Annotated in this window: 82 protein-coding genes and 1 tRNA gene (2 of these 83 only partly in view); 39 read left to right on the forward strand and 44 right to left on the reverse strand. The window is 52.9% G+C overall.

The annotated features are described in order from the left end of the window. Both recA and glnA read left to right on the forward strand, forming a co-directional pair. Nucleotides 1-574, forward strand: partial view of a recombinase RecA gene (recA, locus tag AB1L42_RS09315; RefSeq protein WP_367053644.1) — the 3' portion only. The gene continues 497 nt to the left of window position 1, outside the view; only the last 574 of its 1,071 coding nucleotides appear in the window; its start codon lies beyond the left edge, outside the window; the stop codon is at nt 572-574. A gap of 154 nt (nt 575-728) precedes the next feature. Then, nucleotides 729-2,141 (forward strand): type I glutamate--ammonia ligase, encoded by a 1,413-nt coding sequence (glnA, locus tag AB1L42_RS09320; protein ID WP_367053646.1) that lies wholly within the window; start codon nt 729-731, stop codon nt 2,139-2,141. Between the two features lie 261 nt (nt 2,142-2,402). Here glnA and AB1L42_RS09325 read toward each other — a convergent pair whose 3' ends face one another. After that, nucleotides 2,403-2,612 carry a hypothetical protein gene (locus tag AB1L42_RS09325; RefSeq protein WP_367053648.1) on the reverse strand — a complete coding sequence of 70 codons (210 nt, stop codon included), beginning with the start codon at nt 2,610-2,612 and terminating at the stop codon, nt 2,403-2,405. Nucleotides 2,613-3,051: 439 nt separating this feature from the next. Here AB1L42_RS09325 and AB1L42_RS09330 point away from each other — a divergent pair, with 439 nt between their 5' ends. Then, nucleotides 3,052-8,451: a right-handed parallel beta-helix repeat-containing protein gene (locus AB1L42_RS09330; RefSeq protein WP_367053650.1), complete on the forward strand. Its 5,400-nt coding sequence runs from the start codon at nt 3,052-3,054 to the stop codon at nt 8,449-8,451. 178 nt (nt 8,452-8,629) lie between these two features. Here the strand turns inward: AB1L42_RS09330 and AB1L42_RS09335 are convergent, their stop codons facing one another. Further along, complete coding sequence (locus AB1L42_RS09335; protein ID WP_367053652.1) at nt 8,630-9,526, reverse strand: hypothetical protein; 897 nt, start codon at nt 9,524-9,526, stop codon at nt 8,630-8,632. 301 nt (nt 9,527-9,827) lie between these two features. Here AB1L42_RS09335 and AB1L42_RS09340 point away from each other — a divergent pair, with 301 nt between their 5' ends. Together AB1L42_RS09340 and AB1L42_RS09345 are read left to right on the forward strand one after the other, a co-directional pair. Next, nucleotides 9,828-10,853, forward strand: a complete 1,026-nt coding sequence (locus AB1L42_RS09340) for a hypothetical protein (protein ID WP_367053655.1) — start codon at nt 9,828-9,830, stop codon at nt 10,851-10,853. Between the two features lie 142 nt (nt 10,854-10,995). Next, nucleotides 10,996-11,490 (forward strand): histidine phosphatase family protein, encoded by a 495-nt coding sequence (locus AB1L42_RS09345; protein ID WP_367053657.1) that lies wholly within the window; start codon nt 10,996-10,998, stop codon nt 11,488-11,490. 28 nt (nt 11,491-11,518) lie between these two features. Here the strand turns inward: AB1L42_RS09345 and AB1L42_RS09350 are convergent, their stop codons facing one another. Continuing rightward, nucleotides 11,519-12,676 carry an FtsW/RodA/SpoVE family cell cycle protein gene (locus tag AB1L42_RS09350; protein ID WP_367053659.1) on the reverse strand — a complete coding sequence of 386 codons (1,158 nt, stop codon included), beginning with the start codon at nt 12,674-12,676 and terminating at the stop codon, nt 11,519-11,521. A gap of 130 nt (nt 12,677-12,806) precedes the next feature. Then, complete coding sequence (locus AB1L42_RS09355; protein ID WP_367053661.1) at nt 12,807-14,150, reverse strand: SGNH/GDSL hydrolase family protein; 1,344 nt, start codon at nt 14,148-14,150, stop codon at nt 12,807-12,809. 90 nt (nt 14,151-14,240) lie between these two features. Between AB1L42_RS09355 and AB1L42_RS09360 the strand changes: the two genes are divergently transcribed. The 3 genes from AB1L42_RS09360 to AB1L42_RS09370 all read left to right on the forward strand — a co-directional run bounded on the left by AB1L42_RS09360 (nt 14,241) and on the right by AB1L42_RS09370 (nt 17,233). Next, complete coding sequence (locus AB1L42_RS09360) at nt 14,241-15,305, forward strand: M14 family metallopeptidase (protein ID WP_367053663.1); 1,065 nt, start codon at nt 14,241-14,243, stop codon at nt 15,303-15,305. A gap of 118 nt (nt 15,306-15,423) precedes the next feature. Next, nucleotides 15,424-16,269, forward strand: coding sequence for an SDR family oxidoreductase (locus AB1L42_RS09365; protein ID WP_367053665.1), 846 nt, complete (start codon nt 15,424-15,426; stop codon nt 16,267-16,269). A gap of 145 nt (nt 16,270-16,414) precedes the next feature. Beyond that, the gene (locus AB1L42_RS09370) at nt 16,415-17,233 is read left to right on the forward strand and encodes a tellurium resistance protein TerC (protein WP_367053667.1); all 819 of its coding nucleotides are present in this window, start codon (nt 16,415-16,417) and stop codon (nt 17,231-17,233) included. 31 nt (nt 17,234-17,264) lie between these two features. Here the strand turns inward: AB1L42_RS09370 and AB1L42_RS09375 are convergent, their stop codons facing one another. Then, nucleotides 17,265-20,201 (reverse strand): trypsin-like peptidase domain-containing protein, encoded by a 2,937-nt coding sequence (locus AB1L42_RS09375; RefSeq protein ID WP_367053669.1) that lies wholly within the window; start codon nt 20,199-20,201, stop codon nt 17,265-17,267. Between the two features lie 284 nt (nt 20,202-20,485). On the opposite strand from AB1L42_RS09375, the gene AB1L42_RS09380 reads away from it, so the two are divergent. The 4 genes from AB1L42_RS09380 to AB1L42_RS09395 all read left to right on the forward strand — a co-directional run bounded on the left by AB1L42_RS09380 (nt 20,486) and on the right by AB1L42_RS09395 (nt 24,448). Then, entirely contained in the window at nt 20,486-20,785 is a 300-nt protein-coding gene (locus AB1L42_RS09380) for a metal-sulfur cluster assembly factor (protein WP_146508022.1), read from the forward strand. Continuing rightward, a complete protein-coding gene (locus tag AB1L42_RS09385) occupies nt 20,786-21,484 on the forward strand; it encodes a peptidylprolyl isomerase (RefSeq protein ID WP_367053672.1) in 699 nt (232 codons plus the stop codon). It abuts the gene before it with no gap. 82 nt (nt 21,485-21,566) lie between these two features. Next, nucleotides 21,567-22,949 carry a LutB/LldF family L-lactate oxidation iron-sulfur protein gene (locus AB1L42_RS09390; RefSeq protein WP_367053674.1) on the forward strand — a complete coding sequence of 461 codons (1,383 nt, stop codon included), beginning with the start codon at nt 21,567-21,569 and terminating at the stop codon, nt 22,947-22,949. Between the two features lie 722 nt (nt 22,950-23,671). Next, a complete protein-coding gene (locus AB1L42_RS09395) occupies nt 23,672-24,448 on the forward strand; it encodes a gamma-glutamyl-gamma-aminobutyrate hydrolase family protein (protein WP_367053676.1) in 777 nt (258 codons plus the stop codon). 136 nt (nt 24,449-24,584) lie between these two features. On the opposite strand, the gene AB1L42_RS09400 is transcribed toward AB1L42_RS09395, so the two are convergent. The 4 genes from AB1L42_RS09400 to AB1L42_RS09415 all read right to left on the reverse strand — a co-directional run bounded on the left by AB1L42_RS09400 (nt 24,585) and on the right by AB1L42_RS09415 (nt 31,893). Continuing rightward, complete coding sequence (locus AB1L42_RS09400; protein ID WP_367053678.1) at nt 24,585-25,973, reverse strand: RtcB family protein; 1,389 nt, start codon at nt 25,971-25,973, stop codon at nt 24,585-24,587. A gap of 294 nt (nt 25,974-26,267) precedes the next feature. Next, nucleotides 26,268-28,958 (reverse strand): DNA polymerase I, encoded by a 2,691-nt coding sequence (gene polA, locus AB1L42_RS09405; protein ID WP_367053680.1) that lies wholly within the window; start codon nt 28,956-28,958, stop codon nt 26,268-26,270. 463 nt (nt 28,959-29,421) lie between these two features. Further along, a complete protein-coding gene (locus AB1L42_RS09410; protein ID WP_367053682.1) occupies nt 29,422-30,456 on the reverse strand; it encodes a prenyltransferase/squalene oxidase repeat-containing protein in 1,035 nt (344 codons plus the stop codon). 3 nt (nt 30,457-30,459) lie between these two features. Next, nucleotides 30,460-31,893 carry an aspartate aminotransferase family protein gene (locus tag AB1L42_RS09415; protein ID WP_367053684.1) on the reverse strand — a complete coding sequence of 478 codons (1,434 nt, stop codon included), beginning with the start codon at nt 31,891-31,893 and terminating at the stop codon, nt 30,460-30,462. 429 nt (nt 31,894-32,322) lie between these two features. Here AB1L42_RS09415 and AB1L42_RS09420 point away from each other — a divergent pair, with 429 nt between their 5' ends. The 6 genes from AB1L42_RS09420 to AB1L42_RS09445 all read left to right on the forward strand — a co-directional run bounded on the left by AB1L42_RS09420 (nt 32,323) and on the right by AB1L42_RS09445 (nt 41,151). Next, a complete protein-coding gene (locus tag AB1L42_RS09420; RefSeq protein ID WP_367053686.1) occupies nt 32,323-33,150 on the forward strand; it encodes a serine/threonine-protein kinase in 828 nt (275 codons plus the stop codon). Next, nucleotides 33,119-34,105, forward strand: coding sequence for a PP2C family serine/threonine-protein phosphatase (locus AB1L42_RS09425; protein ID WP_367053688.1), 987 nt, complete (start codon nt 33,119-33,121; stop codon nt 34,103-34,105). Before AB1L42_RS09420 ends, AB1L42_RS09425 begins: the two co-directional genes overlap by 32 nt. 56 nt (nt 34,106-34,161) lie before the next feature. Continuing rightward, a complete protein-coding gene (locus tag AB1L42_RS09430) occupies nt 34,162-35,736 on the forward strand; it encodes a ThuA domain-containing protein (RefSeq protein ID WP_367053690.1) in 1,575 nt (524 codons plus the stop codon). Between the two features lie 128 nt (nt 35,737-35,864). Beyond that, nucleotides 35,865-36,986: a citrate/2-methylcitrate synthase gene (locus AB1L42_RS09435; RefSeq protein WP_367053692.1), complete on the forward strand. Its 1,122-nt coding sequence runs from the start codon at nt 35,865-35,867 to the stop codon at nt 36,984-36,986. A 342-nt stretch (nt 36,987-37,328) separates the two neighbouring features. Then, the gene (locus AB1L42_RS09440; protein ID WP_367053694.1) at nt 37,329-39,044 is read left to right on the forward strand and encodes a family 16 glycoside hydrolase; all 1,716 of its coding nucleotides are present in this window, start codon (nt 37,329-37,331) and stop codon (nt 39,042-39,044) included. Between the two features lie 82 nt (nt 39,045-39,126). After that, a complete protein-coding gene (locus AB1L42_RS09445) occupies nt 39,127-41,151 on the forward strand; it encodes a DUF2079 domain-containing protein (RefSeq protein WP_367053696.1) in 2,025 nt (674 codons plus the stop codon). Between the two features lie 139 nt (nt 41,152-41,290). Here AB1L42_RS09445 and AB1L42_RS09450 read toward each other — a convergent pair whose 3' ends face one another. From AB1L42_RS09450 to AB1L42_RS09470, 5 genes are all read right to left on the reverse strand, one after another. Then, entirely contained in the window at nt 41,291-41,944 is a 654-nt protein-coding gene (locus AB1L42_RS09450) for a hypothetical protein (protein ID WP_367053698.1), read from the reverse strand. Further along, nucleotides 41,941-42,654: an ABC transporter ATP-binding protein gene (locus AB1L42_RS09455; RefSeq protein ID WP_367053700.1), complete on the reverse strand. Its 714-nt coding sequence runs from the start codon at nt 42,652-42,654 to the stop codon at nt 41,941-41,943. The genes AB1L42_RS09450 and AB1L42_RS09455 overlap by 4 nt, the downstream gene beginning before the upstream one ends. Before the next feature lie 92 nt (nt 42,655-42,746). Continuing rightward, nucleotides 42,747-44,135, reverse strand: coding sequence for a collagen-like protein (locus AB1L42_RS09460; protein WP_367053702.1), 1,389 nt, complete (start codon nt 44,133-44,135; stop codon nt 42,747-42,749). Beyond that, a complete protein-coding gene (locus tag AB1L42_RS09465) occupies nt 44,128-44,640 on the reverse strand; it encodes a hypothetical protein (protein WP_367053704.1) in 513 nt (170 codons plus the stop codon). Before AB1L42_RS09465 ends, AB1L42_RS09460 begins: the two co-directional genes overlap by 8 nt. Nucleotides 44,641-44,659: 19 nt before the next feature. After that, nucleotides 44,660-45,271, reverse strand: coding sequence for a sigma-70 family RNA polymerase sigma factor (locus AB1L42_RS09470; RefSeq protein WP_367053706.1), 612 nt, complete (start codon nt 45,269-45,271; stop codon nt 44,660-44,662). A gap of 200 nt (nt 45,272-45,471) precedes the next feature. On the opposite strand from AB1L42_RS09470, the gene eboE reads away from it, so the two are divergent. Then, entirely contained in the window at nt 45,472-46,644 is a 1,173-nt protein-coding gene (eboE, locus tag AB1L42_RS09475; RefSeq protein WP_367053708.1) for a metabolite traffic protein EboE, read from the forward strand. Nucleotides 46,645-46,911: 267 nt separating this feature from the next. Here the strand turns inward: eboE and AB1L42_RS09480 are convergent, their stop codons facing one another. Then, nucleotides 46,912-47,118 carry a small basic protein gene (locus AB1L42_RS09480; RefSeq protein WP_367053710.1) on the reverse strand — a complete coding sequence of 69 codons (207 nt, stop codon included), beginning with the start codon at nt 47,116-47,118 and terminating at the stop codon, nt 46,912-46,914. 658 nt (nt 47,119-47,776) lie between these two features. On the opposite strand from AB1L42_RS09480, the gene AB1L42_RS09485 reads away from it, so the two are divergent. The 3 genes from AB1L42_RS09485 (at nt 47,777) to AB1L42_RS09495 (ending at nt 49,847) form a co-directional block, all read left to right on the forward strand. Further along, a complete protein-coding gene (locus tag AB1L42_RS09485) occupies nt 47,777-48,217 on the forward strand; it encodes a DUF2752 domain-containing protein (RefSeq protein WP_367053712.1) in 441 nt (146 codons plus the stop codon). Nucleotides 48,218-48,403: 186 nt separating this feature from the next. Continuing rightward, nucleotides 48,404-49,105, forward strand: a complete 702-nt coding sequence (locus AB1L42_RS09490; RefSeq protein ID WP_367053714.1) for a hypothetical protein — start codon at nt 48,404-48,406, stop codon at nt 49,103-49,105. A gap of 55 nt (nt 49,106-49,160) precedes the next feature. Next, nucleotides 49,161-49,847, forward strand: a complete 687-nt coding sequence (locus AB1L42_RS09495; protein ID WP_367053716.1) for a hypothetical protein — start codon at nt 49,161-49,163, stop codon at nt 49,845-49,847. A 204-nt stretch (nt 49,848-50,051) separates the two neighbouring features. On the opposite strand, the gene AB1L42_RS09500 is transcribed toward AB1L42_RS09495, so the two are convergent. Beyond that, a complete protein-coding gene (locus AB1L42_RS09500; RefSeq protein WP_146507982.1) occupies nt 50,052-50,249 on the reverse strand; it encodes a cold-shock protein in 198 nt (65 codons plus the stop codon). A gap of 1,289 nt (nt 50,250-51,538) precedes the next feature. Continuing rightward, entirely contained in the window at nt 51,539-52,192 is a 654-nt protein-coding gene (locus AB1L42_RS09505; protein WP_367053718.1) for a hypothetical protein, read from the reverse strand. Between the two features lie 290 nt (nt 52,193-52,482). Between AB1L42_RS09505 and AB1L42_RS09510 the strand changes: the two genes are divergently transcribed. After that, complete coding sequence (locus tag AB1L42_RS09510; RefSeq protein ID WP_367053721.1) at nt 52,483-53,826, forward strand: FAD:protein FMN transferase; 1,344 nt, start codon at nt 52,483-52,485, stop codon at nt 53,824-53,826. A gap of 116 nt (nt 53,827-53,942) precedes the next feature. On the opposite strand, the gene AB1L42_RS09515 is transcribed toward AB1L42_RS09510, so the two are convergent. From AB1L42_RS09515 to nth, 4 genes are all read right to left on the reverse strand, one after another. After that, nucleotides 53,943-54,704 carry a hypothetical protein gene (locus AB1L42_RS09515; RefSeq protein WP_367053723.1) on the reverse strand — a complete coding sequence of 254 codons (762 nt, stop codon included), beginning with the start codon at nt 54,702-54,704 and terminating at the stop codon, nt 53,943-53,945. A 435-nt stretch (nt 54,705-55,139) separates the two neighbouring features. Next, the gene (locus AB1L42_RS09520; protein ID WP_367053725.1) at nt 55,140-55,784 is read right to left on the reverse strand and encodes a nucleotidyltransferase family protein; all 645 of its coding nucleotides are present in this window, start codon (nt 55,782-55,784) and stop codon (nt 55,140-55,142) included. Between the two features lie 121 nt (nt 55,785-55,905). Continuing rightward, nucleotides 55,906-59,436: an acyl-[ACP]--phospholipid O-acyltransferase gene (locus AB1L42_RS09525; RefSeq protein WP_367053727.1), complete on the reverse strand. Its 3,531-nt coding sequence runs from the start codon at nt 59,434-59,436 to the stop codon at nt 55,906-55,908. Nucleotides 59,437-59,840: 404 nt separating this feature from the next. After that, complete coding sequence (gene nth / locus AB1L42_RS09530; RefSeq protein ID WP_367053729.1) at nt 59,841-60,503, reverse strand: endonuclease III; 663 nt, start codon at nt 60,501-60,503, stop codon at nt 59,841-59,843. Nucleotides 60,504-60,681: 178 nt separating this feature from the next. Between nth and AB1L42_RS09535 the strand changes: the two genes are divergently transcribed. From AB1L42_RS09535 to AB1L42_RS09545, 3 genes are all read left to right on the forward strand, one after another. Beyond that, nucleotides 60,682-61,053, forward strand: a complete 372-nt coding sequence (locus AB1L42_RS09535; protein ID WP_367053731.1) for a DUF309 domain-containing protein — start codon at nt 60,682-60,684, stop codon at nt 61,051-61,053. Nucleotides 61,054-61,071: 18 nt separating this feature from the next. Further along, a complete protein-coding gene (locus AB1L42_RS09540; RefSeq protein ID WP_367053733.1) occupies nt 61,072-61,740 on the forward strand; it encodes an LON peptidase substrate-binding domain-containing protein in 669 nt (222 codons plus the stop codon). A 244-nt stretch (nt 61,741-61,984) separates the two neighbouring features. Further along, on the forward strand, nt 61,985-63,088 hold the full coding sequence (locus tag AB1L42_RS09545) for a tRNA adenylyltransferase (RefSeq protein ID WP_367053735.1): 1,104 nt from the start codon (nt 61,985-61,987) through the stop codon (nt 63,086-63,088). A gap of 7 nt (nt 63,089-63,095) precedes the next feature. On the opposite strand, the gene AB1L42_RS09550 is transcribed toward AB1L42_RS09545, so the two are convergent. Continuing rightward, nucleotides 63,096-64,283: a M28 family peptidase gene (locus AB1L42_RS09550; RefSeq protein WP_367053737.1), complete on the reverse strand. Its 1,188-nt coding sequence runs from the start codon at nt 64,281-64,283 to the stop codon at nt 63,096-63,098. A 284-nt stretch (nt 64,284-64,567) separates the two neighbouring features. Here AB1L42_RS09550 and AB1L42_RS09555 point away from each other — a divergent pair, with 284 nt between their 5' ends. Then, nucleotides 64,568-64,870: a hypothetical protein gene (locus AB1L42_RS09555; protein ID WP_367053740.1), complete on the forward strand. Its 303-nt coding sequence runs from the start codon at nt 64,568-64,570 to the stop codon at nt 64,868-64,870. Nucleotides 64,871-65,413: 543 nt separating this feature from the next. Further along, complete coding sequence (locus AB1L42_RS09560) at nt 65,414-66,601, forward strand: hypothetical protein (protein WP_367053742.1); 1,188 nt, start codon at nt 65,414-65,416, stop codon at nt 66,599-66,601. A gap of 56 nt (nt 66,602-66,657) precedes the next feature. Here the strand turns inward: AB1L42_RS09560 and AB1L42_RS09565 are convergent, their stop codons facing one another. Together AB1L42_RS09565 and AB1L42_RS09570 are read right to left on the reverse strand one after the other, a co-directional pair. Next, a complete protein-coding gene (locus tag AB1L42_RS09565) occupies nt 66,658-68,013 on the reverse strand; it encodes a DUF4147 domain-containing protein (RefSeq protein ID WP_367053744.1) in 1,356 nt (451 codons plus the stop codon). A 101-nt stretch (nt 68,014-68,114) separates the two neighbouring features. Beyond that, nucleotides 68,115-68,187: transfer RNA gene (locus AB1L42_RS09570), tRNA-Thr, on the reverse strand. A gap of 369 nt (nt 68,188-68,556) precedes the next feature. Here AB1L42_RS09570 and AB1L42_RS09575 point away from each other — a divergent pair. Next, nucleotides 68,557-68,937: a hotdog domain-containing protein gene (locus AB1L42_RS09575; protein ID WP_367053747.1), complete on the forward strand. Its 381-nt coding sequence runs from the start codon at nt 68,557-68,559 to the stop codon at nt 68,935-68,937. On the opposite strand, the gene AB1L42_RS09580 is transcribed toward AB1L42_RS09575, so the two are convergent. Next, nucleotides 68,928-69,677, reverse strand: a complete 750-nt coding sequence (locus tag AB1L42_RS09580) for a (5-formylfuran-3-yl)methyl phosphate synthase (protein ID WP_367053750.1) — start codon at nt 69,675-69,677, stop codon at nt 68,928-68,930. The genes AB1L42_RS09575 and AB1L42_RS09580 overlap by 10 nt on opposite strands. 240 nt (nt 69,678-69,917) lie before the next feature. Here AB1L42_RS09580 and AB1L42_RS09585 point away from each other — a divergent pair, with 240 nt between their 5' ends. Continuing rightward, nucleotides 69,918-71,336 (forward strand): sigma-54 dependent transcriptional regulator, encoded by a 1,419-nt coding sequence (locus tag AB1L42_RS09585; RefSeq protein ID WP_367053757.1) that lies wholly within the window; start codon nt 69,918-69,920, stop codon nt 71,334-71,336. A gap of 165 nt (nt 71,337-71,501) precedes the next feature. On the opposite strand, the gene AB1L42_RS09590 is transcribed toward AB1L42_RS09585, so the two are convergent. Continuing rightward, nucleotides 71,502-72,659, reverse strand: a complete 1,158-nt coding sequence (locus tag AB1L42_RS09590; protein WP_367053760.1) for a hypothetical protein — start codon at nt 72,657-72,659, stop codon at nt 71,502-71,504. A gap of 56 nt (nt 72,660-72,715) precedes the next feature. Continuing rightward, nucleotides 72,716-73,621, reverse strand: coding sequence for a hypothetical protein (locus AB1L42_RS09595; RefSeq protein ID WP_367053763.1), 906 nt, complete (start codon nt 73,619-73,621; stop codon nt 72,716-72,718). 350 nt (nt 73,622-73,971) lie between these two features. On the opposite strand from AB1L42_RS09595, the gene AB1L42_RS09600 reads away from it, so the two are divergent. Next, nucleotides 73,972-74,400, forward strand: a complete 429-nt coding sequence (locus AB1L42_RS09600) for a hypothetical protein (RefSeq protein WP_367053766.1) — start codon at nt 73,972-73,974, stop codon at nt 74,398-74,400. A 345-nt stretch (nt 74,401-74,745) separates the two neighbouring features. On the opposite strand, the gene AB1L42_RS09605 is transcribed toward AB1L42_RS09600, so the two are convergent. Together AB1L42_RS09605 and AB1L42_RS09610 are read right to left on the reverse strand one after the other, a co-directional pair. After that, on the reverse strand, nt 74,746-76,707 hold the full coding sequence (locus AB1L42_RS09605; RefSeq protein ID WP_367053769.1) for a helicase C-terminal domain-containing protein: 1,962 nt from the start codon (nt 76,705-76,707) through the stop codon (nt 74,746-74,748). Further along, nucleotides 76,707-78,464 (reverse strand): SpoIIE family protein phosphatase, encoded by a 1,758-nt coding sequence (locus AB1L42_RS09610; protein WP_367053772.1) that lies wholly within the window; start codon nt 78,462-78,464, stop codon nt 76,707-76,709. The genes AB1L42_RS09605 and AB1L42_RS09610 overlap by 1 nt, the downstream gene beginning before the upstream one ends. A 214-nt stretch (nt 78,465-78,678) precedes the next feature. Between AB1L42_RS09610 and lysA the strand changes: the two genes are divergently transcribed. Next, nucleotides 78,679-79,947, forward strand: coding sequence for a diaminopimelate decarboxylase (gene lysA, locus AB1L42_RS09615; RefSeq protein ID WP_367053775.1), 1,269 nt, complete (start codon nt 78,679-78,681; stop codon nt 79,945-79,947). A gap of 188 nt (nt 79,948-80,135) precedes the next feature. On the opposite strand, the gene AB1L42_RS09620 is transcribed toward lysA, so the two are convergent. The 6 genes from AB1L42_RS09620 to AB1L42_RS09645 all read right to left on the reverse strand — a co-directional run bounded on the left by AB1L42_RS09620 (nt 80,136) and on the right by AB1L42_RS09645 (nt 87,317). Then, on the reverse strand, nt 80,136-81,278 hold the full coding sequence (locus tag AB1L42_RS09620; protein WP_367053779.1) for a Gfo/Idh/MocA family oxidoreductase: 1,143 nt from the start codon (nt 81,276-81,278) through the stop codon (nt 80,136-80,138). 485 nt (nt 81,279-81,763) lie between these two features. Continuing rightward, a complete protein-coding gene (locus AB1L42_RS09625) occupies nt 81,764-82,972 on the reverse strand; it encodes a serine hydrolase domain-containing protein (RefSeq protein ID WP_367053782.1) in 1,209 nt (402 codons plus the stop codon). A 72-nt stretch (nt 82,973-83,044) separates the two neighbouring features. Continuing rightward, complete coding sequence (locus AB1L42_RS09630) at nt 83,045-83,803, reverse strand: hypothetical protein (RefSeq protein WP_367053785.1); 759 nt, start codon at nt 83,801-83,803, stop codon at nt 83,045-83,047. A 222-nt stretch (nt 83,804-84,025) separates the two neighbouring features. Then, nucleotides 84,026-85,351: a replication-associated recombination protein A gene (locus AB1L42_RS09635; RefSeq protein ID WP_367053789.1), complete on the reverse strand. Its 1,326-nt coding sequence runs from the start codon at nt 85,349-85,351 to the stop codon at nt 84,026-84,028. A gap of 115 nt (nt 85,352-85,466) precedes the next feature. Next, on the reverse strand, nt 85,467-86,231 hold the full coding sequence (locus AB1L42_RS09640; RefSeq protein ID WP_367053792.1) for an aldolase/citrate lyase family protein: 765 nt from the start codon (nt 86,229-86,231) through the stop codon (nt 85,467-85,469). A gap of 96 nt (nt 86,232-86,327) precedes the next feature. Next, nucleotides 86,328-87,317, reverse strand: a complete 990-nt coding sequence (locus AB1L42_RS09645) for a hypothetical protein (RefSeq protein ID WP_367053795.1) — start codon at nt 87,315-87,317, stop codon at nt 86,328-86,330. On the opposite strand from AB1L42_RS09645, the gene AB1L42_RS09650 reads away from it, so the two are divergent. Then, nucleotides 87,316-88,428 (forward strand): hypothetical protein, encoded by a 1,113-nt coding sequence (locus tag AB1L42_RS09650; protein ID WP_367053798.1) that lies wholly within the window; start codon nt 87,316-87,318, stop codon nt 88,426-88,428. The genes AB1L42_RS09645 and AB1L42_RS09650 overlap by 2 nt on opposite strands. 212 nt (nt 88,429-88,640) lie before the next feature. Here AB1L42_RS09650 and AB1L42_RS09655 read toward each other — a convergent pair whose 3' ends face one another. The 7 genes from AB1L42_RS09655 to AB1L42_RS09685 form a co-directional block, all read right to left on the reverse strand. Next, nucleotides 88,641-89,792 (reverse strand): hypothetical protein, encoded by a 1,152-nt coding sequence (locus AB1L42_RS09655; RefSeq protein ID WP_367053801.1) that lies wholly within the window; start codon nt 89,790-89,792, stop codon nt 88,641-88,643. 158 nt (nt 89,793-89,950) lie between these two features. Further along, complete coding sequence (locus tag AB1L42_RS09660; RefSeq protein ID WP_367053804.1) at nt 89,951-91,138, reverse strand: hypothetical protein; 1,188 nt, start codon at nt 91,136-91,138, stop codon at nt 89,951-89,953. Between the two features lie 105 nt (nt 91,139-91,243). Beyond that, nucleotides 91,244-92,008 carry a sigma-70 family RNA polymerase sigma factor gene (locus tag AB1L42_RS09665; RefSeq protein WP_367053807.1) on the reverse strand — a complete coding sequence of 255 codons (765 nt, stop codon included), beginning with the start codon at nt 92,006-92,008 and terminating at the stop codon, nt 91,244-91,246. Nucleotides 92,009-92,125: 117 nt separating this feature from the next. Beyond that, nucleotides 92,126-94,657: a protein kinase gene (locus AB1L42_RS09670; protein WP_367053811.1), complete on the reverse strand. Its 2,532-nt coding sequence runs from the start codon at nt 94,655-94,657 to the stop codon at nt 92,126-92,128. Between the two features lie 323 nt (nt 94,658-94,980). Further along, on the reverse strand, nt 94,981-95,523 hold the full coding sequence (locus AB1L42_RS09675) for a hypothetical protein (RefSeq protein WP_367053814.1): 543 nt from the start codon (nt 95,521-95,523) through the stop codon (nt 94,981-94,983). Between the two features lie 57 nt (nt 95,524-95,580). After that, nucleotides 95,581-97,485, reverse strand: coding sequence for a M48 family metalloprotease (locus AB1L42_RS09680; protein WP_367053817.1), 1,905 nt, complete (start codon nt 97,483-97,485; stop codon nt 95,581-95,583). Nucleotides 97,486-97,542: 57 nt separating this feature from the next. Next, a complete protein-coding gene (locus AB1L42_RS09685) occupies nt 97,543-98,037 on the reverse strand; it encodes a hypothetical protein (protein WP_367053820.1) in 495 nt (164 codons plus the stop codon). Between the two features lie 499 nt (nt 98,038-98,536). Between AB1L42_RS09685 and AB1L42_RS09690 the strand changes: the two genes are divergently transcribed. Then, nucleotides 98,537-99,697 carry a TIGR03032 family protein gene (locus AB1L42_RS09690; protein WP_367053823.1) on the forward strand — a complete coding sequence of 387 codons (1,161 nt, stop codon included), beginning with the start codon at nt 98,537-98,539 and terminating at the stop codon, nt 99,695-99,697. Nucleotides 99,698-99,785: 88 nt separating this feature from the next. Then, nucleotides 99,786-102,407, forward strand: a complete 2,622-nt coding sequence (locus AB1L42_RS09695; RefSeq protein ID WP_367053826.1) for a right-handed parallel beta-helix repeat-containing protein — start codon at nt 99,786-99,788, stop codon at nt 102,405-102,407. Nucleotides 102,408-102,617: 210 nt separating this feature from the next. On the opposite strand, the gene AB1L42_RS09700 is transcribed toward AB1L42_RS09695, so the two are convergent. Then, nucleotides 102,618-108,068 (reverse strand): CHAT domain-containing tetratricopeptide repeat protein, encoded by a 5,451-nt coding sequence (locus AB1L42_RS09700; protein ID WP_367053829.1) that lies wholly within the window; start codon nt 108,066-108,068, stop codon nt 102,618-102,620. Between the two features lie 290 nt (nt 108,069-108,358). Between AB1L42_RS09700 and AB1L42_RS09705 the strand changes: the two genes are divergently transcribed. Then, nucleotides 108,359-109,054 carry a sulfotransferase family 2 domain-containing protein gene (locus AB1L42_RS09705; RefSeq protein ID WP_367053835.1) on the forward strand — a complete coding sequence of 232 codons (696 nt, stop codon included), beginning with the start codon at nt 108,359-108,361 and terminating at the stop codon, nt 109,052-109,054. Between the two features lie 706 nt (nt 109,055-109,760). Here the strand turns inward: AB1L42_RS09705 and AB1L42_RS09710 are convergent. Then, nucleotides 109,761-110,912 (reverse strand): SDR family oxidoreductase, encoded by a 1,152-nt coding sequence (locus AB1L42_RS09710; protein WP_367053842.1) that lies wholly within the window; start codon nt 110,910-110,912, stop codon nt 109,761-109,763. 1,449 nt (nt 110,913-112,361) lie between these two features. On the opposite strand from AB1L42_RS09710, the gene AB1L42_RS09715 reads away from it, so the two are divergent. The 3 genes from AB1L42_RS09715 to AB1L42_RS09725 form a co-directional block, all read left to right on the forward strand. Continuing rightward, on the forward strand, nt 112,362-113,927 hold the full coding sequence (locus AB1L42_RS09715; protein ID WP_367053849.1) for an Rne/Rng family ribonuclease: 1,566 nt from the start codon (nt 112,362-112,364) through the stop codon (nt 113,925-113,927). Nucleotides 113,928-114,030: 103 nt separating this feature from the next. Then, entirely contained in the window at nt 114,031-115,074 is a 1,044-nt protein-coding gene (locus tag AB1L42_RS09720; protein WP_367053854.1) for a DUF1559 domain-containing protein, read from the forward strand. Between the two features lie 108 nt (nt 115,075-115,182). Continuing rightward, nucleotides 115,183-115,343 carry the beginning of a hypothetical protein gene (locus AB1L42_RS09725; RefSeq protein WP_367053860.1) on the forward strand. Its footprint extends 310 nt past the window's final position, so only the first 161 of its 471 coding nucleotides appear in the window; its start codon is at nt 115,183-115,185; the stop codon falls past the right edge of the window.

The raw sequence follows: 115,343 nt of genomic DNA on the forward strand, positions 1-115,343 counted from the left end.
ACTCGATGGGGAAATCGGGGATAAGCACGTCGGGTTGCAGGCTCGGATGATGAGTCAGGCCATGCGAAAACTGACGGGTGCGATCGCCAAAGCGAAGACGACTGTCATTTTCATCAACCAGATTCGGGAAAAAATTGGGGTCATGTTCGGGAGCCCGGAGACGACTCCCGGTGGTCGGGCTTTGAAGTTCTATTCCTCGTGCCGAGTCGACGTTCGGCGCATTGCCACTCTGAAGGATGGCGACGAAGCGATCGGAATTCGAATGAAGGCCAAGGTTGTCAAAAACAAAGTTGCTCCACCGTTTCGAGTTGCGGAATTCGACATGCTCGGAGAATGTGGAATCAGCATGTCGGCCGATCTTCTTGATCTCGCAACAGCTGCGAAAATCGTGCAGAAGAGTGGCTCCTGGTTCAACTACGGCGATACGAAACTGGGGCAGGGACGTGACAAAGCTCGTGTGACGCTCGAAGAGAATCCGGAACTGTTGAACGAAATTCGTGACAAGGTCCTGATGTCGAAAGGGCTCCTGCTCGGGGATGGAAGCTCTGAGGATGAAGGCGAAGCAGAGAGTTGATGCGTCTTGTGCCGAATTCCGCAGAAAAAGCGGCATTCTCACGTCAGTGGCATTCACGTCAGGCTTCATTTTCGACGAGAGACTTGCGACGATATCGAACGTCTCGGCGCTCGGGGCGATTTGATGTCAGTGCGTATTTGATGGCTGGAAGACTATGACACCTCGTGAAGTGTTGGCACTTTGCCGACAGAAGGAGATTCAGGCAGTAGATCTGCGTTTCATGGATTTTCCAGGAATGCAGAAGCACTTCACGATTCCGGTGGATGCTCTTGATGAGCAGAGCTTCGAAGATGGATTGACGTTCGATGGATCGTCAATTCACGGGTGGCAGGCGATCAACGAAAGCGACATGCTGGTCGTGCCGCAGCCTGAAACGGCGATGATCGACCCGTTTATGGCGTCAACGCTGGCAATGACCTGCAACATTCAGGACCCGATCACAAGGTCTGACTACAACCGCGATCCTCGCAACGTGGCCCGCAAGGCTGAAGTTTACATGAGGTCGACCGGGATTGCCGACATCGCCTATTTTGGGCTCGAGCCGGAGTTCTTCGTCTTCGATCAGGTTCGATTCGATCAGAACGAACACGAAGGCTTCTACCATCTCGACAGTGTTGAGGGAGAGTGGAATCGGGGCGGCGGAGATCTGGGAACGGGTCGCGGGCAGCAGGTTCGCCGGCGAGAGGGGTATTTTCCGATGCCCCCAACGGATTCCCTGCAGGAACTCCGTACTGAGATCATGTTGACCGCAAAAGAGTGCGGGATCGACGTGATCGGTCAGCATCATGAAGTCGCGACAGCGGGGCAATGTGAAGTCGATCTGAAATTCGCTCCGCTTCTGGCAGCTGCAGATGCTCTGCTTTGTCTGAAGTATCTCATTAAGAATGTCGCTGCCAAGCACGGAAAAACGGCGACGTTCATGCCAAAACCGATCTGGAACGACAATGGCTCCGGCCTGCATATGCACTTTTCGCTTTGGAAAAGTGGTGAGCCGCTCTTCTCCGGTTCAGGATATGGGGGCATGAGTGAACTGGCAATGCATGCCATCGGCGGCATTCTGAAACATGCTCCGGCAATTCTCGCCTTCAGTTGTCCGACAACCAACAGCTATAAGCGATTTGTTCCTGGTTTCGACGCACCTGTGAACCTCACTTACAGTTTCCGAAACCGTTCGGCAGCGATTCGCATTCCGGTCCACGCATCCTCTTCTGAGTCGCGTCGGATAGAGTTTCGATGCCCCGATCCTGCTTGCAATCCCTATCTTGCCAATGCAGCAGTGTTGATGGCAGCCTTGGACGGCATTCAGAAGAAAATTGATCCGGGAATGCCGCTCGATAAAGATGTCTACGATCTTCCGACTGAGGAGCTTGGGGAGTATCCGAAGGTTCCGACGTCTCTTGCGGAAGCAGTGGAAGCACTGCGTAATGACCACGATTTCCTGTTGCGGGGAGATGTCTTCACGGAAGACGTGATCGATACGTGGATCTGGTACAAGACGGAACGAGAAATCGAAGCGGTCCGGCAGCGGCCTCATCCGTGGGAATTTGCCCTCTATTACGATGCTTGATTGACCGGGCGACAGCTTTGAGCCCAGTTCGCTAGTGCCTTTCTGCGGAGCATAGCGCTTTCGTCGGCGGTAGAGATCTCTGGGGATCTTCAATCATGACTATCAAGCGGGTCTGAAACGCAGAAAAGCCCGTCCGTTCTGAAGAACGGGCGGGCTTTCAGTTTCCAACGATCGAGAGGTCGATCGTCAAATCAGCGTACTCAAATCTGCGAGTGGCTCAGTTTGTGACCGAGTTTTGCGAGACGAGTAGGCTGACTGAAATTACTCGGTGCTTCCAGCTTCTGGAGCAGCATCGGTTGGTGCAGCGTCAGCAGGTGCTTCTTCGCCACCATCTTCGTGTGCGTGATCGTCTTCGTGACCTTCTTCTGCTGGAGTTTCAGTAGCAGCTGGTGGAGCGGCTTCTTCTGGAGCACATCCAACCATCCATCCGGTCAAGCAGAGCACTGTCAGCAACGATGTCAACTTCTTCATTCTTTTTCTCCAAAGCTAATTTGCGTAAACGCATTTCTCCATTGGTGATGACGTTGGTTCATCACTCACAGGAAAAGATCTTTGAGAAGCTGTCGTTATTCCAGGATTCCCGTCTGATTTGAAATTTTTTCAAGAATTGAATCTCTAAGGCCCAGAAACGGGCGGCCAGACGGCCAATTGCTGGCTTCGAAAGTGGGTCTGGGCGGAACAATCCTCAAAACAGAAATAACCGTTAAATCTTGCCTGATTTGAAATTCCTCTCAATTCCATCGATGGCTTAAGTCGATTGATCAGGATAACTGCCCTTATCGGCAGAATCGCTACAGGCGGCCTATTCAACCATCTGTGCGAATAACCATTGGCGAATGCGCAGAACCCACCTGTACGGGCGGACACAGATTTCTCGTGTTCGTTGATCCGCAGGATGCTGGAGCAATCGATGAAAGACACATGCAAGAGTTGGCTGCAAGTTCTAACGGCGTGTTTAGGCCTATCAGCAACGTCCTGGGCTCAGATTCCTGAGCTGCCTGGACTTGATAGTGGGCCTGATACAACGTCATCTGGACAGGATTATGGCTCTGTCCGCATGGGGGGAGGTGATTTCTCCGCATCGGCCGTGGCTCCACCACAAACGATCGCTCCCACTAATTACCATCCTGATCCCTATGGTGGAACAGCACCTCCGATGTTTGCCGATTCGATGGTGCCTTCCGATGAATCGGTCGGCTTCGCGATGACTCGGCCAGACGACCAAATCCTGTTCCGTGTGGGACGCGTGAACATTGATCAGTACGGAATCCAGGAAGGGTTCACGAACATCAATGCCTTCATCCCCACAGTCTTCGACAGTGATCGCAGCTTGTGGTGGTTGAACCCACGAGTGAACATCACCGACAGTGGTGAGGGAACCGCGAACGTCGGTCTTGGTTACCGTACCTACATTCCAGAAGATGACCGTGTTTACGGTGCTTCGATGTGGTGGGACTACGAAGGTGGCCAGATCGGAACGTACCACTCCCTCGGGGGAAGTTTCGAGTCGATCGGACGTTTCGTTTCGATGCGATTCAACTTCGACCTTCCGATCGGAACTCAAAACACGATCGTTGGCATCAGCGACGCGGGGACGCCTCGGTTTGATGGCAATAACATCGTGATCGATCGCCAGGTGACCACCGAATCTGCTCTGCAGGAATACGACTTCGAAATCGCCACACCTATGCCACTTCTCGGCGACTTCGGTTTCGATGTGGGTGTCGGTGTTTACTACCTGAAATCGGATACTGACAGCACTCCAGGTGTCAGTCTTCGAACACAGGCTCAAGTCACTCGCGACTTCTACATCAATGGTATTCTGACCAACGATGATATCTTCGACACGAACTTCTCACTCAACTTCGAACTGACTTTGCCAGGCAAATCGCCTGCACAGTGGTTCCGACGTCGACCTGTCTCGGAATCTCTGACAGCGAGCGTGCTGCGTCGTTATCGCGTGCCTGTCAACTACGCGGATGAAACCATCAGCGAAGTCGCGATGAGCCCGATCGATCCTGATAAACCGATCAGCATCGCGATCATTGACCCGAACAAACTGACACCAGGTACAGGTAGCTTCTCTGATCCGTTCATGTCGGTTCTGGACTACGAGAGCCAGACAGACATGATCAAGTCTGATTTTGACCTGATCTTTGTCCGAGCTCGTACAGATGAGACGGACACCAACCTGAACACGACAATTTCGCTGTTCGACAACCAGGCTCTTCTGGGTGACGGTGGATTGCTCAACGGAACAAGTGCTTACTTCCCGACTTCAAACTTCGGAATGCTGCAAGTTCCAGGAGCGACAACCGGTCCTGCACCATTGCTGACAAACAGCGGTGCTCCAGGTATGGACGTCATCACTCTGGCTGACTCGAACTATGTTGCAAACTTCAATATCGACGCCGGAATGACGGCAGACGGAATCGCAGGGGTTGGAATTGACGGCTTCGAACTTCGAAACCTCAACATCGACAACGCGATTACCGGTATCGACATCATCAGCGACACATCAGCTGCAACCGGGTTGACTGTCGAGGACTTCGGATTCATCGGAAACACAGTCATCAACGGCGGTGGTTTCGGTTCCAACGAAGGGATCTCGATCGTTCAAACAGCCGGAACACTTGATCTGCTGATCTCAGAAAACGAAGTGAGCGGCTTCCTCGGTGAAGATGCGAACGAAAACGGAATCCTCGACAGCGGGGAAGATGTTGATGGAGATACAGCTCTCGATTCAGGAGCAGGTATCTCGGTTGTCGCAGACGGCGGAACGATCGTCATGGACGACATCCTCGCTGGCGTCCCAACAGGAATGTTCGACAACCTCACAACTGGCAACACAACTGGGATTGTCACAATTGCTGACAACGGCGGAACGATGGATGTGGCTTTGATCGGAAACGAGTCAAGCAACAACGTCGGTGTGAATGGAGCAGGCTGGTTGGCGATCGGTGAAGACAGTGGTTCACTGAACATCAACTTCGCAACTCAGAACATCTTCCGCGAAAACGCTGGCGACGGTGTTCGATTCATCGCTCGTGACATGGGTTCACTCATCTCACCTGAGCCTGATGATCTCACCGGAACCGGATTCGTGCTGAACACGATCACCGACAACGGAGGCAACGGAGTTCAACTCCTCGCAGACAATGCAGTGCTGGAAGCCTTCATCGGTGCTGAAGGATCAGGAAACACGATTTCCCGAAACGGAAGCGTGCAGCGAATCGCCAACATCGTTGACTGTGTCGGAAGTGGAGTTCTTCTGACTACAATGAACGGTGGAGTGATCAACGGAGCGATCGACGGCAACGTCATTCGCAACAACGTCCAAGCCGGGATCCAAATCGCCCCAGACATGGGACTCGTCGACTTGGACTCGATCAGTGGCAACATCATCGTGAACACTGGATTCGATCTGCAGGGCAACCCCTACGCTGTCGAGTGTGAAGACGGAGATGCACTGGTTTACGCACCATCGAACGGTGGAACATTCAACGTCGGTGAGTTCATCGGCAACACGATCTCCAACAACCGCGGTGCGATCATCCGAGTGGGTGGAGATGGTGGAATCATCGACCTGGGTGTGATCGAAGATACCGTCTTCGATCTTCGAACAGCCGGAACGGCCGGTATTCTGTTCGATGCAGATAACGCCACAATTACTGGTGTCCTGCGAAACAACATGTTCATCGGTTCAACGACAAATGCTGACCTGACATTCGGTGTCGGTGGTGAAATCCGAGGTGGAACGCTCGATCTCGTCATCGAAGACAACCTCTTCGACTCACTGGCTGACGCTGGTATCGGATTTATCCTGACTGAGTCGGACGATCGTCCTGCTCCGGGAACAGGCACACCAGCTGTGGGTGATGCGGTTGAAGCCAGCCTCATCATCACAGGCAACCAGATCATCAGCACACGAGTTGGTGACAACGACGCGTTCGACGGATCGGCGATCTCGCTGCATGTCAACGGACGTGAAACTGACAGCCTCTTCGGACAGAACGACTTCGACGGCGACGGAGTTCCTGATGCAACGACAATTCCTCTGCCAGATGGAAGCGACGTCACGACAACTGTTCAACCAGCTGCGATTCTTGAAGCGGCGATTTCTGGAAACCTGATTGGTGACCTGGATGACATCGCACTCGGAAACGCTGGAGCAGGTATCGATATTCAGGTGACTGGTGACGGTGCGATTTCAGACCTCGCGGCAGTCTCGAGCACGATCGACAATCCAATCCTGACCGGGATGATTATCGGTGAAGCTCCTGGAACATCCTTCGAGATGAACATCATCGCCAACAACCAGCAGGACGGTATTCGAGTTCGCCGTGAAGACAGCGGAATCATCGATAACTTCCGGATTGATGGCAACGTGATTCAGAACAACCAGGAAGACGGAATCGACATCGTTGGGGAAAACAACGGTATTCCTTACGGAGTTGAAGAAATCCTGGACTTCGAGATCCACAACAACCAGATCCTGAGCAACGGATTCCTGTCAGAGCGACAAATGGGTGTTGTTTCAGGAACCGGAATCGGAACAGCTGGTCGCGGTATTCAGCTTCGTGCTGACGCAGGGGTTGTTGAGCTGTTCAACATCAGCAACAACATCATCAGCGGAAACCGAATGGGTGGTATCGAAGCTCGAACCTTCACCGACACACACATCTTCGTCGGTGGTGGACGAGACGTTTCGACCTCCATCAACGGTGGAGACGAAGGCATCATCTACGGTACCTGGGAACTCAATACAGTTACCGACAACGGTTACCTTGTTCGTGAGAACGAGAACGGAAACGGAATTGCTGACCTGGTTGTCGAAGGACACGGTATTGCTCTGGGACGAGTTGACTTCATGGACCCAGACAATCCTTCAGACATCACCGAAGGTTTCAACAACGGTGGTGCACTGGTTCCAGACTTCACAGGCGACGGAGTACCTGACCTGCCACTGTTGACAGTTCAAGACAACGTGATTGCTGGCAACGCGGAAGACGGGTTGCACATCTATCTCGATAAGGATCAGACGTTCGCTGTGCAGGCTCAGGAAAACCGCACCACACGAATCAACATCCTGCGAAACGACATTGTCGACAACGGTGAGGATGGTCTCAACGTCAACACTCCGCTGGCTTCCAACTCGATCATCAATGTTGATGAAAACCTCATCGCCCGAAACGGTGTCTTCTCAGGAGTGTTCACTGTTGACCAAGCTGGTGGAAACACTGTTGCGATCATCGGGGACGGAATTGAGATCTTCAACGCTGGTGGTGTAACCAACACGATTACTGTCACCAACAACCGAGTGTTGCAGAACAACGGTCGCGGTGTGAACATCCTGAACTCTGAAGTTGGATACCTGGTCGCAGACTTTGATCGCAACAACATCTCTTCGAACGAGCGTGAAGGCTTCTACATGGTCAACGCTCCACTGGAGACAACAGTGCTTGCTGTCAGCGGACTGCCACAAGGTTCAACTCGAACAGGTTACACTGCCGACAGCTGGCTGCCTGACTTCGACAGTAACCACGAGATGTACACTTACGGTCGCCAAGGGGCCGGAAACCTCGGAGCTGCTGGAAACACAGTTCCTGACATCATCGCACCGTTCATGGTCGACTGGGTGAACAACGTGATCGGACCAGGTTCCGTGACCGACCTGACATTCACCTCGAACATCGTGGACAACAACGGTGGAGTGGTTGCCGATGCCGACGGAGAAGACAACTACAGCACACTGGGTGGATTCGTGATGCGAACCGGTACCGCTGGTACACAAGACACATCACCGACATCTGTGCCGATTCCGTTCTTCACTGGTGGTGTTCGAGCTGAGGTCGCAGACAACCGATTCTCAGGTAACTTCGGACGTGACTTTATGCTCGACGGATTCGTCGCGACAGAGCCACCAAACGTGACACCTGTTCCAGATCCGTTGATCCGCATCGACCTGCAGTTCCGCAACAACCGCGGTGGATCGATCGACGTCTCAGGACAGAACTTCTCAGTCTTCTACAACAACACAGCACCAGCCCTGGCCGGTGGAAACCAGACTCGTCCAAACCCACCGTTCAACAACGCTGGAGTTCTTCGAGACGCGACTGTTAACCTCGGATTGGTTGGAGCTCTTGGACCGTTCCCAGGATTCGGTACTCCAACACTTCGAATCGAAGCTGATGGTTCAGCACCAGATGCGTTTGGAAACTTCATTGGCAACAACGAGTTCAATCTCATCTACAGCGACTTCAACTTCGACTGGCTGACCGTACCTGTTGGAACACTGCCTGTTCCATAACGGTGAGCTTGCTTAAGACCAAACGACAGCCCTCGCGATTCTTCGCGAGGGCTGTTTTTGTTTGCGCTGAGTGTTTTGGTCGGTAACTCGTTTGAGGGGTGGCTTACTCACGCAGAACTTTGGAGTTGCTGTCTCAATGGAGTCTGAGCAGCTACCAATTAGTCTAAGAGAAGGTGCCTCACTTACGGGCTTCAAACGTCAATTCGACGGACTGTTCCTCGTCGAGTGTTCGAGAGTGCACGCGAATACGATCTTTGACGTTAGCGTACAGGGCTCCTGGCACGCGGATGAGAATCTCCGCGGTTCCGTCGATCACTGGAATGCGGTGGCTGGGACGGGCTTTCACGAGGTCCCCACTGACGCGATAGAAGTAAGCGTCTTCAGGAATTCGTTGCGTATAGCCATCCGTTCCGACCACGCTTCCGGAGTACTCGTTCAAGCGAACGAACTGTTTGTTGCCGGGGACCTTGAATCGAATGACGATGGAATACTTTTGACCGACTCTCGGGGCTGCGCCTGGGACACCGTGTTTCACTTCCCCGGTCAGAGGTTCAGTCCCTTCGATCGGCCAGTACCAGACGGAGAAGCTTCCAATCTTAATCGCGTTCTCGGGTTCAGCGATTCGCGACCCGCCTCCTTCACCTGTTTCGCCCGACTCTTTTAAGTCACCTTGGGTTCGTGTTTTTCGGTCGATGGAGAGGTCGGGAATCAAGCGCTGATCGTTGGAAAGCGGGTCGAAGATGTCTGCGATTTCTTCGTCGAGTCCTTCAGGCGGTGCTTCGTCCGTGCTGGACAAGTCAACGAGTGAGTCGAACCGCACATCTTCGTTGGAGGCGTTCTCGATGATGGTCGTGAAGCCGTCATCTGTTTGAAGATGGCGGACGATGGGGATCGCCAGAGCAGCGAGCACAATTAAGTGAAGCAGGAACGAGATGGCGTACCCCATTCCCTGACTTCCGCGAAACTCGGAAACGAGGGAGTCCCAAAGGTTTGATTCTTCGTCCGGCTGTTCGATAACGGGTTCGACTAAAGACGGCAGATCGGGATCGGGAGTTGAGTCCAACTGCCGGATCACAGATCCTTGTCCGGATCGGATTCGGGTTCTCGATTGATCAGATTGCCGAACCGGCATATGCGAAAGCCGAATAGTGGAGAATGGGTACAAGGGTGAAACGTTGAGGCACGTTAAAGATTATCGCGCTATTTTGCAAAATTGACAACTACAGTTGTTTTCAAGCAGAGTCGGCAACTTGCGATCGTCCTCAATTCTCAGCTACAACCGGAACGTGCGATTTCTCGAACACACGATTCTTTTGCCCATCGAGTGTTGAGCGGAAATCGATTGAGAGGATTTCTCGTTCAGGATTGAGAAGTCGATGCTGAGGCACACCCAAGCTGGAAGAATCGCCATGACCCGCGTCACTCTGTTGGTGTTGATCGTCTTCGGACAATTCAGACTCTCTCAAGCTGAACTCCCGGAAGGGACAAAACGGGTCGACTTCTTTGGCTATGAAGACTGCGTGGCACTCGAGAACGATGTTGCTCGCGTGGTGCTTTGCCATCAGGCAGGGGGACGCGTACTGGAGTACAGTCTCAATGGAGAAAATGTCATCTACCTGAATCCAAACGATGCTGGAGCTTCAGGGACGAACGGAAGTGGAATGACCGGCGGCCGGTTCGACATTGGTCCGGAGCATATTATTCCTCGAAGGAACATTTTGTGGGCGGGTCCGTGGGAAGCTGAAATCACGGGGCCGTATTCTGCTCGTCTGACCAGTCAATTTGACCCAGAGACCGGTGTCAGATTGACTCGCGATTTCACGTTGAGTCCAGACTCAACCGAACTCGAAGTCGTGCAGACGATTCACAACGAATCCGATGAACAGAAACCGTGGTGCCATTGGAGCCGCACGTTTGCTGTAGGTCGCGGGATTGTGCTGTTGCCACTGGAAGGAATTTCGAAATACCCGAATTCGTATGTGATGGGTGAAGGCCGAGGCCTGCTTCACTTTCGGCCAGAAGAACCGACGATCACGATTCGTGAGAGCTACCTCGAGATCACCGGGCCGCCGCAATTCGCGAAGCTTGGAATGGATTCGACAGCGGGCTGGTTCACCTATTTGAGTCCGAACAACTTGCTGTTTACCAAACGCTTTCGAGTCGATCCGGATGACGTCTACAACGAAGTTGCTGGTCTGACGACATCGATTTGGTATCCCGACAATGAGATGGTTGAACTTGAACCGATCGGACCACGGCAGTTGACTTCTCCGGGGGAAAGTGCCTCGTATACCGAAGTCTGGTATCTCGACGAAATGGACTTTGTCAAACCGGGAGAACAGGTCGACATTCAGCAAGTCGAAGAACGTGTCCGTGCGCACGGGATCGAAATTGCGCCGTAGACTGCTTCTCAAGAACAAACCCGGCCAAGCAATTTCTGCTCGCCGTTTTCCTCTCAGCGTCTTTGGATACGGCTACGGACAGCTGCGTTCTGCTCCCAGTTTTTCAAGCCCTCGAACTGATCATCTGAAAGAGTTGTCAGCTATGGAAACCCTTCTGGTCATGCGGCATGCGAAGTCGAGTTGGGATGACGCGTCGCTTTCAGACGATCAGCGACCTCTGAACAAGCGAGGCAAGAGAGTCGCTCCGCTGATGGGTGCTTTTCTTGCTGCTCAAAATCTGGTGCCCGACCGAATCGTCAGCTCGTCCGCGAAGAGAGCCCATCAAACTGCAAAACTGATGGCATCCAAGCTGGGCTGCGAGATCGAACTTGTCGACGAATTATATCTTGCTTCAACATCAACCTGGAAACGCGTGATCGCACAGCACGAAAGTGTATCGCGGGTTCTCATGATCGGACACAATCCTGGAATCGAAGAGCTGGTTTCCGCCGTGACCGGTGATTATGAGAGAATGCCGACCGCTGCAATCGCGTGCTTTTCAGTAGGTTCCGATTCTGAATCGTCTCTCGAAAGACGACTCGAATTGCAGGCAATCTGGAGGCCGAAAGAGCTCGACCTGTCCGAATTCGAAACTTAGCAGCACTCGACAGGTCGACGAGTTTCGGTCAGCTGGAATGAGCCGAAGAACTCGCCATTGCGTCATCGAACTGGAACGGTTGTCCTGTCAAATCGTATCCGGGTCGCAGCCCGATGTTGATCAGCAATGCGAGAAAGAGTCCTGTGACGACGAGTGATGATCCCCCGTAGCTCAGGAGCGGGAGCGTCAATCCGGTGATCGGCGCGAGTCCCACCGTCATCGCTGTGTTGACGAGAACTTGCGTCATGATCATCGTGACAATTCCCGCAGCGACCAGTCGACCGAACGGGTCTCGAGTGCGAGCAGCGACTTGCAGCCCAGCGAGGGAAAACAGTGCGAACAGTGCGAGAACGCCAAGCGTCCCCATCAGCCCCCACTGCTCGCCGATGAGGCAGAAGACAAAGTCTGTTCTCCCCGCAGGCAGGCGGTAGGCCGAAGGATCATCGACTGGCATTCCGTCGTAATAGCTACCCCAAGGACCACCCAGTGCGAGCATTTGTTTCGCTTGCCAAAGGTGATATCCATCCCCAGTCTGTGGAGATCCTCCGTCGCTTTGGAGGAACACCGAGGTGACCCGCGACTTCTGTTCCAATGACATGACTGACCACAGAACGGGTGCCAACAACACGCCAATTACGATGGCTGCCAGCAGATGTCTTCCGCGTGCTCCCGCGACGAAGAGTTGAACCATCAGCACAGGGATGAAGACGATCGACGTTCCCAGATCGGGTTCGCGAAGAATGAGTAAAACCGGAATCGCTGTCATGACGAATGGGAGGATCAAACCGCGAATCGTGCGGTGATGCTTTTGAAACATCAGGTAGCGACTCATGGCCAGAATGTAAGCCAGCTTCGTCAATTCCGAGGGTTGAAGATTGAACGCGCCCAGCGAGATCCAGCGTCGCGACCCGTTTCTGGGAGGAAAGAAATAGACAGCGACAAGCAGAACAACGGAGACGATGAGTGCGGGGTACGCCCAGTCTTTGAGGAGGCGATACGGAACCATCAGGCTCACGGTTCCCGCGATCAAAGCGATGCCCATCCAGAAGACCTGCCGCGTCGCCAGCCCGGAAGAACCGACGAGTTCATCACCGCGCTGAATGCCGGTGAAACCGAGTCCAGTCAATGCGAGCGCAACGACAGGAATCAGTAAGATTGGCCAGTGGATGCTTCGTCCTTGATGCATCGAATTCGGAAATTTTCGGAGACGTTTCTCTTACTTCAAAAGGAAACGATCCGAATTAGCTTCTGCTGCGGGAAAGAGAGAAAAGAGGAACGAACGGGAGTCTATCCGCGTTCGTTCCTGCAGCGGAAGGTCAATCTTTCTTGCGAATCTCGTAGGTCCGCTCTTGCGGTTGATTCACTTCGTAAATCTTGTCCTCAATAGACTTTGCAGTCTTTCGGTGTTCCTCAACGCGATCCAGAATTCCTTCGTTCGATTCCTTGAGTTTGGCCAGTTGGTTTTTGAGGTTTTCTGAACCGGAATCCGCTTCCAATTGACGACGGACACGGCAGAGTTGCTGGAAGTTTCGCCATTCGTTTCGGAGAGATCGAACGGCAGATTCGTTCCGTTCTTTGTTCAGCGTGGCAACTTCGAGAGCCTGCTGGTACTGGGGAGTTTTTGAGTTGGCTTGCAACTCGATGTGACGAGCGAGGGCAGATGAGTCGAAGGTTCCGACAGCTTCGCCATCGATCAACAACTCGTATTTCCCCGGTTCAAGACCGTGCAGCTCCAGGGACTCTTTGCTCAAGCGATGTCCGAGGCGAGTCAGTTCGACCCCTTGAGCGGCATCTTCTGGAACGACCCAGGGGAGTGAGTCTGCGAGCCAGGTGAATTTCACCGAGGTCTCATCCGCTTCGAGATTTGACAGTGTTCCGCCGCGAACTCGCGATGTCCATTTCCCATTATTGTTCTGGGCGATTCGAATCGATGAGACACTGCGAGGAAGATCGAGGTCGCTGATAATCGCAGTTGCCATGACAAGTTGTCCGGCCGGACCGGGATGGACGGCGTCCTGAATGAGAGTGAAGTCGGGCGTTGTTTCTCGTTCATCGATGGTGAGATTGTTGAGAGGGCTCCACATGTCGACGAAACCGTATCCGCGCTCTGTCGCGACTTCTCGGCACCAAGTCCCAAAATAAGCCAGCACAGAGTTGTAAAGAGCGACCGAATCCGGGTCACGTTGTCGGCGAGGATTGAGGCGTGCTGCTCGCGCATCGAACATGGTCGGAGTCATCAGGACGGGTGTTGCGCCGATGGCTTCAATTCGATCGACGACTTCAGTCATGTCGCTGCGGTAGGTTTGGAAGACGTCCTGATTGTACGGCTGATACGTTCCGTCGTTCATCCCCAGAAGCACAGTCACATACTTGGGCTTGTAAGCAGCCACGTCGTCATCAAAGCGTTGCAGTGCGTCCCAGGCTTTCGCTCCACCGACACCAGCGTTGTGGAAGACCAACCGCGTTTTCGGGAATCGTGTGTAGAAATAGTCTTCCACATACTGTGTGTAGAGGCACTGGTGGGTGATGCTGTCACCCAAGAAGACAATGCAGTCTCCTTCTTCGACTTGGATCTCGTCGAGGGGGCTGGCGATGTCCTGTGCGAGAATGCATGGTGTCAGCATCCCCATTGCTAAGTAAAATGAGTAGACTCTAAGCATTCGATCAGTCTCCGGGATCAAAAGTGGCCAATACGACAAAGCGTGATCCTAGAGAAAATCTTTCTGTGGTGCGAAGCAAGCGGGGCGAGCGTGGACGAATCAAACTCTTGGGCTGAGACTTACCACGATTGTGTCGAACAAGTTGTCGACCTTGGAACGCAACATGGTTGGACAATCGATTCACAATCACTGGTCGACCATGAACTCTATCGAACCACGTTCATGAAGTTGGGCCCGGAGCGTCCTCGCAAGCTGTTGGTCGTCACTTCTGGATTGCATGGAGTCGAAGGATTCCTCGGATCTGCAATTCAGGCGATGATCATTCGTCACTTTTCTAACCGACTCGATCCTGAAAGAGAGTCCGCCATTTTGCTCGTTCATGCGATCAATCCGTTCGGGTTTGATCAACTGCGGCGGTTCGATGAAAACAACGTGGATCTCAATCGCAACTTTCTTCTCAGGGGCGAAGAGTATCAAGGTGCGAACGAGGGCTATCGCAATTTGAATCGACTTTTGAACCCGCCGAACTGGCCACGCTTCGAGATTCCGTTTGCCTTACAGGCAGGCTGGAAGATCGCCCGACACGGACTCAATTCTCTTCAGCGGGCTGTTGCAGGGGGGCAGTATGACTACCCTTCCGGATTGTTTTTCGGAGGTCAGGAGCCAACACGGACGTTGCGAGCTTTAGAGAAAGTGTTGCTGCCGGAAATTCAATCAACCCCAGCGACATTGCATTTCGATATCCATTCTGGACTCGGTCTCTCCGGGGAGTACCAATTCCTCGTCGGGCATGAACTCTCTGCTGAGGAAATCGGATTGTTAAAGGTGCTGTCGGCGAATCGAATGAAGTTCCCCGAAGAAGACAAAGCGTACGAAGCCAAAGGGAATTTTAATCGGTGGATTCGACATCACGCTCCGATGGCTTCTTCGATCTGTCTGGAGTACGGAACCTTTCCGCCGGTTGAAGTTCTCGGTGCACTCCGAGCTGAGAATGCCGCTCATCACTGGGGCGAGCCGGGATCAAATCACTTCCGCGAGGCAAAGAACCGGCTCAAGGAAGCATTTTTCCCATCGTCGCGCAGTTGGCGATCAAGAGTCTATAATGAGTCGAAAAGTTTGTTTGATCGAATTTTCGACCTGTGGCTGAATCAATAGAGCAAGTTGCTCTGGCCTGTGCTCTCGTTTGCGCTGTTTCTATTGATAGAAGGCTGCGTTTGCTCGTGCCAGTGAATACAAACCAAATCAAAATGCTCTCGTTGCGGAGAAATTGAGGATGCGCGCTCTGATTATTGGATGTGGGTACGTGGGATTGCCCGTTGCCCAGCGATGGTGCGAAGACTCTTGGAAGGTCACAGCACTGACACGCTCGGAAACACATCGGAAAGAGTTCACCGAAGTAGGGATCGAGTCGGTTATTGGCAACGTGCTCGATCGAGAATCACTGCGTGCACTGCCGGAAGCGGATATTTGCCTCTATTCCGTCGGCTATGATCGGTCGGCAGACGACTCGAAGCGCGACGTCTATGTGCAGGGTCTGAGGAATGTGCTGAATGAGATCAGCGGCCGCATTCCTCGCTGTATCTACATCTCCAGCACAAGCGTCTACGGACAGCAGGACGGTGAGATCGTCAATGAAGATTCTGATTGTGATCCGGAAACTGAAGGGGGAAGAATTTGTCTGGCAGCGGAGGAACTCGTTCGAAACTGGAGCGATCAGGCAGATCATTCTTCCACGATTTTGAGGCTGGCCGGAATTTACGGTCCCGGGCGGCTGATTGGTCGGCGAGCGCAACTGGAGTCTCAACAGACGTTACCGGGAAATCCGCAGGCGTGGCTGAATCTGGTTCATCGCACCGATATCGTGGAGGCGATTCACAAAATCGCGACGTCTGCGTCGGCTCGCGACCTCTATGTGCTTAGCGACGGTACACCGACTCGGCGAATTGACTTCTATTCCGAATTGGCCAGACAGCTTGGAACTCATGCACCGGTGATGGGGCCGCCCCAGGAAACAGAACTCGGCAAGCGTGTCGATCCTTCGCGAATCATCGAGGACTTCGACTTCGCGTTACAGTTCCCTGACGTGAGAAGTGGGTTGGCAGCCAGTCTTGAACGTTGAGTGTTTCTGTCCAGAGCGTGACATCGGCTTGAGCGATCACGCGTAGAAATCAACAGGCAAAACGTCTACGCTCCTCGAAATGAGTTGCTCGCGCAATCGACGCGGACTCCTGTTTTCACATCACATCAAGTCGGAAGTTCCTTCAATGGGCGAACTGTTTTCCCTTCACGGTCTGTTCACTTTGGCGATGTTGATCCTGCTTCAGGCCGTCCTGGGGTTCGACAACCTGCTGTATATCTCGATCGAATCGAAGCGTGTCACCGAAGACAAACAAGCGTACGTCAGAAAGATGGGGATCGGGCTGGCGATTGCGCTGCGAATTATTCTGCTGGTCGTCGTGATGAGCACGATTCAGAAGTTTCAAGATCCGCTGTTCGAGGTGCATCTCGGAAAGGCCTTCGACGGGGTGTTTAACCTTCACGCTTTGATCACGCTCGTTGGGGGTGGCTTCATCCTTTACACAGCTGTGAAGGAAATTCATCACATGCTGTCGATTGAGCATCTCGAAGAACATCACGACACCAAACCGAAATCGGTCAATGCGGCGATCTTCTGGATTGTCCTGATGAACCTTGTTTTCTCGTTCGATTCGATTCTGAGTGCGATGGCTTTGACTCACAACATGTACATCATGTCCACCGCGATCATCGCCAGTGGTCTGCTGATGATCTATCTCGCTGATCACGTTGCAGAGTTTTTGAAGAAGAACCGGATGTACGAAGTTCTCGGTCTCTTCATTCTGTTCATCGTGGGAGTGATGCTCGTCTCAGAAGGAGGGCATTTGGCCCACGTTTCTCTGTTTGGTCACGAAGTGCATGCAATGACCAAGTCAACATTCTACTTTGTTCTCATCGTGCTGATCATCGTCGACATCGTGCAGGGACGTTATCAGAAGAAGCTCGCTCTACAGCGCCAGCGTGAGATGGACCGAGCAAAAGAAGAAGCTGTCGAGGCGCACGCCTGACCGAAGCACACTTGATCCGGAGAAACTCGGGTCAGTCGTTGTTGGGGAGTTCGAAAACCCACAGCGCCTGACCCGCTGAGCTTGGGTAGCAGGCGACATAGTGTCCGTCGGAAGAGAGAGTGAGAGGTTTCACATACTGGATGCTATCGCCCAGCATGAGGTGACCGTCTCGCTCTTGTTCACGGAGATTCCAAAAGACCAGATGCCCGCGTCCACCGCAAACAAGGGTTTTCGAATCACGGGTGAATTCGACATCCCACAGGACCTCTTTGCCTTTGAGTTCGGGTTCTGCTTTCCCATCTGAAGTGGACCAGCGAAAGACTGAATAACCGTCCGTGACAGCGACTGTTTCCCCGTCTGGCGAAAAGCAGATCGCCGTTGTCGAACCTGTGCTTCGCAGAGTGAGTTCTCTGACCGATTTTTCACTCGAGAGATCGAACTCGCGGAGGACTCGCCCATCGCTGGCGAGAACTCGTTCGTCGTTCAGAAAGTGAAATGCAAATTCGTTCGATTCGAAACTCGGGGTCGTGAATTTCTCCTCCAAAGTCTTAAGATTCCAGATGTGGGCCTGCTTCTCTCCTCCACCGGAAATGACGAACTCTGAATTTGGAGAAATCGCCAGCGAGGTCACGTTCCGCTTGTGTCCTGAATATGTTCCGACGGGTGTCAGCAGGCCGTTCTCAGCGACATCCCAGACTTGCACCAGACCTCTGTAGCCGCCAGCGACGAGTTGCTTTCCATCCGGTGTAAATTTCAGCGAAAGGATGGTTCCAAGATCTCGGAGCCTTCCAGCTGTGAAAATCTTGTTGCCGGTTTCGATGTCGTAAATCTCAACGTAATCATCAGCTTTGCCGGCAGCTACGAACTTCTGATTCGGATGGAAGGCGAGCGATTTGATTCCCCAACCCATCTCCGGAATCATCACTTTCAGCGGATAGTCAAGTTTCTCAGCTGTTCCGGATGAGTTGATGACCGATCGTTCGGGGGCGCTTTTCGTGCGTGCCACTGAAGTTGAGGGCGATGTCGGTTGGGACGGTTTCGGTTCCTTCGGAGTTCCTGTTCCTTTGACGGTGAGAGGAACCTTCAGAGTGACCGCCTGAGAATGGACGGAATAAACACCGGTGAAGTCGTAATTGCTGGTGAATCCACGCTTCAGGTCGATGGTAATCTTCGCGTTCCCCTCCATTCGGAAGATTTGTCCTTCTTCGGGTTTTGTCGTTCGGAACTCGTAGTCCTGTTTGATCACAGCTTTGTCGCCGGTCAAGCTGACAAGTTCAAAATCTGATGTCTCGACTGCAGGAAGCGATTTCACGATGGACCGCGGAGGTTGACGATCGAACGGGAAGCCGAACCTCATCTCTGGAAGTCCAGGTTGCCCCGGTGCATCTTCTTCAAATACCAGAGACGTTGAGCTGCTGACAGTCCATTTGGTTTGAGACGTTTTGGGAAGCGGAACAAACGGAAGCTGTGAAGGGGCACCAATCAGATACGGAAGCTGTGGGCCTTCATCCTCTTTCAGAAGATTTCCGAAACGAGTGATGTCGAGTGTGCCACGGTTGATGTTTGACGCGTTTCGACCAGTCGGGAAGCGAGGAGGAACCGCTCTGAGGCGAGCTTCGTGCCGACCGTAGAAGTTGCTATGGAATGAAAGTCGCGTGCTACGGTCATTCGGTGAAGGTCCGATTTCGACACTGACAAATGCGACTGCGGGAGAGACAGATTCCACAAGGCTCGGGCCGTCAAGCGGCTGTGCTGCCGGTTCTGGAGGAAGCGACAAGCCGTGTGCGTTCAGGAACTCTCGGGCCTGATTTGAAGGGACACAGAATCCAACGCCTGAGACATCGACTCCCGACAAACGCGAAGATGCAATGCCGACCACGGAACCGTCAGAGCGGAAAACTGGCCCACCACTATTGCCGGGATTGACGGCAGCGTCGATCTGAAATTCTTCGGTTGTCGGATTCTGGACGATTCCCGAGACGGTACCTGTCGTGACTTTAATGCCGGTGCCGAGGAGCCTCGAGAGAGGGAATCCAATCACACGTACTTCCTGACCAAGTCGAACCTGACCCGAGTCCGCGAGTTTGACCGGATGCAGGTTTGTCGCTTCGACTTTCAGTAATGCGAGGTCTCGCACAGGGTCTGATGCAATCACCTGAGCGGGGTAGCTTCGGTTGCCGATTGTGACGTTGACGATCGTCGCGCGATCAACAACGTGAGCACAACTCAACAGGTGTCCTTCAGCCGTGATCACGAAAGCAGTTCCGCTTCCTTTCTCGGTTTCGACATTGTCCGAGATTTCCATGTCTCGCTGTTGAACGGTGTATGTCGAGCGACCGGTGATGACTTCTGTTCCGCTTTCGTGTTCCGCTCGAACCTCGAACTCAAATTGATAGTCGTCGGTGTCCGCAAACGTGAACCAGCCAGATTGATGTGCCAGCGTACTGTCGCTGGGCTGATTCGATTCGTCGTCTGCTCGCCGATCAGCAGGCCGATTTTCCTTGTCTCCATCTGAAACAGGTCGCTGTGACTGAGTGAGCGAGGTGTCGGTCGTCGCTTGAGGAATCGCAGGGGAAGCGTGAGTGATGGACTCTTCGGTCTCAGGAGTACGCGTAGGGCTGGAGGAATCGGAAACGGGTGCTGACGATGATTCTTCTGCGTTCGCGTCCGGGATTTCTGCAATGGAAGCGTCGTCGGCAAGCTTCGGCGATCTGTTGGAAACAACGGCATAGGCAATCACCGAAACGGCCAGTGCCATCACACAAGCTCCTGCCAGGAGAAAGAGTTGCAGTCGATCCGACTGGCTCTCTGAATGGTCATTGAAAGCTTGGCGTCGGTGAGTCGGAAGATCATCGTCGACCAGATATTCACCGCACTTCGGGCAGGTCGCGTCGCCGGCGAGGTTTTGTCCCGGTCGAAGGGAGTGAGTTGCGCGACAGAAGGGGCAGGTGATCCGATTTCGAGCCAAAAGAGCACCTCACGAGATGAGTGAGTTGTTGATTTGCACTGATGTCTTACAAATGTACTATTCAAAGAGATTGTTTCGCAAGGAGAACTTGTCTGTTTCCCCACTTTTGTCTGCAGTTGGAAGGGCCTACAATCAATCCTGAAAGGCAAACTTGTGGCGGGAGATCGTGTCGGCGAGTGTGTGATTTTCCCCGAGGAGGGCGGACACCGATGTCAGGTCGTCCCGATTTTTCCTCCTGATTGACGATCTTTGAGGTCGTTCACAATGAAACATTGAGTGATGACATGGCAGACGAAGTAGAACTTCTGGAAACTCTGAAACAGGTGATCGACCCGGAATTGATGATTAACATTGTCGACCTCGGTTTGATCTACGACATCGCCCAGGAGGAAGGTGTCGTCAACGTAAATATGACTTTGACCAGCCCAGCTTGTCCCGCCGGGCCTCAAATTGTTCAGCAGTCAAAAATGGCTCTCGAACAATTGGAGGACGTCGAGAAAGCAGAGATCAAACTCGTCATGTCCCCCCCGTGGTCTCCTGATCGGATGACCGATGATGCTCGTGATCAGTTAGGAATTTTCTAGATGAAACACAACGTAATCTGGCTGATGGCATTCTTCTCCACATGCTGTTTCCTGCAGTCCTGTGTCGCAGAAGAAAGCTCGCCGCCCAGCAAGTTTGAAGTGACCTCTCCACAATCACAGTCGGACCAGTCCGCGGACAACGAATCCGCACCGGCCGAATCAAAGGACGAAAACGTGTACAAGGTGAAATTTGAGACTTCCAAAGGGGATTTCGTTGTTGAAGTCCATCCTGACTGGGCTCCAAAAGGTGCAGAGCGATTTCGCGAATTGGTCGAAGCCAAGTTCTATGACGATGTCCGATTTTTCCGAGTCATCGATGGCTTCATGGCTCAGTTCGGAATCAGTGGTGATCCAGCCGTGATGACCAAATGGCGAGATTCTCCGATCGCAGATGATCCCAACAAGCAGTCCAACACTCGTGGCCGAATTACTTATGCCATGGCTGGCCCGAACACTCGAACATCGCAGCTGTTCATCAACTTCGGCGACAACTCATTCCTCGACAACCAGGGATTCTCTCCGTTTGGTGAAGTCGTGGAAGGGATGGAAGTCGTCGATTCGCTTTACGCCGAATACGGCGAAGGCGCACCGAGCGGACGTGGACCGAATCAGGGACGCATCCAGCAGGAAGGGAATGCTTATCTCAACGAGAAGTTCCCGAAGCTGGACTACATCAAGTCGGCGACAATCGTCGAGTAAGTGACTTGAGCAATGGAATGGCCATCACTGAGAGGTGATGGTCATTTTTTTCATCCTGTCGAAAATCATCGCGTGAGTGAAAATGGCGACCGCAACTTCCCATCCAGCCAAGGCGACTGAGTTCGTCAAGAATTCTGAACGAGCAGCATGGCACGACCGCACCTTATGGTTTGTGCGTGCAAAACGTGACAAGGCTGCCGAGTCCGTCCCGGAATGGGAAACGCTTCGCGAACGTGCTTCGCAGATCAAAAAGTACACGATGACCAACATGGCCGAACTGCTGGAGCAGTTTGAGCGACAGGCAAAGGCCAACGGCATTCAGGTTCACTGGGCTAAAGACGCAGCTGAACACAACGAGATTGTTCTCAAGCTTCTTCAGTCGCACGACGTGAAGAAAGTCGTCAAAAGCAAATCGATGCTGACGGAGGAATGTCACCTCAATCCGTTTCTCGAACGCAACGATATCGAGGTCGTCGATACCGATCTCGGTGAGTGGATTGTTCAGCTTCGGGAAGAGCCCCCCAGTCATATTGTGATGCCCGCGATTCATACCAAGCGGGAAGAAATTGGGGAGTTGTTTCATGAGAAGATCGGAACTGAAAAAGGTGCCACCGATCCTCAATATCTCACAGAAGCAGCTCGTCAGGAATTGAGACAGCGCTTTCTGGCAGCTGACGCAGGGATCACCGGTGTCAATTTCGCTGTCGCAGAAACGGGCGGAATTGTCGTCTGCACGAATGAAGGCAACGCAGACTTGGGAACGTCACTTCCGAAGCTGCACATCGCTTGCATGGGTATCGAGAAAGTGATTCCTCGCCAGAAGGATCTCGCCGTCTTTCTGAGGCTGTTGGCGCGCTCAGCCACGGGCCAGCCGATCACAACGTACTCCACGCACTTTCATGGGCCGCGTGAACCAGGATGTGAAATGCACATCGTTCTCGTGGACAATGGTCGCAGCGAGATTCTCGGAAGCGATGACTTCCGCCGTTCGCTGAACTGCATTCGCTGCGGCGCGTGCATGAATACATGCCCCGTCTATCGACGAAGCGGAGGCCACAGCTACAGCAACACGGTGCCCGGTCCTATTGGTTCGATTCTCGCACCATCACAAGACGCCCAAACACACTCAAGCCTCCCGTATGCTTGTTCGCTGTGTGGTTCTTGCAGCGATGTCTGCCCGGTCAAAATCAATCTTCACGAGCAGTTGTATACGTGGCGAAGTAAGCTCGTGTTGAAAGGCTTGCTACCGGTCTCGAAGAAGCTGCCGATGCAGGTTGCTGCCGGTGTCTTATCTCGACCATGGTTGTATCGACTCGCCGGAAGGTTTGGTCGATTTGCCTTGCGTTACCTGCCTCGGTTCATGATCTATAACCCGCTCAACGATTGGGGCAATCAACGCGAGCTTCCCGTGCCTCCCAAGCAGAGCTTCCGACAGCTCTACGAGCAGCGCAAGAAGAAGCGGTAGGCCGTCAATTCATTTGAACCAAGCGGTGAGGCACTCTTTCGATGGATCTCGAAAAAGTTTGTCCTGCGCGTTGCCGTGAATGTGTCCCTCGACGCATCGTACACAACCCGTAGTGAGGAAACGAAACGGGATACCATATGTGGTGTGGTGTCCGAAACTTGAGTCAAATTCCCTACAAGATCGGCAATTTGCTTTACAACCAGATTCCCCTGAGTTAGCCTTATTTCCTGTCAGGGTTGGCAGCGTGTTGGACACAAAATCAACCTTCGACCTGCGTTTGAAGAGTTCCACTGATTGGAATCAAAACCGCAGAAAGATTGAACGCCGAAAGTTCTAACAACGGAACGTTTCGGTCAGACGGAAACTTGGATTGGAATGGATTCCGATGCATCCGCATCTCGCGAACATTGATCACCTTCTTTGCGATCGATTTCTCCGCACAGATCAATGTGATGACCTTGGCTTGCAACCCCTTGGCTTGGTCTTGTCGCTCTCCCTCCCTTTCTTCATTCTCAATCTCTCGTTTCTCTCACGAACTTTCTGCTGTCGTCCAATCACACAGGCCGTTTCGATTTGGAGTTTGACTCAAGCCATCCCCGCGTGCGGGCGCGGTTGAGTTCCAGTTCGGAAAAGTCCCGGCAAGCGACCCTTGCTCCCACTGTTTGATTCGATACCACGACCCGGAAAAAGAGTTCCATCCAACTCATCAAGGAAGAGAAACCATGAACGACAAACCAATCATTGCAATCAATGCCGATTTCCGTGCCGCGAAAAGCGAGACGTTCTCTTTCTCATGGATGCACACTGGATACTACGATTCTGTCAGCAACAGCGGTGGCATTCCGATCATGTTGCCGCCCATGGCTGAAGATGATGACCTGCGTCGGATGCTGGAACAAGTTGATGGGCTTGTTCTGACCGGATGCAAACTTGACCTCGACCCGATTCGCCTTGGCTTTGATCCACACCCGGTCACACGAGCAATGCCTGCTCGTCGCGAAGACTTTGACCGCCGTCTGGCAAAGCTCGCATACGAAATGAAGATTCCTACACTTGCTATCGGATCGGGAATGCAAGTATTGAATCTGATCTGCGGAGGCACTCTCTTCCAACACGTCGCTGAAGATGTTTATCGTTCGTTGTGCCACCGAGATGCTGTCGAAAACTGCTTGCGACACGTGATCGAAATCGTTCCGGGAACGAAAATGGATTCGATCTACGGACCTGGTGAAATTCGCGTGAACAGTGATCATCACATGGCGATTGACCAACTGGCATCGGTCTTCCGTGCTTCAGCGACAGCGATGGATGGAGTCGTCGAAGCTTACGAATCAACTGATGACAACTGGTGGTGCCTCGGAACTCAGTTCCACCCGGAAAGTGAATCCGCGTCCGCTCTTGATCTGCAAGTCTTTGAAGCATTCATCGACGGTGCGAAAGAGCAGACCGCGACCGGCGTCGACATTCTTCAGTTCGACCAGACACGCCGCGTTGCTTGATCGATAACTCTCGAGTGATCAAGGCGAGTGGACAAGCAAGTCACTCGTGCTCGCGCCGATTGAACGCATAAAAAACAACAGCCCGTTGGAGTTTCTCCAGCGGGCTGTTTTCATTTAGTTATCGGTTTTGTTGACGTCAGTCTTCTGCGCGGCTTCCATCTCCGCACATCTTGACGATGCGGGGATCGAATTGCGCGACTGCGTCAACGAGGTCGGTTTGGGCTTTCATGACTTCGTGAATGTCCTTGTAAACCATCGGAACTTCATCCGATCCCGCCGACAGGACTTTGACACCCTTTTTGGCGAGATCGCTCCGCACATGGTTGAAGCGGTAGGTCGCGTTCGCCTGCTTTCGAGACATGACGCGTCCTGCTCCGTGCGAAGCGGAATGAAGTGACCGATCGTTTCCTTTTCCACGAACCACAAACGCTGGAGTTCCCATCGATCCCGGGATTACACCGAGGACACCCTCTCCCGCCGGGGTCGCTCCTTTGCGATGGACAATCACTTCAGTTCCGTTGTGGACCTCCTTCCACGCGAAGTTGTGATGGTTCTCAACCGTAGTCAACACGTTTGCATCTGCGTGTTTTGTCACCTCTTCGTGGATGACCGCATGATTCGCTGAGGCATACTCACCCATCAGGTTCATGGCCAGCCAATACTCCTGACCCGCTTCGGAATCAAGTTCCAACCAGGCGAGCTGACCGAACTCTTTGTACTGCGACGGCAACAGTTGCTGCGCAATCTTGCTGTACGTTGAGCAGACCGAATGACCCACCCCACGACTTCCGCTATGGCTCAGCAGTGCAGTGTAAGTTCCCGGTTTCAGTCCAAGATCGGATTCGTGAAGTGTCAGAGTTCCGAACTCGACGAAGTGGTTTCCGGATCCGGAAGTTCCGAGTTGCTTCCATGCTTTGTCCTTGTTCTGACGAGTAATCCGAGTCACCGACCAGTCCTCGTCCATCACGGAATGGTTCTTGCGCCGGTCCCAGCTCTTTCCGGTTCCGAACACAGTTCCCTTTTCAATGGCATTGGAAAGCCGACGGACTTGTGATTCCTCCCCGAAACGCTCAACCGGAATGTCGAGGATGGACAACTTCATTCGACACGCAATGTCGACACCGACTGCGTATGGACAGACCGCTCCCTCCAGGGCAAGCACACCACCAATTGGAAGTCCGTATCCAACGTGAGCATCCGGCATCAGAGCTCCGGCGACAGCATGCGGCAGCGAACATGCATCCCGCATTTGTCGATGCGAATTGTCGTCGATGAACTCGCTTCCCCAAACCGAATAGTCGATCTGATGTCGCTCGAAAGCTGGAGGAGCGCAGACGAGTTCGTTCGCGAACTCCCCGAAGACAGAATCACCGTCAAAGTCCGATGGGGAACTCACAACCTGCACGAGGCGATCAAGTGCTTCTTTCCCACTCATTCCGGATGAGACAGCTGCTTGAATTGCCTGGATCGCTGACTTCGCACACGACTCAGGGACACCAATTTTCTGTAATTGTCGACGGTTCATTCGAGCATCCTTTCGCTCAGATCTCTCGCCTTCGCGCGAGCAAACTCAATCTTCAGCGTAAGAAAAGAGAAGAGACAATCGCAGAGCCACTCAGAAAATAAATCGGCGAGAGACATTCACTCTGCGTGGCCCTCCTCGCTTTGACAACCCAGTCAAAGACGAAATGAATCTTGAGTTGGACACCGGACACGCTCACCAGAGCAGGAGTTCGGAAGAATGATCTAGCAACAATTCGTTTTCAGAGAATTCTTTCACGCAGGCTTTCTTCAGTCGCATAATGCTACGCAAAGAAATTCAATCAGCGTCGAGCCAGTTGTCGCCCTGTTTGCAGTCGATGACCAGCGGAACATCGAGGTCGAGGGCAGTTTCCATTTCGTGTCGAGCTAAGGAAATCAGGGAATCAACATCTTCAGCAGGAGCTTCGAAAACGAGTTCATCATGAATCTGCAAAAGCATCCGGGCGGAGTGTTTTTGTTTTTTTAATTGATTGAAGACGTTGATCATTGCCTGTTTGATCAAATCCGCAGCCGATCCTTGAATGACAGTGTTGACGGCGGTTCGTTCCGGAAGATTCAGGTTGCCCCACCGCTTCGGTCGAATGCCAGAGATCTCACGCCGTCGCCCTAAGATCGTGCGTGCGTAGCCCGACTCTTTACACTCATCCAGAACGCGGTCCATAAACTCCTGCACGGACGCGTACTTTGTAAAGTAATCGTCAATGAACTGAGCAGCTTCTTCTTTCGGAATCGAAAGAGCGGCAGCCAGGCCATAGGCGGATTGACCGTAAATCACGCCAAAGTTGACAGCTTTGGCGACTCGCCGTTGTGAAGAATCGACGTCTTCGACCGGAACGCCATAGACCTGTGCTGCAACGGTGCGATGAATGTCTTCGCCGTCGCGAAAGGCTCGCTGAAGTTCTTCGTCTTTGCAGAAATGGGCGAGCATTCTGAGTTCGATTTGCGAATAGTCGAGGCAGACAAGTTTCCAACCGGGTTGGCTCGGAACGAAGGCTTTGCGGATCATTTGTCCTTCGTCGGTCCGAATCGGAATGTTCTGAAGGTTTGGATCGCTCGAGCTGAGTCGGCCGGTCGCTGCTGTCGTTTGGCTGAAGGATGTGTGGATGTGACCGGTCGTCTTGTTGACCAGAGCAGGCAGGGCGTCGAGATACGTCCCTTTGAGTTTGGAAAGCTGTCGGTGTTCGATCAGCTTGGCGGGAAGCGGATGTTCATGAGCAAGTTTTTCAAGCACTTCCTGATCGGTGCTAAGGCCGGTCTTCGTCTTCTTGATGACGGGAAGTTTGAGGTCTTCGAAGAGCACTTTCGAGAGTTGCTTCGGTGAATCGATGTTGAAATTCGAACCGGCGATTGAGTGAATCTCTTCCACGAGTTGAGACAATCGAAGCGTCAGGTGATCGCTTTGTCGCTTGAGTTCCTCGACGTCAACTCGCACGCCATTCCATTCCATCTCAGCGAGCACTTTGATCAGTGGACGTTCGAGGTCCCAGTAGAGCCCCCACAGATTCTCTTCCTTCAGTTGCTCGCCGATGATTTCGGTCAATTGCCAGCAGACGTCGGCATCTTCGCTGGCGTACTCCGCCGCAGCATCGACATCGACCTCGAACATCTTCAGCTGTTTCTTGCCTTTCCCGATCAAGTCGCTGATGGGGATCATTTCCCGGTGAAGATACTTCTTCGAGATTTCATCCAGCTTATGAGTTCTGGCACCCGCATCGAGGAGATAATCCCCGATCATGGAATCGAGGCCGATCGTTGCGATTTCAACTCCGACGCGGCGCAGTACGAGGTAGTCATACTTGATGTTCTGGTTGACGATCGTTTTCGTGGGATCTTCGAGAATCGGTTTCAGGGCAGCGAGAACTTCGTCAGCGTTGAGTGTCGCAGAACCGGGTGGTCCATCGACTGGAAGATAAAACGACTGATGTGCTTTCCAGCAGAAGGCCCAGCCGACGATGTCTGCTTGCAGCGGGTCGACGCTTGTCGTCTCAAGATCGACGCAGAACTCATCCTCTTTTTGAAGGTCTTTGAGAAAGTCATTGAATTCCTTGGATGTCGAAATTGTCCTCCAGCTTCGACTTTCCACTTCAGGATCTGGGCCAGCACCTTTCTGAATTTCGGTTTCCATTTCGTTGGCGTAACGACGAAAACCAAAGTCCCGGAAGAGTTCGAGAAGTCGCTCATGGTCGGGAGCCTGCACTCGGCAGTCATCCCAAGACAGCTCGATCGGAAGATCCGTTTTCAGCGCGACAAGCTCTTTACTCATGCGGGCTTGATCGGCGAACTCTTTCAGATTGGAAGCGAGTTTTTTTCCGGGAGCCTGATCGGCGTTTTCAAGAACTGCGTCGAGAGTTTCGAATTTCTCGAGCAGCATCTGAGCTTTCTTTGGACCGACGAGTGGAACGCCCGGAACGTTGTCGACGCTGTCTCCGACGAGTGATTGGAAATCAATCACTTGATCCGGTCGCACTCCCCATTCGTCCCAGAGGTTTTCTTCATCGAAGAAAGATCGTTTGCGGATGCTGTAGATTTTGATCTTCGGGCTGAGGAGCTGTCGGATATCCTTGTCGCTCGTAACGACGCAGACATCCATGCCTTCGGCCGCAGCTCGCGTGGCCACTGTTGCGATGACATCGTCTGCCTCCCAACCGGGATAGGAGACAATCGGAATTCCATAGCCTTCAACGACGTCGAGGATCATCGGAATCTGCGGACGCAAGTCGTCCGGCATTTCGTCGCGGTTGGCTTTGTATTCGGTGTAGATGGCAACACGCTCTTGAGGCGTGGCGGACTCCATTGCACAGATGATGTGAGTCGGCGATTTCTCTTTCAGCAGGTGTTGAATGTCTCCGGTGAATCCGTACACCGCATTCGTCGGTTGGCCCCGCGTGCCCGTCATCGGTTGCCGGATTGCATGAAAGACCTGAAAGACGAGAGAAAAGGTATCGATAATGTAGAGCGTCTCAGCCATCAGTTGTCCGGTTGTCAAAAGAATCTGTGATAGATGGCTCGGAAGACTGAGTCGCATCCATCAGAGTTTGTTGCACTCGCCTGAACAGCTTCACGCTGTTGTGAGTCAGTTTGTTGATGCGATTTCGCGAAGATTCGAGCAAGTTGCTGTTCTCTGTGCACTCGCTTGCACTGTTTCACAAGTTAAAAGGCTGTGCTTGTTCGTGCGAGACCCTGCACACAAATTCATGAAATGCTCTCATCCGTGAAGTGCTCGCAAGGCACTCCAGATTGTCTCAAAACCGTTCCTGGATTCATGAATGTCTTCGATATCGATTCGAATCACAAGTTCGGGAGATCAGATCGCACGTTTCAGAGATGAAAGTGCTCTTGTGAAGAGAAAGTCGCAGAGATCAATGGAAGATTCTCCGCGGAAGCTCCAAGTATGAAGCTGGCAATTGTGAAGATGCGTGACGAATCTTTCGTCAGCGTTGGAAAATTGGCAGGTATCCGTGCTTCAACTGCAGAATCGTGGCGTTCATGGCGGTCACATAAACCGGGCCGACGCTGTTGTCTTGCCATGAGCCATCGGGACCTTGCTGACTGACGAGGACCGCTTCGATCTCCGCACGGTACTTGTCCCAAAGGTCAGTTTCCCGATACATCACTTGTGCAAGGTAATAGTGCATGTAGTGCCAATGACCGAAGCTGTTGCTCTTGATGCCGTTTCCTTCCGGCCAGATGTTCGTTTCGCAGTACTTCAGCATTTTTTCGACGTCATCGGTCTCGCCGTATTCACCGGCGCTGTACATGCTCGCAACTGCAGCAGCGGTGATCGGTGCGCGGGCACCTCCTCCGCGGATGCTGTACTGAATTCCTCCGTCTTCAGTCATACATTTGCGGATGTAAACCTTCGCGCGATCGATGATTTCGCGGGGAACGACGATTCCCGCGTTGCGACAGGCCCGCAGTCCCTGAACTTGCGTGACGCAGGTGGAACCTTCGTCGAAGTCATTTCCCTCACGAGCTGAAACGTAACCCCATCCTCCAAGGGATGTTTGCGCTTCAGCACTGAAACGGACTGCTTTATCCAGTGTTTTCTTGATCTGAGTTCGTCTGAGAGCGTCTTCTTCCTCACCATAGACCTGAGACAGGAAGAGCATGCTGAAGCCGTGACCGTAGGTGTAGTGGTAGTCGTCCGGGTATCCGATCAATCCACTCGGTTGGGACATGTCGATCAGGTAATCGACTGCTCGCGAGATGTTTTTGGCGTACCGTCCCCGGGTTGTTGTTGAGCCCTCCGCAAGAAACGCAGTCCCAGCCAGAGCCGTCATTGCGACGCGATACTGTCCCCCGTTGGCTTCCCAGAATCCCTGTCGCCGTTGTGCTCGGGAGAGGTATTCGAGACTTCGCGTGACTGAGCGTTTCACCGCAGCGTCATCCGCGTTCAAGACCGTATTTGGAACAACGGTCAGAATGATGCAGAACAGGATTGCGGTGAAAGCTCGCGAAAATCTCATGAATTATCCTCCTTGAGAGCATGATACACCCGAAGTGGCGGATTGTCTGCCATTTTCCAGCGACTCTGCCGTTCGCTCAAGGAGTGAATCGAACAAATCCAGCGACGTTTCTGCCTGTTCACGAGTCATTGTCATGGGTGGACTGACTCGCAACACCTTTCCGGCCAATGCTCCAAGAAGGTGAATGCCATCCCCGCCTTCTTCGCCGAGGTAGCACTGCTTGACGATTTCGTTCGCGACTTCAGCAGGAGAATGGTCAGCATAGGCATCACATTCAACTCCGAACACCAGACCTTCACCTCGAACTTTTGCGATGAGAGGACTCGCTTTCGCCTGAATCAAACGATCTGCAAACAGCTTGCCGATCATCCTGGTGTTTTCAAGAACATCAGTCGATTCGAACTCGTCGAGCGTTGCCAGGACAGCTGCACAGCTGAATGGGTTGGCACTCCAGGTGTCGGAAGCTGCTCCGTAGTTCATGTGTTTTGTGATGTCAGAGCGACCGACGGCGGCGCTGACCGGAACTCCATTCCCCAACCCTTTTCCGAGACACACGAAGTCGGGGCGAAGCCCGTATGCTTCGAACGCATACATTTCTCCGGTCCGTCCGAAATTGGCTTGAACCTCATCGAGAATGAAGAGAATGTCGTGCTCGTTGCACCATTGCTGGAGTCGTTGCAGATATTCTTTCGGAGGATGAAAACTCCCGCCTCCGCCGAGATACGGTTCTGTGATGAGGCAATTGATTTCGCTTCCGTATTCGTTCCAGAGCGAATTCAATTCCTGTTCGTACTCTTGGAAATCAAACTCTTCGGACGGCTGTTCCAGGTCATCACACGATGCCATCGGGAAGCTGACGAAGGTGACGCGAGGGTCGCGATCACGATCCGTTTCACACCCGGTGACCGCTCCCGCGAGTCCTTTTTTGCCGTGGAAACCGTGGCGAGTCGCGAGAATTCGCTGTCGCTTCGGATCTCGCTCGAGACAGGCCCAAAGTGCTTTTTGTACCGCTTCCGATCCCGAAGCTGACCACAAGACATGGTCGAGCAGTTCTCCGCCGGAGCTTTGTTGGAGACTCTTTCGAAGCCGGTCGTTTGCTTCGGCTTCGAGATCTGTCATCGCGTTGTATGCCGTGAGCGGCACTGCAGCGAGATAAGGCTCTTCGGATTTCTCGATCTCGTTGAGGTTCCAACCGAGGTAAGAAGTCAGTCTTTTTAGCCAGCGAGTTGGATTGTGTCCGAGGTTGGAGACGAGAACTCCGGAACTGAAGTCGTAGAGTCGCCGGCCTTCCGGGGTCCAATGAAAGACACCCGCTGATTTCGAAAAGACAGCCTGGCTCGGAGTATAAGTCCGGAGCGATTTCGGTTCTGAAGAGGTAAGCCGAGCCCGCGTTGCGTTGGATTGATTTTCGCCTGGATGCTGGATCGGGTTTTGCATGGTCTCGCCTATCGGGAAGGAAGTATCGCAGTATCTCAGACACGTGAACCGGATGCGAGTTCAAACGAAAATCCGAGGAAATGCTTTGAATTGCGGATTGTGAGGCAGAATCGGGGAAACGATACGGGGACGTTCAAAAAGGGGTGAGGTCCTGTCAAGTTACCTGGCAGGGGAGGACGATGAGGTTGGGCTGTCACATTGTAACGATACGGCAAGATCTGCACTCCACTCCGAATATTCTCCGTGAGTGCAGACTTCGTGCCGATAGTTTCGTTTGTTGCACTGATAGTGGAATGACCCATTTCCCCGCAAGCGATTGTCAATCCGGACATTTTCCTATTGCCAGATCCAGATTCACTGTAGATTTGACCGGGATGGAATCGCCTTGAATGGAATTCGAATTTCTTCAAGAAGAAGGTCAAGGCATCCATGAGAGGAATCTTCACTGTGGCACTCAAAGCTCGTCAAAAGCTGGGGAAATATCGGATTGAGAAGCGTCTGAGCGAAGGCGGTTTTGCAACAGTCTACCAAGCTTTCGACACGATCGAGGGATTGCGTGTCGCGCTCAAGATTCCACACTCTCAGCAAATTGATGAGCAACTTCTTAAAGACTTTCGAAACGAAGTCCGACTAGCAGCCCGTCTCGAGCATCCGAACATTCTGCCGTTGAAAGATGCTTCGATCATTGAAGACCATTTCGTGATCGCGCTGCCGCTTGGCGAAAGAACGCTCGCAGATCGTCTTCAGAAACGCGTTTCGTTGAAGACATCGATGAGTCTCGCAGAGCAAATTCTGGATGCTCTGGCTTATGCGCATCAGCAGCGAATCATTCATTGTGACGTCAAACCAGAGAACATGGTGTTGTTCGATGGCAACACTCTGCGCCTTGCAGACTTTGGAATCGCCAAGGTCGCTTTGAAAACTGTTCGCGGGTCCGGCACCGGGACGATTGGGTACATGGCTCCGGAACAGGCAATGGGAAAACCATCTCAGCGCTCGGATGTATTCTCGGCGGGCCTGATCATTTATAGAATGTTATCGGGCGTCTGGCCGGAATGGCCTTACGAGTGGCCACCCTTAGGAATTAAAAAACTTAGAACAAAGGTTCATCCCGAATTCGTCGAATTCTTGAAGAAGGCAATAGAACCAAACCCCAGGAACCGCTTTCGTGATTGCATCCATATGAGGAACGCTTTTCAGCGTCTCAAGTCCAAAGTCATGACCTATGCAGAACGACGCAGAACCAAAACTGCCTGAACCCGAGCAGTCGGAAGTCGCCAACTCTCCCGCGCTCAATGACACGGTGGAAATGGATGCTCTCGACATTCCATCGTTCGGTGTCCAAGAACCGATTGAAATTCCTCCAGTCACGACTGTTGACTGTGTCAACGGTGTCGCTGCCTGGTTGACGATGAAGTCACCCTCGCGCGAGACGGAAAATGAAGACTCGCTGGGAGTGCTCTCAGCATCAGCTGATCAGGGCATTCTTGTTGTTGCAGACGGACTGGGTGGGCATCGCGGCGGAAAGAACGCTTCTCGTGCTTTGGTGCACAGCCTGAGAAAAGGTCTGCCGGTTCCGAAAGAGCCAGAACAAGATCGGCACATTGTCATCAGCAAAGGCTTGAAGGTTCCTTTGCAATCACGAACCGATCAACGTGACGGAGACGGGCTTCGCTCGATGATTCTGAATCGCATCGAAGCAGCGAACAGACGGTTGATCAAATCGGGGTCAGGATCTGCGACGACGCTTGCCCTCGTAGAACTGCAGGGATCAAAAGCGCGCACGTACCATGCGGGCGACTCGCAAATTCTTGTAATGAGTCAGCGAGGACGCATCAAGTACGAGACTGTTTCACATTCACCAGTGGGCTATGCACTCGAAGCTGGTGTACTCTCTGAGCAGGAAGCGATTTTGCACGAGAATCGTCATTTAGTTTCCAATGTGATTGGAAGCCGAGACATGTCGATCGAGTTGGGCCCGTGGATCAGTCTGGCTGCTCGTGACACGATCTTGCTGGCATCTGATGGATTGTTCGATAACCTGTTTGCAGTGGAAATTGTAGAATGCATCCGCAAGGGTTCGCTGGAAGACGGCGTTCACCAGTTGGCTGAGATTGCCGTGAAGCGAATGTGTTCGAGAATTCCAAACTTACCGTCCAAACCAGACGACCTGACGATTCTCGCTTACCGTCGGAAACCTCGCTCGGCTTGATTCAATTTGCGAGAGCCCGGAGTGGTTGAGAATTGTCTCAGCGACAGGACCTGGCGATGCTTTCGCGAATACTGCTGATCACTTCCATGCTGTTGGGAGTCTGCAATCTTGTTTCCGCAGAGTCACTCAAACTCACTCTTCGCAAACAAGTTCCGCTGGAACCAGGAAGCTCGAACTTTCACACCCTCTCCGATGAGGAGACCTGGAAAGGCGATCAGACGGCGCTCATTGTTTGCGATGTCTGGGACACTCACAATTGCAAGAACGCAGCTTTTCGAGTTGCAGAAATGGTTCCGGTTCTGAATCGCGTCGTCAAAGAAGCACGTCGACGTGGAGTGACCATCATTCATGCGCCGAGCAATTGCATGTCGTTCTATCAGGATCACCCAGCCCGCAGTCGCGCCCAAATGACTCCAGCTGCCGATAATTATCCGGAAGACATCACACAGTGGTGCTACCAGATTCCATCAGAAGAGCAAGGCGTTTATCCGATCGATCAGACAAACGGTGGTTGCGATGATGACCCGGACGAACATGCTGCCTGGCAGGCGAGTTTGCGGCCTTTGCTCGAGGAAGAAAAGTGGCCATGGAGACGTCAGCACGCTGCAGTCGAGATTGATCCTGAGCGAGATTACATCACTGACCAGGGAGACGAGGTCTGGAACATCCTCGAAGCCAATGGCCTCAGCAATGTGATCATGACAGGCGTGCACACGAACATGTGTGTATTGGGACGCCCATTTGGGCTGCGGCGTCTCTCAACCGCTGGCAAGAACGTTGTTCTCATGCGTGACCAAACGGACACGATGTACGATCCGCGGTCTGCTCCCTTTGTCAGCCACTTCACAGGGACGGATTTGATCGTCGACCACATCGAGCGATTTGTTTGCCCCACGATTCTCAGTACGCAATTGATCGGCGGCAAAGAGTTTCGATTCGCCGACGATACACGTCCCACACTGGCAATGCTCATTGCGGAAGACGAATACGAGACAGCCAAGTCGCTGCCTGAATTCGCAATCGACACTCTCGGTCACGACTACCGAGTTCTCAAAGTCTTCGCGACTCCTTCTGATCGCAACCAGGTCCCAGGCATCGAATCGGTTGCCGATGCGGATGTTTTGTTAGTCAGTGTTCGTCGTCGCGTATTGCCGGAAAAAGACTTGGAGGTCGTTCGAGAGTTCATCGCCGGTGGGAAACCAGTTGTTGGGATACGAACCGCAAGCCATGCTTTCTCGCTGAGAAAGGAAGCACCTCCAGAAGGCTTTGCTGACTGGAAAGAATTCGATGCGGAAGTCTTCGGAGGAAACTACACGAATCATTATGGCAATCAGTTGAAGAGCATGATTACGATTGCCGATGTTGAGCATCCCGTGCTTGAGGGAATCCCTCGCACTCCATTCCAGCAGGGATGGTCGCTCTACAAGACATCTCCGCTGAAGCCTGAAGCAACTGTCCTCATGACCGGAGCGGTTGAAGGAGAGGATCCAGAGCCGGTTGCATGGACGTTTCGTCGGAAAGATGGAGGACGTTCGTTTTACACTTCACTGGGTCACGTCGATGACTTTCAGAACCCAACATTTCAGCAATTGCTCAAGAATGGAATTGACTGGACGCTTGAAGGTCAGTGACAACTTCGGTATCGATAACCTTAATCGGCAATGAGTAACATATCGAGGAACAGGCAGTTCCTGACTCGATCCGATTTGTTGAACAAAACAACGAGGATGGAGTCGCCTCGAGCCACGGAGGGATCTTTATGGCACAAGAAATTTATCATCCCGGACTACGTGGCGTGATTGCCGGTGAGACGGAAATCTGTCGTCTGGATGACGGAATTCAATATCGAGGGTACTGCCTGCACGAACTCTCGGAAGGTGCCTCCTTTCTTGAAGTTGCCTATCTTCTGCTGTTTGATGAACTCCCCAGCGAAGAACAGTTTGCGGACTTTCTAACGGTCATCAATGAAGAACAGCAATTGCCGCCGATCATCGAACACATGTTCGAGCGCATTCCAGTTCATAACTCTCCGCTGGAAGTTCTTCGGACTGGCATTGGACTTCTGAGTCACTTCGATCCTCAGCCCAGCGAAAGCCTGCTGTGCGCCGGGCACACTCAGACGATTCGGTTGATGGCGAGAATTCCACTGCTGATCGGCTGCTGGCACCGCTCCAGATTGGGGCTTCCTGTCCTGCAGCCGAAGCCGGAGCTGAGCTACATCTCGAACGTTTACTATGTCATCACCGGAGAGGTGCCCAGTTCTCTGTTTGAACGTGCACTCGACGTGGCGTTCGTTGTATGCGCTGAACACGAATTCAATCCGTCGACCTACGTAGCACGAATCGTCGGCTCAACGAGATGCTCACAATACGGACCGATTCTGGCAGCACTCGATGCGTTTATTGGAATGTCTCATGGCGGAGGTGGCGACGGTCCTCTCGATCTGCTCGACGAAGTCCGGGAACCGTCCGAAGCATCCAAATGGATCTCTCAGCAACGAGCGAATGCAGAGTTCCCCGGGTTTGGGCATCCGGTCTATCAGGAATGCGATCCTCGGGCTTCGATTCTGGAAGTTGAATGCGAACGACTTGCGCGAGCTTCGAATCGTCAGGATATGGAAAAGCTCGCTGAAGAAATTGAACGAGTCATTTGGGAAGAGCGACAACTGCCACCAAATGTCGACTGGCCACTGTGTCGGCTTTTTTCGTACCTCGGTCTCGATCGAGATCTCTTTCGGCCATTGTTCGCGGCAGCTCGCGTTGTCGGTTGGAGTGCACACGCACTAGAGCAGTGTGAGACGAACGAAGTGATTCGTCCCCGAGCGCGATATCGCGGTGCAGTGAACTGCCGATTTGAACCCCTCCGCATGCGGGCTGACTGATTCGAGCACTTTTGATTTGGTGTTCACGATCTCGCACGAGCAAACACTGTCTCTTCACTTGTGAAACAGCACAAGCACGAGCACAGGAATGAGCAACTTGCTCCAGGCACGTCACGTTTGTCTGATCGCCAACGCGGTCCCTTTCCCTCGCGAGATGTTTTCTCTACCTTGGAGTTTTCAGACCCCAGCAGTCTGAACGTCTCGCTCTGCATGGTCTCCTGTCGCCATCGTTCAATCAAATTCTTGATTGAACGCATGAGGAATTTACCTCCCGTTCCGGCAACGGATACCTGCACGAGACTCAATACCACTCAGGTTCTAACACACTCAAGGAGTGCTCGGATGAGATTTCTACGGCTCGCGAGTTTTCTTGTCGCTTGTGCTTGCTTTCATAGTGCCGATGCCGGAGAGCCGGTCTCGCTGATCAAGGGAGATTCGCTCGAAGGTTGGACGCAGCGAGGCGGCGAAGCGAAGTACTCGATTAAGAACGGCGTGATCGTCGGGGAATCAGTCGTCAACACCCCGAACAGCTTCCTGTGTACCGACCGGGATTACTCTGACTTCATTCTGGATGTTGATCTCAAGGTCGACATGGGACTGAACTCTGGAATTCAGATTCGAAGCCATGTGGCTGAAGAACCACAAGTCGTTGAGACCAAAACCTCGAGCGGACAGATTCGCAAGAAGACCATTCCCGTCGGTCGAGTTCACGGTTATCAAGTCGAAATCGACACGTCCGAACGAGCCTGGTCTGGGGGAATCTACGATGAAGGACGTCGCGGCTGGTTGAACGATCTCTCCGGCGACCAGAACGAAGCAGCGAGAAAAGCGTTCAAGAATGGTGAGTGGAATCACTACCGGATTCAGGCGATCGGAAACTCGATCAAGACCTGGGTTAATGGAGTGCCAGCTGCGGATTTGACGGATGGCATGGATGCTTCAGGTTTCATCGCATTGCAAGTTCATGGAATTGGAGACAATGCATCCCGAGCTGGTACGAAGGTGCGTTGGAAGAACATTCAGATTCAAGAAGTCAAAGCGGACGAAACTGCGAAGAAAGAGTACATCGATTACTCGGGTAGCAAAGGTGCGGGCGTCGGCAAGAAAGTTGTTCTCATTGCTGGCGATGAAGAATATCGCTCAGAAGAGACGCTTCCTCAGCTTGCTTTGATTCTGTCGAAACAGCATGGGTTTGATTGCCGCGTTGTCTTTCCCATCAACCCTGAAACAGGTTTTATTGACCCCAACTACGGCGAGAACATTCCAGGGCTTGAAGCTCTCGAAGATGCTGATTTGATGATCATTGCCACTCGCTTCCGAGCTCTTCCGGATGAACAGATGCAGTACATTGACCGGTACCTGCAACGTGGCGGACCCGTGTTGGGATTGCGGACAGCGACACATGCGTTCAACTTCCCGAAAGGGAGTTCGTGGTCACACTACAGCAACGGCTACAACGGTCCCAAAGAAGCTTGGCAAGACGGATTCGGTCGGCTCGTGCTGGGCGAAAAGTGGATCAGTCACCACGGAAAACACAAATCTCAAAGCACACGTGGAGTGATCGTCGAAGATCAATCGGGTCATCCGATTCTCAGAGGTGTCGAAGGAATCTGGGGACCGACCGACGTTTACGGAGTCCGGTTGCCACTTCCGGGAGACTCACAACCGCTCGTTTTGGGGCAAGTCGTCAATCGCGCCGGTGAAGCCACTGAAGGTGATCCGCTGTATGGGATGAGAGATACCGACACAGAGCTTGATGACTCTAAGAATGATCCAATGATGCCCATCGTCTGGACGAAGAGCTATCAGGTGCCAGAAGGAGAAGTCGGTCAAGTCGTGACAACGACCATGGGCTCTTCGACAGACCTGGTCAATGATGGTTTCCGTCAACTCGTCGTGAACTCAGTTTTGTGGCTGACCGGTTTGGAAGAACAGATTCCAACAACCGGTGCTTCCTCAGAAATCGTCGGAGAGTTTGTTCCGACAGCTTTCGAGTTTCGACGAGGAGACTACTGGCCAACTCGTCAAATGACTGTCGAGTCGATCGAAGCCGAGTAAACGAGATCGGCGTCTCGATCAAAACTCCGAACGATGAATATTGCACTGAGTGCACGAACGGAACGTCGCGAATAATGCTGCCATGATTTCTCAACGAGCTTTCTTCGCGCTGCTGCTGCAAATCGTCGCAGTGACGGTTTTTGTCGGTTTCGTTCTTGAGTCGTCGATGGCTTCAAGCGCATTCTTTTCAGAATCGCTGCGAGAAGGAATTGTGGAGAGCCTGGGGGGAACGATCGCTCCAGTCTCTTCCGATCGAGATGGCAGCTTGAACTGGCTGGCAGTTTTACTCGTCGGTCTGTTGACAAGCTTCGTGGTGAATCTGTCGGTCGCTTGCTCCGGCTGGATCGGGGCAAACGGTTCAGCAGTCAGTCTTTCCGAAGTCTTCGTGAAGACCGGCAGGCGGTCATGGTTGCTGCTGGTTTGGTCGGTCCTCTGGCTGATTGCATTTCTCTCTCCTGTCTTCACAAGTTTAATGATCGGCTTGGTCAATCTTGTCTTCGGGCTCTTCCTTGCTGGCTGGTGCTATGAAGTACTCGACCGCAGGAATTGGAGCCAGCCACCGATCGATGAAGCATCTGAGAAGTCGCAGCGACGACGTGCGATGTTCTTCCTGGGAATCGGGATGATTCTCTTTACCGTCGTTTCCGTAGGCATGAACTGGTGTCTCTGGTTCAATTTGCGGATTCCCCACGGTGATTCAGTGATGTACGAAGAGCATCTCTGGAACGTTCTTCACGGAAAAGGATTTCGCAGCTACCTCGATCAGGGATTGTTCTGGGGTGAGCACATCCAGTTCGCCCACTTGTTCCTGCTGCCAGTGTACGCAATCTGGCCGTCGCACTTACTGCTTGAGCTTTGCGAGTCGCTGATGCTGGCGTCGGGTGCGGTACCGGTCTATTTGCTCACTCGCAAAAACTTAGGTGATGCGAAAGCAGCATGTTTGATGGGAATTGCCTACCTGTTGTATTTCCCAATGCACTTCCTCGACATCGCGATTGATTTGAAAACGTTTCGGCCGATCGTTTTCGGAGTTCCAGCGATGTTCTGGGCAATCTACGCATCGGAGACGCGTCGATGGAAAACGATGGTCGCGTGCTTCCTGGTTTGTCTCGCAGCCAAGGAAGACTACGCAATTGTCATTGCTCCGTTTGGATTGTGGATGGCCTGTACTGAATGGCTTCAATCAAAGCGAAAAAAGACTGAGCGGGATGCAGCAAGGATCTGGTTCGGAATCACCACTTGTGTGTTAGCGACCATTTATCTGCTCGTCGTTGTGAAGTTTGCGATTCCCTACTTCCGCAGTTGGGAAACGGTTCACTACGCCAGATACTTTGAAGCTTTCGGCAAGACGCCCACGGAAATTGTGACAAACATGGTGCTGAATCCGAGACTCTTGCTCGGGCAACTGGTCACGGTCGGTTCAGTCGTTTACCTGCTGCGTTTGCTTGTTCCCCTGGGGATTCCGTTTCGTGCCTGGTCGCAGTTGCTCGTCGCGCTGCCACTGTTCATGCTTTTGTGCTTAAACAATTTGGCGATGCAACCGCCGGGGCCGTACCACCATTTTCATGCTCCGATTGTCCCGATTCTAGTGTGGAGTGCCGCTGTTGTTGTGGGCTCTGACTTTGCTCGAACAGGGAAGGGAACAATGGCGAAGTGGGTTGTGAGTTGTTCATTCGCGACAACTCTCCTCTTCGGATTCTCGCCGCTAAGCATTCATTTCTGGGATTCCGGACACGAGATGTACTGGAAGAGTCTCTATGTTCAAGACGATCGTGCGAAACATCTCGAAACGATTCTCGAACGAATTCCACTCAATGCTCGCGTTGCTTCCACGGACTTCGTGCATGCTCGTTTGACGCATCAGGAAAGGTCGTACGACTACAGCGACTATCCGCGAAAGGTGGCCAACTACGAAGATCGAGTTCCCACCGACACTGATCTCATCATCATCGACAGGCGACATCGCTACAGCATTGGTGTGTATGACGACATCTCGAAGCTGCGGGAACTGGTCAATGAGCCCGATGAGTGGGAGTTGCTTCCCGACGAAACAGACGGTTATTTCGCAGTCTTAAAGCGGAAGTCGTCCTCGATTCAACTGAAGTAGAGCAAGTTGCTCTTTCCAGTGCACTCGCTCCTGCTGTTTCAGTCGGCAACAAGCTGTTGTTGCTCGTGCGAAAGAGTGCAAGCCAAATCTGACGATGCTCTTAACTGGTTTCTCGCAGCATGAGAACCTTAGCAACGGGTTATCTCATCGGATAGGCAGTGATGACGTCTTGGTCTTCGACGACCAGTCGGATCTTTCTGCATTCAGGATGGCCTTGGCGTTTTCCGGACTGCCCACCTACGAATCCGATCGCACGTTTCATATCGACCGTCAAAACAGTTCTGTCGCGGTTCTGTTCAGTCTCAACTTGCGGCGGTCCGCGTTCCTGGGCAATCTTCCAAGCTTCGTCGATCAGCTTGAAAATCTCTTCTCGATCCCCGCTGAAAACTCCATGAATCGGTTTGGCGGGAATGTCTTCCGCATGACTGAGCACGTGGTCGACGCGATGTCCATCGACACTCCCGGAGCGATAGACAAGTCCTGCCGGAGATTCAAAGATGTTCTTCGAAACTTCAACGAGAAAAGGAGCTTGCTCGTCCGGTTCGTTCGTCAGCTCCGGAACTTTGATTTTCGGAAGTTTCGAAGAGTTGTCATCTGATGCCGATTGCTGTATCGGTTCTTCATCAAGACCCGATGTGTGAGTCTCAACGACCGGAGCAGCGGGAGGATTGATCTTCTGTTCGGCCTCTTCAGATCGTTGAAGGTACCAGGCGACACCGAGGACGATTAGAAAAACAACAACCTGCCAGGAGTTTTGTTTTCGTCGACCGGGATGTTTGGGCGGCGTGCTCATGCGTTCGCCTCGGCTGATTGATCTTCTCGATTGCTGACCTCGACAAGCTTGCCGTGGGTCAACTCGTAGCGGACCGGAAAGCGATTTGCGAGTTCCATACTATGCGTCACGCAGACCAGCATTGTTTGTTGTTCGTTAGAAACTTCGAGAAGCAAAGAGCCGACCGATTCAGCCGTCACTGGGTCAAGGTTGCCGGTCGGTTCGTCCGCTAGAAGAAGAACTGGCTGATTGATCAGCGAACGACAAACCGCCACACGTTGACGTTCTCCGCCCGAGAGCATCGCTGGGAAGTGTTGAATTCGCTCTGACAAACCAACACGTTCCAAAAGCTGTTTCGCTCGATCGACTGCGTCAGCACGATCCATGAAGCCTGCCAGTGTCGGTAGGAGAACGTTTTCCAAAACGGTGCACTGCGGGAGCAGATGGTGGTCCTGAAAGACAAAACCGATTTGCTGGTTTCGAAATTGAGCCTGATCGGCCGACGAGAGCGAACCAAAGTCGACACCATTCAGCGAAACCGTGCCTGAACTCGGTTGGTCCAGCATTCCAATGATGTAGAGCAGAGTGCTTTTCCCGGAACCCGAAGGGCCGGTAATGACCACAGAGTCTCCCGTCGACATGGACAATTCAGCGTCTTGGAGAATGGTCAATTCGCCAGCAGCTGATTCAAAGTGCTTGGTCAACTGCTGGACTCTCAGTCCATCTGTCATCGTGATCGTCTGTTTCGAGCAGCTACGAGGAACATTGTCGCCAGCGTTCGGCAACGTCGGCAGTTATCTTAGAGGCTGCGGAGACCCAAATTCTACTCCGGGGACTGTTCGTCTTCCGAACTGTCCGGTTCTTTGTCGGAGTCGTCCCGAAAATCTCGCTGAAACCGATTCGAGCTGCCTCGAAAACGTCCATCATCAGGCCCACGATTATCTGGACCACGGTTGTCTTGTCGACGTCCCTCCGGCGGACGGCCATCTCCTCGAAAGCCGAATCCGCCTCGGCCTTCTCCGTCGCGATCGTCGTCGTCTCCCCGATCTGGGTGTCCGAACTTCGAACGGCGATTGAGCGACCAATGCAGCATTTCGATGGGCAGAAACGCTTTCATGACATCGAAATGGTGGACGCCGTCATGAGTCTCCGTCGCCGACACAAGCGACCGATAAAAGTCGACTGCCGACAGGCTGAGGAGTTCATCCTGCTCAGCATCACTGATGGCGTCGAAATCTTCTTTTAAGTCAGCCGTTGTTGTTCTGCGTGATTTCCGTTCTTCCCCAATCGCTTTCAACATCATCGATTTAAAGAGCATTCCTTGAAGCCGAAAGTTTTCAGGGAACTTACTCGAATCATCGCTGAGATAATCACGTGCTTCGGAATCTTCAACGTATCGATCGAAGTTCTCAACGAGCGAATCCAGAATAGGACGGTATTCGGGAAAGATGAATGGGCCGCGAAAACCGGGCGGACCGCGTTCACCAGAAGGGCCACGCTCGCCGGGAGGTCCACGTTCTCCCGAAGGGCCGCCTCTTTCACCGGGTGGACCTCGGTCTCCGGGGAATGCATCGGACCGACTGCGAAGGATTTCCAGAAGTCGGAGGTGATGCTGTAGTCCTTGAAGCTGTTCGAGTTCGCGACGATCGTCGAGTGTGGAGAGCAACGGATTCAGCTCGATGACTCCGTCCATGAGACGCTGCATCGAATCATCGGACAGGACCGGCACGCTCGACATCGCTCGGAGCCAGTCGCGAAGTCGGGGATCAATCTCTCGTCCCAAAGAACGTTGCGTCACTTGAGAAGCATGTCGGACGCGTTGCTCCTGAATGATTTCGCGAATGGCTTCTATTCGCTGCAACGGATCGGTGATTTGTTTCAAGCGATCACGCTGATACGGTTCCAGAGTTTGCAACCAGTCCATATACGTATTCATGACTTCGCGCAGCTGTTGATCACTCGAGACAGCTGTCGTTTGAAGTTCCGAGTGCAACTCCAAAACCTGTTGTCTCTGCTGAGCGGTCATCGTCTCATACGCAGAGAAGTTGCGATTGAGGTGATCTCGCTCGGAGGGAGTCATCTCCGAAATCTTCTTCAGGTTGTCGCTACGGCGAATGAGCACCTCGGACTTATCACGGACGAGATACGGTCCAAGAACAATCGCTACGAGGACGGACAAAAAGATCCAGAGTTTTACGAAGGATTTATTCATCGTTTGATTCCCTCGACATTTCATCCAAAAGCGACGTCTCCGCACTCAACCGGTTCAGAAACTCCAGATTGTCGACTTCGTAATAGACATCCAAACTTCGAATCACCGGAAGTTTTTCAATCAATACATCGTCCTGACTCTGGAAATATTGATCGGAGACCATACTGCCAAGAGCTGCCGACGCGACGATGACGCAGGTCCAGCCGCAGAGCGTGAGGATTTGGGTTGAGGTACGAAACCATCGCCGCTTTGAAAGCGGGACGGAAACATGCTCCATCTTCGCTGTGGCGACAGTTCGTTCAACGAAATCGTTCGGAGCATTCGGACGGGGAAGCTCGTCGAGCAGATCGTACGTTCGCGAGAGGACCTCAACATCATTGCGTGCCACTGAACTTTCAACGAGCATCGACTCCATTCGACGCGTCGCCTGCTCATCAAGCTCACCGTCCAGGTAAGCAATGAGATTCTCGCGGTCTTCAGGAGTTAGTCTGCTCAGCTTGTCCATGAGACGGATGGTTTCGAGGTTATTGAACGAATGATTCGAGTGCTTCCCGAAGATTCTCCCGGGCCCTCGACAGTAATGACTTCACAGCTTGAGGGGATAATTCCATTGCTTCGCCGATGTCGGCATAACTCATCCCTTCAAAGCGATGAAGCAAAACAGCCATCCGTTGCCGTTCATTTAAAAGCGACATCGCAGCTTGGACTCGATCTTGTAACTCGGATTTTTCGAACTGTCGGGTTGGCATCAGTGAGGAATTTTCAGGAAGCCGTTCTTCACCGAACGCCACGGGTTGTGAACCGCTCAGCGATTGCTGGAACTGAACTTCCTTCTTGCGACCTTTGGAACGTCTCGAGTTACTGGCCAGATTGTGGGCAATCTGAAAAATCCAGGTCGAGAGTTTTGCGGTCGGTTGGTATCCCTGTTTGGCTCGATAAACGCGAAGAAAGACTTCCTGGGCGAGATCTTCCGCCAGCGAAGAATCGGCAAACATATTTGTGAAAACACCGACCAGCCGGTTTTGGAACCGCTGGACTATCTGTGCAAACGCACCATCGTCCCCGTCCTTGACTCGCAACATAAGTTGCACGTCAGGATCGTGGAGATAGGAAGGCTGGCTCAGCGAAGATGTCACCACTCGCTTTACGATTCTTTGCTCACAGGACTTCTCTCTCCGACTTGTCACATACAATTGAAACCCCGGAAGAGATCGCGAGTTTCGATTGTCCCTAAAGGTAACCAATTTTTATCGTAGCTGGCAATCAGGCTGTGAAGTAGCTCGCAGTTTGCCTAGATTGCTGGAAACTCAGCTTCGATGAATTTCATGGATTTCAGATGTCTCTCAGCACCTTGCCGCTCAGCTATTGCACAAACGTTCATCCTGGAAAAACCGTCGAAGAGATTGCTTCTGGTCTGACAAGTTTCACAATCCCAGCACGGCAACAACTCGGAGAGCGGATCGCAGCCGGCCTGTGGTTGCCAGCTTCGGCCATTTCGCAGATCGAGGAGGACTCCTCAAAAATCTCCCAGTTGCAAGACGTTCTCAACGAGGGCGAACTCGTTTGCTATACGCTGAATACGTTCCCATACGGGAATTTTCACAGCGAAAGAGTCAAAGAACAGGTCTATTTGCCTGACTGGACGACTCAGGAACGGCTCGACTACACGATTTCCTGTGCGAACGTTTTGTCAGAGCTGATGCCGGACGGCACGGAAGGCAGCTTGTCGACAGTTCCCCTCGGGTTCAAAGGATTTGAAAGACCATCTGATTTTGACGGTCAATGCATTCAAAAGTTGTTACAGCTTGCGGAACACCTTGATCGACTGCATGATGAAACCGGAAAAGTCATCCGACTGGCAATCGAGCCGGAACCGTTGTGCGTTCTCGAAACGACACCGGAAACGATTCAATTCTTCGAGAAGTTGTTCACCCAAGCTGAAAGTCAGGGGCTAGACCAGATCGCGAGGCGGCATCTCGGGGTCTGTTACGACGTCTGCCATCAAGCTGTCGAATTCGAAGACACTGCCAAGTCGATTGAAGATCTAACGGCCAAGGGGATTCGGATCAATAAGGTACACATCACCTGTGCCATCGACGTGAAGAGTCCATGGGAACGGCCGGCGGCACGAGAACAGCTCAAGCAATTCGTAGAGCAGCGGTATCTGCATCAAAGCTTCGCCAGATCCGCGAGCGGAATCGTGTCAGTGACTGATCTCTCGGCGGATCTGTGTGACAATCCCCCGGAAGACTTCCAGAATGCAGACGCATGGAGAATCCATTTCCATGTGCCGGTCGATGCGGAAGCGATCGGCGAGCTGGGGACAACTCGACCGGATCTCGAGAAGGCACTGTCTGCTGTTGCGAAGCTTGATTACGCACCGCATCTCGAAGTGGAAACGTACACTTGGAACGTACTTCCAGGAGAGCGAGACATTCCGCTGGTCGAAGGACTGGTCGGAGAGTTGCGAGCGACTCGCGAACTGCTGAAGCGAATCGGCAGCGACTGATAGCGCTGTCGATGGAGAATCTGTCGGGGATTGATAAGAAGTAGGCCAAAAAATAAGGCGACCCACCGATGAGGAGGGTCGCCTTTTGTTTTCAGATCTCAGGGTTTGTTGCACCTGAGATGATCCAGCGTTCGCGAGATGTGCGAATGCATGGGAGACTTGGTCGAAGTCGACAAGTTTCTGGAGAGATGCCCACGCTGCCCGGTTTGTTTATCCTGGGCATTCTCAGAGGCGCAGTCTTCGAGACACAGTCTCGGGGACACAGCCTTACTTGTCTTCGTCTTCGTCTTTCTTCTTCTTCTTTTTCTTACCAGCCACAACTTTGACGATACGGACTTTCGGCAAGCCGTATGGACTTTGAGAGTCGATCCATCGGTCCTGCTCTTTCAGCTTTTCGATGCGCTCGCTTCTCTTCAAGACGTTGCGTGATCGAGCCAGCCGGCCGCCACCTCGTAAACTCTTGTCAACACTCATCTTAGCACACAGATTAAAGGCAATTGAGAGAACCGACCGACACATCATCAGCCGTCCCCGAAAATTCAGGGTCGTGAAGATTAGTCGATCAGGCAAGTGAAATCAATGTTTCGAAGCGATTTCTCGCTCGGAGACTTGTCGAGGCTGTTGTTCCTCCAGTTCGGCCGTTCGTATCGTAATTGGGGGATGCGAATTTAGGGGAGATCGGTAAGTGCTCGTTCGGCAGATTCTGCGATAAGTCGATTTCTCCGATTGGCTCTGGTCGGTCCAATTCCGGCGAGCCTGACCGGTACTTCAATACGAAGACTCGCAGGGTTCATGCTCGAACTCAGGTGGCTTCGCTGAGCTAATTATCGTTCGAGAGGAGAGTGAGTTGAACGACTTGATTCATTGCACGGATTTCCTGCACAGTGCATGAGTCTTGCGGTCGAATTGCATCACTTGAACTCGAAATCGACGAGAGAGTTCTCAATCACTAGCTGTCTCTGGGCAGTCTTGAAACGATTCGAGTGTCGTTCAGGCATCGAAGCAGGTGAGGAGAAAGCGGTGTTCGTCGTCGAAACTTCTGGCTTTCGAGGCTGGTTTTCTCCCGGAGATTGTGGCAAGAATGAACTTGTCGTTTCACAGGCCAACCGATATTCAAAGTCACATCACTGAAATGCGTGATTCGAAGATTCCTTCATTTCCCCTCACACTTCCCCTCAAAATTCTCCTGATCCTCGCCGAGCTCGGAATCCTTTTCGGATTCGGACTGGCAGCGTCGGTCGAACCTGACCCACGTGGATTCGGAACCCACCAGCAATTCGGACTTCCTCCGTGCACGATCCGGACACTCTTCGGAGTCAACTGCCCCAGTTGTGGCGGGACGACGAGTGTGGCCAACTTTGTCCGTGGACGTTGGATCACTTCGGCGAAAGCCAATCTGGCGGTATTCCTGCTGTCACTGACCTGCCTGGCGTCACTGCCATGGGGGATCGTGAGTTTGCGAAGCGGAACGTTGTTTGGGATTGAAGATCCGACCAAGGTTTCCCTGTTCCTGATGACGGTGATCATTGGTGTCGCTCTTCTTCAGTGGACAGTCCAGTTTGTTTGGTTTTAGAACGTTTCAAATTTGGTTTGCACTGACTCGCACGAGCAATCTCAGCCTTAGATGAGTGAGTGAGCACACGCGAGTGCACTGGAAAGAGCAACTTGCTCTGCCGCCGCCAGTTCAACTTAAGTTTGTTGCTTCATTTATTCCCTCCCCGGCGAGCACGATGCTCGCTCAATGGTGAAGGACCACCAGATGCCGGAACAGCCGACATCCAGTCACTCGCGAAATCATTCTCGCCGCATTACGCGACTTATGTTGTGTGCTGCCCTGTTGGTCGTTTCCACGGGTTGCATCAACTCGCTGGTGATGATGGGAAAAATGATGATGGGCGATCCGGTTCAGACCTCCGGTTTTGAGCTGGCGACCGGGATTTCCCTGGAAGATGAAAACAAGCGAATTCTGATCCACTGCACCTCTCCATCGTATGTGCAATCTGAATATGACTCACTCACTGCTGACTTGCAGGATGAAGTAATCCGCAGGATGAAGCGCAGAGGAATGGCAGTCCTTCACCCGGATGCTGCTGCCAATATCCTTGATGCAAATGGCGGAACGTTCGACCCGGATCTGCTGGCCCGGAAGATGCCCGATGTGGATTACATCATGGTGATCAACGTGAACAGCTTTCAGTTCCGAGAAGATCACAGCCCGAACCTGTTTCGGGGACGCGCCAGCGGAAGTGTTGTTGGCTACGAAGTCATTGGCGAAGACACGATGAAGTCGACGCTGCGTGTCTACGATCAGGAATTCCGAACGACTCATCCCACCTCGCATCCTGTCACGACAGACCAGATGCCTCAGAACGTCTTCATTCGCCGATTCATCGATCAAATGGCCGATGACGTCGGTTGTTCGTTCTACCGCGTGAGTCAAGGTGATCTCTTCGCGAGATAACCAATCCCGTCTTGCTTCCTCACAAATCGCAGTACTCGATCCCCCAAGCTGAACCATGAACCGTATTCATATGACTCCATACCTGTTTGGAAGAGCCCTCCGGAGTTTGGTGCTGGTGTGCCTGCTTGGATTGACATGCTCAGGGTGTTCGCAGTTTGTGATCATCAGCTATCTCCTCCACGGTCCACCATCGATCGAACCTGACTTCGACGCAGAGACCGGCGAGTCCTTAAGCAACCCGGATATCAAAGTCGCCGTCGTCTGTTTCGCACCGACCGAACTTCAGTGGAAGTTTCCTCAAATCGATGAACAGGTCGCGACCTATGTGTCGGGACGACTGTCACAGAACCACATCACCATGATTCATCCCGACTTCATCAAAGCCTGGGTTGATGAGCACCCGGACTGGGAGCGGGCGGAAGAAATCGGAGCTGAGTTTGACGCCGACTACGTGATTGAAATCGAACTGGCTGACTTCTCTCTGCACGAAGGAACCAGCACCACTTTGTATCGGGGTCAAACTGAAGCTTACATCCACGTCGTGAAAGTCGATGAGGATGGATACGGAGACCGGATCTTCACCAAGGAACTCGACTTCGTCTTCCCGACACGCGTGCCGCGATCTTCTTACGATCAGTCACTCTCGTCGTTTCAACGGGAGTACCTCTCTCGCCTCAGTGAGCGAATCGGCTGGATCTTCTACGACCGCTTCCATGGAGACATGATCGGCTGGGCGAACTAGGCCGTTCCTGCCGCCTTGCTGCACTCGCTTGAATGCAGGCTCTCAACATGCTGCGTGTGAAGCTGGAGTGTCACTGCGGAGCGAGTTTGAAAACTTCGAGACCATCGTGAACCGTTAAGCTAGCGCGGTGATCAAATAAAAGAAGGCGACCTGTCACGTGGACGGGTCGCCTTCTTCCGTTCTTCGGTCACAGAAAACGTTGGCTTATCCCACCAGCTTCACGTTCTCGGCGCGTGGACCCTTTGGACCCTGACCGCGTTCAAATTCAACTTCCTGTCCTTCAGACAAATCCTCAAATCGGCAGCCCTGCAGTGAAGACATGTGGAAGAACAGATCTCCTTTGTCAGTTTCGATGAAACCAAACCCTTTTTCCGCAAGTTTACGGATGCGACCAGTGGCCATTTCAGTACTCTCCAAAATCCAAGTAGTGGTGGGTGGTCCTGTGGTCAGGACCAAGAAGTGGGTTTGGAATGGAAACAGTTCCATTCCGAATTGAGACCGAAAAAATCGGTCAAGACTCCGAATCAGACTCGCCGGATTCCGGTGAGTTTGTGATTTCCTGATGTTGTGTTTCTTGTAGTTTGTGCTGGTTCGCACAGTTCGGGCAGACAGCGGCTTCTCGAACGATCTCCGATCCTTCTCCACCTTTGTCAAATTTCGACTTTCCTCCGGAACTTCTTCCTCTTCCGCGTGGGCCTCCTCGTTCCATCGGCTGGCGGCCACGTTCGACATACGTTTTTGACCGAGTTACCAGGGTGACACGACTGGCACGCACTCCGGCTGGGACAACTGCCTGACACAATTCGCAACGAAACACTCATTTCTCCGGTTGATGGTTCTGCCGCGATCTCTTTCAGATGAACTCGCGCCAGAGCCACGGATTTCGGGTTGGGATAAACTCCTTAACTTCAACCGAACCGGAGCCCAAAGTGTCTGATCACTCCAGCATCCATAACTGGACAAAAACGCACCGACGACAGCTGAAACCGTTCTCATGTTGAACTCAAAAACTAAACGACAATTTGAACTGCTGCCGTCCAGACCACCAATCCCCGAAAAGACCCGCGAAAGAATTCGCTGGCCGATGGGAATTACTAGCTGCGATGAATCTTGAAGCAAAGTTACTCACCGGGAGACTTCGCTTGAGATGGGCTGCCACTGAACGACTTCCGCGAATGATATTGTTGGGGCGGAGGCAACGTGTGAGCCAATGCTCATGCACGAGCAGTCGTTGTGAGACATTCCATCGACTGATCAGGTGAACGAAACATCCCCGTTCACGAATACTGGGTCGAAATGCTTGGAAGAATTGGGTAAGACGTTGATGGCCAGTTCTCGAGCAGTGAACTGGGACGTCAAGAGAGAACAGAATGGTGTTTTGGGAAAGTGACACTGAGGGCCGAAAGAGAACGGTCGATGCCCAGAAAATTCCGCAGATCAGCAGCCAAAGTGACTGAATCAATTTTAGAACAAACCCGAAGCAAACTTCAGTCGGCAGCAAAACAGAACTTCCCAAACGCACTTAAACCACAAGCGATCACAGGACTCTGCCGTCTTGCAGACAAGGAAATTCGATTTCCCGGACCCCAATGTGGAAAAGCCCAGCGTCAATGCTGTGACAATTCAATAACTTTGGTTGATTAGAGCACGTCTTTCACGAAAAGGCAATTCCGGTTTTTGCACAAGCGTCGTTATTCACTAACTTTTCGTAAACCCATCGACGTCGTCAGCACCTGGCTCAAACGTGTTGATTCGCTTTCAGTCAGCAGCCCAATTGCTCGGGACTCGACATCCGTCGAAACATGCCACTGACTCAGCACGTCGAACATTCTCTCGCTGGAATCGGAGTTGATTCCATATTCACGCTTGAGTTCACGAGCTTCGTCTGGAGGAAGGTCCTGGAATTGACTCAGAAGCAGAAAGTGTCCATTGCTGACGTAATCGAGGTGCAGTTTTTGAAGTCGATCTGCTGATTCACCGCTGGGAGTGAACGGACAATTGAGTGGACCGGTCTCAATGAATCGACTGGCGACCGTCGGTTGTGATCGCACCAGCGTCGCAGCTGTTTCGCAGACAGCGTAAACGATGCTTTCGTCGAGATAGTCAGACGCAAAACGCTCACGTGCGAGATACCGATCCCAGAATGTCAGCAGCAAGTCGATTTGAACTTGCGGAGGGACACTCTTGAGAAACGGAACCTGCGTCAGGTAGCCGAACCCGGAATGATCCGTCAGGTCGATCTGATGAGCGAGAGTCAATCTTTCCTCGGTTTCCAGAATTGCGATTCGGAAAGCGATGAAGACGTCTTGCGAGAACGGGAGTGATTTCGATGAGAAGGTGATCATTTCGAAACACTGTGGCAAACCCCGTACCCGATCACAACAGTCTCTTTTGCAAATCACCTATGATTCGCGCAACATTCTATGGTAGAACATGTTACAGAATGACTCTCCGGAATCTGTTGCCAGTCTTCTCTAAACCCCCTGTTTCCGAAGATCAACACGAGAACAGGGCATGTTTGAGGATGTTGCCAGTTTGCGACCTTGAACACAGAAGGGCGTACCTGTTCGTGGGCAGAACATTGAGTAGAATCGAGTTCCAAGGTTTCTTCTCATTCTTCAACGGTTTCCAAGCAATGACTTTCAGGGTTCCAGGTTTCGCTCTCCGATTCGTTTCCGTCCTCCTTTTCATGGTGGTTGTGCTTCTGGCACAGACTGGACGCGCTGAGATTGTGGAAATTGTCGGCGAAACCATGGGAACCACTTACTCCATCAAGTGGGTGACAGAATCCGACGCAGACGCGGCAACCCCCGACCGAGAAGTCATTCACAAGCTTGTTGATCAGCGTCTCGATGAAATCCTGGCGATGATGTCGACTTATGATCCTGAATCAGAGTTGTCGCGATTCAATACGCAGACCTCGACGGAATGGTTTCCCGTTTCGGCAGAGACAGCAGAAGTTGTGGAAGCTGCCCTCGAGGTGTTTCGGGTATCAGGAGGGGCTTTCGATCCGACTGTCGGTCGACTCGTTCGGATGTGGCGGTTCGGGAAAGATCCGGCAGCGGATGGTATTCCCTCTGAAGAAGAGATTGAGTCAGCGATGAAAAGCGTGGGAGGTCAGCACGTGTCCGTGCGACTGGACCCGCCCGCGATTAAGAAGTCTCTACCGGATGTTGAGCTCGATCTTTCCGCAATCGCCAAGGGATATGGTGTTGATGCCATCGTCGAGCTGCTGGGCGAACAGGAGATCAAAAACTGTCTGGTCGAGATTGGTGGAGAAGTTCGCACTTCAGGCCGGAAAGGAGATCAGCCCTGGCGGCTCGGAGTCGAACGCCCCAGTTCACTCAACCGAGAACTTCAAGCGACTGTCGACCTTGAAGATCAAGCACTCGCGACATCCGGAAACTACCGCAATTTTTTCGAGTACGATGGCAAGCGGTACTCGCACACGATCGATCCGCGAACAGGCTGGCCGGTCAAACATCATCTTTCGTCTGCCTCAGTTGTCGCAGATAGCTGCATGCTCGCGGACGCATGGGCGACGACGCTCATGGTTCTCGGACCGGAAGAAGGCCAACGACTTGCTGATCAGGAAGGAATCACTGCCTACCTGATCACTGAAAATGAATCGGGAATCGAGAGGTTGTCGACGACTGCAGGTGCGGGCAGCTTCGTCGAAGTCGATCCCGGCAATCTTCAAGGCAACGGTCAAGAGTCTGCGTTGACCGTCTTTCTGATCACGATCCTCGTGTTCTCGCTGGCACTTTCAGGTTTGGCGGTCGGAGTGATTTTCTCCAATCGTGCCCTGAAAGGAAGCTGTGGAGGTGCTGAGGGGCTGAAAGACGATGAAGGTCGTTCGATCTGCGAAATGTGTACAACTCCGCCCGAAGAGTGCGATCAGTTCAAGCAGCAACTGAAAGAGAAAGTGGCCAGCTCATCGAAGTCATACGGTGAGTCCGACTCTGAAGCATCTCTGTAGAGCACGCTTCAAAATGAATGGTGCGAAATTCTCGTAGCAACCTCCCCAGCGAATCTGGAGAAGTTCTCAATGTGTGACGTGCGACCTCTCGAGCAGGCGTCGCTTCAACGACAGGTTCACGCCACGGGTGGAATTTCTTCCGACAGTGATCGGAGCACGTTGGCGTCGATAATGGGAAGTTCGTCCGCTTCCGCAGCGATCGCAGCGAGTTCGGCCAACCGTCTCAGTCGATTCAAATCTCCATTGGTGAGCTGATGAGCGACTGCGGCAGCGTCAGAAGAGAGTTTGACGTCGACATTCTTACGGGCCAGCTCACCCGCCAATTCCTGAACTGACTCCTGAGGTGAGAGATTTCCGATCTCGACTTTCATCCAGGCGTGCTGGGCGAGAACTGTTCGAAGAGGTTCTCTCAGCGATTGCCATGAAGTGAAGATCACGGGAACTGTCCCCCGGATCAGCGTGAGGATCCGATCGATTGCCGGAATGAGTGATTCGTCGACAAGTTCAAGTCCGGAGAGAATCAAGCAGCGGCGAACTGGAAGCAGCTTCGAAGAGGAAGCGAAGTTGGAAATCGCTGACCATTGGTCGATCTTTCGACTCGAGCGAACCGGTCGAACTCCGAGTTCCGTCGCGATCAACTCAGGAAACTCGTCCGCTGAGACTCCGGCGAGGTGAATCTGTTGAGCAGTCTGCCCTTCTTCGGAGAGTGAGCGAAGAAGATGTTGAGTGACGGTCTGCAGCTGCACTGCGCTCGAACCGACGAGAAGACCTGCACTCTTTCGAGACACGAGATACTTCAGGCGTTCAACTGCCTCTTCGAGTTGGCTTTCTGGTGAACAGAATGCTTCTTCCGGACGAATTGTGCCGATCGTATCCATGATCATTCTCCAGATTGCTTAATGCAATCCCCCAGCTTCTCAATGAGAGTGTGATGAGCAGAGGCTCGTGTTTTTACACGAGCGAGGCTGCATTCTTTAGAGCAAGTTGCTCTTTCCTGTGCACTCGCTTGCACTGTTTCATAAGTAAAAAGGCTGTGCTTGATCGTGCATAAACAATCAGAAAATGCTTGGTAAGACACGACATCAGGCGAATGCAGCGAGACCACGAAAATGGTCCATCTCCGCTATTCGTACTTATCGTCATTTTCGGAACGAAGATGCATCGGAATCGGCCATTGCCTGCTGAGTCGTTCAGTCAAAGTCTGAGATTCCGAAATGATCTGAACGGCAACTTGGCGGCAGCGATTAAGTGCGATCGCGGTATTCATCAAAAGAAACACGTTCAGCAGCGTCGAACACGTAAACGCAGTCGGTCTACTTGAGTCGATTTTGTACAAACTCGGAAATTCGTCGAAAGTCATCGGGAGTGTCGACATCCCAGTGAATTGAGGGATCGTCAACCACAACTTCGAGAACTCGTTCAGGAAATTTTTTGACAAGCCAGTTCAATCCGGAGTCAGCCGGGATTTCATCCACTTGAGAAACGACATCCCACGGAAAGATGACTGGATGTCCGCGCCGACCTTCGAAGATCGGGAGAACAATACGATCCGGTGCGGCGATCCATTGAACGACAAGTTTGTACAGCACATTCTTTGCGACGAAGGGATAATCCGCAGGAATGAGCAGAAGCCCGTCTGATGTGTTGTGGCACGCGCTCTGCCCAATCTCACGAATTAGACGTTCAACGCTTTCTCGCATATCTCGTGTCGGAACTTCTGTCGTGACAACTGTGGCGGTTGTCGTCTCTAAGCAGTCGATCAACGCGGTGTCTTCAGCCCTGACGAGAATCGAAATTGAAGCGATTGACGGATGCTGAAGTTGGTCAACGAGGTGTCGGATCAGCGGCTGCCCCGCGATCGGCATGAGCAGCTTCGGCTCTCCCATCCGACGACTGAAACCCGCAGCCGGAATCGCTGCATGCAGTGCCGCGTCAGTCTGACGCTCCGATTCTTTCACAGTGAATCCAGTAGTGAGAACACTTCCGTTGATCAGTGATATTGATCAACGGAAGTGCAGGTTTGAATCAAGTGAGGGAGTTCGTGTCGCTTGATACGATCAATGACGCGAGTGTGCTGTTTCAGGCTTGCAGCTCAGGCTGACAAAACCGCTCCAGCGCGAGGTCTTTGATTCCACGCAGATCGAGTTTTCCCGTTCCGAGAACAGGAATGGCATCGACCTCGACGAAGCTTTCACGAGATGGAAGCCAGATCTTGGGAAGCCCGGTGTCGGAGAGTTGCTTGATGGCTTCTTCGGGAGTGATGTGCAGTGATCTGTGAAGCACAACCAACTTTTCACCTTTTCGATCATCAGGCACAGCTGTGACAGCCAGAAGGATTTCTCCTTCTTCGTCGTTGCAATCCTGACAGATACGATTCAGTTCCTGTTCGATCCGAATGTGCGGAACCATTTCGCCACCGATCTTGGAAAACCGGCTCTGCCGTCCAGTGATCGAAACAAAACCTTCATCGTCGATGGAGGCGAAGTCTCCGGTGCAGTACCAGCCATCTTTGAGGACTTCAGCAGTTCGCTCTGGTTCGTCCAGGTAACCCTGCATCACGTTAGGGCCTTTGATCAGCAGTAAACCTTCTGCTCCGATTCCGCGGTCTTCTCCGGTCTCCGGATCGACGACTTTGGCTGTCACTCCCGGCAACGGTCGACCGACAGTCCCAAGCTTTGTGCCACGCTGGACGACTTCTGTCGATCGATGATCCGGAATATTGACCGCAGCCACGGGCGACAGTTCGGTTGTTCCGTAACCTTCGGTCGGAAGAACTCCGAACTTGGCTTCGAAGTCGCGAGCAAGTTGTTCGGGAAGTTTTTCGGCACCAACAACAATCAGATCGAGCGACTCAAGTTGTTCCTTGTCGCAGCGTCGCAAGTACATCTGCAAGAACGTTGGCGTCGCCATGAGAATGGTCGCCCGGTTTTCCTGGCACAATCGACCGACAATTTTGGCATCAAGCGGATTGAAGTGATAAATCCCTCGCACGTTGTAGCACAGTGGCAGCCACATACATGCTGTGTAGCCGAAGGAATGGAAGAAAGGCAGAACACCGAGCAAAGCGTCGTTGTCATTCAGATTGAGAAGATGGTCGACCGCTTCAATGTTCGCTCCGACATTGCTGTGTGAAAGGACGACACCTTTGGGCTCACCTGTCGAACCGGAAGTGAACACGATCGTCAATGTTTCATTCGGATCGACCGAGTTCAGCCCCAGTGAAGCTTCGAGGGCGGAGGCAGGCATTGCATACGCACCGAATGCTCCGGCCGCTTTGTCGACTGCTGAAACTTTTTCCTTGAGATCTTCAAGGAACACGAACTCCGCGTTCTCGAGGTTGTATGGTTTCTTTTCGAGGAACTTGCGACTGGTCAAGACATGTCGGATGCCAGCGCGATTCACGCAGTAATTCAACACATCTTCTGAGAGTGTGTAGTTGAGGTTGACGCTGACTCGCTTATCCAGAGCGAGAGCCATGTTCGCCAGGCATCCCCCCACAGATGGAGGCAGCAGAACACCGACGGTTTTCTCATCTGGTGCGAAAACTTCTCGACGAAGCACGCGTCGAAATGCGAGTGAGCCAGCCAAAAGCTTCCCACCATTGAGCGTTTGTTTGGTCGAATCGGTGACCTTCGTTCGCCCTTTGTTGGCTTTGCAGTGACGAATGAATCTCTTGGCGGGAATGGGTTGTCGTGTCATGTCCATTAGATTTGCCTCGGCTCCGAGCTCTTCCACTTGTTGTCTGACAACTGCAGGATCTTGTACGTCGTAAATCGGTTTTCCGAAATGGATATCAACGGGATATCGCCACTTCTTCGGCCACTTCCAAAAGAGTTTTCCGCCCCGCCAACTGAAGATGCTGCCCCACAATCCATGCAGATTGACCGGGATGATGGGGGCGTCAGATCCCTGAATGATCTTGAACATCCCTCGCTGAAACGGCTGCATCTGTCCGGTGCGGGTTAATTGACCCTCAGCGAAAATGCAGACGAGTTCTCCATCTTTGATGGCGTCCTTCGCAATTCGGAGCGACTTAACGAGCTCTTTCGGGCCGCGACTGGCGTCGATTGGAATGACTCGCATGACTTGGCCCAGCCGACGGAGGAAAGGCTTCTCGGTGAAGTCGGCGTAGATGACGAAGCGTATCATTCGTGAGGATGAAATCATCATCAGAATCCCGTCGACAAAGCTCACATGATTCGGAACGATGAGAGCCGGACCTTTCTCCGGGATGTTTTCTCGACCGAAGATTCGCAGCTTGTAGACGGTATGAGTCATCAGCCACATGAAGAATCGGAACGAGAGATCCGGAACGACAAAGACGACATACCATGCAACGGGAATCGTGATGAGTCCGCCGATCAGAAAGATATTCAGCGGGGAAATATTGAGTACCTCGCGGAGAAGCAGAAAGACACCGGCGGAAACCACGATGCAGACATAGGAAATCAAATAGTTCCCGGCGAGCACCATGCCGCGATTCTTGCGATCACTGCGGAACTGCAAATATGCCTCGAGAGGAACGTCGTACAAGCCGGCGCTTCCACCCAAAAGAAACAGGCCGAGGCACGAACCCCAATACGCGAATTGCTCTTTCGGAGGGTATTCCGGCGAGTACATCCAGCCAGCAAGCACGAGGAAGAATGAACTGGCGACAATTCCCACCGCTCCGATCGGAACGATTCCCAATTCGACTTTTCCTTCGGACCAATACCCAGCGAGCACCGATCCGCACCCAACACCGGCGATGAGGATTCCGAGAAGAATTCCAACGTCAGATTTACTGAGCCCCAGAATCAGTTCGCCATAAGGATTGATGTTCTGTTGTGAAAGCGAGCCCAGAAACATGAAGAACGCGATTCCAAGAGCCGTTTTCAGAAGTCTTGGATCCGAAAAGACCGCTCGCAAAGGAGGGACCATGGCGGTAATCGGATTGATTTGCAGCTTCGCGTGAGAATCACCTGCTCCTGCTGTTCGAATTACGAGACTGGTGATTGTGCCTGCAACAGCCAGTCCCACTAGAATCATGGAGACTGCTGACAAATCTTGAATGTTGCCAGCTCCGAGAGTGGGACGAGCCCAGTCATATAGAGCAAACCCAGCGACTGTTCCCAACCCGATCGCCAGGATCGAGGTCAGCTGCATGATTCCGTTTCCTTTCGAGAGGAGACGGGTCGGCAGGATCTCGGGGATACTTCCAAACTTCGCCGGACCGAACAGGGCGCTTTGGCTTCCGAGCAGAAAGACGACGCTGAACAAGGCAGTGACGTTTCCGTAAAGTATGGAGAGGACCGCCATCAGCATGATGCCAATCTCGGCAACTTTGAATGCGATGATGACTGATCGTTTGCTGAATCGGTCCGCCAGCCATCCCGCCATCGGAGAGAAAATCAGAAATGGAACCGTCAGGCAGACGGTCCCGATCGCGATGGCGTTTGACTGTCCAACGACTTGCTCGGCAATCGGGACGGACAACCATCTGAAAAGGTTGTCATTAAACGCCCCGAGAAACTGTGTCAGAACCAGTCCAATAAAGCTGAGCGAGGTCAGCGACCCGTTCTCACGCGTGGATTCGCCGAGTTCATCTGTTTGGACTTCAGCCGAATTCATACTGTCGTCTCTTGTCCGAAGAAGTTGTGAATTTAAGAAATTGTCTGGGTCGTTGTCATCAACTCATCCGGGTGAACACTGGGAGGTGTTGATCCAGCCCATCGGGCTGGGAACAAGAACAGCGACGAGTTCGATTGGCCATGTTCTTGGCCTCTGCACGCTCGCCGGTACTTGTTTCGTTCGATGAATGCTGCGGTTGCCTGCGTCAATCGCTGAAAACCGAAGACGATGATGCTTCAGGAAATCGGCGACCTTTTCCGGAGAATATCACGCTCTTGTCTATGCAAAAACACCACTTTTCCCAAACCGGCATAGCTGGTGCACAAAACGGACCAGTTTTCGGCGTTTCGGCGGCCATTCCGCCTCCCGCCGAAGACAGCATGCTTGAGCTGAAAGCAACGACTTTAGCTTTCCAGCGGGGCCAGACCGACTCGGGGGCAAATCTTCAGCATCGGGCATTCAAGGCATTTTGGACGACGGGCAATACAGATCTGCCGACCGTGGTGAATCATGCGATGTGAGTAGTCGATCCACTCTTTCTTTGGAAGAATCGCAACGAGATCTCGCTCGATGATTTCGGGATTCTGGCTTTCTGTGAGGCCGAGAAGGTTGGAGATTCTCCGGACATGCGTGTCGACGACCACTCCACTCGGAATTCCGAATGCGGTTCCGAGGACGACGTTCGCTGTTTTGCGACCGACTCCTGGAAGCTTGACCAGTTCGTCGAGAGACTGAGGGAGAACTCCGTCATGGCGATCGACGAGCGCCTGCGCCATTCCTCTCAGATTCGTGGCTTTGGCCCGAAAGAACCCGAGTGGTTTGACGATCTCTTCGACTTGTGCCTGAGTTGCGGCAGCCAGGGATTCAGGATCAGGAAACTTGGAGAAGAGTGTTGGCGTGACCGAATTGACTCGCTCGTCCGTACACTGAGCCGAAAGAATCGTCGCTGCCAGGAGTTGAAATGGTGATTCGTGATGCAGGGCACACTCTGCCACGGGATAGGTCTTGCGCAGCCGCGTGACCACTTTGCGGGCTTGTCGCTTTCTGGCATCAAGAGTGTCAAACATTGGGAGCCGATCGTTTCATCCGTTGAACACGTGTTTCAGAGTCTTTGAAAGAGATCTCGGAAACGCAATCGAGAGTTCATTTTCCTGTCGACAAGTATCAATTCTACGCGCTAAGCTCAACGTCCCAACCCAGAGAAAAACGATCATCCAACGATCAGAGAACACTTGAGAAGGTGGAATGGACAACGAACAGTTTCGACACGCCGTCAGCTTGTTCAATAGACAGGAATTCTTCGCGTGTCACGATGTTCTTGAAGAAATCTGGTCAGAGACTCTCGGCGAGCAGCGGGAATTTCTGCAAGGCCTGATTCACGCGGCGGTCGCGCTCTTTCACTTCGGAGAGGGAAATCTTGGGGGAGCGCGGAAGATGCACGATTCCACCGTCCGGTATCTCACTCCCTATCTCCCCGAATGCTCGGGGCTGGATCTGGCCACTTTTCTGGCAGACTTCGAAGTCTGCTTTGAACCGATTCTGGGATCGCACGACAGCTATCCACAGGGAGCGGAAATGAACCCGGAATTGTGCCCGAAACTGGAGTTTGTTGAGTAGCATCGGGAGGAATGGAACATGTCATCAGAAACACAGAAATTGTTGAAACAGCCGATCGAACGGTCTCAACACGCTTACCCAGTACTGCTTCTGGAAGACGTCGCCGTGTTGCCGGAAGCAACGGAAGTCGTCATCGCACGCGATCACCTGAAGCGTGACTGCGAACAGTTAGTCGAAGAGGAACCGGAAGCAACCGTGATTCTCGTTCCGGATCGCACATCGATTCGCGAAGGCCAGATCGTCTGTCTGGCGAAAATTCTGCGAACCGAAGACGTCTCCGCAGACGAGTTGCAAATCGAATTTCGAGGACTGTCACGAGTCGAGATTCTTGAAAGCGACGCGAATGACAACTCAGTAGTGGTCCGTCATCTGCATGACGAGCGCTCAACAACGTCCACCGATCGGCGCGAAATTCGTCTCGCAATCTTGCAGGCATTGGAAATGTTGTTTCCTGATGCAGTGACGAGTCGACTTCTCATTCCGCTTCTTGAAGTCGAACTCTCGTTCTCGCGCCTCGTGGATCTGGCTTCGACCGTCTGCGATTTCGAAATTCATGAACGGTTCGAACTGCTTGCTGAAGCTTCCGCTGATCGCCGCGCAGAATGGATTCTGAATCGGCTGTATGGCCGAATCCAACATTCGCGACGTGTGAAAGAGAACGGAATGCCCCTTTTCAGCAGCAATTGATCAGAAGTTTCTAACGCTTCTGTCTTAAATTGCGATTGTGGATTGTTTCTCCCTGTCAGAAACATTGGCCAACATCTTGCCGACTGTTCAGGGGTTCCGTACCGTTGACGTAGAGTGATCGATCGAGATCATTCTGAAAAACGCAATAGCGAGGAGTTTCTCAAACTGAGGCGAAGTGTCTCAGCGAGTTCCTCAGGAGCGTGAAGTTTTCAGGTCGATTGAGGTATTTCCGATACCTTCGTTTATGAACAATGATAAGACGAAACAGCAAATCCTCTTTGACGCTGCCCGGCTGATTCACTCGCGACAGGAGGTAGATTACTACCGGGCGAAAATGCGTGCTGGACGAAAGATTTGCGGAGGTTGGGTCAAACAATCGCTTCTCCCGACTGATACGGAATTGAGGAACGAAGTCCAACGCTTCGTGTCGCTCTACGAAGGAGATCGCGGGTTCGATAACCTTCTGGACCTGCGATTGACTGCCTGGAGGATGATGAATCTTCTCGAACCATCTCAGCCGATTCTCTTTGGAGGAGCGGTCGATGGGGAAATGCGATCGGGCGGACAGATTCAGATTCTTATCGACGCTTCTGCGTTGGATCGAGTCTTAAGCTTACTCGATCGTCACGGGTTGTTTTTCGAGCAGCAGTCTTTCGAACCGACAAGGAGTTCGGAGTCGGTGCGAGTACTGGTGAAAGAGAAATACCCGGTCGAGTTGATTTTCCGGTCGGGTGATTGGCTCTCGAGCGAGATCGAAGAGGACAACCCCAAGGAAGCAGAAGCGAACCTGGAAGAGTTTCAGGAAATTCTCCGCGACAGCTACCCGGACTTCGATCCGGAATTCTCTGCGAGTTCGGAACTCGAGCCATCTGATCGGTTTGAATTCTATCGACTCCTGCTTCTTCCTCTGGAGAGTGTGGAACAGAATAAGCACGATCATCCCGAAGGAGATGCTCTCTATCACAGCTTGCAGGTTTTTGAGCAGGCTTGCGCGAGAAAACCGTACGACGAAGAGTTTCTTCTCGCTGCGATTCTTCACGATGTCGGACTCGCTGTCGATCCAATGGACCCAGCGCGTGCTGGTTTAGACGTTCTCGATGGCTGGATTACTGAACGAACAGCATGGTTCATCGAGAACCTGCAAGATGCCCAGCGTGCTCAAATCGGAGTGCTGGGAGCAAGAGCTTTGCGGCGGCTCCAAAAGCATTTGGACTACGAAGATCTCACACAGCTAGCCGAGTGTGATCTTCTCGGAAGGACTCCCGGAGCGGATGTTCGCAAGGTCACAGAAGCATTGTCGATTATACGTGAGCTTGCGCGAGACGAATTGGACGCAGCAGAAGACTGATCTCGATTCAGAACAGCGAAAACATCATGAGCTGAGTAGATCGCACGAGCCAGGTGCGTTCGGTGGGTGAGATTTTCCCTGTGCGAAGCATGTAGCTGGTTTTCGATTTGACTTGCGAAACGAACAGCCGCTGCAAATCCGTCATCTCGAACTCTCCCATCTCTTCCGCTTCAAGAAGTTGTTTTGTCACTGAGTTGATGGCACGAACTTCGTGCAGCGAAGGTGTTTCGTCGACGTCCCATTCAATGGAAGATGGCAGATTGGCGATCTGGTCTGCCACACGAAGCATGGCAGTGGAGACAAGTGCGATTTTGTCGATGTCCAGTTTTTCCAGCGTGTCTTCCGGCGTGTGATAGTCGGGATGTTCACCCGTAGAGAAAAACAGAAACGGAATTTTTCGATATCGAAACGGTCCATAGTCGCTGCGCGTGCCAACGATGTCTGTTCCGAGCCGGGCCACTTCGAGACCCTCAGGCACAGCAATTTGGTCGAGGCAATGGCTCACCTGAGGGGAAGTCTCCGCTCCCATGACGAAGACTGTCGGAATATCAAGTCCTCCGAGTGAACGACCGATCATATCCGCTGTGAGGCAGAAGCGGATCGATTCTTCTTCCAGCGGGCAGTGCGCAAGAAACCAGCGTGAACCCCAGAGCAGATGTTCTTCAAGATCGAACGAGACAAAGGCGATGCTGCGCCGAGCTGGATTTTTCGCAAAGTGTTTCGCCAGTTCCAAAAGCATCGAGACACCACTGGCATTGTCGTCAGCTCCGGGAAAGATCTTCCCCCCACGGACTCCGAGATGATCGTAGTGGGCGTTGACGACGATCCACTCCCTTTTGAGAAGCGGGTCTGTTCCCTCCACGAATCCGCCTATATTGCGTCCCATGATGATGGGATCAGCGGACTTGTCGTTGAAATCAGGGACTGCTTGGATGAAGCCATCTTCGAAAAGCGGTTGCAGACCGGATTCCTCAAACCGAGCGATGATGTAATCGGCCGATTCGATTTTTCCCCAGTCGTCTCTGCCGCGTCGGTCCGGACTCGCCAGATATTCGAGATGCGAGAGCAAGTCCTGAGCGGAGACGATGGTCTCAGCAGCACTTTCGGCCTGTTCGACTTCAACCCCGTCGCTTGCAACCGCGAGGTTAGCGATCGCGATCAGACTGAAAATCAGAGCGAGGAGAAGTCGCTGCATTCGACTTTCATGATGCTGGTGACGGACAACTGGGCAGCCTTTCGACATCGTATGGAGCATTTTCTTGAGTTGCGCGGTGGATCGATTCGATTGGGAATGGTGACCAATTATGACGGCTGGGCGGATTCTAACGAAAAATCCTGTTTTGAACGCCGTCGCCTGTCGATGTTTCCTTTGATCAGTCAACTTTCGACGTGATGCGATCACTCTCACCGGTGCTTGTGCGGCAACACGTCCTGAGGAATTTAGTCCGCTCTCTCCGAAATTAATCATGGAGATCATTCATGTTGAAGCAAACACTTCTGGCCGGTTTGTGCTCCGTCGCATTCCTGGTCGTCATGTTTGTCGGCACCAACGAAGTTGAAGCAGCTCCTCCGGGGCAACCGACGAATTGGCAGCGATTCTACCACTATCCTTACGTTTACTACCCACAGAACTACCAGACTCAGCCAGAGAGCTACGATCACATGTATTACCGGTATCCGACCGAACGTCGGATCCCTGTCTACAACTCTCAGTGGCACAACTTCTATCCCAGCGAACGACCATATCACTGGGGCCATCACTTCATTCTGGACGTCTTCTAGGAGAAGTTCCTGAATGTGTGAAACGAGTGGTTTCACCAGAATGTTGTCGAAACCACTCCGTCGATCAACGGCAGACAGACGAAAAACTCTGCCACATTTTCCTTCCGGTTTGCACATGCCTGCATGAGCAAACACTTCTGAGTCTTTGAGGGAAACGGCTCAGATCCAAGAAGAGGAAAGAGCAGCTTGCTCCATCTGGGGGCGATGAATCAACTTGAGGGTGAGGGGAACAGCCTGCTTCGGCTTCGAAGCAGGCTGTTTTTGTATTTGCTCTTTTGCCTTTTTTTTGCGTTCTGCTTGATTCAGTTTGACACGTCAATTGGCGGATCTATGTTTCCCTGACCGAGATTCGCGGTCACAAATCGCAATGACAACTTAAACGCGGCAAGGAGAAGCTAGGAGCTTTGAGGGGACCTTGTCGCGTTTTTTCGTGCGCGCATCGCTGTGAATCTTTAAGGGTTATACCGATTCTGCTGAAGCCTGTTGTAAAACAGACCGATTGATTGAGAAGGACTGAAGTTTTTGTCCCAATCAGTTGGTCCGATGTCGCACAACACATTCAAAACTGCCTTCTGGACGATGCTTCTCGCATTCGGACTCACGCTCGTTCTTACCGGGTTCGATCCGGCAGACTTTGAGTTCGCCAGAAAGAAGGGCGACCCAGCCGGTCAGGCAGCGACTGAAGAAGTTGTTTCTTCTGACCCGATTACGGACAGTGCTGACGTTTCTTTGGAACCGACATCCGATGAAATCCCGAATCGGATGCACGTTGCGTTCCAGGAACTGCGACCGCGAACTCGTCCGCTCGCCAGGCAAGCTCAGCGGGAACCTGCTATCACACCGCTGACCCTTTCGCATTCTTCGAATACATCCACAAACGCCGGATCTGAATGGAACGAGAGCCCGCTGCAAGTTGCGAGTTCACAGTCAGTGCCGACAGCGAATGCTTCGACTCACTTGGAGGCAGGATTTCAGGTTGCCTCGGCGGATCGCGATGCACGAATTGGACAGCCGCCCGTGCCTTCGAGTTTTGAGCAATCAACGCCTCCATCGTTTCCGGTTTCGTCTATTCCTCCTGTGACGGAAGTGGTCGAACAGAAATCGATCATGGTGCCGATTCCGGAAATGCATCACGACGACCGTTCTTCGTCGGCGAAAACTTCATCTGACGATTCGGAACTTTCGCTCGAACTGAGTGAGCTTCGACGTGAATTGATGGAAATCCAGTTGAACGAAGCACGCCGCGAACTCAACAAAGTTGGCGAGGCCAACAAAACGCCAGAATGGATGACGGAGATTCGCGAGCTGCGGCAGCTCATCGAAGAGGTACGAAGCCAGGCACAGGCAATGGTTGAAGTAAGAGAGCTCAAAGAGCCATCACTTGAATTTCCTTTTGAAGAGTCGAAGGAACAGATCGTTTCAGAAACGATTGCTCTAACAATTCCCGCTGAAGAATTACCAAGTCCAGTTGTCAGTGTCTCGGCGGGCAGCTCACAGGAACGAAAGACATTCCAATTCGAGAACGTTTCGATTCGGAAGGTTCTTGAGATCGTGGGACAACATGCCGGGCACCACGTGGTGATCGAGCCCGGCGTGGTTGGAGACTATTCCGGCGAGCTAACAGATGTGGTTCCCAATGAGGCATTCGCCAATCTCATCCATGCACACCAACTGGGATTAAGAGCTAAAGGAGACTACGTGCTCGTGCGATCTCATCCGGGACTGAAGTAGTCATCCGGAATTCTTTATCCCGATGATCAGTTGCGACCAAGGTGGCTTCGTCGCAGCTACTCAGCTTCATCTTGTGAGCAAACGAGAGCGACTCGCAAGTCCATCACATTTGTGTGGGTCGGCCCCGTCTTCAGGAGTCCTCCGACCGCTTCGAAGAACGGATAGGAATTGTTGATCGAGAGGAATTCGTCAATCGCCAACGATTCTTGTTCTGCGATGGCAAGCAATTCGGCGTCAATGACAGCGCCGGCAGCATCGGTGGGACCATCTTCTCCATCCGTCCCGCCAGACAGTATCGTGATTCCGTAGCTGTCCGCTTGTTTCAAGACTTGAGCAGCGGCGAGGACCACTTGCTGATTTCTTCCCCCTTTGCGAGGAAGGTCTGTCTTCGCGAGCGAGACCGTCGGTTCGCCTCCTTCAATAACACAGACTCTTTCTGATGGGGAAAGTAGGTTGCGTTCATCGAGACAGCGTTTAGCCAGACTCTTTCCAATCTCGTCGGCATCACCGTCCAGATCGGCCTGTGACGAAATGACTCTGTAACCTAACTCGCTTGCTTTTTGAGTTGCCGCGGAGACGCTCGTCGAATTGTTGCCAATAATATGGTTCGAGTAGCTCGTTGTGATCGGAGAAGAATGGTCCACCTGCTCTTCTATTTGCAGACGAAGAGCTTTCCAAATTGAATCTGGAGTGTCGTCAGGGCAACGTTCTTCCAGGACTGCGATGGCTGATTGTGGATCGGTTTGAGTTTTAACGGTTGGGCCAGATGCGATTGTATCGAGCGGATCGCCGATGACATCGGAGATGATGAGGCTGATGAGCTGGCCAGCCCCACAAGCACGCAGCAGTCCTCCTCCTTTCACTTCGGAGAGAGCACGTCGGACGCAATTCAGTTCCTGAATTGTGGCTCCCGAATGCATGAGCGTTCGAGTCAACTGTTGCTTTTCCTCAAGCGACACACCCGCCGGGGGGGCAGGGAGAAGTGCACTTCCTCCGCCAGAGATGACCACAAGACACAAATCGTCCGGACCAAGGTTTTCGATGAGGTCCAGAATTCGTCGAGTTCCTTCAGCCCCAGCCTCGGTCGGTTCATTGACTCCAGCAGGGCGGGCAGCGTGTAGATGAATCTGACGGAGAGAGGTCACACAATCCGCAGGCACATTGACCCATCCTTCGGTGCGATCGAGCCATACTTCGGGGAGGATCAATTCAATTCCGGCTGCCATTCCAGCACCGGCTTTCCCCGCTCCCACGACGCAAATTCGTGAGTTTTCTTTGAGTCTCCAAGCAGCTGATCCGCAGACCAACTGGTCGCCATCGATCTGAATCGCGTTGGAAACGAGTCGCCTCGATTCAACAGCGTCGACTCCAGCTTTCCAGATCTCAATCGCGGATTGGCGATGAACTCTCATGAAATCCAAGCGATCCGTCTAGAGGTCACGATTGGGTGACAATCCGGGTAACATTTGAGTTTCACCCATTCTTGAATCGACGTTAGTCCTTGTGAGACAAGAGCCACCGACTGGACTTGAACCAGCGACCTAGGCTTTACGAAAGCCTCGCTCTGCCAACTGAGCTACGGTGGCGAAGTGTTTGATTCCAACGACTTACGACAAGTTCGGGATTTCTGAAATCTCCAGTGCACAAGGATTGGCAAAAGAATCCGCATCCTGAGTGCGTCGCAGCGTCTCACTCAAACTCTCGGAGCTACGTTGTACGTAATATCGCATCGTTGTTTCAATAGAGTGGTGACCCATCATTTTCTGAAGGTCAGCAGGCATCAGAACCGCTTGCCAGCGTTCTTCAAAGCGACCTCGTCGCTGAACGCGCAAATGCATTTCTCGCAATGAATACCGTGTACGCGATGGTGAGTCGCTGCAAACCTGTTGGCTCAATACTCTATTGTCATTCGATAAGAGTTCGTTCAACTTCGTTTCACGCAACCGGTCAAATCAATGAAGTCGATTCCGAAAGTCAGTCAAACACATCACTTTGCGAAGACAATCGACGAGTCGCTGACGATTCAGTTTGACGGATTGCCTCCCGTCCTTTCGACACCTCATCTGATTTGGAATCTTGAAACAGCTGCGATGGAGTTGCTGGAGGAGTACCTCTCAGAAGGAGAGATTTCGCTGGGAGTGCAGGTTGATGTGGAACATCTCAGCGCAGCTTTGATTGGAGATTCCGTTCAATTTCGGGCAACGGTTGTGAATGCGTCGGAGAAAGAAATTCTGTTCCGCGTCGACGCGACACTCTCAGGAACGGTCGTTTCTCGCGGTTTGCATCGGCGTCGGCTCGTTTCCGTAGCTACGATGCAAAAGCGGCTTCAGCGGTAGTTCGAAACCGGATCACTGATCGCGTTTAACAATGATCGGATTTCGACTTCTGAAATGGGGCCGGTCCGATCGCGGTTTTGGCAGGCGGCAGTGCGGACAGCGACGATATCGACCGGAAGCTTCGACAACGGGGCAATATCTTCGAGTTGCAGTCTTCCGGCGAGGGCACAAAAGAGATCGTGGCTTTGAATTTGGTGGCAATAATTCTCGAGCACGTCGTCGGGGATGATTTCTCGCAATCGTCCGCTCTGCTTGGAATAGGTGTCGATGAGAACGCCAGCACACCCGAAATCAGCAGCAGCGGAAATGACGTCTTCAATCGGGGGGGACTGAGCGACGAGTTCATCTGCATAAGCGACTGCAATCCAACTTGTGTGCTCAGCTGCTCCGAGTTGTGCCTCGATTTGTTGTCTGGTCTCGTTCCACTTCTCCGTCCAATTCGTGGAACTTCTAAGTCCAGACAAACCGAGTTTCAGAAAATCGATTTGCTGTCCGTCAAAATTCCACTCGCGCCACCGAGGACTCGCGTCGCTGACTTCTCCGCAGGCACAGCTGAATTTAACTGTGATGAGAACCCGGCCGGCTGATTTCGTCTGTGAACAGAGGCAATCTTCGATCGTTTTTCCCGAAGCTGCCCCGAGAGAACCTCTGGATGGATCTTTGAAATCCAGAATGTTCACACCGCTCGATAATGCAACACTTGCCTCTTCCGAATTTCGCACACTGACAAGGAGTTGCACCAAGATTTTCCTATCGGGAGAGGTCATTCCACAAGATGTTGGCAGTCGCAAGATTTGGCAGAACTTAGCATTTTTCAAGCCCCGTGTGCAGTCTTTTCAATTGCGCCGACTTTCTTGTCTTCGCCTCAAGAAATCGAATTGCCACGTTTTGGGGATTGTGTTATCACCCTGCCTCACTTGAAGGAACTCATTGGCCGGAGCTCATTTTTATGAGCACCGTGAGATAGACAGGAAGTCCATATGTCGTCACGGAACGACGACGCAAGTGCCAAAGGCGCTCAGCGTTTGAGATTGCTGTTCGTTGATGACGAAGCCCCGATCCGCATGGTGATGGGCGACGAACTCGAGCGAATCGGACACGATGTGACCGTCTGCGAGGGAGGTCAAGAAGCGATTGATGTCCTCTCGGACAACGCTTTTGATGTCGTCATTACCGACTTGAAAATGCCACAAGTCGACGGATGGGCAGTCATCGATCACATCAACAAATCCGGCGTCGAAACTGATATCATTATCAGTACCGGTCACGGTGATTTCGACGACGCGATTCGTGCGATTCGTGCAGGTGCTTACGACTTCTTGCGCAAACCCTACAAAATTGTCGAGATCGCAAACGTTCTCAATCGAGTCGCTGCAAAGCGATCATTGGAGAACCGTGCGCAAGCTCTTGAGACAGAGCTGCAAAGCGTTCGCGGAAAAACGAAACTGATCGGGGAAACCGAGGGAATGCTGCGAGTCAAACGACTCGTTGAACGCATTGCCCCCACCGATTCCAGCGTTCTGATCCTGGGAGAAACCGGGACCGGAAAAGAAGTTGTTGCTCGCAGTATTCACGAGCACAGCTCACGCTCAAAAATGCCATTTGTGGCAGTCAACTGTGGAGCGCTGCCGGAGAATCTGGTTGAGAGCGAATTGTTCGGCCACAAAAAGGGTGCATTCACGGGAGCGGACACTCCACGTAAAGGTTTGATTGAAGTCGCCAACGGAGGCACGTTGTTCCTCGACGAATTGGGCGAACTCGACAAAACGATGCAGGTCAAGCTTCTCCGATTTCTGGAGTCCGGTGAAGTTCGCCGTGTCGGAGAGAATGAACCATTCAATGTCGATGTGCGCGTCGTCTGTGCGACAAACCGCAACCTTGAAGACATGGTTCATGAAGGAACATTCCGAGAAGATCTCTTTTTCCGGGTGAACACGTTCGAAATTCGTCTGCCTGCTCTGCGTGAACGAAAAGACGATATTCCGGCACTGGCGAAGTTTTTGATCTCTCGCTGTCTGAAACGAGATTCAATTCCGGAAGATATTCTGGCTCCGAAAACGATTGAGCTGCTACGAGCTCACGATTGGTCCGGAAATGTTCGTGAACTCGCCAATGCGATTGAGCACGCGGTCATTCTCTCGAATGGCCAAACAATCGAACCGGGCGATTTGCCGGGAAGTGTGAGTCGCAAGTCGAGCAGTTCGAGTCGACCGTTCCACGTGACCAACTTTGTGCAACCGCTGACACTTCGAGAGATCGAAATGGAAGTGATTCTGCAAACGCTCGACAAGTACAACGGCGACAAGCCACAAACGGCCGAAGAACTTGGGATCGCGCTGAAGACGCTTTACAACAAACTCAATCAGTATCAGTCAAACGGTCAATCAGAAGCTGCTTAAGCCTCTCGTTTGCACTGTTTCCTCGATTGATTTTTGAAGTCGGGTTCCCTGATTGCTTTTCGTGAATCAGGGAACGGCATCTCGCCTGAGTCTGAGTTTGTCGTGAAACGGTGCGAAATCTGGATGATCTCAGGCTAAACACAAATTGCTGAGATTGCGATATTGCTACAGATGTTTCAGTCGGTTGCGATGATATTCCAACCGTTCTTCGCTGGTCATCTTCGAGAAGTCAATCTGTGCGGAGCTGTTCACCTTTGACTTCGGAGCAGGGGCTGCTGCGGAACTCGACTTGTTCTCTTCGATGTAACTCTGAGACCCGGTGGTAATTTGTTGGTCCTGCTCAAGTGGCCGCAGCGGGGCAATGTTGAGTTTCTTGAGAACTGAGTGGTAAGCGACGACCGCTTCCTCCGGGCTGATCACTCCATCCACGATGTGTCGCAGAAACTCGATGAACGCCATTTGATTCTCTGCATGGTTGATCTTTCGTCCATAGAGTGCGACTCGCGCCCCATGCTTTTGGGCATCGTGAATCATCTGAAACGCATCCCGCGTAGTCCCCGATGATCCTCCCAGAATTCCGACGACAAGGTGAGGGTCATAATTGACGAGCTCTTCCAATGCTTCCGGGCCGGGATATGGAATCTTCAGAAAGATGGGACGCGCGACGGATGGAACTCCCGCGAGTGTCCGGGCGATGACATCGTTGACGAAAAACGGAACTTCGGACTTCGGAATCGTGCCGGGAAAGTTCGGATGAAAGACTTCCAGGAAGTGCCGAAATTTCTTTCGCTCTGCTTCGATTCGAAATTCGCGATACGAGTTCAACGTCTCAAGGTCCTGTCCGATGAGGTTGTTGAACGTGACGGAATAAAGACCGAGGTCGGCACCGAATTCTCGGTTGTCGCTTGGGCAGTCGACTTCACCACATTGAGCATGGTCGAGCAAAGCTGTTCGAAACGGTCGGGCGGGTTCGGTCGGAATTGTGCTTCCGCGAAAGACGAAAATATCCGTCGCATCATTGGCTCGAATTGCTGGCGTCACGTGTGACTTATCGAAGAGCCTTTCTTTCTGACACAAGATCTCTGATGTACTGGCAGACATCAGCACGATGTCGACGACGCCTTGACGAATGACCTGTCGAATCTGTTCGCGGTATTCTTCGAGAGACTTGAAGGGAAACTGGCTGTCTGAATTGTGTCGATGTCCCGGTGCTGCGATTCCAAACCCCATGTCAGCATCTTTCGCATCAGCGATGATGAACTCGTTGCTGCCAGCTGGGTTCGAATGAATCGATTCCAGTTTCGCATCCAGAGATTTCTGCATCGTTGAATCCTTCGTGGCCGTTTCTTCGATTGTCTGCGGTCTATTTAGTGAGCTCATCAATCGTTTGACAAAGCTTGCGGGGGAGGCATTTTGGTTCTGCTGGAGATCCAGTCGGGCTCGACAAATCGCCGCAGATTCCAGTGCAGGGCGTGATTCATCAGCTGTTCAGTTTGCAGCCGTTCTTGATGATCACAACCTTCTTTCCACTCAAAGCCGATCGCTCCCAGTCTGCTGGCCCAGCGTTCTTTTTCAGCTGTCCGATTGATTTGCTCTTGAATTCGAATCGACCAAACGATGCCGAACAAGTCACGAAAATCGAACCACACAGTATCGAATCCCGATTCGTCCACAGTTGTGCGCTGCAGTTGACGGAAACCATGAAGCATTCCGAATGAGATGCAGCAAGCTGCAATCGATCGGACCAGTTGTTCCGTTTCATGTGAATCGTAAAACAGATTTGAAGTTGACCACACGATCAACATCACACCGACTCCCAGGAAAGTCACGCTCATACCGCAACGGGTCCCGGCATAGTTTCCGACTCCCATCACCAATACGAGTCCAAAGCCGACCAGAGCTGGTGACTGAATCACAAGTGGTGGAAGATCGGGAAGTCTTGAGAGGTCTGCCAGGGCTGGCCAGCCGAGAACCGCAACCAGCGGCAGTAAGATGAATCCGTTCCAGACTCGGGATGTTGGTCTCTTGGCTCCCAGTACTGCGATGAGCGGACAACACATGATCACGGCTGTCCAATACCACAACTGATCATGGACAGCATTCGAAACTCTCCCAAGGTCGAAGCTGAGTGCGATGGCAATCAGCAAAGCGATATTGGCACCAAAAAGCCAGCAGACACTCGCCTTTAAGACGGTCACAGTCATCCGGTGGTAGACATGCCACAGGATGAAGAGGTGCCTGATCGTGAGCAGCAGGGAAATGAACAGCAGAGTCGTTGTGAGCATGCGATGCCGGCAGGACAGGTCGGTTTAGTCAATCGAAATCGTCCAGAATAACGAGTTGATGATGGGTTCTCAGCGCTGGCGGACGTCACTGTCGGAATAATCAGAACGAGCGGACCGTCCCTGTCCGAACAGGTCAGTTTTCGAGCACAGAAGCTCCACATGGTCACCGGAGTTTCCCGAAAACATCTTCCGTGGACTCAAACATTCATGGTGAGTGGTGGACTTCTCCAGATGACTTCTCAGTCAAGCTGAAGTCCACAATCCTAAAACCCCGGGACGAAGTCGAGGAGATTTCAAGATGAAATGGACAACGATTACTGCTGCTTTGCTGATCGCTGCCAGCGTGAACATTGCTGACGCTGGTCTGTTCGGCCGCGGCCAGGGCTGTTGTGCCCCAGCTGCTACTTGTTGCGACGTTGCTGCTACCTGTGCCGCTCCATGCGATCCAGGTTGTGCAGCTCCTTGCGGAGACGCTTGTGCACCTAACTGTGCAGCTCCAGCTGCTTGTGCACCTGCTTGTGCCGCTCCTGCTGCTGCTTGTGCTCCAGCTTGTGCTGCTCCAGCTGCATGTGCTCCTGCCTGTGCCGCTCCAGCTGCATGTGCTCCTGCTTGCTGTGCTCCAGCTCCAGAAGCTTGCTGTGCACCAGTTCGCTGCTGCAAGCCACACCGCAAAAACCGCGTTCTTGGCTGGTTCAAAGATCGTTGCCGAAGCATCGGCGACGGATGCTGCCGCCTCGGAAGCTGCTTCAACCGCAAGCATGACTGCTGTGCTCCAGTGAGCACATCATGTGCACCAGCTTGTGCAGCTCCTTGCGATCCAGGATGTGCAGCACCTTGCGATCCAGGATGTGCAGCTCCAGCTGCATGTGCTCCAGCTTGTGCCGCTCCTTACGGTGCTTGCAACTAAGTAAGTTGAATCAGGGAAAGTCGAATCGAACAGGTTCCCCCCAAGAATCTTAAGACTCGATAACAACCTGCTGAACTTCGAAAGGCCGGGATCTTCGGATTCCGGCCTTTCTTCGTTTTTTGAGGTTCGACAAATTCTGTTCATCGCTGCGTTTAAGAATTTGTCTTCGAACACGTTACGATCGATTTGTGTTCATTTGTTCACTTCATGTCGATTGTCAGTCGATGATCAACTCACAGTCGGGCAAACTCTCCAGGAAGATGCGGCCATATGCTTTTGTTCGAACTCTCGGGTCGAGGAGAATCACTTCACCGTGATCTGCGGCCGTTCGAATGAGTCTTCCAAAACCCTGACGGAGTTTGATGGCTGCTTCAGGGATTTGATAATCCTTAAATGGATTTCCACCCTGCTTGCGAACCTCTTCGAGTCGCGCTTCGAGCAACGGATGATCGGGGACACTGAAGGGGAGTTTGGTGATGATGACCTGCTGGAGTGCGTCTCCAGGCACATCGACTCCTTGCCAGAAACTCTCTGTTCCGAAGAGAATCGCTTGGCCATCGGCGCGAAAACGATCCAATAGCGTCGAACGCTGGACTCCTTCTCCCTGACAGAGTAGCTGTCGATTCTGTTTCACAAACCAGCTTCGCAGAGCTTGTGCACAACGCCGCAGCATTTTGTAGCTTGTGAAGAGCACGAAAACGCCACCAGCTTGGCCTTCTGCGTGTCGGCGAATTCGATCGATGACAGCCATGTCGTACTGGTCCGGGCTCTCACCGGGGTCGGGCATGTCTTTGGGCAAAATGAGTTTGACTTGCTCTCGGTAATTGAACGGAGAGCCAAGCTTCTTTTCTTCTGCTTTGAAAAGACCAATCCGTCTTCGGATGAAATCGAAGTCTCGCTTGCCAACGGTCAACGTCGCGCTTGTCAGGATGACAGAATTGATCTCCGAGAAGAGATCTTCATTGAGTGCATCGGCGATGTCGATCGGGGAAGACATCAGCTTCACTTGCCGTTGTCGCCCTCCTGTCGTTTCCACCCAATAGACGGAATCTTCTTCGCTCTGATCCAACCAGGCTTTGGTTGAGAGGCTGAGAAAATCCAGGCGTTCCGAAGCGGAAACGAGGTCCATCTTTTGTTCTTCGGAGTCGAGTCCGGCAGCGTATTCTCGAATGAGCGTCGCCAGTTGGTTGAGTTCCGGGCTGACACGATTCGTGATATCGAGCGGCCGATGGACGCGACCATTCCGTGATCCGGCTTCGTTTCTCCAGATGTCGATCTGGTCAAACAAATCGTCTGACAAGAATCGGAGTCGCGCGACAAGCTGTTGCGCTTCTGTCAGGTTATGTTGCAGCAGCAGTCCCTTCTGCGTTCGGTCCTGATAAAGCTTGTTGAACAGATAGTTGTACTGTCCGTGCGAGATCACCATCCCCAGATGGGAAGCTGCGACATCTTCGAGGGTGTGTGCTTCGTCGAAAATTGCGACTTCGTAGTCGGGGAGAACACTTGCCCCGTCCCGCCGGAGTGCGAGATCGGAGAAAAACAGGGCGTGGTTCACGACGAGAATGTCCGCATTCCAGACTCGTCGTCGAGCAGCATAGTAGAAGCAGTCGGCGTTCGTCGGACACTTCCGGCCCATGCAATTCGCATGGTCGCTTCGCACTTCGTCCCAGACAGATGATCCCGGCGAAAATCCGAGATCTGTCAAACTGCCGTCGGTCGTTTCGTTGGCCCATTCGTGAATTTGCCGAAGCTGTTGAGACTCGTTGGTGTCGAACAGCGTTTGACTCTTCATGAATGCCTGTTTGAGCCGTCGTCGACTGAGGTAATTGCCGCGTCCTTTGACGAGAACCGCTGAGAACTCGACGGGCATGACGGCATTGAGAAACGGAAGATCCCGTTGGATGAGCTGTTCTTGCAAGCTGATCGTATGCGTGCTCACCACGACTCGGCAGCGTGAGTTGCCTTCTCTTCGCTGCGATGCTGCCAGAATCGCGGGGACGAGATAGGCGAAGCTTTTTCCAACTCCGGTGCCTGCTTCGACGATGAGATGATGACCATCTTCGATGGCTGCATTGACAGCGTGGGCCATCTCCAACTGCTCGGATCGAGACTCGTAGGCTTTGAGTCGCCGTGCAATAAGACCTGATTCCGCCAGGACGTCATCGACCGAAAGGGTCATTATTCAGTCCTGCAGACGCCAATGAGGCAAGTGTCATCGCGAGAATTGACACCCTCCGAGAAGTCGACGGTGCTCTTGACGATTCCGTCAATCACTTCCTGGATTGCATCGGGGAGAGTTCCCAAGAGGTCGACGAGTCGCTTCTGTCCGTAGATTTCCTTCTCTCCGTTCATCGCTTCAGTGACGCCATCGGTGAACGCGACCATCGTATCGCCCACAGCCAATTGATGTCGGGACGATTGAAATTTCAAATCCGGAACAATTCCCAAAGGCAGATTTGATGACTCGGCCCCGATCGCTTCAACGGTTCCGTTGACGTGTCGGAGAAGCGGAGAAAGGTGGCCAGCGTTCACAATCTCAACAGAGTGATCCTCGGGGTTGATCACCATCAACAGGAAGGTGATGAATCGATGCCCGAGACCGCTGGATGAGATTTCCTGATTCAGCCCAGAGACGGCATCCGCAATTGTGGGATTGGTCAGCAACTGAAAACGGGTGGAAGAATACAGCCGCGCCATCAGCAGAGCAGCAGGCATCCCTTTTCCAGCTACGTCACCAATTGCCATCGCTGTTCGACCGTCGGGAAAGACAATGTAGTCGAAGTAATCACCGCCTACGCTCAGGGCGGCTTCGTAGTAATCTGAGAATTCGTAGCCAGTTAGACTCGGTCGTGACTTCGGAAGGAAACCGAGTTGCACCTGTGTGGCGAACTCGAGATCGCGTTCGAGTTCACGACGGACGATGTCTTCTTCATGAAGCCGAGCGTTTTCAATGGCCATGGCCGCTTGCGTCGCGAGACTCGCGAGCAGGTCGAGGTCTTCCTCAGCGAACGCGTTCTGTTCATCCCGCGTGACGATTTGAATGACGCCCACGCCTTCACCGTCGGGTGTGACCATGGGGACACACATGACCGATGAGATCCTCATTCGGGAGAGTGCGGTGCTCTTTTTGAAGCGTGAATCGTCAGAGACGTTCTTGCTGAGAATCGCCTCGAGAGTTTGCATGGCGTGTCGCACCACAGTCATGCTGACCGCAACGACATCGGCGGTTTCAGTTCCGCGTGCTCGACTGGCTTTCACCTTCAGTCGATTCGATTCGGGTTCCTTCAGGAGCACGAAACCTTGCTCCGCTTGCGGGAAAATGTTGAACAGCGTTGCCAGCATCTTGGGAAGAACTTTGTCGACCTTGAGTTCTCTCCCGAGCGATTGGGTGATCTCCAGAATCGCTTTCAGCTTCACGCTGGGGTCAATAAGCGAGTCACCATCCCAGGTTGGCAGTTTTCGGATGGACGTAGATCCATCGAAGCTGTCTTCAAGATCGTTCGGAGGGCGAGTGAAGAGTTGGCTCTCGTCGACGTTGCTGGAGATCGGGACGACGTCGGAATTTGTGACCTCGAGCGTCGCGCGAGGTTCTTCGTGATCTTTCGCGACGATGGCTGCTGACGGCGTGAAGAGGAAAGACAGGACGACATCGCAGAGCCGGATTTCGTCGCCTTCGCCCAATTCACGACGGCCATCAATGAGTTTTTCGTTGACGAAAGTTCCGTTGCGGCTTCGCAAATCTTCAATGTAGTAGGTGCCGTGACTCTCGAGAATCTGCGCATGGCGACGGCTCACGACACCGCTATCCAGCACGATGTCGCATGTTGGGTGTCGGCCAAGCACGTGCGTATCTCCGTCGAGCTCGTACTGCTTTCCGACTTCTCCACCACGAATTAGCTGTAGGATCGCCAATCTGACACCCCAAAACGTACTCAATCGTTCCGATCCAAAATGATGAGCACCGTTTTTCCTGCGAACCGGAACCTTTGCGCCTCAGTCTACCTGTCGCAGGCATCAATGGTCAAACCCCGCATCTTCCACCCATCAATGGCTAAGCAGGAGTTGACGGCTTGATTGAGCCATTGATTTTGAGTGCTATGATCCCGGATAAAATCACTGAACCAATCACTTCATATAAGTTGCAGCCGAAATGGACCCTTTCCAGTACAAGAACGGCGTTCTCCACTGTGAGGACGTCAACGTCACCAGCCTCGCTGAAGAATTTGGGACCCCTCTCTGGGTCTATTCGAAAGCGAAATTGATTCACGAATTCCGGGCGATTCAGGAAGCATTTGCTCCCGTGAATCCCGTCGTTTGCTACTCGGTCAAAGCGAATTCGAACCTCAGCATCCTCAAAGTTCTCAACTCTGAAGGTTGCAGCTTCGACGTTGTCAGCGGCGGAGAATTGTTCCGCGTCAAGGCAGCTGGAGCAGACACAACCCGCGTCGCGTTCGCTGGAGTCGGAAAGACGGATGAGGAAATCCGCTTCGCGTTGGAAAACGACATTCTCATGTTCAACGTCGAGAGCGAACCAGAACTCGACGCGATTTCACGAGTCGCGGCCGAGATGGGAATCGTCGCTCCGGTTGCGCTCCGGCTCAATCCAGACATCGATGGAAAGACCCACGCCAAAACGACGACCGGAAAGAAGGGGAACAAATTCGGAATGGACATCGAGCGGCACGACCAACTGGCTGCCAAAGTCCTCGCCGATCCTCACCTGAACCTCCGCGGAATTCACCTGCATATTGGCTCGCCGATTAATACGGTCGAACCTTACGAACAGGCTGCCCAAAAAGCGGTCGAAGTGGTCAGGCAGTTGCGTGCGAAGGGACACGAGACCAACTGGGTCAACCTCGGTGGCGGATTCGGTCTCAATTATCGCGCGAACGAAGCATCCACAGCTTCGGAATATGCCAACGTCATCATGCCTTACATTCAAGAGGCGGAGTGCCGATTGGCTTTGGAGCCGGGACGATGCATTGCTGGCAACGCTGGAATTCTCTTGAGTCGTGTGATCTACGTGAAGCATGAAGGCGGCAAGAGATTCGTCATTCAGGATGCTGCCATGAACGACCTCGTTCGCCCCGCCATGTACGATTCGTTTCACAAGATCTGGCCCGTCGAACCGTCAGTCGACTTTCCGAATTCGTTTGAATCAGACATCGAAGGCTGCAGCCCGGCGGATATCGTCGGACCGGTTTGCGAGTCGGGCGACTACCTCGCGAAAGCCCGCCCGTTTCCGGAAGTGGTCAAGGGCGACTTGATCGCGACTTTCAGTGCTGGAGCATACGGGACAGTCATGAGCAGCAACTATAACTCTCGCTGCCGCGGAGCCGAAATTCTTGTCGATGGCGACTCGTATTCCATGATCCGTCGCCGCGAAACATACGAAGATCTCGTCGCTGCCGAGCGATAGTCCTTGCGAGACGTTGGCTCGACCAATCGAAACGCTGTGAGCAAAGTAAGAAAGGCTGCCGGGAAATCATCGCGATCTCCTGGCAGCCTTTTTCTTTTTGAACGAACTCGACCCAATTCACCGGTCAGCAACAAACCCGCAACATGCAGTCAGTTGAGTCGCTGTGAATGGGGGTCGTTTGATGGAAATTAAACTTTGTGCCAGCTGTGATCTTTGGCACTGGCGAGCACTGCGTCACAGACTTTCTGTGTTTCGAGTGCATCCCGGAATGTTGGAGAGCAGGGAGTTTTTTCATCCAGGCTCTTCATGAAGTCTGCCACATGGTGAACGAATGAGTGTTCGTAGCCAACTTGCAGGCCAGGAACCCACCACTTGTCCATGTATGGATGGACTCCGCTATGGTCGGTGACATGCACGCTCTTCCAGCCTCGCAATGCACCTTCGTCTTTGTGGTCAAAGACTTCGAGGCGGTGCAGGTCGTGCAGGTCCCAACGGAGCGACATTTCAGAGCCGTTGATTTCGAGAGTGTAAAGTGCCTTGTGTCCGCGGGCATAACGAGTCGATTCGAACAGGCCGAGCGAACCGTTGGAGAAGTGACACAGGAACGCACACGCATCATCGATGGTGACTTTGGTTTTCTCACCGGTCGCTTGATGGACTCGTTCCTTGATGAAGGTTTCGGTCATCGCGGTGACATCAGCGACGGTGCCGTTCAACCAGATGGCTGTATCGATACAGTGAGCCAGAAGGTCTCCGGTCACTCCCGAACCAGCTGCGTCTGCGTCGAGTCGCCACAGTGCTTCGCCACCCTGAGGAAGTTCCTCGGAGATGGTCCAGTCCTGCAGGAAGTTGGCGCGGTAGTGGAAGATTCGTCCGAGGGCCCCGCTCTCGATAATCTGCTTGGCGAGAGTGACCGCAGGGACTCTTCGGTAGTTGTACCAGACGGTATTTGGGACGCCGGCTTTTTCGATCACCTGGCACATTTCTTCGCCGTCTTCAGCTGACATCGCCAGCGGCTTTTCGCAGAGGATCATTTTCCCTGCTTCCGCAGCTGCGATCGCGATTTCCTTGTGCAGATTGTTGGGCACACAGATATCGACGGCATCGATGTCATCGCGAGCAATCAGGCTTCGCCAGTCGGTCTCGATGGACTCGTATCCCCACTGGTCAGCGAATGCCTGGATCTTGTCTTTGCTGCGAGCGCAAGCTGCCTTCAGGACTGGTTGATGCTCCAGTTCCGGAAAGAAATCGGGACATCGTTTGTAACCGTTCGTGTGGGCTCGTCCCATGAACCCGTAGCCAATCATTCCAATCCGCACCGGAGTCGTCATTACGCCTTCCTTTCCGGGGAGTATTCCCCCAATGAAACTACACAAATCAAATTGCGACGCATCCAGAAACCAAGCTCTCTGCGAATCGAAATCGCCAACTCAAACGACTTCTCCCAGCGAACTGCCGAGTCAGTCGGTGCGAGGAATCAGCGAAATTCTGAGAGTGCTCCGGGATGTCGAGGTGAATTTATGAGGAGTGGCATCCACCACTTCTTATTCAATCCCGAAACTCTAGCAAACTCCGAGTCGAATCCCAACGAAGCCACTGTTTCACGTGAAACACTCACCTGATTGTTTTCGCAGTGCGCGGAACAATCCCAACCGGTGGTTTCGTACGGGCTGAAAGCAAGATGTGAACGCAGCCAGAAATAGCGATGTGCAGCTCGAGTAAGTCGCTCTTTCCAGTGCACTCGCGTGCGCGGTCTCACACATTAGAAAGTTGAGTTTGCTCGTTCGAGTTCGTCTAAACCAGAATTGAACATGTTCTAGATCTGACGGAACAGGTCGTGGCCACCCCAGGTGCGGATGCTGCCTTTAATTTTCCAGGGAAGCCCGTCGAGATCGGTGTTGAAGCTGGGGTCTTTCGAGCGGGTGTTGACCATTGCAGCCCAGAGGTGTTGGTCATGGATTCGTGCCAGAACCGATGCTCCTCCGTTGAAGCTTCCCATGTGCCACCAGTTGTGCTGCTTGTTCACCGACCAGCCCTTCGCGTAGTTCGGATTCACCGATGAGGGAGAGGTCATCGTTGCGATCGTTGAAGAATTCAGCAAATCAGACGGGGTTGGGAAACCGTCAACGTAGGTCATGAGACGCACAAGATCGGTGGGCGTGGCGATCCATCCTCCGTGTGCATCCATACGAGTGACGTTCATGACCTTGTGGTAGGCATCTTCATCCTGGCCATAGTAAGTCACCTCATTGGCTCGTTTGTCCGTGACCGAATTTCCTCCGATTTCGAAACCGAGATTCTTCATTCGGTGAGGTCGGAGAACGTATGCTTTGAAGGCATCCTCGTAGGTCATTTTGAATCGCTTCTCGATGCATCGTCCCAGCAGGCAGTACCCGAAATTCGAGTACGAATAGTTCTGCCCGGGATCGTGATCGAGAGGTCGATTTTTCAAAACCCAGCGGATGAGTCCATCATGATCGAGATCGATTGCTTCTCCCGTGAACATGGGATCGCGTGACTGATTTCCCCAGCCGCCGCAGGAATGTTCGAGGAGATGTCGGAGAGTGATGGCTTCGAGGCGTCTCTGGTTCGTCGCTCCAAGAGTGGCGATCTCATCCTGATATCCGAGGAGGCCGGAACCGAAGACTTTCTGGTCGAGGTCCCAGTAGTTCATCTCCATCAGCTTCATGACGAGAATTGAAGTGAGCGGTTTGGAGACACTCGCGACACGAAAGCGATGCTGGGGCAAGACTCCCGTCTCGTGGTCAGCGTACCCCACACACATCACGAGCTTCAATTTCCCGCGGTAACCCATCGCCAACGACAGTCCGGGCACTTTGTACTCGTGCATGAAGTTCAGCGCTTGGTCTTTAATCTTCGCTGCTTCAGTACGCGAGACTCCGTGAATGTAGGACGGAGTCTCGGCTGCCTGTGCACTCCAGCTTCTCTGGCTTCCGAGCATGAGGGATGAAGTTGCAGCTGCCTGGAGAAACGAGCGGCGATTCAACTGGAGCAAGGTCTTCATCCTCATCAAAGTTGCTGATCAACGGGATGGTGAAACGGCTCCGTCGACGCGACTCAGCGAGATGCGGACACCCTAAGGATTCATCACTGCGACGCGACTTCCGGATTTTCCGTGACGCTTCACGACGAGAATCATCACCGGAACTCGACCACCCTTCTCAATAATCTCCTCGACCGTATACATCGAGTCAAGGAGCTTGGGATTGGCCCCGCCTGCTCCAGTTGACTCGACAACAGACATGTTGCCCCCGACGACGCACTGGTTGCGATAGGACTGGATGACCGCCACATGTCCGGGACTTCGCTTCACGGAGTTTCCGCTCATCCACACCAGCAGGTGTCCCGGGCGGATGGCATTGGGATCATTCACCGCTTTGGCAGTGGAGTAGTAGGAAGCTGCCCCGGTGTTGCGTTTGACTGTTGGGGAGTCGGGCTTCTTTCCGTTCGCGATCAGGTAGTTGGTCACGAAACCAGAACAGTCGATCCCAAGTCGTTGGTCGCAGTATGTCTGAATCGTGGCCTGCGTCGGGTTCCGAATCTTGCTGGAGCGGATCGCCCATTCGAGTGCAAGCTGATAGTCGTCGGGCGAGCCTTTGCCCATCGCGGCATTGCGAATCTTCTGCTTGTTGTCTTGAAACCAGGTGTCGCGACGCCCACCGGATGTGACGTGGTTGTAGTCGGTCCGTTCTTCGGTTCCCTCATCCCAGTCCATCATGAAGTACTTGCGGATTTCGATTTTAGCTTTCGCGTCGCGGCAGGTTGTCCCGGTATCCTGAACGTAGGGCACGCTGAGATTTCGGTACTGCTTCATGAATTCGACTGGGGTCACCATGATTGGCTCTCCTCGACAGAGAATGAATTTGGAACTGCCCAGAATGAGGGTGATGATCGATCTGGGCAGTTCTCGATAGCGGTTGCGATCACTGATCGGCCCTCACTTCTCTAGTGCGCAGACCGTCGAAGAATGTGACGCGCCGAGGGAGAATTTTCTCAGAAGGGATTCGGCTGCCCGAAGCGTTGCACTATCGAATTGGACATCTCGGAGAGGCGTCCGTCACTCAGGTTTGCCGTCTCGCTTGCGGTCGCGGAGCTTTTCGAGTCTTCGTTTCAGAATACTCTCGTACCCGCGGTCGACCGGTGCGTAGTAGGTTTTCGGGACGCCGAGATAGTCCTGATCGACCCAGCCTTCTTCGCTGTTGTGGCTGTACTGATAACCTTCCCCATGGCCAAGAGACTTTGCTCCCGCGTAGTGAGCATCCTTGAGATGTTCCGGAACCGGGATCGATCGATGGTTCTCGACATCATCCATCGCAGCGTTGATCGCCATGTATGAGGCGTTCGACTTCGGACAGCTGGCCAGATACGTTACCGCCTGAGCGAGGATGATTCGGCACTCGGGCATGCCAACGCGTTCGGTCGCTTCGGCTGCCGAGTTCGCGAGAACCAGTCCGTGAGGGTCTGCATTCCCGACATCTTCGCTGGCCAGAATGACGAGACGTCTGGCGATGAATCTCGGGTCTTCCCCCGCGACGAGCATTCTCGCCAGCCAGTAGATCGCAGCATCCGGATCACTGCCGCGAATGCTTTTGATGAAGGCACTCGTCACATCGTAGTGCTGATCTCCTGAGGCATCGTAGACGACCGCCTTCTTCTGGATCGATTCTTGAGCGACCGCGAGATCAAAGGTTGAGTGCTTTTCACCGAGCGACAGCACTCCGATTTCGAGAGCGGTGAGAGCGCGTCGTGCGTCACCATCGGAGACTTCGGCGAGGAACTCGATCGCTTCGTCAGTCGCCTCGGCATGAGTCGAACCGAGCCCCCGCTCCTTATCCGTCAATGCTCTCCACAGCAGCTGCGAAATGTCCTCTTGAGAAATCGGTTTGAATTCGAAGACCTGGCTGCGACTGATCAGGGCCGATGCCAGCGAGAAGAATGGATTGGCGGTCGTTGCCGCAATCAGATTGACGACCCCGCTCTCGACGTCTGGCAGCAGGACATCCTGCTGAGTGCGGTTGAAGTGATGCAGCTCGTCCACGAATAGAATCGTTCTTCCGTCTCCACGGGAGAGTCGATCCCTCGCGTCGTTCAACTCCGCGCGAAGTTCTTTGACGCCGGCCGCTGCCGCATTCAGGATTCGAAAACTGCAGCGAGTCTGCGATGCGATGACCTGGCCCAGCGACGTCTTCCCCGTTCCCGGAGGACCATAGAAGATCATGGAGCCGAGACGGTCTGCGGCCAGCATCCGGCGGAGCAGCATTCCTTCTCCGACAAAGTGTTGCTGTCCGACGAATTCATCCAGGTTCCGGGGGCGCATTCGGGCAGCCAACGGCTGGGCAGCTGTCCGCTCCTCTTCTTCCTGCTTGTCGAATAATCCAGCCATCGGTCTCTGTCCTGTGCAAACGAATCAGCCAATGTACCTCACGAGTGTTTCACGTGAAACCAACGGGATTGACTGCTCGAGCGGCCGAAGCGTTTGTGGGCGCGAGCAAATCGGTCTAACTCGATTCACGACCAGTCAGAGTGGACAGGGTTTCCTTCGCTGCACTGGCGAGGAGGATCGCGTCGACACCGGAGGTGATCAGAGTGCATCCCCGCTCGAGATAGGGCTGGACCGCAGCAGCTGAGACCCCGAACCATCCGACCGGCATGTTTACTCGCTGGCACGTTTCCAGGACTCGATCGATTGCTGCCACAACTTCCGGGTCGTCGAGCTGGCCCATTTTTCCCATGCTCGCCGAGAGGTCGTATGGCCCAAGTTGGATCGCGTCGACTCCCTCGACCTGGACGATCTCTTCGATGCACTCGACTGCCAAGATGTGTTCCGCTTGAACGATGACCGCCACGTGTTCGTTGGCTGTGCTGACGTACTCTCCAAACTTCTGCCCGTAGTGATGGGCCCGGGCGAGTCCGACTCCTCTTGATCCCTGCGGAGAGTATCGCGCCCAGTTGACGATGTCTCGAGCCTGTTCAGCCGAGTTGACCATGGGGACGATGATGCCCGCAGCTCCGAGGTCGAGCGTTTTCTTGATCGACGATTCTGTTCCGGAAGGAACCCGAACCACACACGGAATCGAATGATCCACAGCCCGCAGAATGCTGAGCAGCTCTGCCGTCTCGAGTGGCCCGTGCTCCCCGTCGATGAACAGCCAGTCGTAACCGGTTTCAGCGATGATCTCGGCCACAGCCGGGTCGGTCAGTGTGATCATCATTCCATGGAGAAGATCTCCCTTCTTCAATCGAGCACGAAATGTCGGATGCAAGGTCTCTCTCCATTGGTCAGTGTCTGAACGATATGCGATTCCGGCATTCTGAACTGAAGTAGTGGCTAAGAGCAAGTTGTTGAAAGCGGACGTGGCCTACTCCGACGAATCTTCGACGCGCGAGTCAACGACGAGATCTGGCAGATACGGTCGGTGTTGCAGCTCCAGGTCAGAGTGCACCTGATCGGACAGTGCCGCAGCCGCCGCTTCCGCGTATCGAAGCGTGTCTCTCTTCAAACGGTCCGAGAGGATCTCGAGGTTGGAATCGTCGTCTTCACCGAGCGTGAAGTCCCACATCATATTGTTGATGAGATTCTGCCCCGTCGCCCGGAATCGGAAGGAGCCCAGCATCGTTCCGGATTCAATCTCAAAGAGATACGCGACTCCCTCAATCGCTCCGAGTTCGTAGGTGTCTTCGTCGCTGACGCGGGGCGGTTCAATCTCGTCAGGGGAGATGATCAGGACATACTCGAGTGCTTCAAACCGCTCATAGGCCTCCCGGAGTTTTTCCGCTTTGCGAATCGATCGCTTGGGGAGAATCCGATCTTGCCCGGTGTTGAAGCTCCAGGTTTCGCTATCGTGGAGAGACGTCTCACCCGGAAAAAGGTACAGGCATTGAGCATTGCTGTATGGCAGCTCTTCTGTTTCGCGGAACTCGATCGTCGATGGCAGTGAGAGATTTTGGGCATCGAGGGTTTCCTGAAGCACGGCGAGATCCGCCTCGTTGACTCGATCCGAGTCTGAGAACAAGTCCATGAGCATCTTCGTTTCTCTGTACTTCACATAAGAGGCAGTTGGCTCGCCCTGTGTTTCGACGGTTTTAATGATCTGGTCGATGCGTGAAAGCTTCTGGTCAGCCGAGTCAGAAAACTGTTCGTGGATAGCGTCGATTCTGGATTGGCACCCGATAGAGCACATCCAGAGCATTGCTGCGACCAGATAGAGTTGAGTTACGACGAACCGCCGAGCCATAATCGGTTTCGCCGAATTGAATGTTCGATCGACAGCGAACCCTGCTCGGGTCGTTGCTCGATTGTTGTGGTCGACAAACGACGCACCGGAACTCGCTGGTTGGACAGGTATCATGACTTCCTCAATTTCTGCAGGTCGAACAGACTTGGACGAACGGACGGAACAGGATTGGAATCGAATGATCGATGAAGCAGTGACTGCTTCTGACCCGCTTCTGTCCAACTTCCTGATTACGCGTTGTCACCACTTGCTGTCGGAAGCACTTCGAGCCGCAATCGGTCCGGAAACAGGTGCGAACTTTCATAGCTGGGCGGTTTGGGGATCGCGAAAGGCAGGAGTCACGATTCGTCAGGAGGACCGCGATCAGGCGGCGCGGGACGCGACATTCGTGGCAGGATGTGTCGGGGGAGTCGTCGGTCTGATCGTGGGAGGACTGACACATCAGTGGACGGGATTGTCGTTGCCTGTGTCGCTCCTCGTTTGGATCACACTGGGCACGCTGACCGGAGGCTACTGCGGATATCAACTTGCTCGATACACGCGTCGTGCTGCGTCCCGAAGAATCCTCGATGGGAATCGGCTCGTTCTCGATGATATTGGCCGGGTGACAGCGTGTTACCTGCAATACGTCCGAGACGCGGAGAAGAATCCGAGTCAGGCGAACTTCGCATCGGTCCTGGAGACGATCGACGAGATGTCGAGAAAGTCTCAGACCGAGAATCTCCTGGGGCGGGCATTCACTCAGTATGAGTCCGCTCGAGTTGAGGCCGATTTGGACAGGCGGATCGAAGCGGCGTATTTCGGAAACTGTCTGGCAATCTTGCATGAGCATATCCGTTTACAGCCTTTGATTTCTCAGTCTCTTCCATTTCTCATTCGTAAGTGTGTCACCGAGCGGCTGATGACGTTTAGTGTCGGAGAAGAGACACTCTCTGTCCACGAGGATGTTCCCCCGCTCGACGAGGCCGTCTTTCCTCCGGCTCTGCGGGAATTGACCAATCCGGAACTCCTGAAGTTCCTCACACCACCGGAAGGCTGGGATACTGGCCGCTCCAATCTTCAGCAAACGCGAGCCTCTGACTGGACCGTACTTAAAGAGCGAATGGGTTACATCGTGAATCTGTTTCGGACTCGTCAGCTGGAGTCCGACGTGGTCGCCGCTCCTTACGACTCGCAACAGTTCGCGTCCATTGCCAGTGGTCAATACCCGGCTCGACCTTGGTAGCCAAAATTATTTGGGGGCCATTCAGGGACGCAATAAAAAGTCGTCGACCCTCCGGAACGAATTCCGGAGAGCCGAGCGACCTTCCCACTCACACATCACGGTTGCGTTGTTCGAGAGCATTTCGGTTTCCATATACACTCACTCGCACGAGCAGACTCAGCCTTTGACCTGATGAAGAAGTTCAAGCGAGTGCAAAGGAAAGACAACTTGCTCTATGGAGCTGTCTGTAGTTGTTGCCAGTTGCTGCTGAACAGGTCAGAGTTCGGATCGTAGAAGGGATCGTCCGTGACAACGTAATCTCCGAGTCCGTTGGAGAAGGCGTAGTCGTACTCGTATGGAAGCTCGACTTCGTAGCCCGTGCTGGGGTCGTAGTAGGTTTCCACTTCGCGAATCATCTCACTGAATTCGCGAGCTGATCGGTCGATGGAGTCCTGTCGGTACTCCCAGGATTCTTGATTGCTGCGGGCGATGTCTTCGTAGGTCTGCCGCATGATCTGCTGTCGTTGTTGTGCTCCCTTTTGGCGAATCCGGGCGATGTTCTGGTGAAACTTATTGATTGCTTTGAGCCAGGCTGGGTTCTGTCGCATCGAACTGAGGGCGGTAGCGAAGATCGATTCGTAGTCGCTCCACTTGGCCTTGGGAGCTCGCATCAGGAACATGTTGCTGGCGGTGTAGCTCTGCATTCCAGTCGAGGCAAAGTCGGTCCGGGTCAGCTGAACAACAACCACTTCCTGAAACTCAACGCCGTTCATGATGTAGCTGATTCTCGCTTCGACGAAGTCGAGATAGAGTTTCGATCCCATCGCCTCGATCTGATCGAGTCCGTATTTGACGAGTTCTTTTCGAAATGCTTGAGCGAGGTCATTTCGGGGAGTCACCCCTGTCACGACAGCTCCCGGTCGGTAGTTGGGGATGATGACATTCTGGACGACCCCGGTCGCGTCGAGGGGAGCGGCCAGGGGAGCTCCAGTCTGCTGCATCATCTGTCGCATGTACGGGTCCGCAAACCAGAGCCAGGAGTAAGCAGGCAACAACTCGATCGAAGCTTCCTGATTGTCGCTCACTGCGGAAAAGCTTTCGTAATAGAAGGGCTGATATTCCTGATAGGTTTGAGCCCATTGCACTCCGCCGGAGACTTGCCAGTTTCCGGGAAGCAGAAAACTCCGGCAGACGACAGGTTTTCCGAATCCTTGATTGTCGTAGAGTTTGACCTGTCGAACGTGCAGGGCGGGGCGTCGACCTCCACCGACATCAGCTGGGCGTCGTGAGTCTGCTGCCGACAGGCAAGTTGGGATCAGTTTGAAGATGGAACAGAACAGGATGGCCGAAACGCAGAGCGTCTTGAAAGGTGGGCAAGTCAGCATTGGATTCACTCCGAAGAGGGTTGAAGGTGAGGTCCCACCCAGTACAGCCAGCTGCCGCGAGTGTGACAGGCAATTCGGAAAAAGTTCTGAACCGGGCTGCGCACAAAAAAAGCCCCCGCATCCGTCGGATGCAGGGGCTTGCCGGAGTTCACTTCGGTTTAGCCTTTGTGGAAGGCCATGGTCGTTCCAAGTTCAGGAAACTGTACGAAGAGCATTCCATTTTCGAACCAGAAAGGAAGCTGCTGAGGTCCGTCTCCGCCGTTCAGGAACAGTGTGTTGCCTTGAACCTGGAAGCTTCCGTTGTCGTTCTCTTGTGAGCGTTGTCCGTATCCGTCGACTGTCACCATCTGCAGAGCGAATTGGCCTTGGGCGTTGAAGGTCACTCCGATGTACAACTGCACTCCGTTGACGGTGTCCTGCAAGTACCATTGTCCGACGACTGGATTGTTCTGGGCAGGATTGTTGTTTCCGAATCCGCCGCCGTTGAATCCTCCACCGTTGTACCCGCCGTTATTGAATCCACCACCGTTCATTCCTCCGTTGTTGAATCCACCATTCCCAGCGGGAGGGAAGTTCGAGGTCGGTCGGTGACCGCCGTGTTGAACAGGTCCCGGAGGTGTTGGAGGCTGCGGACGTCCGCCAGTAGTTGGAGGAGTTTGAACCAGCGGGCCGCCCCCAGTTCCTCCCATGGGACCGTGACCTGGACTGCCATGTGTCTGGCCAGTTCCGCTTCCGAAGCCGACGGATTCTGAATTCACGAGGCTTGGCAGTGATCCAGGAATTCGGTCAGCGACGAGGTAGGCAACGTCCATGTCATCGGAAGAAGCCATCAGTGTGGCTGGTGAACCCTGAAGTTCGTTAGGAGCCCCGCTCGAAAGTTGTGGGAATCCGACGAAGATCTTTTCTGCCCCTTCGACCATGTGTCGCAGCGTCACGACGATGCGTCGGTTCGAGTCAACAATCCATCCAGCGGTGTGGAACTCTTTGCCATCGGGGTAGACAGCAATGACGAGGACAGTCGCTTGTTGAACTGACTGAGTCAGATCTTGTGGTGCTGGAGGAAGATTCTGCTGAGCAGGTTGAGCTGGTTGTTCGATGGCTGGCTGAGCAGGTGGTGTGTTGTCGCTGCGATCCTGTTCGACTGGGCCACTGGCAGGTGTTGACTGAGAAGTTGGTGGTTCGAGTCCCCATTCTTCGTACTCTGAAGCATCGATTGAAGCAGTTGCTGGTCCACTAAAGCTTGGCCCTGCAATGGCGTTCAAAGCGGTGCTTCCGAGAGCGACTGAGACGACAAAAGCGTTGAAGAAAGAGCGACGAAACAGTTGGTTGAGTGATGGAAAAAACATTGTTGAACTCCGGTTTGTGTTGAGTGGTTATCATTCAGACACTCCCCTTACAGCCCACTTCTGTAGCTGTGACACATCCGCCGAAGTTTTTCCAGATTTTTCCTGTCACTCCTGGTTGAGGTTCTCCCAGACGCTCGGCAGAAACTCTTTGACCTGATCGTAGAGCCCCAGTTGAATCAGTTCGTCCTCGACTCGCTCCTGCGACGCAACCTCCATCCCATCCATAACTTCTGTGACGAGGAACTCCGCAAACCGCACCCGGGCACGCCGCAGCTGCTGCCGTGTTTGATCGGCCCGGGCGGTCTTCCCAATTTTCTCGCTGAGACGTGCTGCCAACTCGTCCGAAGTTTCGTCCGGATAGTCGGTCCGCAGTTTGAGCACCGTATAGGCGATACTTCCCGGATGGCTCTTCTGGTAGTCTTCGAGTCGATTCCAGGTAAGGTCCAGAACCTGCCGCTGCCAGCTGTCTTCCCAAGTGGCTTCCGATTCGTCGTCAGATGGGGGAGCAACTTCGGAGACGTCCGAATCGACGGTTTTGCGAACCTTCTTCTTCGCCCACATATTACGTGTCATGTTTCGAACAGCGACTTTCAGAAGATCGCGAAACCGGCCCTTGCTCGGATCTGCGCCAGCAAAATCTCCCTGCAGGAGCCGCACCATGACATCTTGCGTCAGATCGTCTGCTTCGTCTTCGCTGCGTGTCATCGCCCGAACGTAACCTCGAATCGCAGCGGAGTACCGCATCACGAGGTATTGTCGCGCTTCCGCTCCGCCAGCGATCGACTCTCCATGAGCCCGCTGCACCATACTCCACCGGGTCGGTTGGGCATCGAATCTTGAAACAAATTCATCCGGACTCGGAGGTGTCATGTCGCTCTCCTTCAACTTTCGAGCTGGCGATTCCCCACTCTCACACGGAAGCAGGAAAAAGGAAACTAACGATATCGCGCTCGTCAGTGCACAGAAAAGAGCAATGCGCGGCGAACGTCAACGGATTTGTTTCGTCTCTCGCGACTGAAGGAGCAGCTGATCGAGTTCCTCTTCGAACCGATGTTGTTGCCTGACGTTCTTCCAGAACGCGGAATCCTCCGGGCTGCTTTGATCTTCGCCGATGGACCGGTAGATCTGCTCAGACTCTTTGAGCAGTGCGATGGCTTCCTCGAGCGACGTCAACCGAGAACTGATCGCCGACCGATCGTCTGCCTGGGCGACGATCATGGTCGCTGTCACGTCGAGAAGATCCGCAAATTCGAGAGCCTGTTCGCGAGGCCAGTTTTCTGTCTTCCGCAGCCTAGCAATCTGAAGGGCTTGCCGGATGTGGTCGACAGCATCTGCGAATCGCAGCCGAGCCTGCTGAGCCAGTGCGATGAGAGTGTGCGATCGTTGCAACAATTTCGGAGAATTGGCTGCGTCGATCAGTTCAACTTTTCGTGAGACGTGAAGATGCTGAGTCGCTGTCTCGAGCATGTCATCGACCAGTTGCAACTGCTGTTCAAACTCAAATCGTTGTTCGAGAAGTTCTGCCATTCGAGTTTGAAGAATCGAGCTGTCAGGAATCTCGCTGGCCAGTCGCAGCTGCAAATCGATCGCTGTTTGAATTGATTGAAGTGCCTCTTTCAGCTCGTTGTCGGACTGCAGGATCGATGAAACGAAGCTGAGCCGATCCGTCAATTTGAACGTCTTTCGAGTGTTGTCGCCTTCGGCCTGACTGAGCAAGTCGACTCCCATTGTGAGGTAGTCGATGGCTTCTCCGTGTTCATTTCGATGATCTGCCTGCTCGGATTCTTCAAGCAGTCGACCGATCTCCCAAGCGAGATTCGAGACAATCTCGGCTCCTTTGTTCGAATCTGATTGAGAAGCAAGAAGCGATTGTCCCTTGTCGAGCAAGCTGAGATAAGCTTCGAGTTTCTCAGTGGAAGTCATCTGCTGAGGATTGAGACTCAGCTCCACTTCGCGAGCAGCGAGTCGGGTCACTTCACCTGCTGATGTGAGAGGTTCTGGAAGTTGATTGAGAAGCTCCAGTGTGCTGGCGACTTCTTCATTGGCAGGGTTCGTTTCGGCGAGTTGTTGAAACAGGCGAGCACGTTCGAGATGCAGGTTGGCCCGATCTAGCTGTGATTGCAGCGACACTTCCTTGGAGTCCCCTTGTGGAGACAACTTCAGTGCATCCTCTAAACTTTGGAGCGCCTGGCGAAGGCTCTCTGGAGTTGCAAAGGCGGGGTCGGACTGAACACGGGCGATTTGCAGATACGCTTGAGCGATGTACTCAGCCAGTTTTTCATCAGCTGCCACATCAAGTTGTAACTGGCGCAGGTGGTTGAGAGTTCGCGCGACCAAGTCGCTGCGTTGAGTTCCCCCGCCAGAAAGTCGGGCGAGAGCTGGAATGTGCTCGTTGACCAGCCACCGGCCGAGTTCCTGACTTTCGTCGAAGAGACGTTCGTTGCGATCGAGTTCGGACTGCAATCGCTCGACATGGAAAGAAACTCCAGCGAGACCTCCCGTTACTGCCAGACCAATCGTGGCTAAGAAAACTGTAAGAACAGGATGGCGCCGCGACCACTTGTAGCCTTGTTCCCAAAGCGGAGTCTTTCGTGCCAGAATCGGTTCGCTGTTCAGATACCGCTCGAGATCTTCAGACAACTCGAGTGCAGACGAATATCGTTTGCGAGGTTGTTTTTGCAGACACTTCAGACAGATGGTTTCGAGGTCAGTCGGAACGCGCGGCTGAAGTTTCCGCGGGGGAACGGGATCTGTGGTGATGACGAGCATAATGGTTTGCATCAGCTCGGATGTCTGAAACGGCGGACGACCGGTCAGCATTTCATAAAGCAACGCCCCGATCGCGTAGACATCACACTCCGGACCGAGTTGCTTGACCACTCCACTGGCTTGCTCGGGAGCCATGTAACTGGGAGTCCCGATGATCTCGCCGGTACGGGTCCGGTCGCCAGTCGTGCCGAGTTGTTTGGCCAGGCCGAAGTCCATCACTTTGACGATTCCGTCTTTCGTCAACATGACGTTCGAAGGTTTCAGATCACGGTGGAGAATTCCCGACTCGTGACAGGCATGGACAGCTTTGGCGACATCATCTGCAAGCTTGGCGGACTGTTTGGGAGTCGGAAGTTGATCGCGAATCAGTTGGGAGACGGTCTGTCCCTGAATCACTTCCATCGCGAGATAAGGTATCGAACCGGTCTCGCCAGCTTCGAAGATGTGGCACACACCGGGATGTTTGACTGCAGCGACAGCACGAGCTTCAGCCTGAAAACGTTCGAGCATTTCCGGAGTGGAAGCGGCTCCGCCAGCGACGACTTTGAGAGCGACCTGTCGTTTGAGCTTCAGGTCTTCAGCCAGATAGACCTGTCCCATGCCTCCTTTTCCGAGGATGGAAATGATGCGGTAGCCGGGGATTTCCGGAGTGACCGGAGTTTGAGATTCGTCGGCGGACGTCGTGCTTTCATCGCCCCCGGCGAAGGTGCCGAGCAGATCGGTTTCGAAATTGTGGAGTCGTTCCGTCATCGGCTGACGGGTGTTAAACCCGGTTCAGAATCGTTGTCAAAAGAGATCACAGAATCGTCGGTTCGCTTCTAATCCGGCGTCAATTGGTGCAGCAAATACGTCGCACTGGAAACGAAAAAATTCTCGTGATGGCGTGGAGGGTAAACTCACACACGCCGTCACGAGAAGAAACAGTCAGTTCACATTTTCAAGATCCAGTCGATCTCGGATCGTGCGATGTCGCCGAATGATCTTTCGAGCGGTGTCGAAAGAGGTTTGGAGAACTTGCACGAACGTCTTCATCCTTTCAGCTTTGCGAGTGCCAGGTAACCCTGACAGATCGATTAGCGGCCGGATGCTGACATGAGTGTTTCAACTTCCTTTCGCATTTTGATGCGGTTGTTGTGCATGTAAGCACAGGTCATCCAAACTTGGCCAGGAGTCAGTGCGTCGGATGGGGCTGTGAAGTTCATGTACAGCGTGTCGAAGCCCTCTGTCATGCTGAAGTATCCGAGACCAGTGGTTTCGTTCTTCGTTGCGACCGCTTTGATCACCGCGGGCGGCATTGAGCCCTCGGTCTGGGCGACGGTTGTGTAAGCGAGTAGTCCAAAGACGGGCTTGCCGCTGTAGTGACCAAGTTGTCGCAGTTCGAAAGTGATCTTGGATGTTTCGCCGTCCATTTCCCAAATGAGGTTGTAAAACGTGACGCCGGAGTCAGTGGTCATCTCTTTGTAGAACAGATCATCCACCTGATCGAGGACAGATTTCAGTTGTTCGTGAGCTTTCAAGAGTGCGGCATCATCGTCCTGGGCGAAGCTGAACTGGCTCATCGAAAGTGAGAGGAGCGTCGTCAGGGCGAGTGTTGCGAGTGTTCGTGTGGTCTTCATGAGTCATCTCCAAGGTAGTCAATGTTGCGGTTTCAGATTTTGTTAGTTACTCATCAGTTACTTCAACGGGACGACGGAGATCACTAATTCGCTGACCACGCCATCTTCAAATTGAACTGCCAATCCCAGATCACGATAGAGCTGATGAAGCTCGTCGAGTTGGAACAGGTTCGTAATTTCGACATCCCAGTCGCTGCCCAGAAGTCCTTCCAGAACTCCGCGATTCATTCCGAGTTCGAGAGTCGCATCGTCTCCGCCGAGTCCCGGACGCTGAATCTTGACTGCGGGAGCCTTTTCAGAATCGAGGATGACAGCGAGAACTTCTCGAGTGGCGAGAATGGTGATTCCCAGCTCTTCGTACTTGTAGTATTTGAGGTTCTTGCCTTCGATGACGGGAATCTCAACATCAGCAGGTCCCAACGTTTTCAAAACTTCTTTGAGAGGTTGGCTCAGGCCGATCGTTTTTCCATCGGTGAGTTCCACCGCCGTGACGGGACGCCAATCTTTGATTCCAAGTTGCTTGAACTCGGACTCTGCCTTGGGAGCTTTTCCCACAGCCTTCGACAGCTGCACATACTGTTCGTATGCAATCGGCCACCATGAACTGGCGGACGTCATGCCGTCGAGATACTTCTCGAACAATGCCAGAGCTGTCATCTGTTTGGCTGGATCTCCCGAAGTGACAAGAGTCCGGGCCTGGTTGAATTGAAGGGCCGTTTCGAGTGCGGTCGCGACGAGGTCGTTTCCTCGCTTCGTCTTCGCTTCCGCCAACAGTCCGAGAGTTTGGACAACAAGGTCCGAGTCGAAACCGCGAGCAGAACCGGAGTTGATGAGGATGGACGCATGAACCAAAGGGTCGAGTTGTGAATCTTCGGGATTGTTCCGGAGTGCTGTGAAGACTTCGTCGAACCAGCGTTCCGCCTGTCCCACATCTTTTCCGGCAGGGTGAATCAAGTAAGCGACTGCGAGATTCGCTTTGACCATCAGGAGGTCATCCTTGAGGCCGAGACGTTCTTTCAATCGCAAAGCTTCTCGGAAGGCACCGACTGCTTCGAACCACAGGTCTGGGTCGACACCTCGAACTGTTGGTTCGAGAGATCCGGGCCGTCGATAGAATCCGCCTACAACGAGGTGGCCAATATCGAAGTTCTTGAGGTCTTCGGCATCGAGTCCATCACAATATCGCATGAGCAATGCATAGCCGAGATTTGCCCAGGCTTCGTAGCATTCAGGAAACTCGACGGTGACATTTTCGAAACAGAGTTGTGCATGAAGGTAATGCTGATTCTCGAGGAACATGACCCCAGTTTGAAATGAACTCAGCGAACGCCAAAGCGACTGCTGTCGTTCATCGTCGAAGAGGTACGTCGCTCGGTCTTCCCAGGTCGGATGACTGACTGACAGTCCTTCGAACCGGCAATAAGGAGTCGTGTTTTCACGCCATCCGTCGAGGTCTTTGATCAACCCCTGACGTGAGTACCCCGCTTTGAATGCGAGCTGCATACCGAACAAGTCCGCTTCGAGTTCCTGTTCGCGGTTGCACGCCAGGCGAATGGTTTGGAGTTTGTCTCCGAACTGTTCTCGAAACTCGATCGACTGATGGTTGTGATCGAAAAACAAATGGCCGAGTTCATGCCCCAGCGTGAAAGCGAGAGTGTCGGGATCGTAGTCCGCGATCTCTTCGACGGTGGTGACGGTGATTTCGACATACGGAACGTCGACACCATCTTCAGTTCGAAATCCAGCGAATGCGTTTGCGAATCCCTTGTCAACCACTGTGACTTCGGGAGGCCAGACTTCCCAGCCGTCCGGAGTTTCCATGACAGCGAGGAGGCGTTGAAAAACTTCTTCGACGACTTTTTTGTGTCGTTCTGTGACTTCGGCGTCTGCGGCACGTGCCCCAAGTGAGAACATAAGTGCAGCGCAACACGCGATCAATTTCATCGATCGTATGCGAAACATTGTAATTGTCCTGTTATGATGACCCGACGAGTGCGGTGAGGTCAGGATGTCTTGGGGTTAGTGATCCAGGGCTCGTTTTTGAACAAAAATCTCTTCATTGATCGCCGACGGTTCGGAATCACTGTCACGATTGGTTGTTCTCGCCAGAGGAGTTGGAGGAGTGCTCGTGTCTCCCCGGCTGGCGATTTGAGTGACCTCAACTGTCCACTGGACGTCTTCGTCAGGCACTTTCGTGTCTCGAATTTCAACGATCGCGTGGACGGTTGTTTTTGACTTGGAGTCGGCATTGTCGCTGCTTTTTGCAGCGGAATCCGGATCGATGTTGTTCTGCTTTGAGTTCATCGATCGTGACGCCACGATCGAAAGTGTCGTCAGGGACTTCGAAACATCCCCGGCCTGTGCTGCCTTCGAGACGGGAACGTCTTCGAAAGACTGGGTCTGCTTGGACGATGATTCAGGAGGAGTGGTGACCTGTGACAACACGACGTTTGTCGCACTGCAGAGCAATCCGCCGGAAACGCATACCGCCAAGATGGGTGTGGACTTTTTCATTCATCTCTCCGAGTTGGAATTTTTCTTCCGGCTGCGAAATCACCGTATTTCGTTTCAGTGATTATGCGCAACCCGTTGACCGGCTGCAAATCCCGTCGACGCGGACAGGTAGGCGAATCACCGGCGTTCACTTCCCCATACAGGCAGCCAGCGATGTTGTGACACGACCTCACAGATTTTTTCCAGAATGAATTCGATCCTGCTCGACCGCAACGCTCTCCAACAGACACTGTAGACAACCGAACACTGATTTCGATGGGAGCCGTGCGTTCGAAGTCAGCGAGGTCGCTCTCAGGTCTTGAGTATTTTCACGTCAGCTTCCAGTGAAGACTGAGAACTCTGGAAATCACCGGCGCCGTCGTAATCGGTTCAATCGCGACGGTCGACCTACTTTCTCCAGAATCGCAGCCGTTCAGCGACGAGCGTTGGCGGACTGATGTTGAATGGGTCGAACAACGAAGTGTCAGATTCTTAACACTTCAGATCTTTGTTGTTCACGATGTCGCTCGCCGAAAACAATCCGAATCCTGCCCCACAGTCGCCAGACGGAGCCGCAGAGGGTTCGGAGTCAGGTCACCAACTGCGAAGTGTGCATACCTCTTCCGTTCCGGAAATTCTTCACCGTCTGAAGAGTTCGTTGCTGGTGACCACTTACCAGGCGGGAAAAGTCATCCTGCTTCGCAATCAGAACGGCGTGCTCAACACACACTTTCGAAGCTTCTCGCAACCGATGGGGCTCGCGGTTGACGGAGGCCGTCTGGCGATTGGCTGCTCTTACGATATCTGGGAGTTTCAGAACATCCCGGCAGTCGCTCAAAAAATTGAGCCAGCGGGATCGCACGACTCAGCCTTCTTGCCACGAAATTGTCATGTCACTGGCGATGTGCGGATCCATGAGATGGCGTGGGTTTCTCAGAATCCCAACGAACGTCCCGAACTCTGGTTCGTGAACACGGCCTTTTCCTGCCTGTCGGTTCGGAGTTCGGAGAACAGCTTCGAACCCGTCTGGAAGCCGAAATTCATCTCTCAACTTCAGCCCGGCGATCAATGTCATCTCAACGGATTGGCGGTCCGGGACGGTCGCGTGCGATATGTGACGGCTCTGGGAACAACTGACACAGAAGGCGGTTGGCGAGAGAACAAGCGGGATGGCGGAGTGTTGATTGATGTGGAGAGCAACGAAGTCATCTCGCGAAAGCTCTCCATGCCGCACTCGCCTCGCTGGTATCGAGATCAACTTTGGATTCTGCATTCCGGAACGGGCGGGTTCGGCAGAATCGATCTTCAAACCGGCAAGTACGAAGAAATCACACGGCTGCCGGGCTTCACGCGAGGACTGACCTTTGCGGGCAACCTCGCGTTGATTGGTCTGTCACAGGTTCGCGAGTCCGCAACGTTCAGCGGGATTCCGATCTGTGATGAGCTCACCGAGCGAACGTGTGGTGTGTGGGTGGTTGATATTGAAACGGGTGCGACAGTCGGGTTTGTCCGATTCGAAGATGCTGTGCAGGAGATTTTTGCGGTGGAACTGCTCAGCGGAATGATTCGACCGGACTTGGTTACGGATGACAAGGAGTTGATTTCTCGTTCCTACGTTCTCTCGGATGGTGCGTTGGAACAGGTTTCCCCGGAGTTTCGGCAAGTCGAAGCCCCGGGCTAGCAACAGTTCCATTCCAAGAGTTTTCTCACAAATCATTTTCTCGACTTGGGCGCAGCATTGCCCCGTTGACAAACTTCGGAGCTTCACGATGACCAGTAAATTTCTGAATCGAATTGTTCGTCCATTTGTCCCGACTCAAGGGCCATTGATGCGCGGGGCGCAACGTCGCCGGCAACGTGTCATCGGAAGCACACAGGCTTCCGAAGGACTGGAATCTCGCGTCCTGCTGGCTGGCGTTGTCGTGAGCAACGCGATCGACGTGACGAATGGAGATACGTCATCGATCGCCAATCTGATTGCATCGGACGGAGGAGACGGAATTTCTCTTCGTGAGGCAATCGATGCGGCCAACAACACAGCAGGGGCTGACTCGATTACGTTTGACGCGTCTCTGTCAGGCATGACGATTGGACTTGGTCCATCAGGACAGGGAACGACGCTTCTCATTTCTGACTCTCTCGATATTGATGCATCCGGCCTGGCCAGCCCAGTGACGATCGATGGCGAAGGAGATATCACACCATTCACTATCAATAGTTCAGGGAATGGTGCCATTGTCGTTCTCGAAAGCCTGACAATTACCGATGGCTATGCATCGGTTGGTTCAAATGGCGGAAATATCCATGTCGCAGATTCAACGGATACGCTCTACCTGCGAAACAGCAATGTTAACGAAGGGCTCGCGACTTATGGTGGTGGGTTGAACAACGTGGGAGGAACGGTTTACATCACGGATTCGGTGATTTCCAACAATGATGGAGGTTACCATGGTGCGGGGATTTATAACTCAGGAACTCTCACCGTTCAGAATTCGACTTTCTCCGGAAACGTCTCCGTGAGTTCCGGGGGAGCGATCTTCAACACAGGGAATCTGACCGTTACAGACTCTGTGCTCGACAGTAACACTGTCACGGGCGATGAATACGGCGGCGGTATCTACAATGGAAGTGGAGGCACAGTAGTCATCACGAACTCCACGGTCAGTAACAATGTGGTCGGTGATGAAGGCGGAGGAATCTACAACGTTGGAAGCATGCAGATCCTCAACAGCACAATCAGCGGAAACGTCGGTGAACTAGTCGATGGAGATGCTGGCGGCGGTGGGATCTATAACCGCGGAACCCTCGATATTACCAATACGACAATTAGCGGAAACCAAGCCGGCGGTGGCGGTGGAGGGATCTACAATTCAACTGGGAATCTGACGATCACCAACTCGACGATCTTTGGAAACTCTGCATCACATTCAGGGAATTTCGAAGGTGGCGGTGGCGGAATTCGAAATTCCTTCGGACAGGTCTCAATCTACAATTCCATTGTCATTGGCAACGATGAAATGGCTGCAGACAACCGGGAAGATATTTCAGGATCAGTTGACAGCAGCGGTTTCAATATTTTCGGTGATTTGACGGGATCGACGATCAATGTTGTCGGCGCCGGCACAGACATTACAGGTGTCAACGCGATTGATGTGATTGAGCAGACGCTCGCTGACAATGGCGGTCCAACCCTGACGCACGCACTGGTCGAAGGCAGCCTCGCAATTAACGCCGGAAACAACGGCGATGCAACCGACGCTGGCAACAACCCGCTGACCACCGACCAGCGAGGAATGGGTTTCGATCGTATTCTTGGTAGCGCCGTCGATATCGGGGCTGTTGAATCCGGCGTGATCCCGATGTCATTCGTCGATGCCAACAACGATGGCGTCTTCAATGAGGGGGATGTCCTTCTCGGAGAGGAACTCGCCGACGGCATCTTTGACACTCGACGCACCGAAGGCAACTACACCGAAGTCATCCATGGTGCGGGAGTCGTGATCCAGTCAACGATCGATGCGAGCTTCATTCAGATCAAAGCAGATGGCGACATTATCGTCGAATCCAATTTGATTGCCGACAACGACATCACTCTGAAGTCGAAGCACGGCAGCATCATTGTCGACGATTCAGCTGTCGATTCGATTGACGGAAGCGTCAATTTGCGTGCGAAGGAAGACATCGCAGTGTTCGACGGGATCATCTTCGCAGGTGAAAGCGTCAAGCTGAAAGCGAAACGGGACGTCTATCTCCTGGCTGACGTCATCGGACAGGACATCAAAGTCGACGCGAAGGGTTGGGTTGTCGGATTCGATTCAGTCTTTGATGCCTACAACGGAGACCTCAAAATCTCCGGAACGGAAGGTGTCGAACTCAGTGGAGCTGAGCTGTTTGCCTTCGACAACATCAAAGTGAAATCGAAAGGTCCCGTGATCGCGGAAGATTCATTCTGGAGTGCGATTGAAACGCCAGAGTCCAGTGTCAAAGTCGCTGCGAAAAGCGATGTCGTGCTGGACGGTAGCTGGGTCGAAGCGAGCGAGAAAGTTAGCATCGCTGCGGACGGAGACTTGTTTACTGAAGAGGCCGTTCTGCAAGCTGAAGGTTTCTCATCGACAGTTAAAGTCGCCAGCCGTAACGGAAACGCTTCCGTCTACAACTCAGCAATTCGAGCATCAGAGAAGATCTCGCTGAAAGCCTTCTTCAACTTGGATCTGACTGATGCCAGCATCGGAATCACTGATGGAAGCATCAACGGCCGAATTAGCGTGAAAGCGGGCAACATCGACCTGGACAACGTCGAACTGGTTGCTCCGAACGGAATCTCCGTTCGCGGAAGTATCTTCGGAATTCCCGGTTTCGTCGATGACGACGGAACACTTCCGCTGGTCTAGAGCAAGTCGCTCTTTCCTGTGCACTACCTCGCGCGGTCTCACTTGTTGAAAAGCTGAGCCTGCTCGTGCGAGTCAGTGCGAACTCGAATTGGAAACGCTCTGTTTTCAATCGATCGCCTGAAAACAAAACCCTGTTGGGGAGAATCTCCTTCCCAGCAGGGTTTTCGCGTTTGTCGTTGAGGCATTGACGGATCACACAGCTCGCAAAGCTCAGTCTCCTGAACCGAACAGAATGAAACTTGCCCAGAAGAACGGGTGAGCGCCTCCGTGCTCCTCGCGTCTTTCTTCGATTCGTTGACGCTGCGCGCGACACAGCGCAGTCCGGCGATTTGGAGACTCCAGAAGATGCTGATAGAAAGCGCGCATCAACTCGCGAGTTTCAATATCCGGGACTTTGAATAGAGAAGTCAAAATTGAGTGGGCTCCGGCATTCAAGAACGCACGACGAATCCCGTGCACTCCCTGTCCGGACGAAATGTCACCCAGCCCACTCTCGCACGCACTCAGTACGACGAGTTCAGTGTTGCGGAAATCCATTCTCGCGATTTCCTGAGCCGTCACCCAACCATCTTCCAGCCGATCTTCTTCACCCGGCTGGGAAGTTCGATTTGCCCCTGCGAGAACAATTCCCGAGCGAAGCAGCGGATTCTCCGTGGTCCGGAGTCGGAACAGATTCGAATTGATCGCAGCTGATCGTTGGAATCCACCTCCGAATTCTTCCTTGTCCGCTAATGGAACGTAGAAGCCATGCGTAGCCAGATGCAGAATTCGGGCTGCGTAGGTTGACTTCAGCAATTCTTCGACTGCGTCGTTCCCAAGATAAGTTTTGACCGGACCGAAATCGGTTTCATTCAAAAGGACTTCAACATCGGTGGCTTCCTCCTCAGCCCCAGGAAGTCGCTGCCAACGCAGAGAGCGTAGATCGATTTCGTCGCCGCCCCGCATGGCGAGTAACATTCGCGACTGATCTTCATTGTTGACGCGGGCGATCGACTCCTCGCGCTCAACAAGGTCTGCGTCAAAGTTTGGATTAGAAATGACTACCGTTCCCCTTCCCGGAGCCCCGGTTGACCTCATCAAATCCCGGGCTGAAGAGACATAGCTGATCTCTTTGCTTTCAACGAGATAGCGAGCGTCAGCATCGACAAGTGCCGCGAACGGAACCGTCGAAATCGCAGCGTCCGGGCCAAGAATGAGCGTCTCGGCAGCGTCGATCTGTTCTTGAAACGGTCCCAGAATGCGTTCGTAGAGTTCGAAGGCAACTTCGCGGTATTCCTCTTCCAACTCATCTTCATAAGAAAAACGAATCATTTCCGGCACTTCCTGAGTGATGCGTCGCAAGCCTTCAATCATGGCTTCGATTTCAGTGGCATCGCCCAGGTCTGCGAAGTCAATTTGCAGCTCGTCGGACTGCTTCCGAACGAAGAACGCGACATAGCGATGACTCGCGTCGGTCGAGTCGTGGGGACGAAACTGATCGACTTTCAAAAACTCGAGATACGCCGACTTTTCATCGAGATGCTTTCCAAGTTCCGAAAGGACAGCCGATGGCGATGATGAACTGATTTGCTCACCGCGGAGGCGTTCGCTCAAATCGCTTTGAGCTTCGGCGATCGCTTTCAAGCGATTCTCTCTTTCGAGCGAGAGTTCCTCTTCCGAGAGGGTCGAGTTTTGTTTGAGTGCGAGGTCAACAAGTTCCTGATTCAGCAATCGAATCTGTTCAATCAACGCAAGCGTTCGCGTATCGAAAGATCGTGAGTGCTGGAGCGACTTCGTCCGACAACTTAGATCGAGCGCCAGTCCCTTCCGCTGAACAGTCCATTGAAAAGCGTCTCGAATCACTTCTGAGGTCGACTCGTCGCTAACCAGTGAGACCAGCAGATCAAGTGGTCGCTCTTCCTGATTCAGGAGATTGAGCAATCCTGAGTCGCTGAGAAGTCCGCCGATTTTGGAGAGTTCCTGCTGTTCAATCTGCAAACACTGCTGAGCATTCAAGCGGGCACCGTCGGTGTTGCCGAGTAATTTCTCCACCACGGCAATTTGAAATCGAGTCTCCGCGACGGTCTTCGACTGAGAGCCGAACAGGCGTTCCTGAAGCTTCAGCGCCGCTGTCAAATTTTCGCGTGCTTCAGAGATGTTCCCCAATTTTCGTTGGACGGTACCCAACGTTGAGTAGAGAATCTGCTGTAGGACGGACGTCGATTCATCGACAACCAGTCCCTCTTTCGCTCGCTGCAGAACTTGCTCAGCTTCGTCGAGTTGATTCCAACTTGAAAGGGCTGTGCCGAGGTGAATGAGCAATTGTTGAAACTCGGCCGTTTGATCAAGTCCGGCAGCTTCGTATTCAGAAATTGCAGAATTGAAACGCTCCTGGGCTTCCTCCGAGCGAGCTGAATTCGATGCTGTTGAGACTGCGAGAACGACTTTATTTCTGAGCAAATTTCGATCATGCGGAGGAAGGATTCGGCTCATCACTTCATGTGAGCGAAGGATCTGAGAATGTCCGAGATCGGGTTGACCGATGCCGTAATAGATCTCTCCAGTGAGTTGAAGAGCGTTTGCATACTCCAGGTTCTCATCGCCCCAGAGACGTCGGAACCCTTCGCTCGAGGCCCGTGCAAGCGGGAGCGCGGACCCAAAATCTTCGATCGCTGAGTAAAGCTTCGCGAGTTCGAATCGTGCAGAAAAAGTCAGAAAGCTTCCGTCGCCCATTTCTTCTTCAGCGATTTTCACGGCCTGTTCCGCGAGCACACGCGACTCTCGATAACTTCCCAGAACACGCAAAAGTCGTGCTCGTTGAATCAGGAGTGGAATCATTTCTGTGTGCTGAAACCCAAACTGCTTCGCAGCACAGGCGACAGCAAGTGAGCTCATTTCGAGGCTTTTGTCGAAGACTTCCTGCGTTTCGAAGTAGTCCGCCATTTCGCTGGCATATGCCAACAGAGGTAAACTCATCGGACCCAGAATTGTGTTGATGTCTTGAATGAGTTGCGGAGATCGCTCGACCAGCTGAGAGTCAATGTGCCCCGCGTCCTCATCTTCAAGTGCTTCAGTATCTGCGATCAACTGGTTGTAGGTCTGCAGGGACTTTTCATCCAAAGCAGCGATGCGTCGCGCCAACCCAAGTTCTACTTGAAGTTGCTCAATGATGTTTGGCCAGTCGCCGTAAAGCACAGCTTCAGAATCCGCTGCAAACTCACGGACCGCAACCACACGGTCCCACGCGCCGATTGATTCGTAATATTCGCGAAGTCGCAACAGATTTGTGTCGAAATAGCCCCACTCAATGCGATCGATCTTGTCGAGATCATCAATCTCCTGGAACAACTCGAATGCCTGATCCAGAAACTTCAGTGCTGCTTCGGAATCATCTAAGAGGATGGCGACCTGGCCTTTGACGAGCAAAAGCTTGGAAGAGATAAGAACGTCAGAACTGAAGTGTTCGCCAACAATTTGCGAAACGTGATTCAGAACTCGTTGTGCCTCTTCATCTCGATCTTGCTTCGCGTAGACAACAGTCAGAATGTAGTTCGCGCTCCGAATCGTTTCGTCGGTGGTGTCCTTTGGGTACCGGGCAATCAATTTGTTGAGGACAGTTTCAGCTTTGGGATATTCTCCCGTCACTTCGTAGCTGTTGGCGGCGTTATACAAACACCATTCGTAGGTGCTGGTGTAGTCATTCAGTGACTTCCCGTAGCGATTCGCCAGTGGATTCCAGAAGCCGTTCTCGAACAAGTCAATCGCTTCGCTGTAGTATGCGACCGCATCTCGGCTCCGACCCTGATCCGCAGAAACGTTCCCGAGATAATTCAAGACGATCGCGAGGTCATAGTTGATGTTGTCGTTCGAATTGTTTCGAAGAAGGTCGGCCGCCTCCGCCAGTCGATGTCGGGCTTCGTAAGGATCGTCGAGGTTGTAGAAGTAAGCTCCCAGCGATGCGACGGCGACGCAATGCGCGTAGCTGCCTCGCCCCGGTCGCAATTCCCAAAGGTGAATTGCCTGTTCAAGAGTGGAGATCGCGTCCTCTGATAGTTGTTCCGCCTGAACGCATCCCATTTTTGTGAGCGTGTCCACGTACTGATCCGATTGCTCGCCCAAAGACGATTTGAACCCGTCAGCAGCTTGCTGCATCAGATCCATCATCATGGGGTCTGCAGAGTCCATTCTCGCTGCGAATTCAGAGCAGACCGAAGCGTATTCCCAGTGGTCTTTCCCGACGAGTTTGCCAAAGTCACCCAGAAAGAACGTGATCTGATGGCGAAGCTGTTCGTGATCCTGAGTTGCGAGAATCTGTGGGTCCAGCAGGCGAAGTAAAAGATCGAACCGAGCCCGCAGCGTCTCAAGGCCGTCTTGACCGAAAAGACTTGAAGCCAGATCGAGTCGTTTTCTCGCGAGTGCCAAAGCCTCAGTTGCCTTTCCTGCCTGGCTCAGCGTCTGGATTTCTCCGACGAGGTTCTGGAGCTGATGGTAATTCTCCCATTGTTCACTACTCCAGGACTTCGCATCTGCAGTCACAATCGGGTCGATCCTGAGATCAGTGGCGCGAAAATTCTCCTTTCCCCATTGATCATCCACAATTTGGCTGGCTTCCTCGATCAGTTGCTCAGAGATCAGCCAATTCTGACTCTCCCATTCCGTCCTGGCGACGGTATGAAGCCCGTACACCAGATTGTCAGCGATCGGTCGAATCCTATCCGAGGGAACCCCCTCTCGTGACCCAATCGCGTATGCCTCTCGAAGCGGCGGGAGTGACTCCTGGTTTTCTCCCTGCATCAACAGGATGGCTCCGCGTATCGCCAAGCTGCTGAGATACTCGATTGTGAAGAGCTTGTCTGCTTCTCGGAACTGCTCAATCGCCGAGTTGGCAGCCACGAGCCCTTGTTCCAGGTCGCCGGTTGTGATCGCATATTCCGCGAGCAGATTGAGAATGATTCCGTGATTCGGATGTTCTGGATGCTCGACCTGCTGCAAGTCAATTCGCAGCTTCGCCAATTGCGTTCCGACGGTCTCGGTCTGCCCCAGTCTGAGCTGAGTCGACTGAATCGAAGTCATCGCCATAATTGACAGCGGATGACGCTCGCCGAAACTCTCCTGAGTGATTTTCGCAATGTTCTCAGCAGCCTCAAGAGCATTAGCCGGATCTTCCGCACTCACAGCCTGCTGCAACTGTCGCTGCCAGGCAAAGTACTCCTGCCGCCGATTCAACGGCATTTCCAACATCGCTTTCAGAAAAGCTTCTTGCTGCTGGGCGGCTGAGATCCGCCAGTGATTTTCAGGGTACGTCGATTTCAAAACCCGAACGACATTTGTCGAATAACGCTCTGCATCTTCATCGCGACCAAGTTCGAGTGCGTACGTGCAGAGAGCAGTGCTGCGTGTTGCCAGACGGAGATCGTCAGGCGGGAAGAGTTGTTGTTCGATCTCAAGAATGCGTTCGCCAGATGCGAGTGCTTCTGCGACTTCTCCGTTTTCCCAGAGGGCAGTGATCGATTGATTTCTCGAGATCCGTTCGTGTTCGAGAGTGGTTCGGGCTGCCTTCGATTCAGACGATTCCTCGTTCTGTGCGAATGCTTCTGGAAGGAAACTGACATTGAAGAAGAGTCCGATCAAAACAGCGAACCACCATGAACAGCCTCGCGAATTCAGGCAATCAGAAGTCATCTCAGTGCACACCATGTTCAAGGGGAGGCGGCTGAAAAGCGGAAGTGTTTAGCATCAGCGTTCTTTTTGAGCAGGAAGTATTCTACGGCAGTTGGAAACGAGATCAAAACGCGAGACCAGCCGGAGTTCGAGTAAAGTGACGGAATTCGAGGCGGAAAACTTTCGGGTATGACTGTTCACAGACCTCGATTAACATGCCGTTCCACTCGAAACCGCCAAGAGTGCAATCCCTCAATTGGAATGAATTCCGAGCGGGTTCAGCCTGGATGAGAAGACTTAGGAGTCAGTCAGTGATCGTTTCACACAAGCATCGATACATCTTCATCAAGACCAACAAGACCGCAGGCACATCGGTCGAGATCGCTTTGTCAAAGTTCTGTGGACCGGATGACATCATCACACCCATTTCTCCGGTCGACGAACAGAAGCGGACGGCGCTCGGCTATCGCGGGCCGCAAAATTATCAAGCACCCATCTCTCAATACGGAGTGAAGGATGCCTTGAAATTGATGACCAAAGGTAAGCAGAAGGCGAAGTTCTACAATCACATGTCGGCCCGTGAAGTGATCGATTTCGTCGGGCAAGACGTCTGGGATGACTACTTCACATTCTGTTTCGAACGAAACCCTTGGGATCGGATCGTTTCTCTCTATTACTGGCGCAACAAGACCGAGCCACGTCCGACGATCTCGGAGTTCATTGAATCTCCTGATCCGCAAATGCTCAAAAATCGAGGCATCAATCTCTACACCATCGACGGCAAAGTGGTGGTCGATCGTGTCTGCAAGTTTGAAAATCTGGCCGACGAAATGGAAGAAATTCGCAAGCAGGTTGGCATCCCGGAGCCTCTCGAACTTCCCAATGCCAAATCAGGTCACCGCAAAGATAAGCGAAGCTATCGCGAAATCCTGAGTGAGGACGATCGGAATCGAGTCGCCGATTTGTTCAGCGACGAAATCGAGCGAGTCGGCTACACTTGGGAATGAGTCCTTCGTATCAGCGAAGGTGGATTCATCTGGGCGATTCCAACAGCTGTAAAGCGAAAGCTGCAGGGAAGAAAAGAGAGTCACCCGCCATTCATGGGAGCACGCTCGCCAGTGGGGATCGGCAAACGTCGGGAAATAAAACGAGCCTCGACCCCGGCGGGCTGACCGGGGGAGGCTCTAATCCAGTGAGGCGGGCCAGCACTCACTGGCGTACCCTAATGGTCTGCGACAGACCTCGATAAGTCAATAAACAAAAGCATTTTCAGTGAAAAATCTAGGAGTCGAGAAGAGAATTTTTCCGAGCGTATTGATTCAAGTCATGGCACCCATTGTGTCGTTGGTGTTAGCGCGTACAGTAGGTGCGGCTACCGAGAGGGCCAATCTGAAGAATTCCATTCAAAACGGTCAAAACCACAGCGATTGACGGCAAAATGTGCCTTCGAGAAATTTCGAAGTCAGAGTCTGATTCGGGCTCTTGGGTGTTCCAATATTTTCAGAATTTCAACGACGATTCGAGACCGCAGTGAGCAACTTGAACGAAGAACTCGTTTTCGCTGTCGTAAACGCCAGTTTCGTCAAATGAAACATCGCTCATCCCAAAGCGAACATGAGTTCGTTGAACAGGCTTTGTGAACAAAAACAGCCCGACAGATCGAAATGGTCTGTCGGGCTGTTTCATTGAATTCTGAGATCTAAGCGAGCAGCTTTAGGCGGGAACCAAAGCGACTTCGTTTTCGTTGACCTTTGGATCTCGCCAGTTGAAGCTGCGAGCGATCGCATCTTTGGCCATTAGCGTCAACATGTCGCGGTCCACATGTGGGCAAAGGTTTTGCGGAACAGCTGCCTGAGTGTTGGTCGAATCGAATTCTGGATCGTCTTTCCAATACGATTCGTAAACTTCCATGTGCTTGAAGAAGACCTTCTCCATTTCCGTTGGTTCAGAAGTGCGGTTCTCGTCTGTTTCGAGTCCCAGCCCGTAGAGGCCGATGACTTCTTCGATGACGTCCCGAATCAGGCGTGATGGAACTGGGAGCCGCGGTGTCAGATGGTAGGTTTTGCCATGCAACGCTTTGTCGGTGACGATGGATGTCATCACTTCGGAAACCCAGTCCACGGGGACCAGATTCTTGCGTTCAGTACCGGAGGATTTGACGTTGATGTTGCTGGCGTCCACTTTTCCGGAGAAGTGGGTTTCGTGCATGCTGCGTGCAATCGTGTAAGCGAGTTGCACCATCGCGTAGAAGTTGTGGTAGGTAAATGTCAGACCTGTCTGTGAGTCGCCGACGATGATCGCGGGACGGAAGACGGTGAGGTCGTCGATGAAGTTGGCTTCACGCACCATCTTTTCGGCCATGACTTTGCTCTCCTCATAAGGATTCGCAAATTCTTGCCCGACATCGAGATCAGATTCCATGATTCGCCCGTCTCGAAGCCCAGCGACGTACGCGGTTGAGACGTGGAAGAACTCTCTGATCCCTGCTTGCTGGCAGAAGTCCAGGACTGTCGCAGTGCCGTCAACGTTTGATCGCCACGGTTCGCTGTCTCGCCCGGTGCTGACGAACGAGAGGCTGGCCGCATTGTGAATCATCGATGAGCAGTTTTCACTCGCCCACTTGATCTCCGGATTCGACAGGCCAAGGTCCGGAGAGTTGATATCACCCTTGAGCACGACAGGTCGTGGCAGTTCTTCACCGAGAATGTTGTCCCACACTCGCATCGCTGCTTCGACGCGTGCTTCAGGGCTGGTTCGGCGACTGGGACGAGCGAGAACGGCCAGCTTGACACCGTTCTTCAACAAATCTTTCATCAAATATCGACCAAGCAGACCGGTGGCGCCTGTCAACAAAACGTGGTCCATACTCAAGACTTCCTGTAAAGAGGAGTGGGAGTCGATGCAGCTGCTTCGCTGACTTTTTGCAAAAATCACATTCAGAGATTCTGCGAGAGACTACTCAGGCCCTCAGCAAGACTCAACTGAATTCATGATTCGGGAAGCCGAAACGTGAAGATTTGCGTGCGGGGCGTCTCGTCGTAACTACTTGGGTATTCTAAACGATCGTGTCGACCTGAGGGGCGTGAGCTGATGATTTTGTGTCATTCAGCACCGAATCGGTCAATTTTCCTCAAGTTTGGGGCAGGCTCTTTCAAAGTCTGGGAAATTGACGTGTTCGTAGTGTTCTGGATTCTTAACGTCTTTGATAGTAATTATTTGCGTTACGCTTCCTGTCTTGTTGCTGGCTCACGCATCGGGAGTTGAAGGCATCAGTCGATCAGTTTGGCTGAAAAGAATTTCTTTGAAAGAATTCATGAAGGTCGGGAAGTTTGTTCCGACAGTAGCAGACAATTTGGCTTGTGCCTGCTTTGTGATCGTTGTGAATGTTTGTTCAGTGTGTCAAGACTTTACGGACGGTGCGCGATTCGGCTATTCTTTCACGCCAGATACAACTTCTTGTCAGATGAGTCTATTGCTCAATCTGAGAGAGTTTGACCCGAGCTGAAGCGGGATTGTCGGTGCTCAGTCACTGACGGCGGTTGAAGCGAAACCGGGTCGACGATTTGCGTTCGTCATGAGTCATGCTTTTCCTGTCAGCGACTCTGTGTGAGTCCCTCGCAGTTCGAAGATCGCATCATTCGGCGAACGTCCGAAGAAATACACGATTTACCTACGAATCAAGAACACATTGATCAGCGATGTGCCCTCTGAGTCGCATTTGAAAAGTCGTTTTGTCGACAAGCTTCAAATTGCGTCGAAGTGATGGCGCTCGTTGTGAAAATCGAATTGTTGACGACAGCGTTTGCACACAGTTTCTACTACTTAAATTTCACCAAGGTTTGCACAGAGTGTATTCCAGCTCTTGTTTCCGAGACGTCATGCAGGTTCACCGGACAGTCCGGACAGGTGTCAGCCAACAGAGTTCGCTGATTTCTTTAGCGAATGTCAGACGGATCACGTTTCAAGATTTGACGATCAAATCCGGTTCGATGTTGAGGCAAGAGTTCAAGGCGTCAAGTATGTTGCAGGGCGGTTTTTCAGTCCCCGCGTGTGAAGAATTCGCGGATTCGAGAGAAATTCAGGCGAGAAAGCCGCAGGAGTCAGTTCTGGTTCGGGGTCGAACCAGACACGAAAAGGATCACCGCTTCAGAAAGGTGAGTTCAAATGGATTTGAGGCCAATCGAGTCAGTCGGGACGATTGCCAATTCGTTGGCAATTAGCCAGGCGAGACTCCAATTGAGTCTCGAGTGATTCCACAACACATCGACATCAATGGGATGCACCCTGTTCGTCGCCGCAGACGAAGAGGGTTTCATGAAAAAGGAAATGTTGATCAATGTTCTCCAGCCAGAGGAGAGCAGAATTGCCATCGTCGAAGATGGCACACTCGAAGAATTGTACGTCGAGCGCACAAGCATCGAGCAGTACACCGGCAATATCTACAAAGGCCGGGTCGTTAATATCGAACCCAGCATTCAGGCTGTCTTTGTCGACTTTGGGGTCGGGCGAAACGGGTTTCTGCACGTCAGCGACGTGGAGTATCAGTACTACAAACACCTGCTTTCCGATCGCGAACGCAACGACGCCGAGCGGAATCGAAATTCGAAGTTCAACGAACGAACTTCTCGAAACAAGCCGCCAATTCAGGACATCTTCCAACGAGGAAGTGAAGTCCTGGTGCAGGTGATCAAAGAAGGGATCGGGAACAAAGGACCGACCCTCTCTACTTATATCAGCATTCCGGGACGCTACTTGGTTCTGATGCCGGGGCTGAATCGCCTTGGGGTGAGTCGCAAGATCGCAGACGAAGACCTGCGCCGCGACCTGCGGAAGATTCTCCGCAATCTCGATCCTCCTGAAGGGCTCGGTTTCATCATCCGTACCGCAGGAGCAGATCGGACTGAGAAAGATCTTCAGCGGGACATGAACTACTTGCTCCGCTTGTGGAAGACGATCGTTCGGCGAATCAAAAAACTGCCCGCCCCTGTCGATATCTACGAAGAGAGCGACATCGTTCTGCGAACAATTCGGGATATCTATTCGAGCGGCATTGATTCGATCTGGATCGATGAAGAAGAGACCTACAAGCGTGCTCGCGAATTCATGAAAGCGGTCATGCCCAAGAACGCTGACTCGATCAAGCTGTTCGAAGGGAAGGAACCGATCTTCCACACCTACAAGATCGAAGACGAGATCGACCGGATCCAAAGTCGGCACGTTCCGCTTCCTGGCGGAGCGTCGCTTGTCATTGATCAGACGGAAGCCCTCGTGGCGATCGACGTCAACAGCGGAAGCTATCGGGCTGATGACGACGCAGAGAAGAGTGCCTATCAGGTCAATCTTCGCGCAGCTGAAGAGATTGCGCGGCAGATTCGCCTGCGTGACCTCGGCGGTGTCATTGTCAACGACTTCATCGATATGCGAGACGAACGGCATCGACGCGGCGTGGAGCGAAAGCTTCGCGACTGTGTTGCCAGAGACCGGGCGCGAACGAAAGTGCTGCGCATCAGCCCGTTCGGCTTGATCGAGATGACCCGACAGCGAATTCGACCATCGCTTCGCCGAAGCATCTATGAAGACTGCCCATGCTGTAACGGGACCGGACAGGTCAAGACAGCTGAGAGTATGGCCATTGAAGTCATGCGTGCTTTGATGACTGCTTCAGCACATCCTGATGTCAGCACCGTCAAGGTGGAACTGCATCAGCAAGTTGCTGATTACCTGATTAACAATAAGCGTCGTGAGATGCTGGAACTTGAGGAAGAATATTCCGTCAAAGTCCACTTCCAGACCGCCGCGAACGTGGGGCCAGCTCATCTGAATGTTCGCTGTCTGAACGACAACGGTTCCCCTGTGAAAGTGGCCGAAGTTCGAAACTGACGGCGTTCGCCTGCGATCATCCCCCCGAATGAGAGTCCGACTTGACTCTCAAATCGGGTGGGGCGTAACCTCGCTGTTGTGCAGGGCGCAGCGAGGTGGGCAATTGAACGACAACCTTGGTGAACGCATTAAGCGGACTGTCAGGCGGCAGTCCTCGTGCGATGAAGTTCGCAATCTCAAGTCGAGACGCAAACGGGCAGGATTCAACCTGGTTGAATTGATGGTCGTGCTTGCGGTTGTCGGTATTCTTGTCGCTTTAATTCTGCCTGCTGTTCAGTCATCCCGTGAAACAGCCCGGCGGTTGCAGTGCCAGTCTCATCTCAAACAGATTGGTCTGGCCGTCCATCAGTACGAGGCTTCGCATCGAGTCTTCCCTGCGGGCTGGGGCTGGAATGGGTATCTCTATCGGCTGCTTCCCTATGTGGAAGCGGGCACGACTTATCAACTGATCACAACAGCGATCGAGGCGGACCGGCTCGATGATGAGGCGGCGGTCTTGCTGGCTCGTCGTCCGACGATATTTGCTTGTCCTTCATCGTCGACTCCACGGGACATGAAACACGTTTCAAATTACGCAGGCAATGTGGGGTACGGGAAACGACACGAGTTTGACGAGCAGGGCGAACTTCGGAATGTTTCCTACAACGGAATCTTTTCCTCGCTTGATCGAATCGATTGGGACGGACCGATTGGCGGAGTCGTGACAACGGCAATGGTTCGAGACGGCCTGTCGAATACAGCGGCCATCTCCGAGATCGCAACGGAAGGTTCCTCCAGCCCGTATCGACTTACCTACATCATCGGTGATCATCTCGGGATGGTGAATCAAATGGACCGGGCTGCCGAAGAATGTGGAAGTCTGCGTCCTGGGATGGAGGATCATGGAAATCGGGGGGATCATTGGTTGTTGGGTGCGGAACTTTCCACGCTTTACAATCACGTCGCCACACCCAATCAGAATTCCTGTAAGCTGGGAAGCTGTGTTCCGTGTATGGTTTCTTCAGCTGCCAGTGAACATTCCGGCGGAGTGAATCTCACATTTGCGGATGGGCACGTGGTCTTCCTTACGGAGTCGGTCGATCGAGATGTCTGGCGAGCGATCGGCACACGAAACGGAAACGAAGTCGTCACAATGCCGTCGTTTTGAACTGTGGAATTACCGTCGCGCAGGCAATCGCGAGGTCGCCTGCTGATGGCACGAGGCGAAGTTGCGATGGCTCAATCGTCAGGTTTCGGGTCTTAAGAGAAGAATGTGATGATCAACGACAAGTCCTGGTTCGCGGTTCTGTTTCTATGCATGAGTTTTGGTTGTTCGCAGCAACCGGATAACCCACCACTGGTGCACGTTCCTGCAGCTCAGGTGACCGTTGGAGAAGTCGAGCTCTCATTGTTTCCGTTGGGGCACGAACGGTATGC

The sequence above is a fragment of the Thalassoglobus sp. JC818 genome (assembly GCF_040717535.1).
In the GTDB taxonomy this organism is placed as follows: Bacteria; Planctomycetota; Planctomycetia; order Planctomycetales; family Planctomycetaceae; genus Thalassoglobus.

Coding starts and splice junctions, on each gene's coding strand:
- glnA (WP_367053646.1), top strand. CDS start 729: ATGACACCTCGTGAAGTGTTGGCACTTTGCCGACAGAAGGAGATTCAG.
- AB1L42_RS09325 (WP_367053648.1), bottom strand. CDS start 2,612: ATGAAGAAGTTGACATCGTTGCTGACAGTGCTCTGCTTGACCGGATGG.
- AB1L42_RS09330 (WP_367053650.1), top strand. CDS start 3,052: ATGAAAGACACATGCAAGAGTTGGCTGCAAGTTCTAACGGCGTGTTTA.
- AB1L42_RS09340 (WP_367053655.1), top strand. CDS start 9,828: ATGCTGAGGCACACCCAAGCTGGAAGAATCGCCATGACCCGCGTCACT.
- AB1L42_RS09345 (WP_367053657.1), top strand. CDS start 10,996: ATGGAAACCCTTCTGGTCATGCGGCATGCGAAGTCGAGTTGGGATGAC.
- AB1L42_RS09350 (WP_367053659.1), bottom strand. CDS start 12,676: ATGCATCAAGGACGAAGCATCCACTGGCCAATCTTACTGATTCCTGTC.
- AB1L42_RS09355 (WP_367053661.1), bottom strand. CDS start 14,150: ATGCTTAGAGTCTACTCATTTTACTTAGCAATGGGGATGCTGACACCA.
- AB1L42_RS09365 (WP_367053665.1), top strand. CDS start 15,424: ATGCGCGCTCTGATTATTGGATGTGGGTACGTGGGATTGCCCGTTGCC.
- AB1L42_RS09370 (WP_367053667.1), top strand. CDS start 16,415: ATGGGCGAACTGTTTTCCCTTCACGGTCTGTTCACTTTGGCGATGTTG.
- AB1L42_RS09380 (WP_146508022.1), top strand. CDS start 20,486: ATGGCAGACGAAGTAGAACTTCTGGAAACTCTGAAACAGGTGATCGAC.
- AB1L42_RS09385 (WP_367053672.1), top strand. CDS start 20,786: ATGAAACACAACGTAATCTGGCTGATGGCATTCTTCTCCACATGCTGT.
- AB1L42_RS09390 (WP_367053674.1), top strand. CDS start 21,567: ATGGCGACCGCAACTTCCCATCCAGCCAAGGCGACTGAGTTCGTCAAG.
- AB1L42_RS09395 (WP_367053676.1), top strand. CDS start 23,672: ATGAACGACAAACCAATCATTGCAATCAATGCCGATTTCCGTGCCGCG.
- AB1L42_RS09400 (WP_367053678.1), bottom strand. CDS start 25,973: ATGAACCGTCGACAATTACAGAAAATTGGTGTCCCTGAGTCGTGTGCG.
- polA (WP_367053680.1), bottom strand. CDS start 28,958: ATGGCTGAGACGCTCTACATTATCGATACCTTTTCTCTCGTCTTTCAG.
- AB1L42_RS09410 (WP_367053682.1), bottom strand. CDS start 30,456: ATGAGATTTTCGCGAGCTTTCACCGCAATCCTGTTCTGCATCATTCTG.
- AB1L42_RS09415 (WP_367053684.1), bottom strand. CDS start 31,893: ATGCAAAACCCGATCCAGCATCCAGGCGAAAATCAATCCAACGCAACG.
- AB1L42_RS09420 (WP_367053686.1), top strand. CDS start 32,323: ATGAGAGGAATCTTCACTGTGGCACTCAAAGCTCGTCAAAAGCTGGGG.
- AB1L42_RS09425 (WP_367053688.1), top strand. CDS start 33,119: ATGCAGAACGACGCAGAACCAAAACTGCCTGAACCCGAGCAGTCGGAA.
- AB1L42_RS09430 (WP_367053690.1), top strand. CDS start 34,162: ATGCTTTCGCGAATACTGCTGATCACTTCCATGCTGTTGGGAGTCTGC.
- AB1L42_RS09435 (WP_367053692.1), top strand. CDS start 35,865: ATGGCACAAGAAATTTATCATCCCGGACTACGTGGCGTGATTGCCGGT.
- AB1L42_RS09440 (WP_367053694.1), top strand. CDS start 37,329: ATGAGATTTCTACGGCTCGCGAGTTTTCTTGTCGCTTGTGCTTGCTTT.
- AB1L42_RS09445 (WP_367053696.1), top strand. CDS start 39,127: ATGATTTCTCAACGAGCTTTCTTCGCGCTGCTGCTGCAAATCGTCGCA.
- AB1L42_RS09450 (WP_367053698.1), bottom strand. CDS start 41,944: ATGAGCACGCCGCCCAAACATCCCGGTCGACGAAAACAAAACTCCTGG.
- AB1L42_RS09455 (WP_367053700.1), bottom strand. CDS start 42,654: ATGACAGATGGACTGAGAGTCCAGCAGTTGACCAAGCACTTTGAATCA.
- AB1L42_RS09460 (WP_367053702.1), bottom strand. CDS start 44,135: ATGAATAAATCCTTCGTAAAACTCTGGATCTTTTTGTCCGTCCTCGTA.
- AB1L42_RS09465 (WP_367053704.1), bottom strand. CDS start 44,640: ATGGACAAGCTGAGCAGACTAACTCCTGAAGACCGCGAGAATCTCATT.
- eboE (WP_367053708.1), top strand. CDS start 45,472: ATGTCTCTCAGCACCTTGCCGCTCAGCTATTGCACAAACGTTCATCCT.
- AB1L42_RS09480 (WP_367053710.1), bottom strand. CDS start 47,118: ATGAGTGTTGACAAGAGTTTACGAGGTGGCGGCCGGCTGGCTCGATCA.
- AB1L42_RS09485 (WP_367053712.1), top strand. CDS start 47,777: ATGCGTGATTCGAAGATTCCTTCATTTCCCCTCACACTTCCCCTCAAA.
- AB1L42_RS09490 (WP_367053714.1), top strand. CDS start 48,404: ATGCCGGAACAGCCGACATCCAGTCACTCGCGAAATCATTCTCGCCGC.
- AB1L42_RS09495 (WP_367053716.1), top strand. CDS start 49,161: ATGAACCGTATTCATATGACTCCATACCTGTTTGGAAGAGCCCTCCGG.
- AB1L42_RS09500 (WP_146507982.1), bottom strand. CDS start 50,249: ATGGCCACTGGTCGCATCCGTAAACTTGCGGAAAAAGGGTTTGGTTTC.
- AB1L42_RS09505 (WP_367053718.1), bottom strand. CDS start 52,192: ATGATCACCTTCTCATCGAAATCACTCCCGTTCTCGCAAGACGTCTTC.
- AB1L42_RS09510 (WP_367053721.1), top strand. CDS start 52,483: ATGACTTTCAGGGTTCCAGGTTTCGCTCTCCGATTCGTTTCCGTCCTC.
- AB1L42_RS09515 (WP_367053723.1), bottom strand. CDS start 54,704: ATGGATACGATCGGCACAATTCGTCCGGAAGAAGCATTCTGTTCACCA.
- AB1L42_RS09525 (WP_367053727.1), bottom strand. CDS start 59,436: ATGAATTCGGCTGAAGTCCAAACAGATGAACTCGGCGAATCCACGCGT.
- nth (WP_367053729.1), bottom strand. CDS start 60,503: ATGTTTGACACTCTTGATGCCAGAAAGCGACAAGCCCGCAAAGTGGTC.
- AB1L42_RS09535 (WP_367053731.1), top strand. CDS start 60,682: ATGGACAACGAACAGTTTCGACACGCCGTCAGCTTGTTCAATAGACAG.
- AB1L42_RS09540 (WP_367053733.1), top strand. CDS start 61,072: ATGTCATCAGAAACACAGAAATTGTTGAAACAGCCGATCGAACGGTCT.
- AB1L42_RS09545 (WP_367053735.1), top strand. CDS start 61,985: ATGAACAATGATAAGACGAAACAGCAAATCCTCTTTGACGCTGCCCGG.
- AB1L42_RS09550 (WP_367053737.1), bottom strand. CDS start 64,283: ATGCAGCGACTTCTCCTCGCTCTGATTTTCAGTCTGATCGCGATCGCT.
- AB1L42_RS09555 (WP_367053740.1), top strand. CDS start 64,568: ATGTTGAAGCAAACACTTCTGGCCGGTTTGTGCTCCGTCGCATTCCTG.
- AB1L42_RS09560 (WP_367053742.1), top strand. CDS start 65,414: ATGTCGCACAACACATTCAAAACTGCCTTCTGGACGATGCTTCTCGCA.
- AB1L42_RS09565 (WP_367053744.1), bottom strand. CDS start 68,013: ATGAGAGTTCATCGCCAATCCGCGATTGAGATCTGGAAAGCTGGAGTC.
- AB1L42_RS09575 (WP_367053747.1), top strand. CDS start 68,557: ATGAAGTCGATTCCGAAAGTCAGTCAAACACATCACTTTGCGAAGACA.
- AB1L42_RS09585 (WP_367053757.1), top strand. CDS start 69,918: ATGTCGTCACGGAACGACGACGCAAGTGCCAAAGGCGCTCAGCGTTTG.
- AB1L42_RS09590 (WP_367053760.1), bottom strand. CDS start 72,659: ATGCAGAAATCTCTGGATGCGAAACTGGAATCGATTCATTCGAACCCA.
- AB1L42_RS09595 (WP_367053763.1), bottom strand. CDS start 73,621: ATGCTCACAACGACTCTGCTGTTCATTTCCCTGCTGCTCACGATCAGG.
- AB1L42_RS09605 (WP_367053769.1), bottom strand. CDS start 76,707: ATGACCCTTTCGGTCGATGACGTCCTGGCGGAATCAGGTCTTATTGCA.
- lysA (WP_367053775.1), top strand. CDS start 78,679: ATGGACCCTTTCCAGTACAAGAACGGCGTTCTCCACTGTGAGGACGTC.
- AB1L42_RS09620 (WP_367053779.1), bottom strand. CDS start 81,278: ATGACGACTCCGGTGCGGATTGGAATGATTGGCTACGGGTTCATGGGA.
- AB1L42_RS09625 (WP_367053782.1), bottom strand. CDS start 82,972: ATGAAGACCTTGCTCCAGTTGAATCGCCGCTCGTTTCTCCAGGCAGCT.
- AB1L42_RS09630 (WP_367053785.1), bottom strand. CDS start 83,803: ATGGTGACCCCAGTCGAATTCATGAAGCAGTACCGAAATCTCAGCGTG.
- AB1L42_RS09635 (WP_367053789.1), bottom strand. CDS start 85,351: ATGGCTGGATTATTCGACAAGCAGGAAGAAGAGGAGCGGACAGCTGCC.
- AB1L42_RS09650 (WP_367053798.1), top strand. CDS start 87,316: ATGACTTCCTCAATTTCTGCAGGTCGAACAGACTTGGACGAACGGACG.
- AB1L42_RS09645 (WP_367053795.1), bottom strand. CDS start 87,317: ATGATACCTGTCCAACCAGCGAGTTCCGGTGCGTCGTTTGTCGACCAC.
- AB1L42_RS09655 (WP_367053801.1), bottom strand. CDS start 89,792: ATGCTGACTTGCCCACCTTTCAAGACGCTCTGCGTTTCGGCCATCCTG.
- AB1L42_RS09660 (WP_367053804.1), bottom strand. CDS start 91,138: ATGTTTTTTCCATCACTCAACCAACTGTTTCGTCGCTCTTTCTTCAAC.
- AB1L42_RS09665 (WP_367053807.1), bottom strand. CDS start 92,008: ATGACACCTCCGAGTCCGGATGAATTTGTTTCAAGATTCGATGCCCAA.
- AB1L42_RS09670 (WP_367053811.1), bottom strand. CDS start 94,657: ATGACGGAACGACTCCACAATTTCGAAACCGATCTGCTCGGCACCTTC.
- AB1L42_RS09675 (WP_367053814.1), bottom strand. CDS start 95,523: ATGAAGACCACACGAACACTCGCAACACTCGCCCTGACGACGCTCCTC.
- AB1L42_RS09680 (WP_367053817.1), bottom strand. CDS start 97,485: ATGTTTCGCATACGATCGATGAAATTGATCGCGTGTTGCGCTGCACTT.
- AB1L42_RS09685 (WP_367053820.1), bottom strand. CDS start 98,037: ATGAAAAAGTCCACACCCATCTTGGCGGTATGCGTTTCCGGCGGATTG.
- AB1L42_RS09690 (WP_367053823.1), top strand. CDS start 98,537: ATGTCGCTCGCCGAAAACAATCCGAATCCTGCCCCACAGTCGCCAGAC.
- AB1L42_RS09695 (WP_367053826.1), top strand. CDS start 99,786: ATGACCAGTAAATTTCTGAATCGAATTGTTCGTCCATTTGTCCCGACT.
- AB1L42_RS09700 (WP_367053829.1), bottom strand. CDS start 108,068: ATGACTTCTGATTGCCTGAATTCGCGAGGCTGTTCATGGTGGTTCGCT.
- AB1L42_RS09710 (WP_367053842.1), bottom strand. CDS start 110,912: ATGGACCACGTTTTGTTGACAGGCGCCACCGGTCTGCTTGGTCGATAT.
- AB1L42_RS09715 (WP_367053849.1), top strand. CDS start 112,362: ATGAAAAAGGAAATGTTGATCAATGTTCTCCAGCCAGAGGAGAGCAGA.